This is a genomic window from Terrabacter sp. 2RAF25, from assembly GCF_052115265.1.
Lineage (GTDB): Bacteria > Actinomycetota > Actinomycetes > Actinomycetales > Dermatophilaceae > Terrabacter.
Window position 1 is genome coordinate 224258 of record NZ_JBFRGJ010000006.1, and the last position, 114139, is coordinate 338396.

Here is a 114139-nt window from a genome sequence, read left to right on the forward strand (position 1 = left end):
GAGGAAGCCGGACACGTGGACGGCAGCGCCCACGGCATACGCGAGCACCGTCAGCGACACGACGCCGATCGAGAAGAGGGCGGAGGACGCGCCGGCCACGCGACGGAGCAGCTGGCCGCCGACCCAGCCGACGACCCCACCCACGAGGGCGCCGCCGGCGAGCTCGACCGCGGTGTGGAAGAGCAGGACCCACCACGGGTCGGCCGTGCCTCCGGGCATGCCCTGCGCGGCGAACGCGACGACGAGGATGACGACGGGGGCGTCGTTGAAGCCCGACTCGGCCTCGAGCATGCCCGAGATGCGGCGGGGGAGTGCGACGTTGCGCAGCACGGCGAAGACGGCGGCTGCATCGGTCGAGCTGACGACCGCACCGATGAGCAGCGAGATCGTCCACGACAGGGGGAGGAAGGCGTGGGCGGCAACCGCGACGACGAGCACCGACACGACGACGCCCACGGTCGAGAGCACCGCGGCCGGCGCCACCGAGCGCCTGATGTTGCTCCAGGACGTCGTGAGGCCACCCTCGGCGAGGATGAGCACGAGCGCCGCGTACCCGAGCACCCGGGTCGTCGACGCGTCGTCGAACTGGATGCCGGCGCCGGCGTTGCCGAGGGCCAGTCCGATGCCGAGGTAGATGAGCAGTGACGGAAGGCCCGAACGCACCGAGAGACGGACGGCCGCGACCGCCACGAGCAGGACCAGCGAGCCGACGAGGAGCACACGTGTCAGGTCGTCGAGGCTCATGCTCGACGACGTGATGGACGAGAGTGCGGGCAAAGGCGACTCCTCAGGTGTGGGCCAATCCAACCATCCCGGTGGACTGCTCCGGGCAGGGTGTCCGCGCCCGTCACAACCCCACGAGACGGTTCGGCAACGATGCGGAGCGGCACTCCGCGGGCGGCGGCTCGGGCACCGGACCGTGGCCTAGGCTCGTTCGCGTGTCACGGTTGAAGCGCGCCCGTCAGATCGTCCTGCTCATCGCCGTCCTGCTCGTCATGGCGGTGGTCGGGACGAGCATCGTGGCGATCTCGGTCGTGCGGCAGTCGTTCCCCGAGACCGGCGGCGAGCTCCAGATCGAGGGCCTCACCAGCTCGGTCACCGTCAACCGGGACGACCGCGGCATCCCGTCCATCTACGCCGACAACGCCAACGACCTCTTCCGGGCGCAGGGCTTCGTCAGCGCCCAGGACCGCTTCTTCGAGATGGACCTGCGCCGGCACGTGACCGCCGGACGCCTCTCCGAGATGGTCGGCAGCTCGAGCGTCGACACCGACAAGGTGATCCGCACCATGGGGTGGCGCCGCGTCGCCGAGCAGGAGCTGCCCAAGCTCGCCCCCGAGACCCGGCAGTACCTCCAGGCGTACGCCGACGGTGTCAACGCGTACATCAAGCAGGCGGGCTCGCCCGAGAAGATGTCGCTCGAGTACACGGTTCTCGCCCGACGCAACCCGAACTACCGCGTCGAGCCGTGGACGCCCGTCGACTCGCTCGCCTGGCTCAAGGCGATGGCGTGGGACCTGCGCGGCGACTACAAGGACGAGCTGGCCCGCGCGCAGCTGTCACGGACCACCCGCTCGCTCAAGCAGATCAACCTGCTCTACCCGCCCTACCCGGTCGACCGCAACCTGCCGATCCTCTCCGCGCAGGATTGGCAGCCGGCAGCCGAGGCCGACCAGGCCGCCAGCGCCGAGCCGGCCGCCCTCGAGCAGCTGCGGTCTGCCGACGGCAACACCGCAGTCACCTCGGCGCTCGCGTCGGTCGAGGCCGTGCCGGCCCTGCTCGGTCGCGGCGACGGCATCGGCTCGAACTCGTGGGTCGTGTCGGGCAGCCGCACGACCACCGGGAAGCCCCTGCTCGCCAACGACCCGCACCTGGCCCTCTCCATCCCCGGCATCTGGGGCCAGGTGAACCTCCAGTGCCGCACCGTCAGCCCTGCATGCCCGTTCCGCGTGTCGGGGTTCACCTTCTCGGGACTGCCCGGCGTCGTGATCGGCCACAACGACAAGGTCGCCTGGGGCATGACGAACCTCGGGCCCGACGTCACCGACTTCTTCCTCGAGCAGGTCACCGGCGACGCGTACCTTCGCGACGGCGCGAACACGCCGCTCGTCCAGCGCAAGGAGGTCATCAAGGTCGCCGGCGGTGCCGACGTGCCGATCACCGTGCGCTCGACCGTGCACGGGCCGATCCTGTCCGACGTCGTGCCCGACATCGACACCGCCGGTGACCGCAGCGTCGTGCGCGGTGCCGCCCAGTCCAACCGGTATGCCGTCTCGCTGGCCTGGACGGCGCTGACGCCGGGCACCACGGCCGACGCGATCTTCGCGCTGAACAAGGCCGGCAACTGGTCCGACTTCCGCAAGGCGGCCGCCCTCTTCTCGGTGCCGTCGCAGAACCTCGTCTACGCCGACACCGCAGGTCACATCGGCTACCAGGCGCCGGGCAAGATCCCGGTGCGCCGTTCGTCGACCCCGGGGGCGCCCCCCGGCTTCTGGCCGGCGCCGGGCTGGGACTCGCAGTGGGACTGGAAGGGGTACGTGCCGTTCGACGACCTGCCCCAGACGTTCGACCCGGCTGAGGGCTTCATCGTCACCGCCAACCAGGCCGTCACCGCCAGCCAGACCCCGTTCCTCACCTCGGAGTGGGACTACGGCTTCCGGGCCCAGCGCATCCGCACGCTGCTCGCTGCGACGCCGAAGGTCTCGCCCGAGACGATGACGCAGATCCAGGGCGACAGCCGCAACACGTACGCGCCGGGCCTGGTCGAGCGGCTGCTGTCCGTCCAGGTCGACGACTTCACGGCCCAGGCCCAGCGGCTGCTGCGTGACTGGGACGGCAGCCAGCCGAACGACAAGTCCCGCGACTCCGCGTCGGCCGCGTACTACAACGCCGTGTGGAAGTACCTGCTCGAGTTCACCTTCGACGAGCTCCCGCCCGACATCGCCCCCGACGGCGGAAGCCGGTGGATGGTCGTCATGGAGCAGCTGCTCAAGGACCCCAAGAACGACTGGTGGGACGACAAGACGACGCCCGGCGTGACCGAGGGGTCGGGCGAGATCCTCAAGCGTGCGCTCGTCGAGGCTCGTCTCGACCTGGCCCGCGAGCTCGGCAAGGTGCCCGCGACCTGGCGCTGGGGTCGGCTGCACCAGCTCGACCTGAAGCACCAGGTGATGGGTGCCGACGGCGTGCCGTCGCTCGTCCAGAGCCTCTTCAACCGCGTGGACATCGAGCTCGGGGGAGGCAACTCCATCGTCAACGCCAACTCGTGGAACGCCTCGAAGCCCGGCTACGACGTCACCAGCGGCCCGTCCATGCGCATGGTCGTCGACCTCGGCAACCTCGACGCGTCGCGCTGGGTCAACTCGACCGGCCAGTCCGGGCACACCTACGACGACCACTACTCCGACCAAGTCGATGCGTGGGCGGCGAACGAGACGTTCCCGTGGCCGTTCAGCCAGACCGCCGTACGCGACGCGTCCGCCGACGAGCTGACCCTCGTCCCGCCGCGGCCGGCGACGACGCCCTAGCTGCACTGACCGGGCGACCTAGCGCAGCCGCACCACGCGGCCGGTCGTCGTCACGTAGCCGTCGACCGGCACGTCGTGGTCGTCGGTGGGCAGGTCGGCCTCGCTCTGCTCGCCCTCGTGGAGCAGCGTGATGACGGGGGTGGCGGCGTCGCGGTGCAACAGGGCCCGGTCGTAGCAGCCGCCGCCCTGCCCGAGGCGTGCGCCGTGGGCGTCGACAGACAGACCCGGCGTGACGACGAGGTCGCACGTCGCGAGCGCATCCGTGCCGAGCAGGCCGTCAATCTCTTCGGCGGAGTCGGCGTCTGGGTCGCGGGAGTGCTGCGGGTGGCTGGGGCGGCTCACCGTCGCGCGGTCGCCCGTGGCGCCCCGGACGGCATACCTCCACTGGAGGGAGTAGTCGTCGAGGACCACTGGCACGATGACCTCGTGCCCGGCGTCGAGGAGCGCCTCGACGAGACGCCCGGTCGGCGGCTCGTCGGGCAGCGACTCGTAGACGGCGACGCGCGCCGGCTCGGGAACGAAGCGCAGCACCGCCTCGGCCAGCGCCCTCGACGCCGCCTCCAGGTCCATCCCGGCGGCGAGCTCGCGCCGCCGGTCGCGTGCGGCGTGACGGAGGTCACGCTTGCCGGGGGCGCTCACGGGGCCCACATTCCGCGCACTGGGGTGCCGCACATACGGCCCATCGTAAGGTGATGGCCATGAGTGACCAGGGGCTCCAGGCGTCCGTCGCACTGATGCGCGAACGGGGCCTAGGTCCCGAGGCGATCACGGTGTTCGAGCACTACTACGCCCAGCTGCAGGACGGTGCGCTCGGCACCATCCCCGAGGACTCCATCGAGCCTCTCGGAGAGGTGCAGACGCTGCGCGAGGTCAGGGTCTCCGACGAGGAGGCCCGCGAGGCCCTGTCGCGCACGGCCGTGATCAAGCTCAACGGAGGCCTCGGCACCGGCATGGGGATGTCGGGCGCGAAGTCGGCCCTCGAGGTCAAGGACGGTCTGACCTTCCTCGACATCATCGCCCAGCAGGTGCTCGCCCTCCGGCAGCGGTGGGGTGTCGAGCTTCCCCTCGTGCTGATGAACTCGTTCCGCACCTCGGAGGAGTCGCTGAAGATCCTCTCGAAGTACGCCGACCTGCCCGTCGAGGGGCTGCCCCTGGACTTCATCCAGAACGCCGAGCCGAAGCTGACCCCCGACGACCTCACACCGGTCCAGTGGCCGGCCGATCCCGAGCTCGAGTGGTGCCCGCCGGGTCACGGAGACGTCTACGTCTCGCTCGTGACGTCAGGCGTGCTCGACGCGTTGCTGGAGAAGGGGATCCGCTACGCGTTCCTCTCGAACTCCGACAACCTCGGCGCGACCTGCGACCCCGACGTCGCCGCGTGGATGGTCGAGCACGGCCTGCCCTACGTCGCCGAGGTCTGCAAGCGCACCAAGAGCGACCGCAAGGGTGGTCACCTGGCCGTCCGCAAGTCCGACGGGCGCATCGTGCTGCGCGACACGGCCCAGGTGGCCGAGGGCGACGAGCGGCACTTCCGCGACATCAAGCGGCACAGCACCTTCAACGCCAACAACGTCTGGATCGACCTGCAGGTGCTACGCGAACGGATGACCGCCAAGCAGGGGGTCCTCGGCCTGCCGATCATCGTGAACCACAAGACCGTCGACCCGGCCGACCCGACCTCACCCGAGGTCATCCAGATGGAGTCGGCGATGGGCACGGCCATCGAGGTCTTCGAGGGCTCCGAGGCGATCCTCGTGCCGCGCACGCGGTTTCGTCCGGTGAAGACGACCAACGACCTGCTTGTCATCCGATCCGACTTCTTCTCGCTCGACGACGACTACCACGTCGTCGCGGCCGTCGACGGTCCAGAGCCGTTCGTCGACCTCGACTCCGCCTACCGGTTCGTCCCCGGCTTCGAGAAGCGGTTCCCCAAGGGGGTGCCCTCGATGCGCGACTGCACCAGCCTGCGCGTCATCGGCGACCCTGTCTTCGGGCGCAACGTCAGGTGTGTCGGCGAGGTCCTCATCGACGGCTACCGACGTGTCCTCGACGACGCCGTGCTCGGTGAGCTGCCCACTCCTGCAACGGTTCCCGTTGAGACGCCGGGTCACGTCCGCACGGTCGACGAGCACCTCAAGTCGATCCTGTCCACGCTCCAACCGTCGCCGACCGAGTGGACTGCCCTCACGGACGCCCTGGGCCTCGTGGTGGCCCGCGACGTGCGCGCCAAGGTGGACCTCCCACATTTCGACAACTCGTCGATGGACGGGTATGCCGTCCGCGCCGACTCGCTCGCCGAGGCGGAGGACAACCCGGTCAGGCTGCGCATCGTCGGGGAGGTCGCGGCTGGCGACAACCCGACCTTCTCCGTCGGACCCGGCGAGGCTGCACGCATCATGACCGGGGCGCCCATGCCCGAAGGCGCCGACGCCGTCATCGCCGTCGAGGACACCGACGGGGCCGCCACCGGTGAGGTCGAGTGCCGTGTCGCCGTCGACCCCGGGCGCTACGTGCGTCCACGTGGTGAGGACGTCACCTCCGGGTCCGTGGTCGTCTCCGCGGGAGAGGTCGTGGGCGCGCGCACCATCGCGCTGCTGGCGGCGTGCGGCTACGCCGAGGTCGAGGTGCACCGTCGTCCGCACGTCGTCGTCCTCTCGACCGGGTCCGAGCTCGTCGAGCCCGGAAAACCCTTGCAGCCCGGACAGATCCACGACTCCAACTCGTCCATGCTCTGGGCCGCCGCGGTTGGGGCGGGGGCGTCGGCCGAGATCCGCGCGGCGGTGGGTGACTCCGACGACGAGCTGGTCAAGGCACTCGACGAGGTGGTCGGCCAGGCCGATGTCGTCATCACGAGCGGTGGGGTGTCGATGGGGGCCTACGACGTCGTCAAGAGCGCACTGCAGGGCGAGGGCGTCGACTTCGTCAAGGTGGCCATGCAGCCGGGCAAGCCGCAGGGCTTCGGGCTGCTCACGGGTCCCGGCGGACGGCGTGTGCCGCTGTTCGCGCTGCCAGGCAACCCCGTCTCGTCGTTCGTGTCGTTCGAGGTCTTCGTCCGACCGGCCCTGCGGCGGCTGATGCGCCTGAGCCCGGAGAAGCGCCGGCTCCGGCCTGCGACCCTGATCTCCGGTGTCGAGTCGTTCGGCGGTCGACGTCAGTTCGGTCGCGCCGTCGTCTCTCGCTCGGCCGAGGGGACGCTCGTCGCCGTGCCGGTCGCTGGGCAGGGCTCGCACTTCGTGGCCGACCTCGCGAAGGCCAACGCGCTCTTCGTCGTGCCCGAGGACGTCACCGAGCTCGTCGCCGGCGAGGTCGTCGACGTGCTCGTGCTCGACCGGGAGGCGTGATGGGGGAGCAGCCGCAGGTCCCCGGTCCGGCAGACCCGAGCGACCCGCCAGATCCCACCGACCCCTGGCTGACCCACGTGCGTGCCGACGGGAGCGCCCACATGGTCGACGTCTCGGCGAAGGCGGTCACGGCCCGCGAGGCGAGTGCGGCCGGACGGGTCCTCCTGTCCGCCGACGCCGTGGCTGCCCTGCGATCGGGTGCCGTGCCCAAGGGTGACGCTCTCGCGGTGGCCCGCATCGCCGGCATACAGGCGGTGAAACGCACCCCGGAGCTCATCCCATTGGCCCACCCCATCGCCGTCCACGGCGTCGAGGTCGACGTCACGGTGGCCGACGACGGCGCCGACATCTCGGCGACGGTGCGCACCGCCGACCGCACCGGCATCGAGATGGAGGCGCTCACTGCCGTGTCCGTCGCTGCCCTCGCGCTCATCGACATGGTCAAGGCGGTCGACAAGCACGCCCGCATCACCGACGTGCGCGTCACGGCGAAGTCCGGCGGCCGCTCGGGGGACTGGCGTGAGTGACGGGTTCGGCTCGGGGCGGCGGGCCGTCGTCGTCATCGCGTCGACCCGCGCGGCGGCCGGTGTCTATGAGGACAAGACCGGGCCGGTCATCGCCGAACGGTTGCGCGCGTGGGGCTTCGTGGTCGCCGGCCCGGTCGTGGTGCCCGACGGCGACGAGCTCGGCCGTGCGCTTCGAGAGGCGCTGGCCGCCGAGCCGGAGCTCGTTCTCACCAGCGGCGGCACCGGCCTCACGCCCACCGACGTGACGCCCGAGCAGACCGCGCCGTTGCTCGACCGACTGGTGCCCGGGGTGGCGGAGGCGATCCGCGCGGCAGGCGTCGCCAAGGGAGTTCCCACCGCGATGCTGTCGCGGGGCCTGGTCGGTGTCGCCGGGCGCACGTTCGTGGCGAACTTGCCCGGGTCTCGAGGGGGCGTGGTCGACGCGCTCGACGTTCTCGGGCCTGTGCTGGGGCACGCGCTCGACCAGGTCCCGGGCAGCGACCACTGATGACCCGATGGGTAGGCCTGCAGGACAAAACGATTCACCGCTGCGCGACGTCGGGCGTGACGCGATGAGGATGCCGTGGCGTCCCCACCGCGACGGTCAGGCTCGCTGGCCCGTCGTCCTGCGCGACGCCTCGGTCGATCCCGTCGTGGTGCTGCGGCCCTTGCGCATCGACGACGAACGCGACTGGCAGCGGGTGCGCCGCGACAACGCTGCCCACGTCCAACCGTGGGAACCGACGCTGCCGCCAGGAGCGCCGCCGCGCACGCCGGTGTCGTTCCGGCAGTTCGTGCGCGACCTCGACGCCGAAGCGCGCGCCGACCGGGCGCTGCCGTGGTGCATCGAGGTCGGTGGCCGCATCGTCGGGCAGGTGCATCTCTTCGGAATCGTCCGCGCAGCACAGCAGTCCGGGGCCGCCGGCTACTGGCTCGACGAGTCGGTGACCGGGCGAGGGATCGCCACGCGAGCTCTGGCGCTGGCCGTCGACCACGCCCTGGGTGAGGGCGGGCTGCACCGCGTCGAGGTGAACATCCGGCTCGACAACGAGAAGTCGCTGCGGGTGGCCGAGCGCTTGGGGCTGCGTGACGAGGGCGTACGCCGTCGCTTCCTCCACATCGACGGCGCGTGGCGCGACCACCGGTCGTTCGCCGTGACGACCGAAGACCTCGCCGGCTCGACCCTCATGACCCGTCTGTCACAGGTGTAACACCAGCCTCTTGCGCGACACGCCTCGAATGTGCGGGGTCGTTACCGAACCGCGTCCTACCGTGGGTCACGTGCCCGTCAGCAGCCTCATCTTCGTCGTCATCGTGGCGATCTGGGCTGCCTACCTCGTGCAGCACTGGGCCCGTCGCCGGGAGGATGCCGCGGCGACCAGGTCCGTCGACGGCTTCTCCGAGGCCATGCGCGTCCTCGAGAAGCGACCCTCGCTGCCGACCACCGAGCTGAGCACCCCGCGACCACGTTCGTATGCCGTCAAGCCGGCCCGCGTCGGCGGCCCGACGGTCGACGTGAAGCGAGCCGTTCCGGCCGGGACCTCGCGCCGCCACTCGCCGCTCGTGGCCCGTCGCTCCGACGAGCAGCTCGTCGCCACGGACCACGCCGAGGCGGTCTTCACGCTCTCCGGCAGCGACGACAACGACATCGCCCCCTACGCCACCGAGGTGGACCGAATGCACGAGTCAGCGCGCCAGTCGAGCACTACCGGGTCCCACCGCCGGCCCAGTAGCGTTCCGGCCCCTGCTCGGGTCCCACTCTCGCAGAGGCGTATTCGTGCTGTCCTGCTCCTCGCGGCCGTCGTGTGGCTTCCGGTCTCGGTCGTGCTGACCGTGACCGGCCTGCTGATGTGGGTCTCCATCCCGTTCGCCGTCCTCACGGTCGGCGCCGTGCTCGTGTGGCTGCGGGCCGAGGCCCAGGCCGACAAGCTGCGCACGTCGGCTGACGAGGCGCGCGGTCAAGGTCGGTCGCAGCGCCGTCGTCGCCGAGATCGTCGCGACGACGAGTACAACTGGACGGCAACACACGTGCCCGCGCTGTCGAGTGACGACACGCAGGTCATCCGCAGCTCGGCCTCGGCTGTGGCCGTGGGTGTCGAGCAGATGGTCACCGTCGGGGCGGCGGGCGCAGCGCACGCCGTGCAGGCCCAGGCCCACGTCGAGCCCGGCGTCTTCGACGTGCAGGCGCCGGTCGCGGGCGAGGCCCCCGTGGCGCAGCCCGAGCCGGAGGTGGCACCCGAGGGCAGCTGGAGCCCGGTGCCCGTGCCGAAGCCGACCTACGCGCTCAAGGCGAAGGCCGAGCCGCGCTTCACCGAGGGCGGCATCCCAGCCGATGTCTTCGACACGCCTGAGTTCGCCGACGAGGCCGAGGAGCTCGACGACCGAGCCCTCTTCGCCCGCCGCGCCGTCTCGCAGTAAGCCCGCGCGCCAGCTCAGCCGCGACCGGGTTGGCGGGGCCGCCGAGGCGGACGGGCCTTAGCGCCTGCCTGGGTGGCGGTTTGGGGGCCGTGGCGCCGGATCCGGCGGGTGGGCGACTGCCTGAGTGGCGGTTTGGGGGCCGTGGCGCCGGATCCGGCGGGTGGGCGCCTGCCTGGGTGGCGGTTTGGGGGCCGCGGCGCCGGATCCGACGGCTGGGCGCCGGCCCAAGCCTGCCGGCATACGGGCCCCGGAAGGCACGGACCCGCGGGACGGTCAGGCGTTGGCGGGCGAACTGCCGTCGTCTGCCGACTCAGCCAGCTCGCGGTCGAGCTGCTGGCCGCTCTCGTCGCTGAACAGATGCTTGCCGACCGCATTCAGCACGGCCGCGAAGGGCACCGCGACGAGCGCGCCGACGATGCCGGCGATGATCGACCCGGTGGCGATGGCGAGGATGACGGCCAGCGGGTGCACGCTGACGGCCTTGCCCAGCAGGAACGGCTGGAGCACGTGCGACTCGAGCTGCTGGACGCCGATGACGACGGCCAGCATGATCAGCGCGACGCCCGGACCGTGGGCGACCAGTGCCAGCAGAACCGCCACCGCACCCGACAGCAGCGCGCCGACGATGGGGATGAAGGCCAGCAAGAACACCAGGATGCCGATCGCGAAGGCGAACGGCACCTTGAGGATCGCGGCACCGACCGAGATGCCGATCGCGTCGACCAGGGCCACGATCATCGTCGCACGCACGAACGCCGACAGCTGGTGCCAGGCGATGATGCCGGACGAGTCGACGCGCGGGCGGGTCGCGCGCGGGAAGAGCCGCACGACCCAGCCCCAGATGCGCGGCCCCTCGTAGAGGAAGAAGAAGAGGGAGAAGAGCGCGATGAAGAGGCCGGCGATGAAGTGCGTCGCCGTGAGGCCGACCGACGTGGCGGTGTCGCCGAGGTTGCCCGACTCGCTGACCTTGTCGCGGATCGTGTTGAAGTACTGGTCGAACTGCGCGTCGGTGATCTTGAAGCTCGTGCGCACCCAGTCACGGATGCGTTCGAGGCCGGTCGCGACCTGGGAGGTGAGGTCGGAGAAGCCGCTGCTGAACTGCGACCCGACGAGCGTGAACAGGGCGCTGACGAGGATCAGCACGCCCAGGACGGTGAGGCCCGCGGCGCCGCCAGGCTTGAGCCGGCGTGCCTGCAGCCACAGCGCGACCGGCCGCAGCAGGGCGGTGACCAGGATCGCGATGGCCACCGGCACGATGATCTCGGAGACGGCGCGCACCGCCTGCGACAGCACGTAGAGGGCCGCCCCGATGAGCAGGATGCGCCACGCCCAGTCGGCCGCCACGCGCATGCCGGGCGGCACCTCCGCCGCCTCGATGCCGGGCAGCTCGGGCGCGAGGGGAGGGGTCACGTCGTTGGCCGCGGTCGGTGCGGGGGGCGCCGGCTCGGGCGTCCGGACGGAGGGGGCGTCAGCCGCTTTGTCGGTCACGGTGACACCGTATGCTGCCCGGCGCGGCCAACGGGGCAACGACCGTTCCCCATGCGGCCGTGAAACCCGGCATCACGATCACGATCGCGCATCGGCGGAACGGCACGGCTGCGTACGCTCGGGGGATGACCGACGCATCCGTCACCGACCGCCCGGCCCTCGCTGTCACCGGCTCGACCGGCTGGCTCGGAGGGCTCGTCGCCCGCGACCTCGCTGACCGTGGATTGCCGCAGCGCCTCCTCGTGCGTGACGTCGGTCGCGCACCCGACCTCCCGGGCGCGCAGCCGGTGCAGGCCGCGTACGCCGACCGGGTTGCCGCCGAGAGCGCGCTGGCGGGTGTCGAGACCCTCTTCATGGTCTCGGCCGCCGAGAACGCGGATCGCCTCGCAGAGCACTACGCCTTCATCGACGCCGCGGCCGCCGCGGGCGTGCGGCACGTCGTCTACGTGTCGTTCTTCGGTGCAGCGCTCGACGCGACCTTCACGCTGGCCCGAGACCACGCGGCGACCGAGCAGCGCCTTCGGGACTCGGGCATGGCGTGGACGTTCCTGCGCGACAACCTCTACCTCGAGTTCGTCGACCAGATGATGGGCGAGGACGGCGGGATCCGCGGGCCGGCCGGGGAGGGGCGGGCCGCGGTGGTCGCCCACGAGGACATCGCGCGAGTCGCGACCGCGGTGCTCATCGGCCCCGAGTCACACGCCGGTCAGACCTACAGCCTGACCGGGCCCGAGGCGCTGACCTTCGCAGAGATGGCGGCCGTCGTCAGCGAGGTCACCGGACGCGAGGTCACCTTCCACGACGAGACCCTCGAGGAGGCGTACGCGTCGCGCGCGGTCTACGGGGCACCCGACTGGCAGGTGGATGCCTGGGTCTCGACCTACACGGCCGTGGCGAAGGGCGAGCTCGACGGCGTCACCGACGACGTCGAGCGGCTCACCGGCCGGCCGCCGCTGTCGCTGCGGGCCTACCTCGAGTCGAAGCGCGGCTAGCCCACGAGCTCAGCGGTCTGGCGGGCTATCGCGAGCTCCTCGTTGGTCGGAACGACCGCGACGACCACGGGTGACCCGTCGGGCGAGATGACGCGTGCCTGCCTCGATCGGGCACCGTTGCGGGCGCGGTCGATCGCGATGCCGAGTCCCTCCAGCCCTTCGGTCACGGCGGCGCGGAGGGCGATGCTGTTCTCTCCGATGCCGGCGGTGAAGACGAGCACGTCGATGCCGCCGAGCACCGCGAGGTAGGCGCCGACGTAGTGCTTGAGCCGGTGCACGACGACGTCGAACGCAAGGCGGGCCTCGGTGTCGCCGTCGGCAAGCCGCTTCTCGAGCTCGCGGAAGTCGTTGACACCGCTGAGTCCCAGCACACCGGACTTCTTGTTGAGCAGCGTGTCGATCTCGTCGAGCGACAGGCCGGCTTCACGACCGAGGTATGCGTGCAGGCCAGGGTCAACGTCACCCGAGCGGGTGCCCATGACGAGTCCCTGCAACGGCGTCAGGCCCATGGAGGTGTCGACGGCCACGCCGCCGCGCACGGCCGAGGCCGAGCAGCCGTTGCCGAGGTGCAGGACGACCTGGCGCAACTCGCCGACCGGCCGTCCGAGCAGGTCGGCCGCAGCCCGGGAGACCCACTGGTGGGACGTGCCATGGAAGCCGTAGCGGCGGATCGCGTGCTTGCGCGCGAGGTCGCGCGGGACGGCATACGTCGACGCCTCTGGCGGCAGGGAGGAGAAGAAGGCGGTGTCGAACACGGCCACGTGCGGCACGTCGAAGTGCTCGCGCGCCGCCTCGATGCCGGTCACGGCTGCCGGGTTGTGCAGGGGCGCAAGGGCGCTCAGCTCGCGAACGCGCTCGAGCACGGCGTCGTCGATGACGACCGGTTCGGAGAAGTCGGGACCGCCATGGACCACGCGGTGCCCGACGGCCCGCAGCGGGACGCTGTCGAGGTCCACGCCGTCGGCGCGCAGGTCGTCGGTCATCCGCTTCAGGGCGGCGGCGTGGTCGGCCACGTCGCTGCCCGACTCACCGATGCGTTCGATGGTGCCGCCTGCCCGCTTCTCACCGGTCTCGGGCACCACGACCTGGAACTTGAGCGACGACGACCCGGCGTTGAGGACGAGCACCGGCGGAGCCGCGGTGGGGCCGGAGGTCTGGGCGTTGGTGTCGGTCAACGGGATGCTCCCTGCTGGGCCTGGACCGCCGTGATGGCGACGGTGTTGACGATGTCGTCGACGAGGGCGCCACGCGACAGGTCGTTGACCGGCTTGCGCAGACCCTGCAGCACCGGCCCCACGGCGATTGCGTGGGCGCTGCGCTGGACCGCCTTGTAGGTGTTGTTGCCGGTGTTGAGGTCGGGGAAGACGAACACGGTGGCGTGCCCGGCGACGGGGGAGTCTGGCATCTTGGCCCGGCCGACGTCGGGATCGATGGCGGCGTCGTACTGGATCGGCCCGGCGAGGGCGAGCTCGGGCGCGCGCTGGGTGACGAGCTCCGTTGCGGCCCTGACCTTCTCGACATCGGCACCGGACCCGCTGGCGCCGGTGGAGTACGACAGCATCGCGACGCGCGGCTCGATGCCGAACTGGTGCGCCGTCTGGGCCGAGGACATCGCGATGTCGGCGAGCTGCTCCGCGGTCGGGTCGGGGATGACGGCGCAGTCGCCGTAGACGAGCACGCGGTCGGCGAGGCACATGAGGAAGACGCTCGACACGGTCTTCACGCCGTCGGCCGTCTTGACGAACTCCAGGGCGGGCCGGATGGTGTGGGCGGTCGTGTTGACCGCGCCCGAGACCATGCCGTCGGCGAGGCCGAGGTGGACCATCATCGTGCCGAAGTAGGAGATGTCGGTGACGACCTCTCGGGCGCGCTCGAAGGTCATGCCCTTGTGGGCCCGCACGGCGGCATACTCCGTGGCGAAGCGCTCGACGAGTGCGGGGTCGGTGGGCGACACCACGGCTGCGGCGTCGAGGTCGAGACCGAGGCTCGAGCCGCGGGCGCGCACCTTCGTCTCGTCACCGAGCAGCGTCAGGTCGGCGACGCCACGGCGCAGCAGGATGTCGGCGGCCTGGAGGATGCGGTCGTCCTGGCTCTCGGGCAGCACGATGTGTCGCCGGTCGGCGCGGGCCCGCTCCATCAGCTGGAACTCGAACATCAGCGGCGTGCGCACCTCGGATGCGGAGACGTCGACGGCCGCGAGCAGGGCCGTGACGTCGATGCTCTCGGAGAAGAGGCGTCGGGCCGTCTCGATCTTGTTGCGTGACCCCTTGGTCATCGGCCCGCGCACCTGCATGAGCCGCTCGGCCGTGCGGAAGGTGCCGTCATCGGTGAGCGCGATCGGCAGGTCCTGCTGCACGCCGGCCGAGAGCCGTGCGATGGTCTCGGGGATCGGATAGCCGCCGGTGAGGATGATGCCGGCCAGGGTCGGGAACGTGCCCGACTGGTGCGCGAGGAGCAGGCCCGGGATGAGGTCGCTGCGGTCGCTCGGGGCGATGATCGTGACGTCGGGGCCGATACGGGCGAGCACGTTCGGCAGGCTCATTGCCGCGACGACGAGCCCCAGGCTGTCGCGGTCCATCCACGACTCGCTGCCGAGCACCAGCCGCGCGTCGATGGCCTCGGCGAGCGCGCGGAAACTCGGGGCCGACAGCAGGGCGTTCTCGGGGATCGCCCCAGTGACGGGAAAAGGCAGTGAGGACAAGGAGGCCCGCACCTCGTCGAGGTCGTCGGGCTCGACCCGGTTGGCGACGACGGCCACCGTCTGGGCGTGGTGGGCACGCAGCTCGGCGACGGCGCCGTCGGCGGCGACGCGGATCTGGTCGGGTGTGCGGCCGCGTCCGTGCACGACGAGGACCACGGCCGACCCGAGGTTGGCGGCGATGCGGGCGTTGAACGACAGCTCGGTTCCCGTCGAGACGTCGGTGTAGTCGGAGCCGACCACCACGACCACGGCGAAGCGGGAGCTGAGTGCCCCGAACTTCTCGACGATGACGTGCAGCGCTTCGTCGGGGTCGTCGTGCGCCTGGGCGTAGGTGACGCCGATGGCCTCGTCGTACGTCTGGTCGATGCCGGGCTGGCTCACGAGCATCTCGACGATGTGGTCGACCTCGTCGTCCGGGCCGCTCCCGCCGAGGGTGGTCAGCGGCCGGAAGACGCCGACCGAACCGACCTCGCGGATGAGGGCGTCGAGCAGGCCGAGGGCCACGGCGGACTTGCCCGTCAGGCCCTCGGGAGAGGTGACGTAGACGCTTCGGCTCACGACACGAACCTAGCGAACGGCTGCCGGCGCCGGGTCGGCACCGGGATCACGGCGCGACACCGTGAAGGTCGGTGGTCGGCGCAGCGACTGCCCGACCACGCAGTAGCGCTCCGTCGCCGTCGCCAGCCGATCGAGGGTGGCGTCGTCGGCGTCGGTCGTCACCTCGGCGACGACGTGTGGCGCGATGACGCCCACCGGGACGTCCCGGTCGATCCCGAGCGTGCCGCGTACGTCGAAGGTGGCCTCGGCACGCACCGTCACGTCACGCAGGTCGACGCCGAACGCGACGGCGACCGTGTGCAGCGTGACGCCGGCGCAGGCGACGAGGGCCTCCATGAGCATGTCGCCCGAGCACGCGTCGGCGCCGTCGCCACCCGTGGCGCGGTGGAGGCCGGCGCGCACAGGGCCTGCCCAGGTGGTGACCTCGACGGTCGGCGGCACATCGAACGTCGCGGTCGCCGAGACGGGTGTCCGTGCGCTCGCAGGCTCGTCGCGGTAACGCTGCTTGAGCGGTGTCTGCGCGGCGCGCAGCTCGTCGCGGTTCATCCGTGCGCCCTCGGGCGTGGTCCGTGCTGCACGTGGTCGCTCATGGGGCCTCCAGGGTCGATGGACGCGGTCACAGCCAACGTATGCCGTCCGCAGCCGTCGGCGCTCGCACCCGGCACGACAACTCCGGCACGGTGAGTGCCGCGCCTGGTCTACGGCTCGCGTGGGACGCGGTCGGTGCCGAGCCTGGCGAGCAGGCGCAGGGCGTCGTGAGGTGCGTGGCCCCTCGCGTCGTTGTCGAAGTAGACGTGCACGTCGTGCCCCTCGCCGAGCCACTCGATGCAGGTCTGGGCCCACCGGTCGAGCGACTCGTCGCTGTAGCCGCTGGCATACAGCTCGGTCTCGCCGTGCAGGCGCACGTAGCGGAAGTCGCTCGTCGCGTCGTGCATCACGGGCCACCTCCCGGCGCTGTCGGCCACGACCATCGCGATTCCGTGCTCCGCGCACAGCCCCCGGGCCTCGTCCGAGTCGAAGCTCTCGTGGCGCGGCTCGAGGGCGTGGCGCAGTGGCACGTCGACCTCGGTCGTCGTGAGACTGCGGTCCTCCTTGACCTTGTCGTCGTGGTTCGCGGCGAGGGCGGCTGCCGCACCCGTGGTGGTCGGCAGCAGCTCGAAGAAGGAGGCCAGCCGGTCGTGGTCGAAGTGCAGGCGCTCGGGCAGCTGCCAGAGGATGGGCCCGAGCTGCGCACCGAGGGCCAGGACCCCGCTCGCGAAGAAGTTGGCGAGCGGGGTCTCGACGTCTCGCAACGCCTTGAGGTGGGTGATGAAGCGTCCGCCCTTCACCGCGAACACGACGTCGGGAGGAGCGGCGGCCCGCCAAGCCGCATACGAGCTCGGGCGCTGGAGGGAGTAGAACGACCCGTTCACCTCGATCGACGTCATCCGCTCGGCGGCATACGTCAGCTCGAGACGCTGGGGGAGCCCCTTCGGGTAGAAGTCACCCCGCCAGGAGGGGTAGCGCCACCCGGAGACGCCGACGAGTGCACGGGGCATGCAGCACCCATACCCCGCCGGCTCCCTGCGGGGCTAGATCCAGCGGCGGCCCTTGAAGACGCCCCAGAGGGCCGCGCTGACGACGCCCATCATGCCGAGCGCGAACGGGTAGCCGAGGCGCCAGTGCAGCTCTGGCATGGCGTCGAAGTTCATCCCGTAGACCGTGCCGATGAGGGTCGGGGCGAAGAGGATGGCGGCCCAGGCCGAGATCTTCTTGACCTCCTCGTTCTGGTCCATGCTCGCCTCGGTGAGGGTCTTCATCTCCTCGTTCTGCTTCTGGGCGACGAGGGTGGCGTTGACCGTGAGGATGTCGCGGAGCAGGTGGCGGAAGCCTTCGACCTGCTCGCGCACCGCGGTAAGGTGGTCCTCGACGTCGCGCAGGTAGCGGCGCAGCTCCTCGTCCGTGCCGTACTTCTCGAACCCGGCCGAGAGCGACTGGATCACGGTTGCGAGGGGCCGCACGGCGCGCTCGAACTCGATGACCTCGCGGCTCAGCTCGTAGATCCGACGCGAGACCGCCGGGTCGCCGCGAAACACCTCCGTCTCGATCTCGTCGATGTCGTTGTGCAGCCCCCGCACGACCGGCAGGTAGCCGTCGACCACCCGGTCGAGGATGGCGTAGAGCACCGCCTCGGGACCCCGCGCGAGCAGCTCGGGGTCGCTCTCGAGGCGCCGGCGCACCGCGGACAGGTCGGGCGCCTCGCTGTGACGCACGGTGATGACGAAGTCGGGGCCGACGAAGAGGTGGACCTCGCCGAACTCGACCTGCTCTGATGCGTCGACGTAGCGTGCGGCCCTCAGTACGACGAAGAGGGTGTCGCCGTAGCGCTCGATCTTCGGGCGCTGGTGGGCCATGATCGCGTCCTCGACGGCGAGCTCGTGCAGGTCGAACTCGCTTGCGAGAGCGGCCAGCTCGTCCTGCGTCGGACGGTAGAGACCGATCCAGCCCACCGACTCGTCAAGCTCACGCAGGGCACGGAACGTGTCGGCCAGCCTCTCGGGTGACGACGTGCGCCGGCCGTCGACGTAGATGGCGCTGTCGACGACGCTGGCGCCCTGTCGCCGCTGGCGGCTGGGACCCGACGGGTCGTCGGGGTGCGATGGGTGCGACGCGTGGTGAGTGGCGGGTCGACGGACGCGGCCGGCGAGGGTGCGGATGGGGTTGCGGGTGGTGGTGCGGGTGCGCTCGGACATGACGACCTCCCGGGGCGGGACGAAGGGGCGGCGGACAGCGTCACGAGAGCCGCCGAGAGCCCGGTCGCACGTCGTGCGGGTCTCGAGCGGTCAGCTCTCGTCGGTCGTAGGACTGGGAGGCTCGCCACACATGGGGACCCACCTCCTGCTGTCGCCGCGACGCGCCCGTATGCCGTCGCCTCGGGGAGTGTAGCCCGCGCCGCAGGTGCGGGGTGGTCGTTTCCGACCGCGCGAACCGCGTGGGTCAGCTCCGACGGCGGCGGGCTGCTGACTCGAGGTCGCGGACCTCGCGCTCGAGCCCGAGCACCTTCTCGATGCCGGCCAGGTTGAGGCCTTCGTCGAGGAGCTGCCGGATGCGGCGCAGCCGGACGAGGTCGTTGTCGCTGTAGCGCCGGGTGCCACCGGACGTGCGGGAGGGCAGGAGCAGGCCCCGGGCCTCGTAGAGGCGAAGGTTCTGCACCCTCATGCCGACGAGGTCGGCGGCGACGGCGATGCCGTAGAGGCCGCGCTCGGGGTCGTTCTCGCCGTTGGCGCTGGGGGTCATCGGAGCTCGAATCGGGTCTCGAATCGGGTCTTGCATCAACGTGGCGCTGGTGCTACAAAAAATCTATCGCACACACCACAGATCTGTTGGTGGATCCATGGCGGCTCACGACGTGATGGAGGTGACGACGATGTCGATGGATGTGCGGCGGCTGCGAGGCAGGACGCCGGCGCGAGAGCGGGTCACCAGCCGGCTCGCCGAGGGTCCCTCGCTCGGGCTCGGGACCCTTGACGGCGTGGACGTCGATGCGGCGTTCACGGAGATCGTGATGAGCGACGACGACCTCGTGGACCTCGAGTTCGAGGCTCTCGTCAGTGCTGAGTTCGGAGATCCGCCCGGCACGGGCGGGGCCCCGCACGACGACGCGCACGACGCGCCGCCCCCACCCTGGCCTCGCTGCTCGCTCGCCCCTCGGCCGAGCCCCGCTGCACGAACCGACGCGGCCAGGCGCCGCAACCGGCAGCGCAGCCCGCCCCGAGCCCGTGGTGTGGCCTGGTATGTGTTCTCGTGAAACGGGGCGGTCCCGGCCGTACGGCCGGGACCGCCCACCGCGCCGACCTCGTTCCAGGCGGCGAGGTCGTTCGGATCCGCGCCACGCGCTTCCCAGTCCTCGAAGAACCGGTCGAGCCCTGCCGGCGCCGTCACCACGAGCAGCCGTCCCGGCTGGGCCCCGACGTTCTGGAAGCAGTGGGCGATGCCTCTGGGCCCGTAAGCCATGCCGCCTGTCGATGCGTGCAGCATCCGGCCTCCGGCCTTGAACCGGAAGTCACCGTCCAGGACGTACCAGAGCTCGTCCTCGCGAGAGTGACGATGCAGTCGCGGTCCGTTCAGGGGCGCGACGACGATCTCCTGGACGCTCATCGCCTGACTGGTCTCGACCTCCCCCGCCAGGACAGTGACGGCGTCGCCGGTCGGAGCGGTGAACGAACGGCCGTGCTGCGGCTGACGTGCGAAGGGCTGGCTCACTCGACTCGCCTCCTGTGGCCCACCACGCTACGCCTCGACCGAGCCGCCCCCGCCGACACTCGTCTGCCTCTGCCACCACCGCCTGCGATCGAGGAGGGAGACCAGCAGCGGAGCGACGCCGCAGGGGCGGACGTGTCCTCTCGCAGCCCGGGTCATCGCCGATGGGGACAAAGACCCCATCGGCAAAACGAACCTCGGCACGGCCGATGGCGCGCGTACTCTCGTGGCATGGAGTGCTGGCTCAGCATCGAGGTTCAGGACGGGGGCGTCCCCGCCGGCCTCTATGTCTACGCCGGGCGCAACGCTGCGGCGGCCGGCTCCGAGCGCCCGTGCGGCGCGGTCGAAGTGCAACCTCTAGGTTCGTCGAGCTGGCGGCGAAGACTGGCTCCGAATGATGAGCCATGACGACTGGGTGAAGCCACCTGGGTGAGCGCTCGGCGGCACACGCGGATGTCCGGTCTCCCTTGGTAGCGCAGTGACTCGTCGACGAGAGGACCCCAGGGCATGAAACGCTCAGCTCAGTCGTCGTGGCGACGCCGGGTTCGGCTCGTCGTCGGTGCTGCGACCATCGCGTCAGTGCTTGCGAGCTGCTCGGGCGCGGCTCCCTCGGGCTCGACGACCTCGTCGACGTCGGTCACTGCGGCCAGATCACCAGCTCCGGTCCTGCAGCCCTTCAAAGTCCTGGGGATCGGCGATTCGTACATGTCCGCCCAGGACGGGCAGGGCCGATCGTTCATGCGGGTTTTCGGCAGCCAACTCGAGAAGAAGATCGGCCGACCGGTCGAGGTCACCGTCTTCGCCGAGGGTGACTCGACATCCGCGAGCGTCCGGGACGCCCTGCAGAACGATCCCAAGGTCCGGACGGCCGTCGGCATGAGTGACCTCATCGTCATCTCAGTGGGCAGCAACGACGTCGACCCGTTCGGGATCTTCCCCCAGGGAACGTGCGCGCCCAGACAGGCCTTGGCAGCATGCCTCAAGGCATACGCACCAGCACTCGTCGGCAACTACGAGGCCATCTTCACCGCGCTCGGCGAGGTCACGAACGGGAGAACGACGCCCGTGCGGGTCACGTCGGTCGACAACCCCTTCATCGGTATGCGGGATGCCCCGAGTGCGACGTTCGGCCGGGACTTCTTTGCGCAGGTGGCTGCGGCAGAGACCGACGCGATCTGCTCGGTGGCCAGAGGGCACGGGGCGCGCTGCGTCGACTACCTCCACGTCTTTGGGGGGCCGGATGGGCTCGACGATCCGGCCCGGTTCCTGGCCGCCGACCACGCTCACCCCGGCGACCTGGGGATCCAGACGATCGGCGAGCTCCTGACACGGATGGGCACCGCAGTCTAGGCATGGTCCACGACGCGAGAGGTCAGAGCTGACGCGGGTCCACAGCCCGCTCCTCACGCGACGACCGAGCTGAAGGTCTGAGAACTGCCGTGACCGAGGGTGCTGAAACCCCCAGACACCTCAGACGGACGCCCCGAGTGCCCGGTAGTCCGGGGGGAACGAATACGTGGCCGTGTTCAGGGCGTAGCGTGCCGAACATGGCTGTGCGCCACGGCTTCACGGAGACACTGAGCTCGGTCCTGGAGGCGGCGGAGAACGCGTCGCCCTTGGAGGCGGTGGCTGCGGTCACGGACGCACTGGCGGCGGCCCTCAGCGCCTCCGCCGCGTTCTTCCTGATCGCGGACATCTCCGGGCGGGGGCTGGTGCGCCTGACCTACCGTGCGTCCGATGAGGATCTGGCGGCGCTCGACCTCGGGGGTCTCGAGGGTGAGGTCCGGCATGACGACGGCGAACAGGCGGTCGGAGTTCCCCTCGACGGAGGCGCGGTCGAGGAGGCGCTGCGCACCCAGACCGTGCAGGTCGTTGCTCCGTCGCCGGACGCGGCCGGAGGGCCGGGCGCCCGTTGGGTGGTCCTCGCGCCGGTGACGGAGCGTGGCGAGGTGCTCGGGCTGCTCCAGCTGTCCCTGCCTACCGCCCCGGATACCGACTCGCTGTTGCAGATCGCGCGGATCGGTCACGTGCTGTCGTTCGTCGTGATCGCGAACCGAAGGCATACGGACCTGTTCGAGTGGGCGCAACGCAGCGCCACGTTCACGTTGCCCGCGGAGATCCAACGGCGCCTGCTGCCGGCGGCGTTCACCTGCGAGGCCGGGGCGTTCACGCTCTCGGCGTGGCTGGAGCCGGCCGCGTCCGTGGGTGGTGACACCTTCGACTACTGCCTGGGCCGCGACGTGCTGCACCTGTCGCTGACCGACGCCATGGGTCACGGCGTGGCCAGTGCCCTGACGGCCACCCTGTGCGTCGGAAGCCTGCGCAACACCCGCAGACAGGGTGGCTCCCTCCTCGAGCAGGCACAGGCCGCGAACCGCGCCCTGTACGAGCATTCCTCCAACACTCGATCGGAGGGCTTCGCCACGGGCATGTTGGGGCGCCTGGACCTGCGCACCGGCGTTCTGGCACTGCTCAACGCGGGCCACGTGGCCCCCTACCTGTGCCGCGACGGCGCCACCAGCGCGGTCCGGCTCCCGGTGGACGTGCCGCTGGGCCTGTTCGAGGAGACCACCTACCGATCCACCGACATCACCCTGCACCCGGGCGACCGGTTGGTCCTCGTCACCGATGGCATGCTCGAGCGCGGTGCGGCGACCCTCGACCTGGTCGCCGAGATCGCCCTCACCCGGGCGTTGCACCCTCGCGAGACCACCCGCCGGCTGACCGACCTCGTCTTGGAGGTCGCGGGTCCGGTCCTGGCCGACGACGCCACGCTGCTCGTCCTTGACTGGCACGGCGGGCACGGCGGACTGCGCGACACAACAGGAGGCGCGGAGCGTCGACGCACCGGTGCCGCCTCCCCGGACCCGCCACATCGGACCCTTGACTCACCGCTTCTCAGGCGCCCGGGTGAGCCGATCGCCCACGATCCCTGAGGAACGACATCGTCGGTCTGGCGCCCGGAGTCCTGCTGCTCATGACAGACCGCGGATCGCAGCTGCACCGCTCGGCCGCGCCGCGGGTCTGCAGTCGTCGACGACGGGCAGAAGACGGGCGGATGACGAAGAGAGAACCCCGCCCCTCGCGGCGTGCTTCCGCAGGTGGGACGGGGTTTCTCGGTGGTGGAGCTGAGGGGATTCGAACCCCTGACCTTCTCATTGCGAACAGGTGCAGGGTTCTGATCATGCTCGTCCTGGTGCTGCGCATGCGTTACCTCGGCACCCTTGTCGGACGGGAGTTTCGGGGCTCGGGGGACACCGGGGGGACACGACTCGAGCACGCGGGTCTGCGCAGTGACGGGAACGCTCCGAGCAGTGAGGTGCCGCGCGGAAGGCGCTCGTGCAAGCCAGCCGAGCGGGTCGTCGTCCTCGCCGCGCGCTGGAGGTGGGCAGTGGTCCTCCGTAGGAGCCGGCCAGGCACACAACGGCTGGGGCCTCCCTCGTCCAGGCGTCTGTGCCCGGGCTTATCGACGAGAGGGAGAGTGCGAGTGTCGTCAACGCGTCGGGCTCCGCCATGAGCTCGTGAAGAAGCGTGGGGGCGGCGGGGTGCGCGAGGACGGCGCGCCAGCGCCGCCCGCAGCGCGGGGTCCCTGCCGCGGGTCCCCGCGCTTTTCTGCGCCGGGGGCGCAGCTTGAGCCAGTACAGAAACTCTTCACCGAATCGAATGCCAACCCGCTGTCCCTGAGCGGCGCGCACTGGCAGCGACAGATTCGGACGAGCGTAGCCGTCCTCAGCGCGGCACTTGCGCGCGTTCCATCTTGGCGACTATGGCGTGGAAGGATCATTGCAGTGCGTGCTCGGGCGGCTGATTGAACGTTGGCCGAGAGCTGGAGACGTCTTGGACATGAGGAGATCGCTGGGTGGCCGTTGCACGTCGTGGTCGCACATACCGATTGACCCGGATCCTCTTCCCGGGCCGTGACTACCGCCGGCTGGACGTCACCGGCCCTTGGGACGATGACTGCTACGCGGCGTACCTCGCCTATGGCTGCGCCGGCGTTCTATGGCGCAACCGGGGAAATGCCCAGCCACCGGAGGCGGCGAAGCTGCCGGGCCTGCGCTGGCTCGAGATCGAGGGGCACACCCGGGACCTGTCATGGGTTTCGCAGTGCACCGACCTGGTGTCACTGACGGCTTCGTTTCGCGTGCGCACTGGAACCACGAAGGTGTCCACCCTTGACGTCGGGCCGCTCACGAGGCTGAGGCACCTGATGGCCGGCGGGTGTCGCGTCGTCGGTTTCACCGAACTGCGCGACCTCGAGACGTTGAGCATTGAGATGTTCGATCCTGTTGCGCATGGGGGTCCTGGTCTGCTGGACGGCCTGCGGTCGAGGCCGACCACCATCCGTGTCGCTTCCGCTGCGCCTTTCGACGTCGACCTTGACTCCATTGCTTCCGCTGGGCTGGAAGAACTGCGACTGGCGCCGGTTCGAGTCGCGGACCTCGCGCCACTCGCCCGATGCACCTCACTGAACGCTCTCGACCTGAAGTTGCCCGCGGACTCATCCCCGCTCGACCTCGCTCCGCTGGGTGCGTTGCCCGGACTTGCGGTGGTCGTTATCCGCGGCGATCGCCCAGTCTCGAACGTCGAGTCCTTGGCCACCAGTCGCGGACTCCGCGAGGTGGAGATCACGACGCCACGTGCCGGCACCATCCAGCGCCTGCCCGCCGGGTGGAGCAGCAGTGGCGACACATGGAGCTACACGGTCAGAGGTCCACGGGCGAGCTGGATTGTTCCGCCCCCCGAGGACTGACCCAGATGCGTGGCCCACGCCCGCACTCGCCACGCGCGGTCGGCGGCAGTAGCGGATGTTCGCCTCGGCGAAGGCATTTCGGCGTATCGCTGTCATGATCGCGTTGTGCCTCGGCGTCCAGTGTTCGATGATTCTCGCGTTGTTCAGCTGGATCCTTTCCGTGAGCGAGCGGGCCGGCTCATCCACCCATCGGGCTCTCGGGGTTGGGTCTTCGTACGCCCTCTGGGTGGAGGCCCAGCGGGAGGGCGGTCACTTGTGGTGGCGAAGATGGTCGCCGCAACGTGAAGTCTCTGCCGGCTTCGTGATGCTGGACGACGGCGACATGCTCGACGACTCGGTTGACCAGCCCGAGGACGTCGCGGGTGAAGTGAGGAGTTGGTCCGAAGGACGCTTCACTTGGAGAGGGGTGGAGTACGCGGTCTCATGGGCCGGCGCAGATGAGTCCCGCCGAGTGCGCGACGAGGTCTTCCAACTTGGTGAGCCTCACGGCTGACGTTGTGAGATGCCATGAGAGCGGCATGTCCGTGCGTTTAGACCGGCTCGGCCTGCACCAGTATGTGAACATGACTAGCGGACGGGACGACGCCGTAGCGGGGCCTGCGATTCCCCTTGGAATGTCCTTGATGGACGCGGCTCGCCAGGCGGTGGAAGGGTTCCGCTCGTCCAGGAGCTCCGGACGAAACGGCGGCGAGGTCGAGAGTATCGAGGTCGTTTGGGTGAGCCGGGGTGTGCCGCCGGACCTTGACCCCGAGCCTGGCGTTCGTCTCACCTGGCGCCAGCTCGAGGGCCGCTTCGGCCTACTGATGCCGATCCAGCGCCTGGCTGAGCAATCGGGCAGCCTCGAGATGGTTCCGTTCTACCTGCGGTTGGCCGTGGACGAGCCGCATGGTGCGCCTGCCTCGGAGGCGGTGATGTGGTTTAGCAACCTCCCCTCTGGACCGTACTGACCCCCAACACACGGATCTTCGTCAGTGCGCCGGAAGCCGGGGTCGTCCGACCGGCGGCAGAAGCGGACGGCGCCCTAGGAGTCCGTCGCCAGCTGCCTCAGGGAGCGGGGCTGATGGCGTAGTCGATCAGGCGGTCGGGCGATTCACTGCGCGGGTGCACCAGCAGATGCTCGCTGGTCTGCTCTTGTCCGGGAAGCTCGTAGCGGATCTCTAGCTGCCACCACACGGCTGAGACGCTCATGTCCGTCGTCACGCCGGTGACAGTGCTCGGCTTTCCCGCATGCCGCTGAAGGAGCGCCTCCCGTCCAGGGCCCTCAGCAATGATCGCTTCGAGAGCAGTTCGGTCTCCGGATTCGACAGCGGAGGTGTAGGCATCGATCGCGGAGTAGATCGTGGGTTGGCGATCAGTCCACACATGCCACCCAGTGAGGACTGCTGCCAGAAGGACCACAACAGAGATGGCAAGCGCGAGCTTGAGGTGACGGCCGGGCAGCGGCCCCACTCTGCGCTCATCGTGCTCCGTCATGGTGGTGGGCATGGGCGAGTTTTGCATGGCCCGCCTCGGCCCGGGCCGCTCGGCGAATACGAACATTGCGCGCCTCGACTGCACGAGGCTCGCGGCACGAGGGGACGGTCTGTGCGCGGCATGCGCGAACGTTGGCGCGGGCTCAGACGACCACTGATCGTCGAGCGGCGGCCGCTGGCAGGACCGCCGGCCCGGGGAAGGTAGGTCGGGAGGTGGGTCGGGAGGTAGGTCAGGGGCGGTCATGCGGGGTGGAAGGTGAGGCGTTCATTCCTGGTCGCGCTTGGTTGTTCTCCAGCGTGCCGCGAGAGCGAGGGCGCCGACTGCGAGCAGTGCGACACCGGTGGCGAGTGCGGTTGGGGTGGGCTGCATGGTCCAGGCCCACGACGCCGGTTGCCCGTTGTCGGAGGTGCCCAGGACGGTGAGCAGGCACAGGTAGGCCGCTGGCAGGAGGACGCCGACGCGTCCGAGCAGGGCGACGCCGGTGCACACCAGTCCGACGGACCCCAGGTAGGAGGCGGTGACGAGGGCGTAGCTGTCGCGGGTCAGGGCGGGGTTGATCGCGAGCATGGCGAGGGTGGTGGCGATGAGGGCGCCGAGGAGGCCCGCGTGGGTGTGGCGGGCCCGGCGGGGTGCGGTGGCCTCCAGCCGTGCTGCGGGGCTGTGGCAGCTGCGTCCCAGGAGCATGGCGAGGGGGACGGGTTGGACGAGGTAGAGCGGCATGACGGCTGGGGTGACACTTGTCAGGACGCCGACGGGTAGCGCGAGGGATGCGGGCACGGCGAAGGCGATCACGATGAGTGCTGAGGTGGCCAGCGTCGCGGGAATGCCCAGTCCTCTGGCCATCAGCCAGGGTCCGCGCCAGGGAGCCGCGCCGGGTCGTGGTCCGCGTGGCCGCGGTGATCGCGGTGATCGCGGTGCCGGGCTCGCGGAGGTCGACGGCGGGTTCACGGTGTGGGTACCCGTGGGAGCGGTCGGCACGCCGCGGCGGCCGCGACGGCCTGGTTCATCCAGGCGTCTTGTTGGTTGGGCGGCAGGTGGACCAGCTGGTCGTGGGCCGGGGTGTCGTCAGGCCGGGAGACGGTGGAGGTGATCCGGTCGGTGAGTGTCGCGGCGATGTCCCGGCTGGCGTCGAGGTCGGTCCGTGCGGCCAACTCGCTGCGGAGGCAGTCCTGGTCGACGACGGGAACGATGGCGGCGGCCACGAGCTCGACCGCACGGGACCGGTCGATCACCCCCGAGGGGTCGGCGCTCCAGGCTGCGGTGCGGTCACGGGAGGTGTCCCAGATCTCGGCTGGCGCGCCTGGTTCCCCGGGGGCTACCGGTGCGCCGCTTTCGACGAGCTGGGCGGGGAGGAAGTCGAGCTCGGCGCCGGCTCGGCGCAGGTCCGCGAAGGCGGCGGCGAGCATCTCGAGGTCCTGCCGGGTGGCGGAGTAGCCGCAGACGCGCGCCGAGTCGTGCTCTGCGCACTGGAGTAGACGCGCGGCAGCGGCGGTGGACATCCACTGCTGGCCGCGGGCGACTTGCGGCAGGAGCACGCCCGCGGCGGCAGCGCCCGCGAGCAGCAGGGCGGTGACCGCGGTCCGGCCCGAGGGCCGTGTCGAGCGATGACGCGACCCGGCGGCCACCAGGAGCAGGCCGGCGGCCGCGAGGAGCCAGGCGCCTGCGCTGAACATCCGTGCCGCGTGTTGGACGACGTCGTCGTCCCAGCGTTGCTGGATCACCGGGTAGAGGCGTCCCCAGGTGCGTTCGGCGTCGGGCAGGTACACCGGCACGAGCGCCCCGTAGAGCAGCACACCGGTCCCGACGACCGCCGCCCACCGGGGCAGCCACGCCCCGAGGAAGGCGCCGACAGCGACTTGGAACGCCAGCAGGCACAACGTGATCACGAAGACACCCCACGCCGGCGAGCCGCTGCCGGACACGAACACGGTGCGCACCGCCGCAGCCGCGAGCACGAGCAGGAACGCGCCGGCAGCCAGCACCCACACCGGCAGAACGGACCGCGCCACGACTGCCGGCCCGGAGCGCAGCCCGGTCTTTTCCAGGACGGCCACGCCTCGCGACTGCGAGCGGCCAACGATGAGGGCCGCGACGATGCCGCTGACGATTCCGACGACGATCGACCCGTAGAGGTGCGCGAACAGGGTCGTGTCGTTCCAGCGTCCCACCCAGTGCGGCGACCCGGTCAGCGCAGACAGCACCCCGGTAACCGCGAGCCCCAGGGCAGGCCACCGGGCCGGTGTGGTGCGCAACTCGTGCCACAGCCAGTTCCACACCCGGTTCCACAGCCATTCCGACAGCCGGTGTTGTCGAGGGTCGGCCGCGAGCGTGGACGCGGGCGGCTGGCTGCGGGTCCGGGTGCTCATCGGCCGTTCGCGGCCAGCACGCGAAGGTAGGCCTGCTCCAGTCCGGGACCGTCCACGACGACCGGGATGGCGTCACTGGCGTCACCGGCATGTGTGGCCGGCTCGGCCGGTGGTCGTGTCCCGGCGATGAGTCCGGCGAGACTGTCCTCGGCGACGACTCGGCCCTGCTGCAGAACGACGACTCGGTGGCACACAGCGGCGACGTCCTCGGCCAGGTGCGAGCTGATGATCGTGGTGGTGCCGGGATCCAGGGATCGGACGATGTCGCGGAAGGCGGCGCGCTGTTCGATGTCGAGGCCGTTCGTGGGTTCGTCCAGGACCAGGACACGTGGGCGGTGCACCACGGCGCAGGCGATGCCGACCCGCTGCTGCATCCCGCCGGACAGGTCCTTGATGCGGCGGTCAGCCAGTGCGGTGAGCCCGACCAGAGCCAAGGCCCGATCGATGGCACCGGCTGTCTCGGCCACCGGTACGCGGCGCAGCCAGGCGGCGTACTCGAGGAACTCACGCACCCGGAAGGAGGGGAACGCCTCGAAGCGCTGCGGCAGAACGCCAAGTGACTGCAGCAACTGCGCCCGGGAGCCACGCCTGTTGACCGCCACCCCGGAAAGGTGCACCTCCCCGGCGCTCGGGCGGACCAGCCCGATCAGCACGCCCATCAATGTCGACTTCCCGGCCCCGTTGTGGCCGAGGAGCCCGGTGACGCCAGGGCCGAACGAGACCGACACGTCGTCGAGGGCCGTCGCACGGCCGTAGCGCACGGTCACCCCGTGCAGTCCGACCACCGGCGTGGCGACCGGATCTGGATCATTCGCATCGAGCATCTGAGCTCCCCTGTGAGCCGCCGCCCCCTGCAGGCGGCGCGTGAACGGTACCGCAGGCCACTACGGCTGCCTCGCGAACGAACCGCGACGACGACGCGCCCCCGGTCGACACAGAGACCCACACCCTTCGAAAGTCGCACCGACGAGGCGCGCAGTAGGGCACGCCCCGCGGCATGGTCGGGCGATCGTAGTCGCCCTCAGAGCGGCATGAGCGGTCAGTGCTCGTGTTGATCCATCGCCGCTTCGGCCGCGATGAAACCCCCCAATCGGGTTGTGCGCGGCCATGGCGGGGTTTCGCGCTTCGTGGTCCAGCTGAGATGCACGATCGCGAAGGTGCCGTCCGATCCGCGATAGACCACGGAGTCACAGCCCTCGCACGTTGCGATGGCGATCAGGTCCAGCCCATGCAGTTCGTGGCCGTCAGCGATCTCTGCCGCCGCTTCAGCCTCGAACGTCCGAGCGCTGTCACCGTCGGCTCGGTGCCAGGGCTCGCGGAAGTCGGTCCACGTCATGAGGGAAGACTGGCATGCCAGCGCTCAACGTCCGGTCCCGTGAACCGCGCGATCTGCGGCATGATCGGAGATCCCGTTCCTAGCGGGCGGAGTCTTCGTTCAGGACGCGAGGGATTCAGTGGCGCGCTTCTCGATGCCGCCATCTGCGCGGCCGCGTGTGTGGCGCAGACCTGCGGGTCCGCGCCGAAGGACATAGCCGGCGGCTAGAACACCCAGGACGATGAGGATGACGCCGCTTGTCATGTCGGAATACTGAACCGCCCAAGGTCGATTAGGCGGGTAGTTGTCGAACTTCCTGAGCACGAACGGCTCCATGATCGCCCCCAACGGGACAACGAGGCGCGCGAGAAGGCTGAGCCATCCCCGCCGAGCGGCCAACCAACCCACCAGGCCCATAGGTCCACACAGCACTACGGCTGCCTGGAACCAGATGCCGTTCATTCCGACTTCGCCTGCTTCATAGATGTGCAGCGCGGATCCGACCACGTAGTGGATCAGCAGCGTGGCGACGGCTGCTCCGATGCCGACCAAAAACGCCGTCCACGGCTTGGCCATCTTCCAACCAGCGTAGAAGGCGACGGCTGCCCAAGCGGTACCGGAGTTGAGCACGTTGCCGATGGACTTACGGACGAACGACCAGGCCTGGAGGTTGCCCTCAAGTTCTGCAGGCAGCGTGATGTTGAACAGCAGAGACAGCAGCGCTAGCCCGACGCATGCCGTCACGATGGACTTCCATGGACCTCGGATCCTCCCCATGCGCGGGAACCTAACACCCGGTCCATTCTGGCCGTCTCAGATTGGTCCACGGCGCATAGCTCGGCTCGACTCAGCGTCATTGCCATGGGCAGGACCGCAACGTCCGCTATTCGGCATGTGGGTGAAACTTCGATCGCGCGACACGCGGCGTGTTTCTTCGTGGTTCGGCGCCCTGGGTGTGGATTCTGGGAGTGCGGACATACCTACACAAAACCTGAACTGACAAACATGCGGGCTTGATGCCCAGGGGGTCGGCTCCCCACCCCGGCCAGAGGCCATCCACACGAATAGCCGCCACACACACGACACGCATCGACTGGTCCGCCATCTTCTTCGTGATCTCTTGACGTGACCTGGCGTGTGCGCGGCTCCCCGCGACGCCGGCATCTTCTTCTCGATCGTTTCTGGGCCGCCCTTCGGACCGGGTGTGCCGTGCAGCGGGAGCCGCAGTACCTGCACGGCACACCCACCCGGACCGGATAGGGAAGGGGGTGGCCGACGATGACCCGGGCAACACGAGACCGCGTCTGGGACGCCGTCCCCCTGCGCGCCGCCGAGCAAGATGGTGAGCGCCCTGCCGGTGAGGGCCACCCGCTAGACCTCGGTCACCTCGACGCCACGACCGAGGCCCAGGTCGTCGCCCGGCTGCTGTCCCGGGACTTCGACGCCTGGTCCGAGGCCGCCTCCCGGGTCGGGCACTGCGCCAAGCCGATTCGCCTGCACGGCCACTCCGACACCGTCGACGTGAAGACGGGCGAGGTCATCTCGTCGTTCTCCTCGGCCGACAGTCCGCTCGGGGTGCTGCACGTGCGGTGCGGGAACCGTCGTGCCGTCGAATGCCCGTCCTGCTCCCGGCTGTACGCGGCAGACACCTTCCACCTCATTCGGGCCGGTGTCACCGGCGGCAAGGGCGTCCCCGAGCAGGTGAGCGAGAACCCGCTCGTCTTCGCGACCCTGACCGCTCCCTCGTTCGGGCTCGTCCACGGCACCCGCGGCGGCCGCACCTGCCGCCCCTTCACCATCAAGCGCCAGGACCGGGTCTGCGAGCACGGCCGCCCGACGGTCTGCCACACCCGGCATGGGGATGGGGACGAGCAGGTCGGGCAGCCCCGGTGTCGGGACTGCTACGACTACGAGAGCCACCTCGTCTGGCAATGGTGGGCGCCCGAGCTGTGGCGCCGGTTCACCATCGACCTGCGCCGCACCCTCGCGAAGCACCTAGGCGTCCCCGAGTCCCGGCTCGCGGAGCTCGTGACGGTGCAGTACGCGAAGGTCGCCGAGTACCAGCAGCGCGGCATCGTCCACTTCCACACCCTCATCCGCCTCGACGGCCCCAAGTCGGCGGACGGGTTCGCGTCAGCGCCGACCGGACTGACCGCCGCGCTCCTGGCCCGGCTCGTCGAGCAGGCCGCCGCCGGGGTGGTCTTCGACGCGCCGCCGCTGCACGAGGCGGATGTGGTGCGCCGGCTCCGGTTCGGCGCCCAGCTCGACTCCCGCCCCATCGCCACCGCGCGCAGGACCGACGACCCGGACCGGGCACTGACCCCGGAGCAGGTCGCCGGCTACTTGGCGAAGTACGCGACGAAGTCCGCCACCGACTCCACCGGCACCGACAGCCCCCACGCGCGCCGGCTGCGCGCCACCATCGCTGAGGTGACCGACCGGATCCACGCCGACGCCCGCCGCGACGGCATCGCGCTGCGGGAACACCCCTACGGGCTGCTTTGGAAATGGCGGCACATGCTCGGTTTCCGCGGACACTTCTCCACCAAGTCCCGCCGCTACTCGGTCACCCTCGGGCAGTTGCGCCAGCGACGGGTCCGGTACGAGCGGGCCTTGGCGGCCGCGAACCGCGAGGGCCGGAGCCTCGACGTCCGCGACCTCGACGACCTCTTGGCAGCCGACGTCGAGGAGACCACCCTCGTCATCCGGAACTGGACCTACGCCGGATCCGGGTGGGACACCGACGGCGATGTCGAGCTCGCCAAAGCTGCTGCCGCCCGCGCCCGCGAGTACGCCCAAGAACGGGCAGCGATCAAGCACCAGAACGACTGACAGAGAGAGGAGTTCGGACATGGAAGTAGAGAAGTCAGGGGACCAGAAGGTCCCGCTTCTGCCGGTGCTGCTGACCTCGCGCGAGGTGGCAGTCGCGTTGCAGGTCTCGCCAGCAACGCTGTGCCGGTGGCGTCAGACAGGTCACGGGCCGCGGGTCGTGTGGTTGTCGCCGTACGCGCCGCGGTATCGCCCCGAGGACGTCACCAAGTGGATCGAACGGATGGCGGCATGAGCATCTCGAAGATGCCCAACGGCCGCTTCCGAGCACGGCTCAAGAGTGGCCGGGTCGGCGTCGCCAGCAAGGTCTTCGACACCCGCCGCGAGGCCAAGGCCTGGCTCGACCGGGAGCGGGCCGCCTTGGCCGGCGGGGTCGACCCGCGGGCCGGACGTGAGCGCGTCAGGCCACTCGTCCAGCGGTGGCTCGAGATTCGTCGGGTCACCGTGGCCGCGAAGACCTACCGAGCAGACCGGGATCTGCCGCGCCTGATGCCGACCAGCATGCTGGCGCTGCAGGTCTCCGCCGTCTCGGGCCGGGAGGTGGCCCGGTCCTTCGAGGTGCTGCTGGCAGTCGGTCTAGCCGAGGGGTCGGTCGTGCGTTACCGCGCCAGCCTGTCGTCGTTCTTCAGTTGGTGCGTGCGCGAGAAGCTGATCCTGGGCAACCCGGTCACCGGCGTGCGTGTGCCGCGTCAGTCGGACGAGACGGACGAGATGGACCCCTTCAGCGAAGGCGAGCTCGAGGAGGTCTACGCGACCTGGCATGCAGCGGAGCCACGGCTCGCGGACATCTTTCTCGTTCTCGCGTGGACCGGCCTGCGGTGGGCGGAGGCACGTTCGCTCCGGGTGGCCGACGTCGTGGAGGTCCCGACCCCGGGCCTGCTGGTCCGGCGATCGCAACCGGAGGGCGGTGCGGTGAAGTCGACCAAGGGCCGTTTGTCGCGTCGCGTGCCCCTCGCCAACCGGGTGCTCCCGATCATTCGGGGTCTGAGCGTTGGCAAGGCGCCGGGCGACCTGCTCCTGGTGACCGAGCGCGGGTCGCAGCTCCACCGGTCGGCCGTCCTGCGCAGCCTGCAGTGGTCGACGACGGGTCGAGGGCGGCGGATTCACGACCTGCGCCACACCGCTGCGTGCCTTTGGCTGGCTCGCGGAGTGGACCCCGGGACAGTCCAGGCGTGGATGGGTCACGAGTCCATCGGCACCACGAACCGCTACCTGCACTTCCTCGGAACGGGTGCCGATCTGGCCGGTCTGGCGAGGCTCAATGTGACCCCGGGGGACACCGGGGGGACACATCGGCAGGAGAAGGGCGGATGACAAAGAGAGAACCCCGCCCCTCGCGGCGTGTTTCCGCAGGTGGGACGGGGTTTCTGTCTGGTGGAGCTGAGGGGATTCGAACCCCTGACCTTCTCATTGCGAACGAGACGCGCTACCAACTGCGCCACAGCCCCAGGTGCGGAAGAAAAGATAACACCACGCCGACCGGCATACCGAATCGGGCCGACACGTGGAGGACCACCCGTGCAGCAGGGTTCTCAGACCCAGCTGGGGAACCACATCCGGGCCTGCCACTCCGAGAGCGGGATGACGTCGGCGACGTAGATCGGGTGGAAGAAGGCGAACAACGCCATCGTCAACAGCACGAAGCCACCCATGACGCCGTATCCCACCCGGCGTCGGGTCAACGACGACTCCCGCCCACCGACGATGAGCCCGAGCACGTAGACGCAGGCGAGCACGACCCACGGCACGAACGCGACCTCGTAGAAGGAGTAGATGGTGCGGTTGCCGAGGAAGAACCACGGCAGGTAGCCGGCGAACAGGCCGCAGAGGATCGCCCCGGCCCTCCAGTCGCGGCGAAGCGCCCACATGAAGAGCAGCACGAAGATGGCGAGGGTCGCGCCCCACCAGATCGACAGGGTCCCGATCGAGGTGATCGCCTTGCTGCACTGGTCGACGAGGCATCCCTCGGCGCCCTTCTTCGGCCCCTCGTAGAAGAACGACGTCGGGCGACCCTGGATCAGCCAGGACCATGGGTTGGTCTGGTAGGGGTGCGGGCTGTTGATCGCCTGCGTGGAGGCGTACATCTGCTGGTGGTAGGCCCACAGCGAGCGCCACCAGTCGGGCAGCCACGCGTGCGTGGTGTCGGGATTGTTCTGCGCCCAGGTGCGGAACGACCCGCCCTTGCTGAGGATCCAGCCGGTCCAGCTCGCCACGTACGTGACGACGGCGGTGACGACGAGCTGGGCGAACGCGTACGGGCCGTCCTTGACGACCGTGCCGACGGTCCAGCCGCGTACGCCGGCGGCGCGGCGGGCGCCGAGGTCCCAGAGCACGGTGAGCAGGCCGAAGAAGACGAGGAAGTAGAGGCCCGACCACTTCACGCCGGCCGACAGGCCCAGCATGATCCCCGCGACCCAACGCCACGGCCGCCAACCGAGCCACGGGCCAAGCCACGACATGGCTGCGCGGGGCCGGTCACCGACCTTGCGGGCGAGGACTTCGCGCGCCTTGTCGCGGTCGATGAGCAGGGCACCGAACGCGGCGAGCCCGAAGAACATGACGAAGATGTCGAGCAGCCCGGTGCGCGAGTGGACGAAGTGGTGGCCCTCGAAGGCGAGCAGGGCTGCGGCCACCGTGCCGAGCAGATCAGAGCGGAAGAGCCGTCGCGCGATGCGGCCGAGCATGAAGATCGAGATGGTGCCGGCCAGTGCGACCGCGAATCGCCACCCGAAAGAGTTGAGGATGCCGAACGGCACCTCGCCCCAGCCGATCAGCCACTTGCCGACCGGCGGGTGCACGACGAAGTCGCCCTCGGTGCCGTAGATGAACGGGTCGTTGGCGGTGAAGTGCTGGTCGACCTGTGAGGCGTCCTGAAGGACCTGGTCGTTCTTCATCTCGAACCAGTACAGGACCATCGACCAGCCCTGCTTGACGTAGTACGTCTCGTCGAAGACCAGCTTGTGCGGTGCCCCCAGGTGCCAGAACCGCATGACGCCGCCGACGAGCGTGAAGAAGAGTGGCCCCGCCCAACCGAGCCACGCGAGCCGGCCGGCCGTGCGACGGGTGAGTCGGAAGTCGTCGGCCGGGTCTCCGAGCAGGCGCGCGCGCACCTGTCTGGCCGAGTTCATGGGCGCCATCGTATGCAGTGCGGCTGAGTCGGCCGCACTCCGCCGCGAGAGGCGTGCGGCAGGGGGATCAGAAGGGTGGTGGGTCACGGTCGGCAGAGCGGTGGTCGTCGGCGCCGCGCCCGGTGGCGTCGCCAAGGTTGCCCCCGGGCCCGGTCGGCGCTGGGCTCGCAGCCGATGGCGGCGGGAGGTCTGGCGGTCGGACCCGTCGAGCCGGTCCTTGGGCAGCGTGACGTAGGTGCGGCCTGGGGCAGTGCGCCAGGTGACCCTGACCGCGTCGTCTCGCTGTGCCTCGAACCAGCCGGCGCTGCGCACGCGGTGGTGCTGGCGGTGCTTGTCGGTGAGGTTCGAGACGTCGGTGGGGCCGACCGGCCACTGGACGTCGTGGTCGAGATCGCACTGGCGTGCCTCCACGCAACAGCCTGGACCACGACACACCCCGTCGACGGCGCGGACGTGCTCGACCAGCGCACGACTGAGTCGGTAGCCCTTGCGGGAGCGCGCCGGGGTCGATGTCGGCGAGGAGGGTCTGCCAGACAGACCCCCCGGCGGTCATCATCTCGCGGGCCTCCTGCGCACTGACCAGCCGTAGCCGGGGAGCTCGCAGGGCGAGTCGTCGAGGCCGACGGCCGTCGTGAACGGCACGACCACGAAGACCCGACCCGCCGGCACGGGAGTGGTGCGCGCGAAGCCGTCGTCGTCGGGCCAGCCGCGGATGGCCACACCGGTCAGGTAGTCCGCGCGCAGCTCGTCGAGCGAACGAGGGTGGCCCTGAGCGCGCGCAGCGCGTGCTGCGGCGTCGGCGCGGTCCATCGCGGCGGCGGCGGAAGAGTGCCTTGGACAGGCCGGCTCCGTCGCGGGTAGGGGCGAGGACGGTGCGCGCGATGCCATCGGCGGCCTCGTCGTCGCGGGCGACGGGCATCGGTCGTGAACGGCATAGGAGTCCAGACGTCGAGTTCCCTGTCGTGACAGGTGGACTCGCGTTCGAGGCTCAGAGCGAGACGCCCCGCGTCCGCAGCACCGAGTAGCCTACGAACGCGACGATGTCGAGGATCGAGTGGCACACCACGAGCGGCATGACGCGGCGGGTGCGCACGAAGACGAGGCCGAGCACGAGGCCCATGACGATGTTGCCGGCGAAGCCACCGAAGCCCTGGTAGAGGTGGTACGACCCGCGGATCAGCGCCGACAGCCCGATGACGAGCGGCCACGACCAGCCCGTCTGGCGCCAGCGCGTGAACAGGTAGCCGACCATGATGACCTCTTCGAGCACCGCGTTCTCGATGGCGGCGAGGACGAGCACGGGGCCCGACCACCACACGGCCTCGAGGTTGGCCGCCGACACCTGGGTGTTGATGCCGATCGCCTTGGCGAAGAAGTAGAAGCCGAGGCCCGGGATGCCGATGAGGGCGGCGAGACCCGCGCCACGGGCGAGGTCGCGCGCCGGCTCGCGTCGGTCGAGGCCGACGAAGTGGCCCGCCCGCACGTCGACCGCCGGCTGGCGCACGTGGTTGAGCAGGTAGAGCGCCAGGGCGACGGCAACCAGCGGGAGCACGATCCCGGCGAGCTGGTAGGCGAGGTCGAGCCACGGGCGTCCGGGCGTCGCCGACTGGTTCATCGCCGTCGTCTGCTGCGACAGGGGCACCGGCCGTGTCAGCTTCTCGATGATGCTGAGGACGGCGTACACGGCCGACGAGCCGAGGCTGACCCCGAGCACCAGCACGGTCTCGCGCCGCAGGCCGCTCCGCGCGCCCGCCTCGGTGACCGGCGCGGGGTCTCGCTCCGACGGTGCGAGCAGCCCGGCGAACCGTCCGCGCGGGGCGGGAGCAGTGGTCACCATGGTGAACAGCGTAACTTCGCGTGACCCGGTCCTCGCCTGAGCCGTATGCCGTCGCCGGACCTCGGCGTAGCGTCGGTGCATGTCGATGCTCTCGGGCTGGCGGCGGGGCTCGCACGCCGCCGACGGCTTCGAGTACCCGACCTACACCGAGGGTGAGGGGCCGGGCGTCATCGTCATGCACGAGAGCCCCGGGCTCACCCCGGAGGTGGTGCGCTTCGGCCGGGAGGTCGTCGATGCCGGCTTCACCGTGGTCATGCCGCACTTCTTCGGCCCCGCCCACCGGGCCCCGTACGCGCTCGAGGCCGCCCACGTCATCCCTCGCCTGTGCATCGGGCGGGAGTTCACGACCGTCGCGACCGGGCGCACCACCCCGATCGCGACGTGGCTGCGCAGCCTGGCCCGCCGCGTCCACCACGAGGCGGGTGGAGTGGGCGTCGGCGCGGTCGGCATGTGCTTCACGGGAGGCTTCGCGCTGGCCATGATGATCGACCCCGTCGTCGTCGCGCCCGTCGTGGCGCAGCCGGCGGTCCCCGTGCCCCTCACTCCCCGGCGCGCCGCCGACATCGGCCTCGATCCGGGCGACCTTGCGGCAGTGCGAGATCGGGTGCTCGACGGCTGCCCGGTCCTCGGCGTCCGCTACCGCGACGACTGGGCCACGGGTACGCGCTTCGAGACCTTGACGGATCACCTCGGCGACGGCTTCCTCCGCGTGGAGCTCGAGGGCGCCGGCCACGCCACGCTGACGGGGGAGCGACACCAGGACGCCGTGGACGCGGTCATCCACTTCCTGACGGAGCGCCTGCAGCCGCAGGACTGATGCGTTGTGATGGCGGCGTCGACGTCGTAAACGTTTGGCGCCCAAGCCAGTCGGCGGCATACGTTCTCCGCATGTCCTCCACCCTGCGTGCCGCCCTGCGCTCCCGCCTCACGATCGCTATGCGCGAGCGCGACCGTGCCGCCACGGCGGCGCTGCGCAACGCGGTGGCCACCATCGAGAACGCGGAGGCCGTGCCGGTGGTCGAGCGCCCGGCGGTCAGCACGTCCGCTGACGTCGCGGGCGCGGCGGTGGGCGTCGGCGCGACCGAGGCGGAGCGGCTGGTCCTGGGTGCGGACGCCGAACGGCATCTCCTCGCGGCAGAGGTCGCCGCGCTCGTCGAGGCCGAGCAGGCGTATGCCGCGGTCGGGGACGTGCCACGCGCCTCCGCCGCCGCGGCGGGAGCCGCCGTTCTGCGTGACGTCCTGGCCGAGCACCCCGAACAGGTCTGAGTGGTCGCCCGTCCACAGGCATCGGTGGACAAGCTGTGCGTCGATGCACGGCGCGTGTGGACAAGCCGCCGTCTCCTGTGGACGACACGCCGGCACCCTGTGGAGGCCGGAATTGTTTTCGCGAATCCCTTGCGGGCCCTCGTCGCCGGGAGATACAAATCTCTCACGCACTCCTTCGGGAGAGCGGGACGGCTCGGAGACGAGGGTCCACACGGTGGGGCAACCCACCGCGGCAGCCGGGTGACGAGGCGGCCGGGACCGGAGAAGACGAGCAGTCGATCGGGAGCGTCACCATCGACCGATCAACCAGAAGGGCCCTTGAGACTCATACTCCCAAGGGCCCTTCGCCTTTGTCTGCGGGCTTGCAGAACCCTTGTGCTGCAAGCGGATCTGCGTCAGGCGGTCACCTCATCAGCCGGCCGCCACGGCGTGAGCCACGGCGTCTCGGGCCAGCCCTCACGTGCCGCGACGAGCTCGTACATCGTGGCGCCGTCGATGGTCTCGCGGATGATGTCGGCGTGCCCGGCGTGCCGCGCGAGCTCCTCGACGAGGTGCATCGCCACCCATCGCACCGACCACGCCTCGACGTCCTTCGGGAACCACGGGGCGTCGCGCGGCACGGGCACCGCGGCGCCGAGGTCGGCGCGCTGCAGGACGTCGCGGGTCACGTCGCCCTGCGCCACGAGGGCGGCGAGCAGCGAGTCGAGGGTGTCGGCGTCGGTGACCCGGAAGTCGTCGCCCCAGGACTGCGCCTGCTCCGCGACGGACCGGTCCGGCGGGGTCGGCGCCTCGGGCGCCGCCGCCATCCGCTCGGTCCAGCCGCGTTCGCAGGTCGTGACGTGCTTGACCAGGCCGCCGATGCTCAGCGTGCCAGCGGTCGGGGTGAGCCGGATCTGCTCCTCGGTGAGGCCGAACGTCGCGGCCACGAAGGCGTCGCGCTGCTGGTCGATGTAGGCGATGAGGCTCTCGCGCTCGTCGGCGACGGGTGGGACCTGTGCGGCCATGGGTTTCTCGCTCTCTGCGTGCGTGCGGGGTGATGGTCTCGGGCGGGCTGACCGTGTGGTCGGAGGAGGGGTGGCTCAGTCGTCGCGGTGGGCGTAGAGGTCACGCAGCAGCGCGATCTCGGCGCCGTGGTGGATGAGCTCGCGGTTGATGTGCAGCACGAGAGTGGCTCGGGGTGCCTCGGCGAAGGGGCCCTCCGCCGGTCCGCAGGGCTCGGCCAGCCCGTCGGTGCCCCAGCTGCGTACGCCGTCGAACCAGGCGGCATACGCCCTGTCGAGCTGGGCGAGCGCCGCGTCGGCCGTCGCGGCGTAGTCGAAGGTGAGGTAGTCGGCCTCGGGGGCGCCGAAGTGGTCGTGGGCTCGTGCGCCGAGCACGCCGACGATGATGTGGGCGAGCCGCCACGCGATCGTCGTCACCGGTGCCGGCTCGGGCGCGGGGTAGGCCCAGTCGATCGTCATCTCGCCGGTGCCGCCCTGCATCTCGGTGCTGCCCTCACCGCGGCGGTGGACGTTCCAGGCGCCGGGGGTGGGCGCCCAGAGGTACTCCTCGTCGGTCAGCCCGTCGAAGCGGGCGCGCAGCTGGTGCTGCCAGTGCCAGTCGGCCTGCTCGACGAGGGCCTCGTTCCAGTCGATCGTGGTGTGCGTCGTCGGTGTCATGTCCTGATCGTCGCAGCCATATAGGACAGGTTCTGTCCGCAGAGACTGGCAGACTCCAGCCATGTCCACGACCAGCGACGGCAACGGCACGACGGCCCGGGTGCTACGGCTGCTCGACCTGCTCCAGAGCCGCCCGGTCTGGAGCGGCACCGAGCTCGCCGAGCGGCTGGGCGTGACGACCCGCAGCGTCCGTCGCGACGTCGACCGGCTGCGCGGGCTCGGCTACCCCGTCAACGCGACCCACGGCGCGGGCGGCGGCTACCAGCTGGGCGCCGGGCGCCGCCTCCCGCCCTTGCTGCTCGACGACGACGAGGCGGTCGCGATCGCCGTGTGCCTCCGTCTGGCGGCGGGCGGCACCGTCGAAGGGCTCGGTGAGGCCGCGGTGCGCACGCTGGCCAAGCTCGACCAGGTGCTGCCGGGGCGCCTGCGGTCACAGGTCGAGGCCATCCACGAGGCCACCGTCACCCTCGACAGCGGGGTCGCCCCCGTCGACGCCGCGACGCTGCTGGTGCTCGCCCGAGCCTGCCGCGAGACCGAACGAGTGACCTTCGCGTATGCCGGGCCGCGCGGTTCCGGCGAACGCCGGGTCGAGCCCTACCGCCTCGTCGCGACCGGGCGCCGGTGGTACCTGCTGGCCTACGACCTCGACCGCGAGGACTGGCGCACGTTCCGGCTCGACCGGATGTCTGACGCCGAGGCCGGCGGCTGGCGCTTCAGGCCACGCGAGGACGCACCCGACGCCGCTGAGCACGTGCGCCGGTCGATCTCGCGCGACGCGTACGACCACGTCTGCCGGGTGCGCATCCACGCGCCGAAGTCGCTGGTGGACAAACAGATTCCGGTCTCGGTCGGCACGGTGACCGCAGACGGCGAGACGGACTGCATCTTCGAGGCCGGGGGCAACCACCTGGGGTGGATGGCGATGCACCTCGGCGTGCTGCCGTGGGTGATGACGGTCCTCGACCCGCCCGAGCTGCGCGACATAATGCGCGAGCAGGCGGCCCGGATGCTGAGGGCCGCCGACGCCACCCGGTGACGAGTCGGCTCAGCCGGTGTTGCGCAGGCCGGCGGCGATGCCGTTGATCGTCAGCAGCAGGGCGCGTTGCACGTCGGCGTCCGGCTCGGCGTCGTCGGGCACGGCACGAGACCGGGCGAGCAACGAGGTCTGGAGCGCGTGCAGCGGCGCGAGGTAGCTGTCGCGCAGCTCGAGCGTGCGACGCAGCGTCGGCGCCGACTCGAGCAGCTCCGACTGCCCGGTCACCCGCAGCACCTCCTCCAGCGTGCGCTGGTGCTCCTCGCGGATCGTGTCGAAGAGGCCGGCGACCTCCGGCTCGACGAGCTCGTCGACGTAGCCGGCCGCGATGTCGAGGTCGGTCTTCGCGAGCGTCATCTGCACGTTCGACATGAAGGTGCGGAAGAAGGCCCACGAGCCGTACATCTCGCGCAGCGTCTTCTCCCGGCCGTCCTTGCGGGCGGCGGCGAGGCCCGATCCGACCCCGAACCAGCCGGGCAGGATGATGCGCGACTGCGTCCAGCCGAACACCCAGGGAATGGCGCGGAGGTCGTCGAGGCCGCCCTCGCCGCCGGGGCGCTTCGACGGGCGCGAGCCGATGTTCATCTTGCCGAGCTCGTCCACGGGAGTGGCCGAGACGAAGAACGGGACCAGTCCGGGGTCGCGCACGAGTGCCCGGTAGGTGTCCTGCCCGCGAGCTGCGACGACGTCCATCGTGCCGTTCCAGCCGTCGAGGACGTCTTGTGGCAGAAGGGACTTCCGGTGCAGCACCGAGGCCTCGAGCACGGCCGCGAGCGCGACCTCGAGGTTGAAGCGGGCGAGCCCCGGCAGGGTGTACTTGTCGCTGAGGACCTCGCCCTGCTCGGTGATCTTGATCGGTCCATCGAGGCTGCCGTAGGGCTGGCTGAGGATCGCCTCGCCGGTGGGACCGCCACCGCGACCGACCGAGCCGCCGCGGCCGTGGAAGAGCCGCAGCACGACGCCGTGCCGGCGCGCGACGTCACGCAGCGCGCGCTGCGCCCGGTGGATCTGCCACTGCGATGCCGCGATGCCGGCATCCTTCGACGAGTCGGAGTAGCCGAGCATGATCTCCTGCACGTCGCCGCGCGCTGCGACCACACGCCGGTACGCCGGGTCACCGAGGAGCGCGTCGAGCAGCGGTCCCGCCGCCTCGAGCTCGGCGACGGTCTCGAAGAGCGGGGCGAACCCGATGCGCGCGGTGGCCGGGTGGGTCTCGGTGCCGGTGTCGACGAGGCCGACCTCGCGGGCGAGCACGACCACCGCGAAGAGGTCGTCGATGTCGTGCGTCATCGACACGATGTAGGTCTCGACCGTCTCGTCGCCGTAGGTGTCGAGGACGGTGCGGACGGCGTACATCAGTGACAACGACGCCGACGCGGCCTCGCCGACGTCGACGGCGCGGCTGCCGGTGAGGGGGCGGCGCGAGGCGAGCTCGCGTGACAGAAGGGCGATGCGGGCGGGCCGGTCGAGGTCGCCGTAGGCCGTGTCGAGCTCGCCGATGCGGTCGTAGAGGTCGGCGAGCGCGGCGTGGTGCTTGCCGCTGTGCTCGCGGATGTCGAGCGTGGCGAGGCCCAGCCCGACCGTCGTGGCGGTGCGGATGAGCCGCAGGATCGCGCCGTTGCCGGTGAGCTCGTCGCCGCCGGCGAGCATCGAGTCGCGCACGAGAGTGAGGTCGGTGAGCAGCTCATCGAAGCCGGCGTAGTCGCGGCCGGGCTCGTGCGGCGTCTGGTGGGTGAGCCGGTCGCGGGTGCGCTGGAGCCGCACCCGCACGAAGCTCAGCTTGAGGCGGTAGGGCTCCTCGGCGTTGAGCCGCTTCAGGGCGTCGTAGGTGATCGGCAGGGCTTCGGCGTCGGCCTCGAGGCTGCGGCTCAGCTCGTCGGTCACCGTGACGACACGCGTCGACGGGGAGAGCTCGGCAAGGAGGTTCTCGGTGTGGGCGATGAGGTCGCGCAGTGCGGCGTCGTGCTGCAGGCCCACGACCTCGAGGGTGACCTGGGGCGTGACGTTGGGGTTGCCGTCGCGGTCTCCGCCGGCCCAGGCGCCGAAGCGCAGTGGCCGGGCAGAGACCGGCAGCTCGATGCCGATGGTCGCGAGCGACCGGTCGAGCTCGGCGAGCAGCTCGGGGACCACGCGCTGGGTGAGCGAGTTGAGGTAGTAGATCGCGGTGCGGGCCTCGTCGGTCGGCTCTGGCCGCTGGATGCGCAGCTCGTCGGTCTGCCAGACGAGGTCGACGAGCTCGGCCAGCCGGAGCTCGAGCCGGGGCTGGTCGGCGGGTGCGCTTCGCGGGTCCTCGAGGGTCTGCACGGTGTCGGCGATGCGGCGCAGCAGGTCGATGACCGAGCGGCGCGTGGCCTCGGTGGGGTGGGCCGTGAAGACGGGCCGGTACTCGACCCGGGCCAGCACCGCGTCGACGAGCTCGCGGTCGACGGTGCCATCGTCGAGTGCCGCGCCGATGCGGCGCGCCGTCGCCGCCAGCGGGCCCTCGTCGACGGCCGTCACCTCCTGCCAGCGGTGCAGCTGCTCGGTGACGTTGACGAGCTGGAAGTAGGCGGTGAAGGCCCGGGCCAGCACCACCGCGGTCGGTGCGTCGACGGCCGCGAGCGTCGAGCGCAGCTCGTCGTCGCTGGGCTGCCGGGCCAGGCTGCGCACCCGCTCGACGAGCGCGAGCAGTTCGGCGCCCTCGTGCCGCTCGAGGGCCTCGCCGAGCAGGGCGCCGAGCTGGCGCACCGATGCGCGAAGGGCCGTGTGCTGCTGCGCGGACGAGACGCCCGCAGCGAAGGTCGCGGCATTCGGCTCGCGGCGGTCTGCGGCCAGCAGCTGCTCGGTGGAGCGCTGGGCGGGAGGCTCGGTCGAGGTCTGTCCCGAGATCGTCATGCACTCTGTGTATCGCGGTGACGTTTCCGCGACGTAACCCCGTCCACATTCGGGGACGGCCGTCTCGCCCACCGGACCTGCGGGTGCCCTGACAGGATGACGGCATGACCACCGGCACCCTCGTCCTCGCCGCCACACCGATCGGCGACCCTCGCGATGCCGCGCCCCGGCTCGCCGAGGAGCTCGCGACCGCGGACGTCGTCGCGGCCGAGGACACCCGCCGCCTCCGTCGCCTGCTGGGCGACCTCGGGGTCAGCACCACCGGCTCGGTCGTCAGCTACCACGAGCACAACGAGGCGTCCCGCACGCCCGACCTCGTCGGGCGCCTCCTCGCGGGCGAGCGCGTGCTCGTGGTCACCGACGCCGGTATGCCGTCCGTCTCCGATCCCGGCTACCGGCTCGTCGCCGCCGCGGTCGAGTCGGGCGTACGCGTCACGTGCGTGCCCGGGCCGAGCGCGGTCCTCATGGCGCTCGCCGTGTCGGGGCTGCCCGTCGACCGCTTCTGCTTCGACGGGTTCCTGCCACGCAAGCCGGGCGAGCGGGCGCGGGTCCTCGCCGAGGTGGCCGACGAGCGCCGCACCCTCGTCTTCTTCGAGGCGCCGCACCGGCTGGCCGAGACGCTGACCGCGATGCGCGACGCGTTCGGCCCCGAGCGCAGGGCCGCCGTCTGCCGCGAGCTGACGAAGACCTACGAGGAGGTGCGGCGCGGCACGCTCGCCGAGCTCGCCGATTGGGCGGCCGACGGCGTCAAGGGAGAGATCACGGTCGTCGTGGCCGGCGCCGAGCGCGCCGTGCCGTCCCTCGAGGACGCCGTGGCCGGCATACGGCAGCGGGTCGACGCGGGGGAGCGCCTCAAGGACGTCGCGGCCGACGTCGCCTCGCAGACCGGGCTGTCGAAGAAGGCGCTCTACGACGCGTCGCTCGCCGCACGCTGAGGTGACCGGCGCGCCGACGCCGCCCCTGCCCGCGGTCCGCCCCTTGTGCCGGTCGTGAATCCCCCTACGGTGGGGACGTACCGCGTCGCGGCGCCCAACGCCGTGACCCACCCTGACAGCGAAGGAGAACCGATGGGCACCACGCGCACTGCCACCACGCACTGGGAGGGCTCGCTCTTCGAGGGGTCCGGCCAGGTCACCCTCGAGAGCTCGGGCATCGGCACCTACGACGTCAACTGGCCCTCGCGCGCTGAGCAGGCGAACGGGAAGACGAGCCCTGAGGAGCTCATCGCGGCGGCGCACTCGTCGTGCTTCTCGATGGCGTTCTCGAACGGTCTCGCCAAGGCCGGCACGCCCCCGACGACGCTCGACACGACGGCCGAGGTCACCTTCGTGCCCGGCACCGGCATCACCGAGATCAAGCTGTCGGTCGTCGGCGAGGTGCCCGGCATCTCCGCCGAGGACTTCCAGGCCGCAGCCGAGGACGCCAAGGCGAACTGCCCGGTCAGCCAGGCCCTCAAGGCCGTGCCGATCAGCCTCGAGGCCAAGCTCGCCTGACCTTCGTGTCCCCATACGCGCGCGTATGCCGCCCGGCTCAGCCGGGCGGCATACGTGTACCTCGAGCGGGAGCGTCCTTGCGGCTCAGGACTTCTCGACCGAGTCCTTGAAGGCGTCGAGCATGCTCTGCCAGTTCTGCGAGAACTGGTCGGCCTGCTCCTGCGACTCGTTGCCGTCCTGCTCCAGGGTGACGGTGGTGGGGCCCCCGTCGCCGCTGCCCTCGAGCGAGTAGGTGACCGTGTGGTAGTTCTCCGGGCTGTCCTCCTGGCCCATGAGCGGGCTGTAGTGCGTCGTGGACAGGCGCCTCGGCTCGTCGACGTCGAGCACCTCGCCCTTGTCCTCGTAGGGCTTTCCGTCCATCTCGCCCCGCCACGTGATGGGGCTGCCCACCTGCCAGTCGGTGCTCACCTCGGTGCCGACCATCCACCTGCGGATCTCGGCCGGGTCGGTGAGGGACTGCCACGCCTGCTGCGGCGTGGCGTCGACGGTGACCTTCGCTCGTGCAACATGACCAGTCATGGCTCAGTCATACCCGGTGCGCCCGCCGTGCTGATTGAACGTTCGCGACAGGGCGTCGCACCGGGCCCGGGCGCTGGCCGGGAACTCGTGCGCGACCGCCGGTCCGCCCCACCTAGGATTGCTCGCCATGAGCAATGTCCTGTCTGCCGTCGCCTGGCCGTACACCAACGGCCCGCGCCACATCGGCCACGTGGCCGGTTTCGGTGTGCCCTCCGACGTCTTCAGCAGGTACATGCGGATGGCCGGCCACGACGTCCTCATGGTCTCGGGCACCGACGAGCACGGCACGCCGATCCTCGTCCTCGCCGAGGAGGAGGGCGTGACCCCCCAGCAGCTCGTCGACAAGTACAACGCCGTCATCGCCCAGGACCTCACCGACCTCGGCCTGTCCTACGACCTGTTCACCCGCACGACGACGCGCAACCACTACGCCGTCGTCCAGGAGATGTTCCGTCAGGTCCACGCCAACGGCTACATGATCGAGCAGACGACGAAGGGCGCCATCAGCCCGTCGACCGGGCGCACGCTGCCCGACCGCTACATCGAGGGCACCTGCCCGATCTGCAGCTTCCCCGAGGCGCGCGGCGACCAGTGCGACAACTGCGGCAACCAGCTCGACGCCGACGAGCTGATCAACCCCCGCAGCAAGATCAACGGCGAGACGCCCGAGTTCATCGAGACCCAGCACTTCTTCCTCGACCTGCCGGCGCTCGCCGGCGCCCTGGGGGAGTGGCTCGACGGCCGCGAGGCCTCGGGCACGTGGCGCCCCAACGTCATCAAGTTCTCCAAGAACCTGCTCAAGGACGTGCGCCCCCGCGCCATGACGCGCGACATCGACTGGGGCATCCCGATCCCGCTCGAGGGCTGGGAGGACAACCCGGCCAAGCGCCTCTACGTCTGGTTCGACGCCGTCATCGGCTACCTCTCGGCCTCGATCGAGTGGGCTCGCCGGCTCGGCCCGGGGCAGGAGGACCGCTGGCGCGAGTGGTGGAACGACCCGTCGGCCGTGTCCTACTACTTCCAGGGCAAGGACAACATCACCTTCCACAGCCAGATCTGGCCGGCCGAGCTGCTCGGATACGCCGGCAAGGGCGACAAGGGCGGCGAGCCGGGGGAGTACGGCGACCTCAACCTGCCCACGGAGGTCGTGGCGTCGGAGTTCATGACGCTCGAGGGCAAGCAGTTCTCGACGAGCCGCAAGCACGTCATCTACGTGCAGGACATCGTCGCCCGCTACGGCCCCGACCCGATCCGCTACTTCATCTGCGCCGCCGGGCCCGAGAACCAGGACGCCGACTTCTCCTGGGCCGAGTTCGTGCAGCGCAACAACAGCGAGCTCGTCGCCGGCTGGGGCAACCTCGTCAACCGCACCGCGGCGATGATCGCCAAGAGCTTCGGCGAGATCCCGCGGACGTATGCCGCCCTGCCTGTCGACGACGAGCTGCTCGCAACGGTGCGCGGTGCCTTCGCGACCGTGGGTGCCAACCTCGAGCGGCACCGCCAGAAGGCCGCGCTCGCCGAGGTGATGCGTGTCGTCGGCGAGGCCAACGCGTACGTCTCGAAGACCGAGCCGTTCAAGCTCAAGGGCGACGACGAGCGCGAGCGGCTCGCGACGGTGCTCCACACCCTCGTGCAGGCGGTGAGCGACATCAACACGCTCATCTCGCCGTTCCTGCCGCACGCGGCCAACCGGGTGCACGCCGTGCTCGGCGGCGAGGGCGAGTTCATGCCGATGCCACGGCTCGACGTGGTGCGCGACCTCGACGACGACTCGCGCGCCTACCCGGTCATCACCGGCGACTACTCCGCGACGCCGCGCTGGGAGCCGCGTCCGGTCGTCCCGGGCACCCCGATCTCCAAGCCCACCGGGGTCTTCACCAAGCTCGACCCCGACCATGTCGTCGAGGCCGAGCGCGAGCGCCTCGCCGACCCGGGCAGCCCCGACCCCGACCAGAGCGCATGACGCCTCACGCGTCGGGCCAGCGCGGCCTGCCGGAGCACCTGCCCGACCCGCTGCCCATCGACGTCGTCGACAACCACGTCCACCTCGACATCACGCGCGAGGGCGACGAGCCCTTCGACGTCGCCGACGCGATCAAGCAAGCCCGGGCCGTCGGCGTGACCCGGCTCGTGCAGGTCGGCTGCGACCTCGACGGCATCGCGTTCACGATGGACGCCATCGAGCGGCACCCCGAGCTGGTCGGCGGAATCGCCTTGCACCCCAACGAGGTCCCACGGCTCGCTGCCGCTGGGACGTTGGAGACGGCATACGCCACCGTCGAGCGTCACGCCGCCCACGACCGCGTGCGCGTCATCGGCGAGACCGGGCTCGACTACTTCCGCACCGGCCCCGAAGGGGTGCCGGTGCAGCAGGACGGCTTCCGCTGGCACATCGACCTGGCCAAGCGGCTCGGCAAGGCCCTGCAGATCCACGACCGTGACGCCCACGACGACGTGCTGCGCATCCTCGAGGAGGAGGGCGCGCCGGAGCACACCGTCCTGCACTGCTTCTCGGGTGACCTCGCGATGGCGCGCGTGTGCGTCGAGCGCGGCTACTACCTCAGCTTCGCCGGCACCGTCACCTTCAAGAACGCCCGCGACCTGCGCGACGCGCTGACGGCCATCCCCCTCGAGCGCGTGCTCGTCGAGACCGACGCCCCCTACCTCGCGCCGGCCCCGCACCGGGGCGCGACGAACGCCTCGTTCCTCGTGCCGGTGACCATCCGGGCGATGGCCGGAGTGCTCAACATCGACGTGCCGAGCCTGTGCCGCGCGGTGTCGGAGAACAGCGAGCGTGTGTACGGCCCGTGGAGTGCCGAACGAGTCGGGCAAACTGCCTAGCGCACCCCCAGATCAGGGGTCCAGCCGAACAGGCCGTCGTTATCGAAATTTGACCTTTGCGACGGCGATCCCTCAGTCTTGACGACTGTTGGCCGGTTGCTGCCCCGCATCGACCTCCTCCCGATGGCGTGAGGAGGACGGATCGAGAGCGCGTTGCACCCGGATAGATCGACGTTCGGAGTGTTTTGATTTCTCGCAACGCCAAGATCCTGGCCGCCACTGGCGCGGCCGTCGTCCTCACGGGTGGCGCCGTCGGCGCCGCCCAGCTCGACAAGACCGTGAACCTCTCGGTCGACGGCGCCTCTTCCACCGCCTCGTTCTTCGGCAGCCGCACCGTCGGTGACGTGCTCGCCGGCGAGGGCATCCAGGTGAAGCCGGGCGACGTGGTCGTCCCGGCCGCCGGCAGCACCGCCGACGACGGTGAGTCGATCACCGTCAAGTACGCCCGCCTGCTTAGCCTCACGGTCGACGGTAAGACCCGTCAGATCCGCACCACTGAGACCACCGTCGACGGGGCGCTGCTCGCGCTGGGCCTCCGCGGCGAGGGCTCGCGCCTGTCCGTCTCGCGCTCGCAGACCATCGGTCGCCAGGGACTGTCCCTCACCATCGTGACGCCCAAGGCCGTCACGGTGAGCGTCGACGGCAAGACCACGACGAAGACGGTGGCCGCGGCCACCGTCGGCGAGGCCCTGACCCAACTCGGCGTCCGCCTCGGCAAGGCCGACAAGGTCAACCCGCCGGTCACGACCCCCCTGGCCAACGGCTCCAAGGTCGCCGTCCAGCGCGTCCAGACCAAGGACACGAGGACCACGCAGCCGATCGCCTTCGGCACGACCCGCACCAAGACGGGCGCCCTCTACTCCGACCAGACCAAGGTCTCCCGCGCCGGTGTCGCCGGCACCCGGGTCGTGACGTCGCGTGCGACCGTCATCGACGGCAAGGTCGTGAGCCGCAAGACCATCGCGTCGACGGTCTCCAAGGCCCCGGTCAACCGCGTGCTGCTCGTCGGCACCAAGTCCCGGCCGGCCCCGGCCCCGGCCCCGGCCGCTGCCCCGGCACCTGCGGCCCGCACCGGCGGCTCGTCGTCCGGCGCCGGCATCAACCTGGCTCGTGCCGCCATGTGGGACTCGATCGCTCAGTGCGAGTCGACCGGCAACTGGCACATCAACACCGGCAACGGCTACTACGGCGGTCTGCAGTTCCTGACCTCGACGTGGCTCGGCTACGGCGGTGGCGACTTCGCCCCGCGTGCCGACCTCGCCAGCCGCGAGCAGCAGATCACGGTCGCCAACCGCGTCTACGCCGACAACGGCACGTCGCAGTGGCAGTGCAAGCCCTGACCTGATCTCCCTGGCGATCGACAGAGCAATCCGTCCCCTTCGGGGTTCAGTGCAGGTGCGCTGAACGCGGGACGGATTGCTCTGTCGTTCGTGGCCATAGGGTGGGGCGCATGACGAAGAAGGACGCCGCGGCGCCCGTTGCCGCCCCGGCCGACGACGCCGCGCTCCTCGGGCCGTCGCAGGTGCGCGAGCTCGCCGAGCGGCTCGAGGTGCGGCCCACCAAGCAGTGGGGCCAGAACTTCGTCGTCGACGCCAACACGGTGCGCAAGATCGTGCGCGTCGCCGGTGTCGGGCCCTCCGACGTCGTCGTCGAGGTCGGCCCGGGCCTCGGGTCGCTGACCCTCGCGCTGCTGCCCGTCGTCAAGGCGGTCACGGCCGTCGAGGTCGACCCGCGGCTCGCGGGTGCCCTCGAGGACACCGTGCGCAGCCTCCAGCCCGACAACGCCGACCGCCTGCGGCTCGTCGCGGCCGACGCGCTGACGGTCACGAAGCTGCCGGGCCCCGACCCGACCGCTCTCGTGGCCAACCTGCCCTACAACATCTCGGTCCCGGTGGTGCTCTCGTTCCTCGAGCACTTCCCGTCCATCGACCGCGTCCTCGTCATGGTGCAGCTCGAGGTCGCCGAACGGCTCGCGGCCAAGCCCGGCGGCAAGATCTACGGCGTGCCCAGCCTCAAGGCGGCCTGGTACGCCGACGTCGAGCTCGCCGGCCGCGTCGGGCGCAACGTGTTCTGGCCGGCGCCCAACGTCGACTCCGGCCTCGTCTCCATGCGCCGGCGCAAGCCGCCGAAGACCACGGCCTCCCGCAAGGACGTCTTCGCCTGCATCGACGCGGCCTTCCTGCAGCGGCGGAAGGCGCTACGGGGCGCGCTCGCCTCCTGGGCAGGGTCCGCCGACGCCGCCGAACAGGCCCTCGTCAGGGCCGGCATCGACCCGAAGACCCGCGGTGAGCAGCTCGACATCACCGCGTTCGCCCGCATCGCCGAGGCTCGCCCCGCCGGCGTCGAACCGTCCGAACGACGCGCTCGCCGGCGAGGCAATGCGTCCTGACTGCGACGGGCTGGCCCATAGGGTGGGCGCATGACTGTCGCTCCGACCCTGCCCGGTGCGGTGACCGTGCGGGTCCCGGCCAAGGTCAACCTCGAGCTGCGCGTCGGACCACGCCGGCCCGACGGCTTCCACGCGCTCGCGACCGTCTACCAGGCCGTGTCACTGCACGACGAGGTCTCGGTGGCCCGCTGGGCCGAGTGGCAGGTCGTGCCGGCCGGCACCTACGCCGACCGCATCCCGACCGACGGCGACAACCTCGCCGTGCGGGCCGCGCGTCTCGTCGCCGAGCGCTGGGCCGTCGACGAGAGCCTGTCGATCCGCATCGACAAGGACATCCCGGTCGCCGGCGGCATGGCCGGCGGGTCGGCCGATGCCGCCGCCGCCCTCGTCGCGTGCGAGCAGCTCTGGGGCCTGGGCCTCGACCGAGACGAACTGGCCGAGCTGGCCGCGACCCTCGGTAGCGACGTCCCGTTCATCCTCTCCGGCGGCAACGCGATGGGCTCCGGGCGTGGCGAGCAGCTGGCGCCGGTCCTCGCGCGCGGCACCTTCCACTGGGTCTTCGCGATCAGCGACACCGGCCTGTCGACTCCCGAGGTGTATGCCGAGTGCGACCGCCTGCGCGAGCGCGACGGCGTCGACGTGCCCGAGCCCAGGGTCAGCCCCCAGCTGATGGCGGCGCTGCGCTCGGGTGACCCCGCTGCCCTCGGCGCCGCCCTGCACAACGACCTCGAGCCCGCGGCGTTCTCGCTGCGCCCGCAGCTGCGCGAGCTGCGCGACGCCGGCGTCGAGTTCGGTGCCCTCGGTGGCGTCGTCTCGGGCTCCGGCCCGACGGTCGCCTTCCTCACCAAGAGCCACGAGGCCTCGCTCGACCTGTCGGTCTCGCTCGCGGCCTCCGACCTCTGCCGCGACCTGCGGCGCGCCAAGGGCCCCGTGCACGGCGCCCACGTCGTCGCCCAGCCCCGCGACTGAGCAGCAGTCTGCGGGTCCCTCGCCCCGACCTCCTCCCCTCGCCCTCCTCCCACCGAACGCGGCGTTCGGTCGCGAACACCGTGTTAGAACACGCAGTTCGAGACCGAACACCGCGTTCGGTGAAATGGGAGGGGAGCGCATAGGGTCGGTCAGCGATGGCCAACCTCATCTCCCTCGAACGCGTCTCGCTCGTCTTCGGCACGAGCCACGTCCTCGACGACGTCAGCCTCGGTGTGCTCACCGGTGACCGCATCGGCGTCGTCGGCGTCAACGGCGGCGGCAAGTCGACCTTGCTTCGCGTGATGGCCGGACTGCAGGAGCCCGACTCGGGCCGCATCACGAAGCAGGGGGGCGCCGAGGGCATCCGCATCGGGATGCTCTCGCAGGAGGATGCGCTCGACCCGACCTGGACGATCCGCGAGGCGGTGCTCGGCGACCTTGCCGAGCACGTCTGGGCCGGTGACCCACGCATCCGCGACGTGCTGACCGGGCTGCTCGGCGGCATCGAGGCCGAGAACGTCGGCGGCCTCGACAGCCGGGTCGGCCCCAAGTCCGGTGGCGAGCGCCGCCGGCTCGCACTGGCTCGTCTGCTCGTCTCGGACCCCGAGCTGCTCCTCCTCGACGAGCCGACCAACCACCTCGACGTCGAGGGCGTCGCCTGGCTCGCCGACCACCTCGCGAGCAAGCGCCCGCGCCCCGGCAACGCCACCGTCGCGATCACCCACGACCGCTGGTTCCTCGACGCGTACGCCACCAACACCTGGGAGGTCGAGTCCGGCAAGGTCAGTGCCTTCGAGGGAGGGTATGCGGCATACGTCCTCGCGAAGGCGGAGCGTGACCGTCTCGCCGGCGTCGTGGCCGACCGGCGGGCCAACCTCATGCGCAAGGAGCTCGCGTGGCTGCGGCGTGGCCCGCCCGCCCGCACGAGCAAGCCGAAGTTCCGCATCGACGCCGCGAACGCCCTGATCGCCGACGAGCCCGCGCCGCGCAACAGCGTCGAGCTGGCGTCGTTCGCGAGCCGCCGCCTCGGCAAGGACGTGCTCGACCTCGAGGACGTCACCGTGTCGGTCGGCGACCCGCCCGACGAGCGACGCCTGCTCGACCACGTGACCTGGCGTCTGGCGCCGGGGGAGCGCATCGGCATCGTCGGCGTCAACGGAGCCGGCAAGTCGACGCTGCTCCGCGCCCTGACGGGCGAGATCCCGCTCGACAGCGGCCGGCGCAAGATCGGCAAGACGGTCGCCATCGCCCACCTGACGCAGGAGGTGCGCGAGCTCGAGCGCTTCGAGCAGTGGCGCGTCATCGAGGCCATCGAGGACGTCAAGCAGTGGACGACCTTGGGAGACAAGGAGATCAGCGCGAGCCAGCTCGCGACGCGTCTCGGGTTCCCGGGCGGTCGGCAGCAGTCACGCGTGGGCGACCTCAGCGGTGGCGAGCGACGCCGGCTCCAGCTGACGCGCCTGCTCCTCACCGAGCCGAACGTGCTCATCCTCGACGAGCCGACCAACGACCTCGACATCGAGACGCTGACCTCGCTCGAGGACGTGCTCGACGGCTGGGCCGGGACGCTCGTCGTCGTGTCGCACGACCGCTACCTGCTCGAGCGCGTGGCCGACAAGCAGCTGGCACTGCTCGGTGACGGCAAGGTGCGTGACCTGCCCGGTGGCGTCGAGGAGTACCTCAGGCTGCGCGCGGCCGCTGAGGCGAAGACGGCGTCGTCCCGGACCACCTCCGCGACCGCGCCGGCGTCACCGAGCCCGTCGGACGGCATACCTGCTCAGGGCGCGACGACCGCGAGCCCGGCCGAGGTGCGCGAAGCCCGCAAGACGATGGCCCGCATCGAGAAGCAGCTCTCGCGCCTGCAGGACCGCGAGGAACGGCTGCACGGCGACATGGCCGAGCAGGCGACCGACCCCTCAGCGCTCGCCGACCTCAACGCGAAGCTGCAGACCGTGGTCGGTGAGCGCGAGGAGCTCGAGCTCGAGTGGCTCGAGGCCGCCGAGATCGTCGGCTGACTGCATCCCCACCGATCGAAAGAACGCTCCGTCACGTGACGGAGTGTTCTTTCGATTGGAATGAGCCGACGGAGTGTTCTTTCGATTGGCCCTTGCCCGGCCCGTTGAATTTATCTTGATGTCAAGATAAATTCGACACATGGAGATGCACCTGCACCACGTCCAGGTCTCGGGTCCTGCCGGCTGCGAGGACGACATGCGAGCCTTCTACGCCGGGGTGCTCGGCATGTCGGAGGTGGAGAAGCCGGAGGCGCTGCGTGCCCGCGGAGGCGCGTGGTTCCGGGCCGGCTCCGCCGAGCTGCACGTGGGCATAGAGGACGGCTTCACGCCCGCACGCAAGGCCCACCCCGGCATCGCCGTGGCCGACGTCGACGAGCTGGCCAAGACGGTGGCCGCGGCCGGCGCCCCGGTCACCTGGGACGAGAACATCCCCGGACTGCGTCGCTTCCACACGAGTGACCCCGTCGGCAACCGGTTGGAGTTCCAGCAGGCATGAGGGGCTCAGGTGTGCGGCACGCCTCGCGACTCGAGCGGCGCGAGCATGCGCCGCAGCAGGGTCGCCAGCTGGGTGCGGTCGGCGGCCGAGAGCTCCGACAGCAGCGACTTCTCCTGCTCGATGAGGTCGGCCATGGCCGAGTCGACGACGTCGCGGCCCGCGGCGGTCAGCCGCACGAGCACCCCGCGGCGATCGCCGGGGTCGGGTCGTCGGTCGACGAAACCGCTGCGTTCGAGACGGTCGACCCGGTTGGTCATGGTGCCCGACGTGACCAGGGTCTGCTGCACCAGCGCACCTGGCGACAGCTCGTAGGGCTCGCCCGCTCTCCGCAGCGCCGACAGCACGTCGAAGGCCCAGCCCTCGAGCAGGTGCTCGGAGAAGGCCGAGCCGCGGGCGAGGTCGAGACGGCGCGCGAGGCGCGAGACCCGCGAGAGGACTTCCAGCGGCGTGACGTCGAGGTCGGGGCGCTCGCGGCGCCACGCAGCGACGATCTCGTCGACGTCGTCGGCGGGCCCGCGGTCGGCGCTCATGTGGCAACTGTAGTCGCCGTCAAGACTCTTGACATCGAAAGAAAGTGAGCACGTCGTGACCGACCCCACCACCCCGCCCACCACGGGCGCGCGAAGCACCGACTCGGCGTGGGACCCGCGCCAGTACGCCGTCTTCGCCGGCCACCGGGGGCGCCCCTTCGCCGACCTGCTGGCGCGCGTCGACGGTGACGAGCCGCGTCTCGTCGTCGACCTCGGCTGCGGGCCTGGCGAGCTGACGCTCGGCCTCACCCAGCGCTGGCCGAACGCCCGCGTCGTCGGTGTGGACAGCTCTCCGGAGATGCTCGCCCGCGCACGCGAGCTCGACGTCGACGGCCGCGTCGAGTGGGTCGAGGCCGCCGCCGAGGACTGGGACCCCACCGAGTCCGGCGGCTCCATCGACGTGCTCGTCACCAACGCGACCCTGCAGTGGGTCCCGAGCCACCTGCGGCTCGTGCCGTCGTGGGTCGCCGGCCTCGCGCCCGGTGGCACCTTCGCCATGCAGGTGCCCGCCAACTTCGACGCCCCGTCGCACCGCCTGATGCGCGAGGTCGCCGCGCGCCACCCGCGTGCCGACGACCTGCGTCCCGGGCTGGCCCGCGCGCAGGCCGTCGCCCAGCCCCAGACGTATGCCGCCCTCCTCCTCGACCTGACCCCTGACGTCGACGTGTGGCAGACGACCTACGAGCACGTGCTCGCAGCCGAGCCCGACGGCCCCCACCCCGTGCTCGAGTGGGTGCGCGGCACCGGCCTGCGCCCGGTGCTCGGAGTGCTGGACGAGCAGGAGCAGGAGGCGTTCGTCGCGGACTACGAGAGGGAGCTCGAGACGGCATACCCCCGCAAGCCCTACGGCGTGCTCTTCCCGTTCACGCGCACGTTCGCCGTCGCCCGCACGCGCGCCTGACCCGGGCTCGCGGTCAGGGGGGTGCGGCGGCCCGGCGTCGCTCCTGGGCCACCACGGCCTCAAGGTCGGCGAGGCGGTGTCGCTGCTGCAGCGGGCGGGCCATCCGGTGGTTGCCCTCGAGCCGGGCCGCGTTGCGGTCGAGGTAGGCCCAGTAGCCGGCGGTGAACGGGCAGGCGTCGTCACCGAGCCGTTTCTTCGGGTCGTAGCGGCAGTCGCCGCAGTAGTCGCTCATCCGGTCGATGTAGGCCCCGCCCGAGACGTACGGCTTGGTGGCCATCGCACCCCCGTCCGCGTGCTGGCTCATGCCGACGACGTTGGCCGTCATGACCCAGTCGTAGCCGTCGACGAAGCGGGTCTGGAACCACTCGGTGAGGGCATCGGGGTGGTAGCCGCGCTGCGCCGCCCAGTTGCCCAGCACCATGAGACGGGGGATGTGGTGCACCCAGCCGCGCTCGCGAACCCCGGTCAGCGCGTCGTGGAGGCAGGCGGCGTCGACCCCGTCGGTCTCGAGCCGGTCGAACCAGTCCGGCAGCGAGCGCCGCGCCGCCAGGGCGTTGCGGCGCCGGTAGGTGGGTCCGAAGTGCCAGTAGAGGTGCCACACGTACTCGCGCCAGCCGATGACCTGACGCACGAAGCCCTCCACCGAGGCGAGCGGGGCATCACCGTCGCGGTACGCCTGGGTGGCCCGGTCGACGACCTCGACGGGGTCGAGCAGGCCGAGGTTGAGCGGCACCGACAGCAGGCTGTGGGCCATCGCCCAGTCCCCGTGCAGCATCGCGTCCTCGTGCGGCCCGAACGCGCCGAGCCGCTTCGTGACGAACCGGTCGAGGGCGGCGAGCGCCTCGCGTCGGGTCACGGCGAACAGCCTGGGGCCGTCCTCACCGATGGGGGAGAGGTGCCCCTCGCGGGTCCATCGGTCGAGGTCGTCGCGCACCTCCGCGTCGATGTCGTCCTCTCGCGGACGGTACGGAGCCGGGACGTCCAGCCGGTCGGCGCCCCTCGGCGGCGGCTCCCGGTTCTCCTCGTCGAACGACCAGCGGCCGCCCGCCGGGCGCTCACCCTCGACGAGCAGGTCGAGGCGCAACCGCTGGAAGCGGTAGAAGTCCTCCATGCGCACCCGGCGCCGTTCGCCTGCCCAGGCGGCGAACTCCTCGCGGGAGAGGCTGAATCCCGGTGTCGGGTCGACGTCCTCGACCACGGCGGCGACCTGGAGCCGCCTCACGAGGCGCTCGGCGGCATACGACGTCGGCTCGTACACGCGCACTGGCTCGCCGAGCTCGTGCAGCGCCTCGGTGTAGGTGTCGGTGCGCATCAGCACGGCCGAGTCACCGAGCTCGGCCGCTCGGTGGCGCAGCGCGGATAGCACGAGGTGCAGCTTCTGCCGGTGGAAGGGGCGTCGCGCGAGCGCTCGCCGGCTCTCGACGAGCAGTACGCCGTCCGCGCCCACCTCGAAGTGCGGACCGAGCTGGTCGGCGAAGAGCCACCGTCGCGTCATGGCGGAGTCATACCCGCCGGTCCCTCCCTGGGGGCGCATCCCGGGCCGGTCTGCGGTCGCGTGACCCCTCCGGCGAGGCGTGGGGCCCGGGTAAGCCGCGGGTCTGGCGGAGGTAAGCGGCGGGTCTCGCTCTCGTGGGGCGTCTCGCCGCGGAAGAAAAAGTGGGTCAATTTCCGGCATTTCTGCCCAATTCGGAAAATCGTGTCATGAAATGGGTCCCGGCACGTCATACAGGTGACGGCAACGCAGGGGTCTCCCGCTTGGTCAGGGGAGGGAGTGGCCCCTACGGGTTTGTCTCCAGTGGTGCCGTCAGGTTTCGTCCTCCCGCGTGGTTTCGTGGAGGGGATCATTCGGGAGGACGAAACCTGCCAGCCCGCCCGCCTGGCCGCTGGTCCCGGACCCATCGGCCTTTCGGCGTCCGGATGGACGCTCGCGCTGCCAGTTGGCAGACTTGCCTCGAACCGCTCAGACCGGACAAACCGGTGCGACACGGGGCAGACGAAGGGCGAAGGGTTGTCGGCAGACGCGACCTTGTGGTCGAGCGAGGCCTGGGCCTCGGCCCCTGACGCCACCCTGCTCGCACGCACCCGTGACGGCTCGGCAGAGGCCTTCGGCGAGCTCTGGCGCCGACACCTCCCGGCGGCGTATGCCGTCGCGAACCGTCACCGCGGTCGCTCGGCTCCCGAGGACGTCGTCGCCGAGGCGGCCGCTCGCGTCCTGGCGCTCGTCCGTGACGGTCGCGGGCCCGACGAGAACTTCCGCGCCTACTTCATGTCGGCGGTGCGCACCGTCGCCATCGACCAGGGCCGGCGAGAGCTGCGGCTCGTCCCGACCGACGACGACGACCTCGAGGACCTGGCCCCGGCGCTCGCTGACCCCTTCGCCGGCTTCGCGGCCGACGAAGAGGGCCTGGCGCTGGTCCGCACCGCCTTCGCCGAGCTCCCGGAGCGCGACCAGCGCATCCTGTGGCACACCACCGTCGAGGGCGCCGCCCCGCGCGCGGTCGCGCCCGCACTGGGCATGACCCCCAACGCGGTGAGCGTCCGGGCGATGCGGGCGCGCGAGGCGCTGCGTGCCAACTACCTCGATGCCAGGGCGGCGCGCGGACTCGCCGGGGCCGACAGCGACGAGTGCCGCTGGACCCTGACGCACCTGGGCGCCTTCGTGCGCGGTCGGCTGCCGAAGCGTCAGACCGAGCGCGCCCGGGCCCACGTCGAGACGTGCCCGCACGCCGCCGCGCTGGCCGCTGACCTGCGCGTCATCCACGACGGGTTCCCTGCGCTGGTCGTGCCGCTCGTGCTCGTCGCCGGGCTGGCGTCGCCGGGCTTCGTCACCGGAGGCGTGGTGGCGGCGCTCTCGTCCGCGGCCGCGGCAGGGACCGGTGCCACGAGCTCCTCAGGTCCCGCCGGTCACGCCGCCGACGCCGGTGCCGGTGCCGCGGGGACGTCCTCGGCGACAGGCGCGTCGGCGGTCGGAGGCGCCGTCGACGCCGGTGCCGGTGCCGCGGGGACGTCCTCGGCGACAGGCGCGTCGGCGGTCGGAGGCGCCGTCGACGCCGTCGCGCAGGTGGCGGGCCGCGCCACCAGCCTCGCGGCGATGCTCGCCGTCACGGTCGGGATCGCCGGTGCGCTCACCGTCCCCGGCCCCTCGCTCGCCGACGCGCGCCGGCCGGTCCCGCAGACCCCGTCGGGTGCGTCGGCCACGACGGCCATCGCCCCACCTCCGGCCGCGGCGGGCACGTCGGGTCGGCCGACTCCGCCCAGCGGGCGCAGCGCGACCCTGGGCACCAGCGCGTCGGCGATCCCGTCCACGACCGAGACCGGTCCCGTCCGGGCAGCGACGGGCACACCCCGGCCTCGTGAGGTCGCGCCCCCGGCGCTCGACAGCAGGGGCAGTGTGGCCGCGACGCCCGGGCCGCCGACGTCCGGGAGCACCCGACCATCCGTGGCGGGCAACCAGGCAACCGGAGCCTCGGGTGGTGGTCGGCCCGCACCCGGCCCGACCCGTCCGCCGGCCCCGAATCCGCCGACCACCGCGAAGCCGCCGACCACCGCGAAGCCACCGACCACCCCGAAACCGCCTGCGCCTTCCGACCCTCCGACGCAGCCCGACCCGTCACCCTCCGACCCTGGGGCCACCCGCCCGGTCATCTCGGTGCGCCTCGTCCGCGAGGGTGACACGGCGCGCATCGCGGTCCGGGTGCGCACCTCGGCCGCCGGCAGTCTCACCGTGAGGATCAGCAACCAGTCCGGTGCCGGCCGGCTCGTCGTGCGCAACTCCAGCTGGGACTGTGCCCAGGTCGCCGGAGCGGTCGTCTCGTGCTCGGGCGGGCGCGGCTCGGCCGTGCTCGACCAGTCGGGCACCGGCGGCATCGTCCCGCTGTCCGTGCGGGTCACCGACGCCGCCGGTCACACGTGGGCCGACACCTTCCGTCCCGAATGACCTTCAGCGGTTCGGGAGGGTCACGAGGCGTGGCTTCTGGTCGAGGCCGGAGAGGCCGTTCCAGGCGAGGTTGACCAGGTGGGCCGCGACCTGCTCCTTCTTGAACTTGCGGCTGTCGAGCCACCACTGTCCGGTCAACGCGACCATGCCCACCAGCATCTGCGCGTGGATCGGGGCCGACTTGGCGTCGAGGCCGCGTTGCTTGAACTCGGCCGCGAGCAGGTGCTCCACGTGCGCCGCGACGTCGCCGAGGACACTCGCGAACGAGCCGGTCGCCTGGCCGGGAGGGGAGTCGCGCACGAGGATGCGGAACCCGTCGGGGTCGGACTCGATGTAGTCGAGGAGTGCGAGGGTGGCCCGTTCGAGCAGGACCCGAGCGCCCTCCGGCTCCTCGAGCGCCGCACTGATGCCGCCCATGAGGGCCTGGATCTCGCGGTCGACGACGACGGCATACAGCCCCTCCTTGCCCCCGAAGTGCTCGTACACGACGGGCTTCGAGACGTTGGCCCTGGAGGCGACCTCCTCGACTGACGTGGCTTCGAAACCCTTGTCCGCGAATAGTTTTCGACCGACGGAGATGAGCTGCTCGCGGCGTTCGGGACCCGTCATGCGGGCCCGCGGCCGGGCGCGGTCAGCTCGTTGGGCGCGGTCTGCGGTCACGTCGTCATTGTGCAGTCCGGAGCCGGTCGCCCGGGCCAGGCGCAGCTTCCCCAGGTCTTTTTTCGAAATCTCGTCATGAAACAGCACCCGCCGCGTCTTAGTGGTCGGCAGGGAGTTGGCGGAGGAGCCGAGGCACTGGGGGGACCACGGCCGGGCGAGACCGCCGGTGAGGTCGATCGCGACGCATACCCGGGGAGGGCCGCGATCGACCTCACCGCAACCGTGCCCGGCGACGGGTTGTTCCTCCGAAAGGCCTCGCACGGGCGACCTCCGTGCTCCACACTGGAGGTCATTCCTCGCGGGAGGAGCCCCCTCAGGTGTCAGCCCACACGATCGGACCCCAGACGGAGTCCGCGGCCGCGGCCCGGCCGAGCGCCGATGCGCTCGACGAGAGTGACGCGGTCCTGCTCTCGCGCGCACGGCTCGGCGACGACAGCGCCTTCGCGACGCTCTGGCAGCGCTACCTCCCGGCGGCCTACGGCGTGGCCACCCGCTTCCGCGGTCGCGTGTCGGCCGAGGACCTCGTCGCCGAGGCGTCCGCCCGCATGTTCCGGCTCATCCGCGAGGGCAACGGCCCGTCCGAGAACTTCCGGGCGTACTTCACCGCGACCGTGCGCACGGTCGGCGTCGACGCGGTGCGTCGCGACATGAGCCTCGTCCCCACGCCGGGAACCGACCTCGACCGGCTCCCGCTCGCAGACACCCAGCTGTCCGCGCTGGGCGCCGAGGGCGTCGACACCGACCTCGTCCGAGCCGCCTTCCGGCAGCTGAGCCAGAGTGATCGCGAGCTGCTGTGGCACACCATGGTCGAGGGCGAGCCCCCGCGCGTGGTCGCCCCGCTGCTCGGGGTCTCGGCCAACGTCGTCAGCGCGAGGTCGATGCGCGCGCGTGACGAGCTGCGCGCCCGCTACCTCGACGTGTGGGTGCAGCGCCGCGTGCCCGTGTGCGGCACGCCCGAGTGCCGCTGGACCCTCGACCACCTGGGCGGGCACGTGCGCGGGCGCCTCACGGCCCGGCAGCGGGTGCGCGCCGAGGCGCACCTGGCGCAGTGCTCCCGGGAGGCGGGCCTCGCCGTCGAGCTCCGCCGTGTCTACGAGGGCTTCGGCGTGCTCACCGGGCCGATCGTGCTCGTGGCAGGTGCGGCCATGGCCGGCACGCTGCAGCACGGTGCGATCGCCGGCCTCATCGGCTCGACGGCTGCCGGCTCGACGGCTGCCGGCGCGGCAGCGGGCACCACGGCGGCCGGCGCCGCCGCGGGCACCACCGCAGCAGGCACAGCGACGGGCACAGCGGCCGGCGCCGCGGCGGGGAGCACTGCCGCCGGAGCGACTGCGGCCGGCACGGCCGCTGGGACAGCTGCGGCCAGCACGGCCGCTGGGACGACCGCGGCAGGCGCGGCGGCGGGTGGCGTATCCGCAGCAGGCACCTCCGTCGGGGCCATGGCAGGTGGTGCCGCCTCGGGTGCCGCAGGTGCCGGTGCTGCAGGTGCCGGTGCTGCCGGTGCTGCCGGTGCTGCCGGTGCTGCCGGTGCTGCCGGCGTCACGATGACCGCCACCACGGCGGGCGCAGCCTCCGGAGCGATCGCCTCCGGCGCAGGGGCGGCCTCACTCGGGGCGACCTCGTTCGCCGCCGGCACCGCCGTCTCGGCCGGTGCAGCAGGCGGCGCAATCATCTCCGGCCCGATCGCCGCAGGCGTCGTCGGCACCAGCGCGCTGGTCTCCGGGGCCGCCGTGGCCGCCCCCGCCGCCGCCCTCGCGGGAGGGTCTCTGCTGGCCGGCACAACCCTCGGTCCGCCCATTGCCACGGCGATGGCGGGCCTCGTGGTCGGGCTCGGCATCACCATGGGCCCGACCGTCACGCAGAACCTCGGAACCCCCGCCGCGCAGGTCGTGGTGGTCGCCAACGCGGCGCAGACGACGCGGACCACCCCGGCGCCTGCGGCCGTGCCCGGCACCAGCCCCACCGACGTGCTCGTGCTCAACACCCTGCCCAGCGTCGTGGCCGACAGCTCCACCACGTCGACCCCGCCGGCGTCTCCGGCGGCGGCCGCTCCGCCCGCCGTTGATCCGCCCCCCGCAGCAGCTCCAGCAGGTGCCGGCACGGCGCCGGCCGCGACCGACCCGTCACCGGCGGCACCGGCTCCGTCCGCTCCGGCACCGGCTCCGGCTACGGCGCCGGACCCTGTACCTGCGGCCGTCGACCCGACCCCCGTCGCTCCCGTACCGGCGTCTCCGGTTCCCGCCGCGCCTGGCGCCGACGCATCAGCCCCGTCGGCCGAGGTCCCCGAGCACGCCGCGTCCACTCCCGACGCGACCGATGTCACCCCCGCGTCGCCCGACCCGGGTGCCACGACGTCCGACCCGGGCGCCGCCGCCGACCAGACCCCCGCCTCGTCCGCGCCGACCGACAGCCCGGTCACCGACAACCCCGCGCCCGCCAACCCGACACCGGGCGACTCGGGTGCCGCTGCCCCAGCGGGGCAGGCTCCGTCCGACCCCACTCCGGCCGTGGACCCCACCCCGGCCGGCTCCGCCGGTTCGGCTGACACCACGTCGAGCACGGCGTCGTCGAACCCAGCCGCATCGACCACGGCAGCCTCGACGGCTGCCGCCGAGAACGTCCAGCCCGCCCCGCCGGGCGACACCTCCGCCGTGGTGGCACCGGCTGCCCAACCAGATCCCGTCACACCCGCCGCGCAGGTTCCGGTGCTGGGTTCGGCGTCGACCGACCCGTCGCCGGCCTCCCCGCCGACCGACCCCGCCGCGGCGGGCGGCACACCCGTCGGTTCCTGACCCGAGCGGTCCCCGGACCCGTCGGGTGGCGCGGGAACGGTGTGGGGCCGTGCGCGCTGCGGCGCTGCACTAACCTGTGCACGTCCACGACGACGTTCCCCGGTTGGTCTGCCGGCAGGGCCCGCCTGACTTTGAATCAGGACAAGCGACGCAGGTTCGACTCCTGCCCGGGGAGCAACGCCAGCGCGAAGCGCAGCGAGCGCTGCCGTGCTCCCGTCAGGAGTCGGGAGGAGCGAGGCACGAGCGACGGTGCCCTGCCCGGGGGGAGCAACGCCAGCGCGAAGCGCAGCGAGCGCTGCCGTGCTCCAGGTCAGGAGTGCGCACCTGCCCCCGAGGTGCGGGTTCCGTCGATGGTGGGCGACGCGTCCCGCATCCGTGCCAGAACCGCCCACTCCTGCCGTAAAGCTTCGCAAGGGGCCCCGGGGCGGCGGCGGCGGCATACGGAATCGGGTGGCGCACGTCCCTTGTTGTGAGCGGGGTCACGGCGCGCGCACGGGCGCACGGCGACGTCCGGCCCCACGAGTAGCATGGCGGGCGGCGCACCCGGGTCGTTCACGGTCGGGGTCGTCCGCGCCCGAGTGCACGCCGATCCATGAAGGAGCTGCGCCCTGTGAGCGATCTACGGCCGACCGCCGTGATCGTCCTCGCCGCCGGTGAGGGCACACGCATGAAGTCCACGACCCCCAAGGTCCTCCACACGATCGGGGGCCGCAGTCTCGTGGCTCACGCGATCCGGGCGGCCCGGGGCACCAGCCCCCACCACCTCGCCGTCGTGGTGCGCCACGAACGCGACCGGGTCGCCGAGCACGTGGCCCAGGTCGACCCCGACGCGGTCGTCGCCGACCAGGACGACGTCAAGGGCACCGGCCGGGCCGTCGAATGCGCCCTCGAGGCGCTGCCGGCCGACCTGTCCGGAACGGTGGTCGTCACCTACGGCGACGTGCCGCTCCTGACGAGCGAGACCCTCGAGGGTCTCGTCGCCGCGCACCACGCGTCGGGCAGCGCGGTCACCCTCATCACGGCAACGCTCGACGACCCCACCGGCTACGGCCGCGTGCTGCGCGACGAGTCCGGGGCCGTCGTCGCGATCGTCGAGCAGAAGGACGCCGACGACGAGCAGCGGGCGATCCGCGAGGTCAACAGCGGGCTGTACGCGTTCGACGTGGCGGTCCTGCGCGAGGCGCTCGCCGAGGTCGGCACCGACAACGCGCAGGGCGAGAAGTACCTCACCGACGTGATCGCCATCGCCCGCGGTCGAGGTCTTGGCGTGCGAGCACACCTCGTCGCCGACCTCTGGCAGACCGAGGGCGTCAACGACAAGGTGCAGCTGGCCCGGCTCGGCGCCGAGCTCAACCGGCGCACCGTCGAGCAGGCCATGCGCGACGGCGCCATCGTCATCGACCCCACCACGACCTGGATCGACGCAGACGTGACGATCGGCCCCGACACCGTGGTGCGACCGGACACGCAGATCCACGGCGCGAGCACCATCGGCCGCGACTGCGTCATCGGCCCCGACACCACGCTCACCGACGTCGAGGTCGGCGACGGCGCCAGCGTCGTGCGCACGCAGGCCGAGCTCGCCGAGATCGGACCGGGGGCCACCGTCGGTCCCTTCTCCTACCTGCGGCCCGGCACCCGCCTCGGGGCCAAGGGCAAGATCGGCGGCTTCGTCGAGACGAAGAACGCCGAGATCGGCGACGGCGCGAAGGTGCCCCACCTGACCTACTGCGGCGACGCGACGATCGGCGAGGGTGCCAACATCGGTGCCGGCACGATCTTCGCCAACTACGACGGCGTCACGAAGGGCCACACGACAGTCGGCGCCCACAGCTTCGTCGGCAGCAACTCGGTGATCGTCGCCCCGCGCTCGATCGGCGACGGCGCCTACGTGGCGGCCGGCTCGGCCGTGGTGAGCGACGTCGCACCGGGCCAGCTCGCCGTGACTCGCGCCCAGCAGCGCAACATCGACGGTTGGGTCGCGCGTCGGCGCGCCGGCACGAAGACCGACGAGGCGGCTCAGGCAGCGCAGGCTGATGCGAAGACCGACCCGCAGGGCGGCCCGCCGGCCGACCCGCTGGCACAGGCTCGCGCCCAGGCTCGCGCGCAGGCGCGCGCCGACGCCGAGGCAGCGGCCGAGGCGGAGGCGGCGCTCGCCAGCGAGCCCGGCGCCGTCTCCTCGAACGACCGGCTTTCCCCGCGCGACAACAGCGTCGACAGCGTCACCGACAGCAGCACCGAGACGAAGGACGCGCAGCCATGAGCGGCATCAACAAGACCACCGAGAAGCACCTCATGGTCTTCTCCGGCCGGGCCCACCCGCAGCTCGCGCAGGAGGTCGCCGCGGCGCTCGGCACCGACCTCGTCCCGACGAGTGCCTACGACTTCGCCAACGGCGAGATCTACGTGCGCTACGAGGAGTCCGTCCGTGGCTCCGACGCCTTCGTCATCCAGAGCCACACGTCTCCGATCAACGAGTGGATCATGGAGCAGCTCATCATGATCGACGCGCTGAAGCGGGCGTCGGCCAAGCGCATCACCGTCGTGCTGCCCTTCTACGGCTACGCTCGCCAGGACAAGAAGCACCGCGGTCGCGAGCCGATCTCGGCCCGCCTCATGGCCGACCTGTTCAAGACGGCCGGCGCCGACCGGCTGATGGCGATCGACCTGCACACCGCGCAGATCCAGGGCTTCTTCGACGGCCCGGTCGACCACCTCATGGCGATGCCGATCCTCGCCGGCTACGTTGGCAAGAAGTACGGCCACCTCGACCTCGCCGTCGTCTCACCCGACGCCGGCCGCATCAAGGTCGCCGAGGACTGGAGCTCACGCCTGGGCGGGGCGCCGCTGGCCTTCATCCACAAGACCCGCGACATCAACCGGCCCAACGAGGTCGTCGCCAACCGCGTCGTCGGCGAGATCAAGGGCCGCACCTGCGTGCTCGTCGACGACATGATCGACACCGCGGGCACCATCACCAAGGCCGCCGACGCCCTCATGGAGCAGGGCGCTGCCGGCGTCATCATCGCCGCGACGCACGCGATCCTCTCTGGCCCGGCCGTCGACCGTCTCAAGGCCTGCAAGGTCGACGAGGTGATCGTCACCAACACGCTGCCGATCCCCGACGACCGCCGCTTCGACAAGCTCGAGGTGCTCTCGATCGCGCCCCTGGTCTCGATGGCCATCAAGGAGGTCTTCGAGGACGGCTCGGTCACCAGCCTCTTCGACGGCAAGGCCTGACAGGTCGGCCACACCGGGCCACACCGAGCCTCACCGAGCCACACCAGGTCAGGTCGACCCGAACCACGAGGCCGTATGCCGCTGGGACCCACCCGACGGCATACGGCCTCGGTCTGTCGTGCCGTCGGTCTGTGGCGTCTGTCTGTGGCGTCGGTGTTCGGTGGTCAGGCGCGCGCTGCCTGGCGCGCGCGGTAGGCAGCCGTGTGCGCCCGCGCGGCGCAACCGCCCTCGCAGAAGCGCCGCGAGCGGTTTCGGGAGAGGTCGACCACGACGTCGTCGCAGTCGACGGCCTCGCAGACCCGCAGCCGGGCCAGCTCGCCGGCGCGGACGACGTCGATGACGGCGATGGCGGCCTCGACCGCCATCCGCTGGGCGAGCGGGGCGTCGGCAGGGGTGGCGTGGATGTGCCAGCCGACGTCGTCGTGGTCGACGAGCTGCGGGACGGCCCGCGCCCCGGCGAGCAGGTCGTTGACGAGGGCGACGACCCCCGCCTCGTCCTGCTCCCAGAAGCCGCGCAGACGTGGGCGCAGCCGGCGCACGCCCTCCAGCTCGGCGGCGCCGCGGTCGAAACGGCCGGTCCAGCCGTGCTCGGCGTAGAGGGCCGCCAGCTCGTCGACGGTCGTCAGGGTGTCGGGGGCGCTGTCGCCGGGCAGCACGCCGGGCATCGTGTTGACGAGTGCCGCGGCGGCAGCGAGCGCAATGTCGGTGTCATGGGTGAAAAGCACGTTGACTCCTGACGGGAGGCGTCGATACTGTCATGAGTGTAAGCCTTTTTGGTGCTGACATGTCCGAGCTGGGCACGGGTCGGCGGAATGAGCGAGGTTGTCATGACCGAACGCGTAGTCGTCACCGGCCCGGTCGTCGGCGAGTCGGCGAGGGCCGACGAGGTCGAGGCGCCCGCGGGCCACTCGCGGCACCCCCTGCTCGGCCTCGGGGTGGCCCTCGTCTCCGCGGCGGCCTTCGCGACCTCGGGCGCCTTCGGCAAGTCGCTGCTCGTCGGTGGGTGGTCGCCGGGCGCGGTCGTGACCATGCGCATCACCCTGGCCGCGCTCGTGCTCCTCGTGCCCGCCCTCTGGTCGCTGCGCGGTCGGTGGCCGGCGATGCGGCGCAACGCGTGGGTCGTCGTCGGCTACGGACTGACCGGTGTGGCCGGCTGCCAGCTGGCCTACTTCAACGCCGTGACCCACCTCTCCGTCGGTGTGGCCCTGCTGCTCGAGTACCTCGCGCCGGTCCTCATCGTCGGGTGGCTCTGGCTGCACCACCGGCAGTCGCCGCGTCGCCTGACGCTCGCGGGTGTCGCGCTCGCCGTCGCGGGGCTGCTGCTCGTGCTCGACGTCCTGGGCGGCGGCGCCAGCGTCAACCTCGTCGGCGTCCTCTGGGGTCTCGGCGCCGCCGTGTGCCTCGTGCTCTACTTCCTGCTCGCCGACCACGTCGACGACGATGTGCCCCCGCTCGCGCTGGCGGGTGGCGGGCTGACCGTCGGCGCCGCCTCGCTCTGGCTCGCCGCCCTGACCGGCGTGCTCGACATGACGCGCGGCGCGGCCGAGGTGCCGCTGGGCGGCGTCGTCGTGCCGTGGTGGGTGCCGGTGCTCGTCATCGCGATCGTCGCGGCCGCCTTCGCGTACGTCACCGGCATCGCCGCGGTGCGGATGCTCGGCGCCAAGGTGGCCTCGTTCGTCGCCCTGACCGAGGTGCTCTTCGCCGTGCTGTTCGCGTGGCTCGTGCTCGCCGAGCTGCCGACACCCGTGCAGCTGCTCGGCGGCGCCTTCATCGTCGCCGGGCTGGTGGCCGTCCGTTCCGACGAGGCGCGGTCCTGACCTGTCGGCAGGATTTCACCGGTGGGCCGTCCGTCCCGTAAGATCGAGCAGTTGCCTCGGCGAGGGACGGTGCACGACTGCCACGGCAGGACGTGACGAGGTCCGTGATCGACGCGGTGGCCTGACTCGCGGACGTGCTCAGGGGAGCGCTTCGCGAAACGGGTTCGCCTCTGCGTGCGGACCACGTCGGCCATCCGCTGCGAACTGCCGAACATCGCGCGTCGTCCCGCGTCGAGGCCACCACCGACCGCCTCATCTTCCACGAGACCCCAGGAGACACCCGTGTCCGACAACACCAAGCTCGTCGCCGAGAAGCGCAGCGACTTCGGCAAGGGCGCCGCCCGCAAGATCCGCCGCGCCGGCAACATCCCCGCCGTCATGTACGGCCACGGCACCGAGCCCGTGCACATCTCCCTCCCGGGCCACGACACGATGATGGCGCTCAAGCAGGCCAACGCCCTGCTCACGATCGTCATCGACGGCGCCGAGCAGCTGGCCCTGGCCAAGGACGTCCAGCGCGACGCGATCAAGCCGGTCATCGACCACGTCGACCTCGTCGTCGTCCGCAAGGGCGAGAAGGTCACCGTCGACGTCTCCGTCCACCTCGAGGGCGAGGCCGCTCCCGAGACGGTCGTCACGCTCGACCACAACACGCTCCAGATCGAGGCGCTCGCCACGAACATCCCCGAGAACGTCGTCGTCTCGGTCGAGGGCCTCGAAGCGGGCACGCAGATCCTCGCCGGTGCCGTCGAGCTGCCCGACGGCGCGACGCTGGTCACCGACGCCGAGGCTCTCGTCGTCAACGTGACCCAGGCCATCTCCGCCGAGGCCCTCGAGGCCGAGCTCGCCGAGGCCGAGGCCGAGGCCGGCATCGAGCGCGAGGAGCACGACGAGGAGGGCGCCGAGGGCGGGGCCGCCGAGGGTGCCGAGGGCGAGGCCGCCGAGGGCGCCAAGGCCGAGGGCGACGAGGCCTGAGCCACAGCATCATTCGTGGTGCGACGCACGATCGTCGCGCCACACCCTGCGTCCACGGGTCCCGTTCGAGCCTTCGCTCGGCGGGACCCGTGCGCGCGCCGGCACCAGGGGAATGACCCGAAGCACCGACCACCGGAGGACCGCATGGACACCTGGCTCGTCATCGGGCTCGGCAACCCCGGACCCGGCTATGCGGGCAACCGACACAACGTCGGCGCGATGGCACTCGAGGAGCTGGCCGGCCGCGCCGTCGGCGGCCGGGCCGCCTTCAAGGCGCACAAGGTCCGGGCGCGTGTCGCCGAGATGCGCCTGACGGTGGGCGGCCCGAAGGTCGTCCTGGCGGTGCCCTCGAGCTACATGAACGAGTCGGGCGGCGCGGTCGCCGGCCTGATGAAGTACTACGACGTGCCCGTCGAGCGGCTCGTCGTGATCCACGACGAGCTCGACATCGACGCGGGCCTCGTTCGGCTCAAGCAGGGCGGGGGAGAGGGCGGCCACAACGGCCTGCGATCGGTCACCAAGTCGCTCGGCTCGAAGGACTACCTGCGGGTGCGCCTCGGCATCGGCCGGCCGCCCGGTCGCCAGGACCCCGCCGACTTCGTCCTCAAGGACTTCAGCAAGGCCGAGCGCACCGACGTGCTCCCCTTCCTGCTCGACGAGGGCGCCGACGCCGTGGAGGCGCTCATCGAGGTCGGGCTGCTCGACGCCCAGCAGCGCTTCCACGCGCCGCGTTGACGCGAGTCGGTCCGAGCCCGGTGCGGCTCCGGTCTTTCGCTGGGCCGGCGCCGGACCAGAGCCGCACCAGAGCCGCACCAGAGCCGCACCACAGCCACGACCGTCGCCGGCTCGACCTAGACTGGAGGACCTGATGCCGCACCCAATGCTGTCCGCCTTCAGGGCGCTCCCCGATGTCCGTCACGTCCTCGACCAGGTTGGCCGCACCCGCCTCGTCGACGTCTCCGCCAGCGACGGCTCACGACCGTTCCTCGTGGCCGCCCTCGCCCGTCAGGCCGACGCCTCGGCCGCCGGGCCGGCCGACGCCGCCCCGATCGTCGTCGTCACGGCGACGACACGCGAGGCCGAGGACCTCGAGACCGCCCTCGGCCTGTTCCTGCCGACCGACCGCATCGCAGTCTTCCCCTCGTGGGAGACCCTGCCGCACGAGCGGCTCTCGCCGCGCAGCGATACCGTCGGTCGTCGCCTCGCCGTGCTGCGCCGGCTGGCGCACCCCGACCCCGACGACGCGGCATACGGCCCGCTGTCGGTTGTCGTGGCGCCGGTGCGCGCCCTGCTGCAGCCGTTGACGAAGGGCCTCGGCGACCTCGTGCCCGTCGCGCTGCGCGCGGGCGACGAGCGACCGCTCGAGGAGGTCGTCGACGCCCTCGCCGCAGCCGCCTACACCCGCACCGACCTCGTCGAGCGGCGTGGCGAGTTCGCCGTGCGCGGCGGCATCCTCGACGTGTTCCCGCCCACCGAGGAGCACCCGGTCCGCATCGAGTTCTGGGGCGACACCGTCGAGGAGGTGCGCTGGTTCAAGGTCGCCGACCAGCGCTCCCTCGAGATCGCCGACCACGGCCTGTGGGCGCCACCGTGCCGCGAGCTGCTGCTCACCGACCCGGTGCGCGCCCGGGCGCGCGCTCTCGCCGACCAGCTCCCAGGCGTCTCGGAGATGCTGTCCAAGGTCGCCGAGGGCATCGCCGTCGAGGGCATGGAGTCGCTCGCGCCCGCCCTCGTCGACGGCATGGAGTCGGTGCTCGACGTGCTGCCCCGTGGCGCGGTCGTCCTCCTCGCCGACCCCGAGCGGGTGCGTCGCCGCGCGCACGACCTCGTGGCGACGAGCGCCGAGTTCCTCGAGGCCAGCTGGGCCAACGCGGCGGCCGGCAACCAGGTCCCGGTCGACCTGCAGTCACTCCTCGGTAGCGCCTCCTACTGGTCACTGGCCGACGTGCGCGCCCACGCCGAGGCCACGGGTCGCGCCTGGTGGACCCTCACGCCGTTCGTCGCCGACGCCGACCTCGTCATCGAGGACGACGACGTCGACGAGCGCATCGCCGTGCGCACCACCGACCCCGAGGCCTTCCGAGGCGACACCGACCGCACCGTCGCGCACCTTCGCGAGCGGGTGCGCGAGGGCTGGGCCGTCGCTGTCGTCACCGAGGGCCCGGGCCTGGCCAAGCGCGTCGCCGAGGTGCTGCGCGAGAACGAGGTCGCCGTCCAGGCGCTCGACACCTCGCGCGACGACACCCTCACCGCCGGCACCGTCCACGTCACGACGGCGCCCCTCGGCCGTGGGTTCGTCCACGAGGCCGGCCGCATCGAGGTGCTCACCGAGACCGACCTCACCGGCCAGCCCGGCAGCGGCACGTCCACCAAGGACATGCGGCGTATGCCGTCACGCCGCCGCAACCAGGTCGACCCCCTCCAGCTGCGCCCCGGCGACCACGTCGTCCACGAGCAGCACGGAGTCGGCCGGTTCGTCGAGATGATGCAGCGCACCGTGGCAGGGGCGACGCGCGAGTACCTCGTCATCGAGTACGCCCCGAGCAAGCGGGGCCAGCCCGGCGACCGGCTCTTCGTGCCCACCGACCAGCTCGACCAGGTGACGAAGTACGTCGGCGGCGAGGAGCCCAGCCTCAACAAGATGGGCGGCTCCGACTGGTCCAAGACGAAGTCGCGGGCCAAGCGCTACGTCAAGCAGATCGCGGCCGACCTCATCCGCCTCTACAGCGCTCGCCAGGCCACCAAGGGCCACGCCTTCGCGCCCGACACCCCGTGGCAGCGCGAGCTCGAGGACGCCTTCTCCTTCGTCGAGACTCCCGACCAGCTCATCAGCATCGACGAGGTCAAGGCCGACATGGAGAAGCAGGTCCCGATGGACCGCCTCATCTGCGGTGACGTCGGCTACGGCAAGACCGAGATCGCGGTCCGTGCAGCGTTCAAGGCGATCCAGGACGGCAAGCAGGTGGCGGTGCTCGTGCCGACGACCCTGCTCGTGAGCCAGCACCAGCAGACGTTCGCCGAGCGCTACGCCCAGTTCCCGGTCAAGGTCGCCTCGCTGTCGCGCTTCCAGAGCGACAAGGAGGCCAAGGAGGTCATGGCCGGCATGGCCGACGGCACCATCGACCTCGTCATCGGCACGCACCGCCTGCTCGCCAAGGACGCCCGGTTCAAGGACCTCGGGCTCGTCATCATCGACGAGGAGCAGCGCTTCGGCGTCGAGCACAAGGAGCTGCTCAAGACGATGCGCACGGCAGTCGACGTGCTGTCGATGTCGGCCACACCGATCCCGCGCACGCTCGAGATGGCCGTTACCGGCATCCGCGAGATGTCCACTCTCGCAACGCCGCCCGAGGAGCGCCACCCGGTGCTGACCTTCGTCGGCGCCTACGACGAGAAGCAGATCACGGCGGCGGTCCGGCGCGAGCTGCTCCGCGAGGGCCAGGTCTTCTTCGTGCACAACAAGGTCAGCTCCATCGAGAAGGCGGCGAGCCGCCTGCGCGAGCTCGTGCCCGAGGCTCGCATCGCGACCGCCCACGGCCAGATGGGCGAGCACCGGCTCGAGCAGGTCGTCGAGGACTTCTGGGAGAAGCGCTTCGACGTGCTCGTCTGCACGACCATCGTCGAGACCGGCCTCGACATCTCCAACGCCAACACCCTCATCGTCGAGCGCTCCGACGTGCTCGGCCTCAGCCAGCTGCACCAGCTGCGTGGCCGCGTCGGCCGCGGGCGCGAGCGGGCCTACGCGTACTTCCTCTACCCGCCCGAGAAGCCGATGACCGAGACGGCCCACGACCGCCTGCGCACGATCGCGAGCAACACCGACCTCGGCTCGGGCATGGCGGTCGCGATGAAGGACCTCGAGATCCGTGGCGCCGGCAACCTGCTCGGCGGCGAGCAGTCGGGCCACATCCAGGGCGTGGGATTCGACCTCTACGTGCGGCTCATCGGCGAGGCCGTGGCCGACTTCCGCGGCGACGCCGTCGACCTGCCGGCCGAGATCAAGATCGAGCTGCCCGTCGACGCGCACCTCCCGCACGACTACGTGCCGGGGGAGCGGCTGCGCCTCGAGGCGTACAAGAAGCTGGCGACCGTCGAGACGTTCGAGGCCGTCGACGAGATCGAGGCCGAGCTGCGCGACCGCTACGGCGCACCGCCCAAGCCGGTCGAGAACCTCCTCGAGGTGGCCCGCCTGCGGGTCGTCGCCCGCGAGGCCCGCATCGGCGACATCGGCGTGCAGGGCAAGGTCGTGCGGTTCGGCCCGGTCAAGGAGCTGCGCGACAGCCAGGAGCTGCGACTGATGCGTCTCTACCCCGGCACCATCATCAAGGAGGCGCTGGGCACGATCCTCGTGCCGGCCCCGATGACGGCCCGGGTCGGGGGCAAGCCGCTGCGCGACGTCGAGGTGCTCACGTGGGCACGCCAGCTCATCTCGGCCGTGCTGCTCGACGACATCGCCTCCGCGGGCTCGGCCGCGACCGCATCGTCGGGGTCGGCGAGATCCGCCGTGGGCGCCCCGTAGGATGTCAGACGCATCCGCCCTAGGAGGAAATCAGTGAAGGCTTGGTCTGCCACCCCCGCCCGGCGCGTCGCCGTCGTCGGCGTCGCCGCACTCGGTGCCGTGTCGCTCCTCGGCGGATGCGGCTTCGAGACGCGCCAGCAGGCCGCCGCCGTCGTCAACGGCGAGGTCATCCACGAGTCCGACGTGCGTGAGACCTTCGACCAGCTCAAGGCCGCCAAGCTCGACTTCGCCGAGAACATCGTGGTCACCGCGCTCGTCGCGGCGCCGCTGCTCAAGAGCGCCGTCGCGAAGTCGGGCAGCTGGAAGCCCGACGAGACCTACGCGTCGGTCATCGCCTCCATCCCCGGCGCCACCGACACGACGAAGGAGTTCGTCGAGGCGGTCGCTCTCATCCAGTCGCAGAAGATGACGCCCGCCGACGTCGCCGCCTACCGGGCCGACCTCAAGAAGGCCAACATCTCGATCAACCCGAAGTACGGCTCGGTCGTGCAGTCCGACCAGGGCCCCGTCTACTTCACCCTCGGCCAGACGACGCCCAACTGGCTCAAGCCTGCCAGCAACCCGGCACCGGCCCCCGCCGGGTCCGGTGCCACGGGCACCCCGGGGCAGTAGTCGCCACCCCGAGTCGCCACCCCGTGCCCGGTCGCGTCGTCCTGCTCGTCACCACGCCCCGCATCGCGCCGGGGCTGCTGACGCGTGAGGCGTGGACGAGCCTCGGGGAGGCGTATGCCGTGTGGGGTCGCCCCGACGAGCCCCAGGTGGCGGCGCTCGTCGAGGCCGGCGTCGAGGTGGCCGAGCGCGAGGAGGGCCACCCGGCCGATCTCGCGCGCGACCTCGTCGCCGCCGCGGAGGAGGGCGACATCGTCTGGGTCGGCTCGTCCGACGGTGACCCGGGTCTGAGCGACGCCGTCGCCGTCGAGGTGACGCGGCTGCCCGAGCCGCCCGACGTCGAGCTGCTCATCGGCTCGTTCGACGTGCCGGGCGCCCGGCTGCTCGACGTCGTCGCCGTGATGGACCGGCTGCGCTCGCCCGGCGGCTGCCCGTGGGACGCCGAGCAGACCCACGCCTCGCTCGTGCCCTACCTGCTCGAGGAGGCGCACGAGGCGATCGAGGCGATCGAGAGCGGCGACCCCGTCCACATGCAGGAGGAGCTCGGTGACCTGCTGCTGCAGGTCGCGTTCCAGTCCCGTGTCGCCGAGGAGCACCCGAACGAGCCGTTCGGCATCGACGACGTCGCCGGTGGGCTCGTCGACAAGCTCGTGCGCCGCCACCCGCACGTCTTCGCCGACGTCGAGGCCGACACCGCCGATGCCGTCGCCGCCAACTGGGAGTCGATCAAGGCCGACGAGAAGCAGCACCGCACGCACCCCGTCGAGGGCGTGCCGCACTCGCTGCCGGCGCTGGCCCGCGCGGAGAAGTACGTCTCCCGCCTGCACAAGGCCGGCCGTGACGACCTCGTCGACGCCGCCGTCGCGACCGGTGACCTCGGTGCTGAGCTGCTCGCGATCGTCCGCCGGGCCAAGGCGTCCGGCATCGACGCCGAGGCCGCCCTGCGCGAGACGCTGCGCTCCCTGGCTGCCGCCAGCGAGGCGGTCGGCGCAGATGGCGGCGGCGCCTGACCCCCGCCCCTGCTCTCCGGGCCTGCCCCCCTGACGGTGCGCGACGGCACACACGGCACACGGCACACGGCATACGAACGCGGGACAGCGACGGCATACGGCCTCGGGACGGCGACGGCATACGTCCTCGGGGTCTGCCGGCGGGACGGTGACGGAGAGGGCCGCGTCGACCGGGTGAAACGACGCGACCCTCTCCGGGTCCGGGGCGGCGGCCGGTGGCTGCCGGGCTGGCGTCAGTAGGCGCCGCGGGGCCTGACGACCGCGTGGACGGTCTTGGCCAGGATCGACAGGTCCTGCACGAGCGACCAGTTGTCGACGTAGTAGAGGTCGAGCCGCACGGTGTCCTCCCACGAGAGGTCGCTGCGGCCGGAGACCTGCCACAGGCCGGTGACGCCGGGACGCACGTGCAGGCGCCGCTGGACGTCCGGCACGTAGCGGCGCACCTCGGAGGGCAGTGCGGGGCGAGGTCCGACGAGGCTCATGTCGCCGTTGACGACGTTGACCAGCTGCGGCAGCTCGTCGATGGACAGGCGGCGCATCAGGGCCCCCACCCTCGTGACGCGCGGGTCGCGGGCCACCTTGAAGAGCACGCCGTCGCTGTTCTGGTTGAGGTGCGTGATGCCCGGCAGCTGGGCCTCGGCGTCGACGACCATGCTGCGGAACTTGAGGCACTCGAACAGCTCGCCGTCGCGACCGACGCGGGTCTGGCGGAAGAGGACGGGGCCACCATCCTGCAGCTTCGTGGCGAGGGCGAAGGTGAGCATGACCGGCGAGGCGAGCAGGAGCAGCGCCGTGGCACCGAGCAGGTCGAAGGCGCGCTTGAGCCCGCGGGAGGCCCCGAGGCTCTGCGGCTGGCCCACGTGCACGAGCGGCAGTCCCCCCACCGGTCGCATGGCGATGCGGCCCGTCGAGATGTCACTGAGGCTGGGCACCACAGCCATCTGGACGTGGTGGCCCTCGAGGTCCCACGCGATGCGGCGGAAGTCGACGGCCGACGGGAATGCGCCCTCGGTGAAGACGACCATGTCGGCCTTCTCGGCGAGCACCGACTCGGCGGTGCGGGTCGTGGTGCCGACGACCGGGACGCCGCGTGGTGTGGCACTGATCGGCCGCGACGACGGGACGAGAGCACCGACGATGCGGAAGCCCAGCCAGGCCTCGCGCTCGAGCACGGCAGCCACGTCGTCGACGTGTGTGACCGAGCCGGAGATCAGGACCCGGGTCAGCAGGTGGCCCCGGGCGTGGGCGTGGTGGACCAGGCGGCGGGCGTACCAGCGCCACAGCAGCACCGCCGGCAAACCCACGGCGAAGATGAGCACGAAGAAGCCTCGAGAGAGGTTGAACTTCGTGAGGTAGCTGAGGATGCCGATCGCCCCGGCCGTCAGGCCCGCCGCGCTGCACACGCGGGCGTACTCGATGGTCCCGACCCCGAAGTGGCTGCTCGTGTAGGTGCCGAGGAGCAGGTTGGCCAGCATCCAGCCGGCCACGATCCACAGACCGACGGACTGCGCCACCTGGTTGACGTCGTTGGCGACGTCGAACACCTCGAGCCCGGTTCTGCCGATCGCGGCCAGCGCCGTCGCAGCCGTGATGATCACGAGATCGCCCCCCGCGATCCCCAGCTGCAGGAGACGCTGGCCGCGACTCCTCTCGCTGTGAGGCTGCGTCACCGGACGCGCACTCACATCGAGCAGAACAACCCCCGCTTCGCGCATGGGCTGACCCATGACAACACCCCACCCCCGGCACCCACCGGTGCCCTAGCCACGAAGAGCTCCACCCCCCCGGATGGTTAGTTGGAGTATGCCTCGGGCTGGTCAGCAAATGGTAAGGAAAAGGTAAACTTCTTTGAAGTGCCCGACTTGCGCCATTCGTGCCCGGACACTGCGTCGCAGAGCCGCACGAAGCGGTCAGCGAGACCTACCCGCCCGTATGTCGGGTCGCTCCGTCGGGCTCCCCGCGCCACGGGCTACGCTCGAACCCGACACCTGTGCTCGGTGCGAGCCCGCACCAGCCGTAGACCACCGAGCACCCCGGACCCATCCACCCACCGTTCGTTCGACATGGCCGGGCCCGCCCGGCACCACGAGCAGCACCAGCACAGGAGAGCCAGTGGCCAGCATTGAGGAGATTGGCGCCCGCGAGATCCTGGACTCGCGAGGCAACCCCACCGTCGAGGTCGAGATCCGTCTCGACGACGGCACGTTCGCCCGCGCGGCCGTCCCGTCCGGCGCATCCACCGGGGCCTTCGAGGCGTCCGAGCGCCGCGACGGCGACAAGGGCCGCTACCTCGGCAAGGGTGTCGAGCAGGCGGTCGACGCCGTGATCGAGGAGATCAACCCGCGACTGGTCGGCTTCGACGCCAGCGAGCAGCGGCTCATCGACGCCGAGATGCTGGCACTCGACGGGTCGGCCAACAAGGAGACGCTCGGCGCCAACGCGATCCTCGGCGTCTCGCTCGCCGTGGCGCACGCCGCCGCCGAGTCCGCCGGCCTGCCGCTCTTCCGCTACGTCGGCGGCCCGAACGCCCACGTGCTGCCGGTGCCGATGATGAACATCCTCAACGGTGGGTCGCACGCCGACTCCAACGTCGACATCCAGGAGTTCATGATCGCGCCGATCGGCGCGCCGACCTTCCGCGAGGCCCTGCGCTGGGGCGCCGAGGTCTACCACGCGCTCAAGAAGGTGCTGAGCGAGCGCGGCCTCGCCACCGGCCTCGGCGACGAGGGCGGCTTCGCCCCCAACCTCGAGTCCAACCGTGCGGCGCTCGACCTCATCCTCGAGGCGATCAAGGCCGCCGGCTACGAGCCCGGCCGCGACATCGCCCTCGCGCTCGACGTCGCGGCGTCCGAGTTCTTCGAGGACGGCTCCTACGCCTTCGAGGGCGCGAGCAAGTCGGCCGACGAGATGGTCGCCTACTACGCCGAGCTCGTCGACGCCTACCCGCTCGTGTCCATCGAGGACCCCCTCAACGAGGAGGACTGGGACGGCTGGAAGTCCATGACCGACCTGCTCGGCAGCAAGGTGCAGATCGTCGGTGACGACCTGTTCGTCACCAACCCCGAGCGCCTCGGCCGCGGCATCAGCAGCAACACCGCCAACGCGCTGCTCGTCAAGGTCAACCAGATCGGCACGCTCACCGAGACGCTCGACGCCGTCACGCTCGCGCAGACCAACGGCTACCGCTGCATGATGAGCCACCGCTCCGGCGAGACCGAGGACGTCACGATCGCCGACCTCGCCGTCGCGACGAACTGCGGCCAGATCAAGACCGGCGCCCCGGCCCGTTCCGAGCGCGTCGCCAAGTACAACCAGCTGCTCCGCATCGAGGAGGAGCTCGACGACGCCGCGGTCTACGCCGGCGCCGGGGCGTTCCCGCGCTTCGACGCGAGCCGTTTCGGGTCGCAGGGCTGAGCCCCGTGGCCGACCGCACGCCGTCCCGCCCGGGTCGCCCGTCCTCGACGGGCCGCCCGGGCGGTGGCGCGCGCCCGGCCGCAGCGCGCCCCTCCTCCCCACGCAGCACGCCTCGGTCGTCCTCGGGCGCGAGCGGCGCCTCCTCTACCGGGGCCCGCACCGGCTCGGGCAGACCCACCCCCCGAGCGGGTGCCGCCAAGGCCTCGGGCACGCGTCCGGGCCAGTCGCGGCCGGGTGCCTCGCGCACCAGCCGGCCCGGTGCGGGCAAGGAACGCCCGGCGCTCGCGGCCCGTCCGCGCACGCCGCAGGCGACCCCGCCCTCCGCGTCGACCGCCTGGGTGCGCGGCGCCATCCTGCTCGGCATCGTCGTCATGCTCGCGGTGACCATCGTTCCCACCCTCCGTTCCCTCGTGCAGCAGCGCGGCGATGCAGCTGCGTTGCAGGAAAAGGTCGCCCAGCAGCAACAGAGCGTGCAGCAGCTCGAGCGTGAAGCCGCGCTGTGGAAGGACCCCGCCTTCATCGAGGTGCAGGCGCGCGAACGCCTCAAGTTCGTGCGAGTCGGCGACCGTGCCTACACGGTGATCGACCCCGCCGCGAATGCGAAGAGCGCTCCGGCCGCCGCGCCTCCGGTCGTGGCCGCGCCCCTGGCCAACGCCTCGGCCCCCTGGTACGGCAAGGTGTGGCAGTCGGTCCAGATCGCCGACCGTCCGACGGCCGGCGTCGCGCGCAAGTGACGTCACGGGACTGACCGGTCTCCGGGCCTCGAGGCCCACCCGCGGTGGTCACGTCCCCGACGCCCGGAGGGAGCACACTGGTGCGACACCGGTCGAAGGTCCCAGCATCGAAGTTCCAGGAGTGAGCCACCCGTGAGTGACCCCGCACGTCCGTCCCGTCCTGCCGTGGACCCTGCCGACCTCACCTCCGTGGAGCGGCAGCTCGGCCGGCCGCCCCGGGGCGTGGCGGAGGTCGCGCACCGCTGCCCGTGCGGCGAACCCGACGTGCTGCGCACCGAGCCCCGGCTGCCCGACGGCACCCCCTTCCCGACGACCTACTACGCCACCTGCCCCCGGCTCACCGGCGCCGTGAGCACGCTGGAGACGGGCGGGGTGATGAAGGAGATGACCGAGCGTCTCGGGCAGGACGAGACCCTCGCGGCGGCCTACGCCCGCGCGCACGAGCACTACCTGACCCAGCGCGCCGAGCTCGGTGACGTGCCCGAGATCGACGGCATCTCGGCGGGCGGCATGCCGACGCGCGTCAAGTGCCTGCACGTGCTCGTCGGCCACTCGCTCGCCGCCGGACCCGGCGTCAACCCGCTCGGTGACGAGGCGCTCGCGATGCTCGACGACTGGTGGCAGCCCACGTCGTGCGCCGCCCTGCACGCGGCCGAGGACGCCGAGCGGGCTTCATCCGAGGCGTCCCGGGAGGCATCTGCAGGGTCCGCCGAGGGCGTCGCCACGGCCACGACGGGCCGCACCGATGGCTGACACGACCGTGCGCGTCGGGGCGATCGACTGCGGCACCAACTCGATCCGCCTGCTCGTCGCCGACGTCGACCCGCCGACCGGTGCCCTCACCGACGTGGTGCGCCGCATGGAGATCGTCCGGCTCGGCCACGGCGTCGACCGCACGGGCGTCATCGCCCCCGAGTCGATGGAGCGCACGCTCTCGGTCACGCGTGAGTATGCCGCCGCGTGCCGAGAGCTCGGCGCCTCGGCAGTGCGCTTCGTCGCCACCTCGGCCTCCCGGGACGCGCGGAACGCCGCCGACTTCATCGACGGCGTGCGCACCGCGTTCCAGGAGCACTACGGCTCCGAGGTCACCCCGGAGGTCGTGTCGGGTGACGAGGAGGCCTCGCTCTCGTTCGCAGGAGCGACGGGAGGCCTTGCTGCGCAACGGGTTTCGGGTCCCTACCTGGTGGTCGACCTCGGGGGAGGGTCGACCGAGCTCGTGCGCGGCACCGACCACGTCGAGGCGGCGCGGTCAGTCGACATCGGCTGCGTGCGCATGACCGAGCGACACCTCGTCAGCGACCCCCCGACGGCCGACGAGATCGCGGCCGCCACCCGTGACATCGACGCGGCCCTCGACGTCGCCGAGTCGGCGGTCCCGGTCGAGGGCGTCGCCGCTCTCGTGGGACTGGCGGGCAGCGTCACTACGATCACGGCGCACCTGCTGCACCTGACGGCATACGACCCCGAACGCATCCACCTCAGTCACGCGCCGGTGGCCGACGTCATCGCGGCGTGCGACGACCTGCTCGCGATGACCCGCGCCGACCGGGCGGCGCTGCCGTACATGCATCCCGGTCGTGTCGACGTCATCGGCGCCGGGGCCCTGGTGTGGCGCCGCGTCGTCGAGCGCGTCGCCGACCGGGCGGCCATCACCGAGGTCGTCACGTCCGAGCACGACATCCTCGACGGCATCGCACTCAGCGTCGCGCGCCGACCCTAGCTGTCCGGGGAGTCGGCGCGCTCGGGGAAGGCCGTCACCCGATACGCGTCCTTGACGGTGACGGTCAGCGGCTCGGTCTGCACGGGCGCACCGGGAGTGTCCCTGAGCACGCGCCGATGATAGCCAGAGTCAGGTGCGGGGGCGGGCTACGGCGAGCACCGGCTCGTCGGACTGCTCGTGCACCCTGCGGCGGTGGGCGCGCAGGCGGGCCGCCATCCAGAGGGCCGCTGAGACCCCGAGGGCCCACGTGCCGTTGGAGACGGTGGCGTCGACGACGCCGTAGGTGACGAAGAAGAGGGTGGCGAAGACGACCGCGCGCATGTGGGCCGCCGAGAGCCGGACCGCGGCGAGGAGCACGCCACCCCACAGGAGGTACCACGGGTGGATCACGGGTCCCGAGGCGCAGAGCACGAGCATCGCACCGGCGGTCGCGAGCACCGGGTTGCGCGGGGCGACCCGCCAGGTGATCCACGCGATGCCCACGAGACCGGCAACGAGCCCGATGGTCTGGGCGATCGGGACCGGGGCCGCGGCCACGCTCTCGGGCATGCCTCCGACACGCATCAGCCACTCGACGACGCTGCCCACGAAGGTCGGCGGCGAGAGCATGGAGCGCAGCGAGACCGGCACCGACAGGTTGGGCACCCAGCCCCAACCCAGCCCGGTGAGCTGGGTGATCGCGGTGAAGGTGAGGGCCATGACACCGCCATAGGTGAGCCCGTGGCGCACCATGGCTCGCAGGCGCGCGGTGGCACCCGGCGCCAGGTCGGTTTGCGCCTGCAGCGCCATCCCGACGATGCCGATCAGGGCGAGCACCGCCGTCTGCTTGTAGGCGGCCGCGGCGGCCAGCGTCATCGCCGCGACGATCAGCTGCCCTCGGCTGGCGAGCAGCAGGGCCAGTGCCACGAGCGCGACCATCACGGCGTCGCCGTGGGCGCCGCCGATGAAGTGCATGATGACGAGCGGGTTGAGCACGCCGAGCCACAGGGCGTGCCGCCCGCTCACGCCGTAGCGCTCCGCGAGGCGCGGGAGGGCGTACGCGAGCAGCCCCACGGCGACCAGCGCGGGCACGCGCATGGCGAGGGCGGACGCGTACGCGTGGTCGGGGAACACCTGGACGACGGCGTGCTGCACCTGCAGGGCGAGGGGGCCGTAGGGCGCCGGTGTCTGCACCCACATCGGGTCGACCTGGTCGGCGAAGGGCCCGGGCACCCAGAAGGGGCCGACGGCATACGGGTCCATGCCGCGGGAGACGATCTTGCCCTGGGCGGCGTAGCTGTAGGCGTCGCGGCTGAACAGCGGCGGCGCGACCATGATCGGCAGGCTCCAGAGCAGCCACGCGAGCGAGGGCGCCTTGCGGCCGTGGACCGGGCGCATGCGCAGCCAGGCGTCGACGAGCAGCGCGAGACCGACGGCGAGCAGGATCGTGGTGAAGACGCGGCCCGCGCCGGTGCCGAGCCACTCGAGCCCGAAGCGCCCGATGAGCGGCGAGACCGGGGTCTCGAAGGTGTCGCCCGGGAGGAATGCGGGGCTGATCGAGCCGGCCGCGACGAGCGAGGTTCCCAGCGTGCCCCGGCGGACCATCGGGTCGGCCCAGCTGCGCTGCAACGCCGCGGTGAAGCGCTCGGCGAAGTCGGCGCCGAACTCGGCGACCGCAGTGGTGAGGCTCGGGTAGGGGCCCCGGCGCACCCGAGGGGGTGCAGTCGTCGTCGCCCCCGCGACACGATGCTCCAGCACCCGTTTGCTCCTTCGATTGAGGGGTCCGCGTCGCCGACGCGGCACAGTCCATGAAGGAGCGCGTGGATCAGGCCCCTGGACCTCGTTCTCGGCGGCCATTCTAGGTGTAGTCGCGAGGTGGGTGACGGGGCACGCCCAAGGGGTGGGCGGTGCGTTACCGAACCGTGCCCTGGCGACGGTTGAGCAACACGTACCCCCGGAGGGACTCGAACCCTCACCGTTGGCGATTTTAAGTCGCCTGCCTCTGCCGGTTGGGCCACGGGGGCGCGGCCCCAGTATGCCGGGGCGTCGTCCTCACGCACCGAGTCGGGTGCGCCGGGAACCTATGGGTGGGGTGCGTTCGCTTAATGTTGGGGACAGTCGTCACGCCCATGAGCGGGTCGTGGCACCCAGTGCTTCGAGGAGCGCACTCACATGGCAGGTGGAAACCCGGTCTTCGACCGGCTCAACAAGCAGATCGAGAAGGAGCGCTACGCCGGTTTCGGCGCTCCCCAGGGCAGTCCGCAGCAGCCGGGCAGCCAGACACAGGCGGCGACCACGGGTTACGCGACCCAGGACGCCATGTCGGCGCAGCAGCTCGACGAGATGTACGCGCGCCAGAGCGCCGGGTCCGTCGACACCGGCCGCGTCACGCTCGACGACGTCATCATGAAGAGCTTCGGGCTCTTCGCCCTCCTGGTCACCGCAGGAGCCGTGACGTGGGTGATGGTGTCCGGGTCCCCGGGCCTCGCACGCCCGGTCTGGCTCGGCGGCATGGTCATCGGCCTCGTCATCGGGCTCGCGATCGCGTTCATGAAGACGGTCTCGGTGCCGCTCATCGTGCTGTACTCCGCGGTCGAGGGAGCGTTCCTCGGGGCGTTCAGCTACACGATCAACACGATCCCCAACTACAAGGGCGTCGTCCTCATGGCGGTGCTGGCCACGGCCTGCACCTTCGCCGGGATGTACGCCGCGTACGCTTTCGGCCTCGTCAAGGTGAACAACCGCACCCGGCGCATCTTCACCTTCATGCTCATCGGCTACGCCCTCTTCATGCTGCTGCAGCTCGTCCTCCAGTGGACCGGCGTGCTGAGCGGCTGGGGCTTCGGCGGCAGCGGCATGCTCGGCATCGGCCTGTCGATCCTCGGTGTCGGCCTCGCGGCCTGGTCGCTGGCGTTCGACTTCGACTCCATCGACCACGCGGTGCGTCTCGGCGCCCCGGCCAAGTACTCCTGGCTGCTCGCGCACGGCCTCATCGTGTCGGTCGTCTGGCTCTACATCGAGTTCGTCCGCCTGTTCGCGCGACTGCGCGACTGACCGCGTGACACCTTCGGCACCTCAGGGCGCGGGTTCGCCGACCCCGCCCGAGGTGTCGGACGAGCTCCGGCGCGTGGTCGAGCGGTGGCACCAGCTGCCGCTCGACCACGCGCTTTCGTGTATGCCGTCCGTCCACCTCGTCGTGCAGCAGCTGGCCGACCGCGTGGCGGGCGAGCGCGGGGTCGATCCTCTTGAGGTGCCCGACCTCGGGCCAGCCGTCCTGATGGACCAGCTCGCCGTCATGGTCCGCGATGCGTGTGCCGCCGGTGCCGGGGGAGACCTCGCTGACCGCCTGGCCACCCTCCGCAGCTCCCTCTGAGGTGGGCCACGGTGCCCAGTGCACCGTTATGTGGGTGGGTCGCGCCGGAGGGTCCGGCCCGCGGTGCCCAGTGCACCGTCATGCGGGTGGCTCGGGCCGGAGCCTCTGGCCCGCGGTGCCCAGTGCACCGTCATGCGGGTGGGTCGCGCTGGACGGTCAGGCGGCGGTCCGCCCCGGGAAATGGTCACGCCACTCCCGCGAGGTCGCTCGCGCCTGGACGCCCCTGCCCCGTAACGCCTGCACCACGCGGTCGATGGTCCGCTCGGGGGTGCGGAAGACGTCGTCGGCGATGACCACGACGAAGCGCCAGCCGTCACCCTCGAGGTCCTCGCGTCGACCCACGTCGGCCTGCCACTGCGGTGCTCGTTCGACGTGGTGACGGCCGTCGTACTCCAGCACGAGGCGGGCGAGCGGCCAGGCGAGGTCGAGGCGGTACGAGCGGCCGGACCCGCAGCTGCGCACCACGTGCTGCGTCTCGGGCTCGGGCAGGCCGGCGAGCACCACGAGCAGCCGCAGCCGGGTCTCCATCGGCGACTCGCCACCGCGTCGGACCAGCGCGGCGGCGCGCCGGGCGGTGCGGACTCCCCGGCCGTGGTGCGTCGAGGCCGCGGCCACGAGGGTCTCGGGACTCGTGCAGCCTGCGTGCACGAGCGAGTCGCCGAGCACGACGAGGTCGATGAGGCCGAGGAGGCCGGCCAGGTCGAGAAAGGTGCGCTCGGGGGTCGTCATCGGCAGGCCACGGTGCACCACGACGGGTGGGCGCTGGGGGTGGCGGTGGGCACACACACCCTGGGCGACCATGCGCCGGCGTCGGGGAAGGCCGACGTGGACGTCCGCAACGTGCGGGACCACACCGCCCCACAGCTGGGCCGCGGTCTGGTGCGAGACGAACGCGTCGGCAGGAGCTGCGAGCAGGGCAGCGCGCGCCCGGACCCACGGGGTGACCGGCACCCCGGCCGAGATGTAGACGCCGGTGAGCAGCCGTTGGTAGCGAGGTCCCTCGAGCCGCGCGCGCGTCAGGCCTGCAGCACGAGCGGTTGCGAAGGTGAACGGGCGTCGAGGGTCGAAGGCGGCCACGAGCGCACCCTCACACGGACCGGGTCGGGCCGGGGAGCGGTTTCCACAGGCCCCTGCCCCCATCCCCAGCGGTGCCCAGTGAACGGTGATGCGGGTGGACCACAGGGATCCACCCGCATCACCGTGCCTTGGGCACCTGACTGTCGGCGCTCAGCTGAGGCGCTCGAAGATGACGGCCATCCCCTGGCCGCCGCCGACGCACATCGTCTCGAGGCCGAACTGCTCGTCGCGCTCGCGCAGCGCGTTGATCAGGGTGCCGGTGATGCGGGCACCCGTCGCGCCGAACGGGTGGCCGATGGCGATGGCACCGCCGTTGACGTTGAGCTTGTCGTAGTCCATGCCGATCTGGTCGGCGGAGCCGATGACCTGCGCCGCGAAGGCCTCGTTGATCTCGTAGAGGTCGATGTCGCCGATCGAGAGGCCGGCGCGCTTGAGCGCGAGGTTGGTCGCGTCGACCGGGCCCAGGCCCATGATCTCGGGTGAGAGGCCGGTCGCAGCGGTCGAGACGACGCGGGCGAGGGGCGTCAGGCCGAGCTCCTTCGCCTTGGTGTCGCTCATGATGACGAGGGCGGCCGCGCCGTCGTTGAGCGGGCAGCAGTTTCCGGCCGTCACGGTGCCCTGCTGGCGGAAGACGGGGTTGAGACCCTGCACGGCCTCGAGGGTGACGCCGGCGCGCGGCCCGTCGTCCTTGCTGACGACGGTGCCGTCGGGCGTCGTGACCGGCGTGATCTCCCAGTCGAAGAAGCCGCGGCCGATGGCGGCCTCGGCGCGGTTCTGGCTCGTGACCCCCCACTCGTCCTGGCGCTCGCGCGAGATGCCGTATGCCGTCGCGACGTTCTCGGCCGTCTGGCCCATCGCGATGTAGATGTCGGGAAGCAGGCCGTCCTCGCGGGGGTCGGTCCACGTCTCGTTGGTCTCGGCGATGCGCTTCGTGCGGGCCTGCGCCTCGGCGAAGCGGCCGTTCTGCTGGTCCTCCTTGGCGCCGCCGGCACCGGCCCAGTCGGTGTACTGCGACACGCACTCGACACCGGCCGAGACGAAGATGTCGCCCTCGCCCGCCTTGATCGCGTGGAAGGCCATCCGTGTCGTCTGGGCCGAGGAGGCGCAGAAGCGGTTGATCGTCGCCGCCGGGGTCGCATCGAGGTCAAGCAGCGTGGCCACGACCTTGGCCATGTTGGAGCCGTGCCGGCCGGAGGGCTCGGCGCAGCCGAGGTAGAGGTCCTCGACGAGGCGCTTGTCGAGGCCGGGGACCTTGTCGAGCGCGGCCTGGACGACGGTGGCAGCGAGGTCGTCGGGGCGGACCTCCTTGAGCGAGCCCTTGAAGGCGCGCCCGAACGGCGAGCGGGCGGTCGAGACGATGACGGCTTCGGTCACGAGGCTTCTCCTGCTACTTCATCGGGAGGGGATCCACTAAGCGCTTGCTCAGTCAGTCGATGGTAGGACGTCCTCGCACCGGTTGGACAGGGCGCCGCCCATGACCTGCGTCTCGCTGCGCCCCCGCTAGGCTGACCGGGTTGTCGGCGCGCACCCGTGCCGGCCCCGGCCCGGATGCTCACCCCGGACCGACCGACGATCAGGGGGCACCACCCATCATGAACACCTTCACGACGCGCGCCATCGCCGTGTCCGGCGCCATCGCGATCAGTCTCGGCGCGGCCGCCTGCTCGAAGTCCGAGACCCCCGCGACCGGCTCGAGCAGCACCACCCCCGCCGCCAGCGCCAGCGCCGGCACGTCCACGTCCGCCTCCGCGGCGGCGAGCGACGCCCCGCAGGCGTCCGAGATCCTCACCAAGGCGAAGACGAGCGCCCTCGCGGCGACGTCCGGTGCCTTCGTGGGTCAGGTCGACCAGAGCGGCAAGACCATCAAGATCGACTTCAAGGGCACGAGCGACGGCAAGACCGCCGACATCACCATCGACATGGAGGGTGACGGCAAGGCGCGCGTCATCTCCCTCACCGACGCCGTGTACATCCAGGCCGACGCCGAGTTCTGGAAGAAGCAGGGCGCTCCGGCGTCGGTTCAGAAGGCCGGCAACAAGTTCATCAAGGCCCCGACCTCCGCCGGTGCCCTGACCGAGAGCCTCAGCCTCAAGACCTTCCTCGAGAAGGCGTTCGGGGCGGTCACGCCCAGCCAGCTGGCGACCGACGTCGCGAGCGAGGACGTCAATGGCGTGCCGTGCTGGGTGCTCACCGACAAGAAGGGCAAGGCCGAGGGCGCCCTCTACGTGTCCAAGGACAAGTTCGAGGTCGTGCGCTTCACGGGTTCCTCCGACAGCCCGGGCCAGCTCGACTTCTCCAAGTGGAACGAGGACCTCGGCATCAAGGCGCCCGCCGCCTCCGAGATCATGAAGATCGGCTGACCAGCCGCACCGTGTGTCGAGGGGCCCGTCCGCAACCCGCGGACGGGCCCTTTTCGACGTGGCTAGCGCGCGACGGTGTCCGAGGTGGTGTCCTCCGAGGGGGCGCCCTCCGAGGGGGCGCCCTCCGAGGGGGCGCCCTCCGAAGGGGCGTCGTCGCGGATGAGCTCTCCGGGCGCGCCTGCGACGGGACCGGCATCGTGCTTGGCGGTGTCTCCTGCCGTCGCGGCCGGCTCGCCGACCTCGGACGGTGCAGCGAGGGGCACGGCCGGTCGGATGCGGTGCAGCAGCACCGCCCACCGGCCCTGGGCCCCGCGGACCTGCCCGTCGACCTCGGCCGGCGCCACCTCAGTGCCGGGCTGGGTGACCGCCCGCATGGCCGCCTTCGCGACGGGCCCGACGCTCTCGCCGCGACGCAGGTTTGGCTCGGTGGGCGCGCTGCGCTCGCCGAAGAGGTCGAGCGCGGCGCTGACGGTGGGCAGCAGCGCGGCGGCGACGCGCGCATAACCTGCCGGGCTGGGGTGGAAGCGGTCCTTGCTGAACATCACCGTCGGCTCCGCCGAGAAGGCCTCGCTCAGCAGGTCGCCGACCGACACGGCCCGGCCGCCGGCCTCGACGACCGCGACCGTCTGGGCGGCGGCGAGGTCGCGCGACCAGCGGCGGGCGAGCAGCCGCAGCGGCTGCGGCACGGGCTCGATGGCCCCGAGGTCGGGGCAGGTCCCGACGACCACCTCGGCGCCGGCCTCGCGGAGGGAGCGCACGGCCATCTCGAGGTGGCGCACGGCGACGGAGGTGTCGATGCGGTGCGTGACGTCGTTGGCGCCGACCATGATCACGGCGACGTCGGGCTCGGGCACGGCGGACAGGCCGCGCTCGACCTGCTCGTCGAGGTCGGGGGACTCGGCGCCGATCACGGCGACGTTCGTCAGCTCGACGGGTCGGCCGCTGAAGGCGGCGACACCGCTCGCGATGGTGGCGCCGATGGTCTGGTGCGCGTGGTCGGCGCCCATGCCGACGCCGGTGGAGTCGCCGAGCACGAGGAACTGCAGCGGCATGCCGTGGCCGGAGCCGTAGGTGCCGCTGTCCGCGGGCGCACCCTCGAAAGGCTGGCCGACGATCCGCCGCGCCATGCGGGCCTCGGCCCGCAGCAGCCCGTAGCCGAGGAGGCTGAGGGCACCGAGGCCCGCCACCCCCACTCCGCCGCCGTACGCCGCCTGCTGGGCGATCCTGCGTGCGCGCCGTGCACGCCCCATCTCGAAGGCCCCCTTCTCCTGCGTTCCTCGATCAATCGGGTCCACCACGGTAACGCCCGGGCCGGCGACTCCGTGCCCGGTTCGTCCAGGTCCGCTCGCGTCCCTCGGGGGCTGCCGGCCCGCGTTCCCGGGGGAGATCCCGGCCGAGTGCTCGGGCGGGACCACCGGTCTCGACCAGTGGGACAGGCCTCCTAGGATGGGCGGGTGAAGTATGCAGAGAACGTCGCCGACCTCGTCGGAAACACCCCCCTGGTCAAGCTCGGCTCGGTCGTCGCTGACGCGGGGGTGAGGTGCACGGTGCTGGCGAAGGTCGAGTACTTCAACCCGGGCGGCTCGGTGAAGGACCGCATCGCCCTGCGCATGGTCGAGGCGGCCGAGCGCGAAGGCCTGCTCCAGCCCGGCGGCACCATCGTCGAGCCGACGAGCGGCAACACCGGCGTGGGCTTGGCCCTCGTCGCCCAGCGCAAGGGCTACAAGTGCGTCTTCGTCTGCCCCGACAAGGTGAGCCAGGACAAGCGCGACGTGCTCAAGGCGTACGGCGCCGAGGTGGTCGTCTGCCCGACGGCGGTCGAGCCCGAGCACCCTGACTCCTACTACTCGGTGAGCGACCGCCTCGTCCGCGAGATCGACGGCGCGTGGAAGCCGAACCAGTACTACAACCCCGAGGGCCCCAACAGCCACTACCTGACGACCGGCCCCGAGGTCTGGAACGACACCGACGGCAAGGTCACCGTCTTCGTGGCGGGCGCCGGCACCGGTGGCACGATCAGCGGCACCGGCAAGTACCTCAAGGAGGTCAGCGACGGCGCCGTGCGCGTCGTCGCCGCCGACCCCGAGGGCTCGGTCTACTCCGGCGGCACCGGCCGCCCCTACCTCGTCGAGGGTGTCGGCGAGGACTTCTGGCCGGGCGCCTACGACCCGTCCGTCGTCGACGAGGTCATCGCGGTGAGTGACGCCGACTCCTTCGAGATGACGCGCCGGCTCGCCCGCGAGGAGGGCCTGCTCGTCGGAGGCTCCTGCGGCATGGCCGTGGTCGCCGCCCTCCGCGCCGCCAAGGACCTGCCCGAGGACGCCGTCGTCGTCGTGCTGCTGCCCGACTCGGGCCGCGGCTACATGAGCAAGATCTTCAACGACGAGTGGATGCACTCCTACGGCTTCCTCAACGACCACACCGAGGAGACCGTCGGCTCGGTGCTGCACACGAAGTCGGGCGACATGCCGGCCCTCGTGCACACCCACCCCAACGAGACCATCCGCGATGCCGTGCAGATCCTCCGCGAGTACGGCGTCTCCCAGATGCCGGTCGTCAAGGCCGAGCCGCCCGTCATGTCGGGTGAGGTCGCGGGGTCGGTGAGCGAGCGAGCCCTGCTGCAGGCCCTGTTCACCGGTCACGCGCACCTCGCCGACTCGGTCGAGAAGCACATGGAGCCCGGGCTGCCTCTCGTCGGCGCCGGCTCACCCGTGTCCTCCGCCCGCAAGGAGCTCGAGGACAGCGACGCGATCCTCGTCGTCGAGGACGGCAAGCCGATCGGCGTGCTCACCCGCGCAGACCTGCTCGGCTTCCTCGCCGACTGACAGGCACCGACTTCGTATGCCGCTGGGCCCGCTCCTCTCGGAAGCGGGCCCAGCGGCATTGGGTCGAAAACTGGTGTGGCTCAGGCGTCCTGGGCGGCCTTGGCGCTGGCCTTCTTGGCCTGCTTGAACTCTCGCACCTTGAGCAATGAGTCACCGTCGACGACATCGGCCACGGAGCGATAGCCGTCGAGGGCGTAGTCGCCGGCGGCGGCCTCCCAGCCCTCGGGCCGGACGCCCAGCTGCTTGGCGAGCAGCGCCACGAAGATCTGCGCCTTCTGCTTGCCGAAGCCGGGCAGCTCCTGCACCCGCTTGAGCAGCTCCTTGCCCGTGGTGGCCTCGGTCCAGAGGCGAGTCACGTCGCCGTCGTAGCGGCTCTCGACGAGGGCGGCCAGCTCCTGCAAGCGGGCGGCCATCGAGCCGGGGAACCGGTGGATCGCCGGCGGCGTGCTCGCCATCGCCTTGAACTCGTCGGGGTCGGCGCCCGCGATGGCGGCGGGGTCGAGCGTGCCGAAACGGCTCAGCACCTTGTAGCCGCCTCGGAAGGCGTGCTCCATGCCGTACTGCTGGTCGAGCATCATCCCGACGACGACGGCGAACGGGTGCTCGTCGAGCACCTGGTCAGCGGCGGGATCGCCCGCGATCTGGAAGCCCATGCAAGGCATGCTCTCACGGTCCCCGCCGGCTCGGTCGCCGCTCGATCTCCGCTCGTGCGTCGCTCACGCGCCGCTCGTGCCGCGCCCGACCCACCGGGACGGGCCCGGGCCGATGCGTGCGTCACCGGCCGTCAGGGACGCGACGAGGCCGCTGACGGCGTCCTGGGCACCCGGCACCACAGCGAGGTGCAGCACGAGACCGTCCACCGTCCACTCGGCCGCGGTGACGTCACAGCCGTCGCGCCCGCGCAGCGCGTTCTCGACACGGGGACCGTCGGTCGCGCTCACCTCGACGACGAGCCCCTCGCGCAGCTCCATCGCGACCAGCGCGGCCGAGGCCAGAGCCGCCGCGACCGCATCAGCGTAGGCGCGGATGAGACCGCCCGTGCCGAGCAGTGTCCCGCCGAACCAGCGCGAGACGACGCCGACGACGTCGGTGAGCTGGTGCCCGCGCAGCACGTCGAGCATCGGCGCGCCGGCGGTCCCGGACGGCTCGCCGTCGTCGTTGCTGCGCATCGTCGCCCCGTCGGGGCCGAGCACGTATGCCGTGCAGTGGTGTCGCGCGTCGCGGCTGCCCGCGCGCACCTCGTCGATGAAGGACCGAGCATCCTCTTCCGACGTCGCCGCGGCGACGTCGCACACGAAGCGGGACCGACGGACCTCGACCTCCGCCCGAGCCGGCGACGCGAGGGTCAGGTAGCGGCGTGGCGGGCTCAGCGGCATACCTTCTCTCGGGGTGGGCGGAACCCCTCGAGTATGCCGCGTGTCCGGGTAGGGCTCCCCATTGCACGGGGACGCCCGGGCGGGTGAGGATGGGTCCGGTTTGCAGGGGGGAAGGGGAGTTCTGTGTTCTCGAAGGGTGCTGACGTCGACGCGCTGCGCGACTCGGCTTGGCGGATGGCGTCGTTCGGCAACGAGATCGACGTCGTGCGGGCGCGCGGCCAGCGCGCCGTGTCGACGATGCAGCGGGCCTGGCAGGGACCGGACCTGCAGCACCTCGTCGAGAGGTGGCGGCGGGTCGAGCACGACCTCGCACGCATCAGTGCCGACTTCGACAGGCTCTCGCGTCGGCTCCACGACAACGCCGACCTGCAGCACCGCTCGAGCGGGCGTCCCAGCGGCGCGTCGGTTCACACCTCGAGCCACACTCCAGGCCATTCGTCGGGCCACGTGTCCGGTCATTCGTCAGGTCACGCGGTGGGTCACGCGGCCTTCGGTCACGTCGTCGAGCAGGCCGCAGTCGGGCACGGCGGCGGAGGGCGTCCCCAGTCGCTGTGGGCCGGGCACGTGGGCGCCTCGGTCGTCGCGGCTGCTGGCACTCCGCAGGTGCACACCGCGATGGGCTGGGCCCAGTGGATCGGCGCCGGCCAGGCCTTCGAGCTGCAGCACGGAGTGCCCGACGGCTGGTTCCACCCGGCGCCGTCGGCGACCGCGGCGGCCACCGCCGCGCACGAGCTGGGACTGCCCATCCGCTGACCCGGCGTCGCCGGTGCCTCGGCGTCGTCGTCAGAGAAGGCCGCCCAGCCACAGACCGACCCCCGCCGCAGCGACCGAGCCGAGCAGCGTCGCCACGGCATACCCGACGCCCGCGCTGCGACCTTCAGCGACCCACAGCCGCACGCTCTCGACCGATGCCGTGCTGAACGTCGTGTAGCCACCGCAGAAGCCGGTGCCGAGGACGGCCCGCACCGTCGCGCCCGTGGAGTCGGGCGGGCCCGCGGCCAGAAGCCCGGTGAGCACGCCCAGCACCAGCGAGCCGGTGACGTTGATGAGCAACGTGCCCAGCGGCATACGGAAGGGGTTGTGCCGGGAGACGAGCGTGTCCGTGAGGAAGCGCGAGACGGCGCCGATGCCACCGGCGACCGCGAGGAGGAGCACCGTCATCGACGCACCCCTTGCGCATGCCGTGTGATGCGGCGCGCACCGGCGAATCCGGCGGCAGCCGCGCCCGCGCCGAGGACGATGCTGCCGACGGCGTAGACGACACCCACCGCGAGCGACCCGGACGTCAGACGCTGGGCGGTCTCGACGGCGAAGGTGCTGTAGGTCGTGAAACCCCCGAGCAGGCCGGTCCCGAGCGTCAGCCGGGCGGCCCGGCGGCGGCCCGCGTCGGCGCCGGTCCGTGCCAGTGTCTCGAGCAGCAGGCCGAGCAGCAGCGACCCGATGACGTTGATGGCCAAGGTGGTCCAGGGGAGTCCAGCCGGGTCGGCGGGGGCCGCGTTCTCGAGAGCGGCTCGCACACCCGTGCCGAGCGCACCCCCTGCGAAGACGAGGCCGAGAAGGCCGGGATGCCGGTGTGCCGACCGGGGCGCGCGTGGCGTCGCGGTCGACACCCGGTCGGGCTCGCTCCCGGTCACTCCCACGGTGCCCGCTCGTCCCAGTCGACGACGCTGACGGGAACGACGATGACGGGCCGGTGCTGTCGGTGCGACAGCTGCATCGACACCGACCCGTTCACGAAGTCCGCGATCCGGTGATGGTGCCCGACGTGCGTGCCGACGACGAAGGCCGCGGCGTCGACGGCCCGGGCAAGGTGCGTGAGGGCGCGATCGGGTCGCCCGGCGAGATAGCGGAAGTGCCACGGCACGTCCTGCCCCTCCATCCACTCGCCGACGGTGCCCTTCAGCGCTGCCTCACGCTCGGGCCAGAGATCGTCGTCGATGTCGGGGTCTATCGACAGGTGGCGCACCGTGCCGTCCGCGTTCTCGACGTCCGCGTAGCGCGACGTGTCGACGTGGGCGAAGTAGAGGGCGCTCGCGGCGGTCGCCCGGGCCAGCGACACCGCCGTCAGGGCGACGAGCGGCGACTGCTGGGCGACGACGCCCACGACCAGCGGGTGGCCGGCGAAGTCGGTCATGCGCGAGGGGTGCGGCTGGGGTGGCACACGCTGGCCCATCGGTGAGTCTCCAGACACTCGGTGACAGGCGCGGCGCCCAGGCCTGCCCATCGCCGCGGCCCCACGGCCGCGGATGAACAGGAACCATCAGCCGGTCGGCGGTTCGGACACCTGCGTGCCCTGGCGGGATCCATCGCCGGGAACCACTTTAGCCTCAACCGAGGAAGCGCTCGAGGACGATGTCGACGAGCTCGTCGGGTGCGGGCTCGTCGGGGACGAGGAGCGGCGCCGTGACGACATCGGCTCCTGCCTTGGCAGCGAGGTCGGCGAAGAAACCCGGAGCGAGCAGGTACGTGGCGACGACGACACGATGACCCGGAACGCGCTGCGACACAACGGCATCCGCAAGTCGCGGGGCGGCGGCCGAAAGGAAGGCGGTGGTGACCTGACGGTTCAGGAGGCGACCGAGCGCGGCAGCGACGCGGCGGCAGTCCTCCACGGCGGACGGCTGTGACGAGCCCGCCGCGGCCAGCACGACCTCGTCGTCGTCGCCCAGACCTGCCTGCTCCAGACGTCGCTGCAGCAGCTGGGCGAGCCGGTCGTCCGGGCCCAGGGCCGGGGCGACGGTCGTGCCCGGCACGGACTCGGCGGCCTCGGTCAGGTCGACGTAGACGTGGTACCCCGCTGACAGGAGCAGCGGCACGAGGCGGGCCTGCCGACCGTCGGCGAGCGAGGCGAGCACAGCCGCCGGGTGGGGCGGTTGGACGTCGACGTATGCCGCACGCACCGTGAGGTCGGGCCGCCGCGCGGCGACGGCGGCCACGAGCCCGCCGATGGCAGACCGCCCCGCGGGCGACGACGTGCCGTGGGCGGCCGCGACGAGCACGGGCGCTTCGTGGGTCATGGCGCCACTCTGTCAGGTGGCACGGTCGCGTCGTCGCGTCGTCGCGTCGTCGCGTCGTCGCGTCGTCGCGTCGGCTCACCGCGACCCGCCCTGGTGGGAGTCCCAGGAGCCCGCACGCTCAGCCGTGGCGCAGGTGAGCCGGGCGTTACCCGTGCATCGCGCGATCGAAACGCGGATGAAACACGCGCTTCCTACCGTGGGTGACACCTGCAACCGAGCTGCGACGGAAGGAGTCCGCCGTGCTGATCGACACCGACCTCACCGGCGTGCCGGTGCTCGTCGTGGGACCGCCTGACGCCCTGCCCTCGGTGGTGCGCCGCTACTCACGGGCGGGGGCCGTGGTGGCCACTGCGGGCACACCGGATGCGGTGACGCCCGAGGCGTGCGCCCGAGCCCGCGTGGCCGTGCTGGTCGGCCCGGCGGTCACGTGGACCGCCGCGCGTGCTGCTCTCGCGGGCGACTGCGTCGTCGTCACCGATGTCGCACTCGCTCCTGAGCCGCCGCCCGAGCGAGAGGATGCAGTCCGCTCCGAAGGTGACGCCGGCACGTCGTCGACCGGTCGTGTCGTCCTCGTCGGTGCGGGTCCCGGGGGTCTCGAGCTGCTCACGCTCGCCGGGGTGCGGGCCCTTGCCGAGGCCGACGTCGTGCTCACCGACCGGCTCGCGGAGGTCGGCGACGTTGCCGCCCTCGCTCCCGGCGCCGAGGTCATCGACGTCGGCAAGCGTCCCGGACACCACGCCGTGCCGCAAGCGGAGATCGAGCGGCTCATGGTCGAGCGCGCCCGGGCGGGCCGCGTCGTCGTGCGGCTCAAGGGCGGCGACCCGTACGTCTTCGGGCGGGGTGGCGAGGAGGTCCTCGCAGCCGTCGAGGCCGGGCTGCCCGTGACGGTGGTGCCCGGAGTCTCGTCGGCGTTCGGTGTGCCCGGGGCGGCCGGCATACCAGTGACCCACCGGGGAGTCAGCCACGTCTTCACCGTCGTGTCGGGGCACGTACCCCTCGAGCCGCACCAGGCCGCCTCGCTGGCGACGCTCGGCGGCACCGTCGTCTTCCTCATGGCCATGCACAACCTCGTGCCGATCACGACCGCGCTGGCGCGAGCGGGACTCTCGCCCGACACCCCGGCGGCCGTCGTCGAGCGTGGCTTCACGCCCGACCAGCGCAGCATCGTCGGCACCGTCGGCACGCTGCCCGACCTCGCCTCCCGCGCTGGCGCGTCGTCGCCGGCGGTGATCGTCGTCGGCGAGGTCGTGCGCCAGTCTGACGTGTGGGCCCGGCGCGCTGGTGCGTGCCCCGCCGCGTACGAGAGCCCGGCCCTGGGCGCCGTCGGGTGACCGGCGACGTGGGACCAGAGGACCCCACCGTCGGTGAGGGCTCGACCGCCGGCGAGGGCTCGACCGGCGGCGAGGGCTCGACCGGCGGCGAGGGCTCGACCGTCGGCGAGGGCGCGACCGGCGACCCGTCCGGCACGCCTCGGAGCCACCCGCGTACGGCGTGGTCCTCCGAGCCGAACGACACGGACACCGAGATCGCGCGGGCTGAACCGAGCGGCCCCGTGCTCGCAGGTTTCCGCATCGCCGTCACCTCCGACCGTCGGTCGGACGACCTCATCGACGCCTTCGTGCGGCGCGGCGCCGACGTGCTGCACGCCCCCGCCGTGCGCATCGCGCCGGTCGAGCAGGACGAGATCCTCATCGGAGACACGAAGGCGGTCATCGAATGCCGGCCGGACGTCGTCGTCGTGACGACGGCCTACGGCTTCCGCCGGTGGATCGAGGCGGCCGACGCCGCCGGGCTCGGCGACGACCTGGCCCGCACGCTCGACGCGGCGAGGATCATCGTCCGCGGGCCGAAGGCACGCGGCGCCGTGCGCGCCGCCGGCCACGACGACGACGGCATCGCCCACGACGAGCGGACCGGCTCCACCATCAGCCTCGTGCTCGAGGCCGGCGTGCGAGGCAAGCGGGTGGCGGTGCAGCTGCACGGGCACGAGGACGTGGAGCAGCTGCAGCGGCTGCGGGCCGCCGGCGCCGCGGTGCTGACCGTCGCGCCGTACCGCTGGGTCCGCCCCACCGACGAGAGCCGGCTCGGTCGGCTCGTCGCGGCCGTCGCTGCCCGCGAGGTCGATGTCGTGACCTTCACGTCGGCGCCCGCAGTGGACGGACTCATTTCTGCCGCAGCCCAGCTCGGCATGGACGGTGTGCTCGTCGACGCCCTGCGGTGCGGTGTGACGGCCGCCGCCGTCGGCCCCGTCACCGCAGCTCCGCTGCTCGACCTGGGCGTCACCCCGATCATGCCCGAGCGCTTCCGGATGGGGGCGCTCATCCGGACGGTCATCGAGCACCTCACCGTCAACGGTGTCGCTGAGGTGCAGACGGCGCTCGGGCCGCTCGTCGTGCACGGTCGCGTCGTCACCTTCGGTGGACAGGCCGTGACCCTTTCCCGGGGGCCTCGGGCGATGCTGGCGGCGCTCATGTCAGAGCCCGGGGCGGTGCTGAGCCGGGAACGGCTGCTCGACGAGCTGCCGGACGCCGAGAACGAGCACGCACTCGACATGGCGGTCAGTCGCCTCCGGTCTGCGCTGCCCGACCGGCACCTCGTGCAGACCGTTGTGCGCCGGGGCTACCGCCTCAACGTCTGACGTCGGTGGGGTGGTGGCGCGTCAGCGCGTCACCGCGTCACCGGGCCCTGGCGGCCTCGGAGTCGGCCAGGATGTCGGGTGCGTTCTCGACGATCCACAACATCAGCGGCACCATGTGCTCAGCGAGCTCGGCTCCGCGTGTGGTGAGGGAGTACTCGACGTGGGGCGGCACGACCGGCCGAGCGTCACGGTGCACGAGGCCGTCGGCCTCGAGCATGCGCAGGGTCTGGGCCAGCATCTTCTCGCTGACCCCCTCGGCGCGACGGCGCAGCTCGCTCCACCGCAGTGGCTCGCCCTCGGACAGTGCGAGCAGCACGAGCGTTCCCCACTTGCTCGTCACGTGGTCGAGCACGACCCGGCTGGGGCACCCGGACGCGTAGACGGCATCCGGGAAGTAGTCGCGCAGCGTTGAACTAGCCGTCATGTCAGTACCTTACTTCAAAGTGGGTACTAACTTCTGGGAAGTACGCCGGCGGTCCGGTCGTTCTGCAGGGTGTCCAGCCCTTCGAAAGGAACGTCATGACCCTTCTCGTCACCGGTGCCAGCGGCCACCTCGGCCGCCTCGTCGTCGAGGCCCTGCTCGACCGCGGCACCCCTGCAGCCGACATCGTGGCCACCGCCCGCAAGACCGAGTCGGTCGCCGACCTCGCCGAGCGTGGGGTCGAGGTGCGCCGCGCCGACTACGACGACCCGACGTCCCTCGACGCGGCCTTCGCCGACGTCGACCGGCTGCTGTTCGTCTCCGGCAGCGAGGTCGGCGCGCGAATTCCTCAGCACACCAATGTGATCGATGCCGCCAAGCGGGCCGGGGTCGGCTTCGTCGCCTACACGAGCATCACGCGCGCCGACACCTCCGACCTGGCCCTCGCCGCCGAGCACCGCGCGACCGAGGAGCTGCTCGCCGCCTCCGGTCTGGCGCACGCCCTGCTGCGCAACTCCTGGTACCTCGAGAACTACACCGGCCAGCTGCCGACCGTGCTCGAGCACGGAGCCGTCCTCGGTGCCGCTCGCGACGGTCGCGTCAGTGCGGCGACGCGCGCTGACTATGCGGCCGCTGCCGCCACGGTGCTCGCCGGTGGCGACCACGACGGTGCCGTCTACGAGCTCGGCGGTGACCACGCGTTCACGCTCGCCGAGTATGCCGCTGTGGTCGCGACGGTGAGCGGGCGAGAGGTGGTCTACCGCGACCTCTCGGTCGGGGACTACACCGCGGCGCTTGTCGCTGCCGGCCTCCCCGAGGGGTATGCCGCCGTGCTCGCCGACAGCGACCGCGGCATCGCCGAGGGCGCCCTGTTCACCGACTCGGGCGACCTCTCGCGGCTCGCCGGTCGTCCCACGACCGACCTGGAGGACGCCGTCCGCGCAGCCCTCGTCACGGAGCCCACCCCCGCCTGACACCCACCCTCACCCTCACCTGCCCCACCATCGTGTGTCCACTTTTTCCCGACGGGGCGCGGTGTGTCGGGAGATGGGCACTCGACTGGGACCTGGCGTCGGGAAGTGGGCACTCGACCGGACCTGTCCGTCGAGTGCCCAGTTTCCAGGGGTCAGGGGAGGGGGAGGCCGACGTGGACGATGCCGTGCTGGACGCGCACGGCATACGTCGGCAGGGCGGTCTCGTCGTCGTCGAGAGCTGCCCCGGTGCGCAGCGAGAAGACCTGCTTGAGCAGCGGCGAGGCCACTGTCGGTTCGCCTCCGCGGTCGCCCGTGAGTCCGCGCGACAGCACGGCGGCACCGGCATACGGGTCGAGGTTGTCGACCGCGTAGATCATCCCGTTGGGCAGCAGGAAGAGCGCGGCCTGGGCACTCCCGGGGAGCAGCACCGCGACGCCGCGCCCCGGCACGAGGCGTTGCACGTCGCAGGCCGGAACCCACTGCTTGGCGCCGGGGGAGGGCACGATCCCGGGACGGACGACGGTCCGGACCGGACAGTCGGCCGCGGTGTCCGTCCCGCCGGCGGTCACCTCGGGGGCGGTCGTGAGGGTGGTCATGTCGGATCCTCTCTGGCACAACGGTTCTGGTCAGATGGCGTGCGAGTCGGGTGTCAGCGAGGGCATCAGGACGGGCGGATGCTCGACGGCATGCCGAGCATCACCGGGACCTTGCGCGGGCCGGACTCGTCGAACGCCACTGTCGGGTCGGCCTCCTCCGGAGCGTTGACGAACGACACGAAGCGCGCGAGCTTCTCGGGGTCATCGAGCACGGCCTTCCACTCGTCCTGGTAGCCGTCGACGTGGCGCGCCATGGTCGCCTCGAGCTCGGAGGCGATGCCGAGCGAGTCGTCGCAGACGACGGCCCTGAGGTGGTCGAGCCCGCCCTCGAGCGAGTCGAGCCACGGCGCCGTGCGCTGCAGCCGGTCGGCGGTGCGCACGTAGAAGACGAGGAAGCGGTCGATGTATCTCACCAGCGTCTCGTCGTCGAGGTCGTTGGCGAGCAGCTGGGCGTGGGCGGGCGTCTGGCCCCCGTTGCCGCAGACGTAGAGGTTCCAGCCCTTGTCGGTGGCGATGATGCCGACGTCCTTGCCGCGGGCCTCGGCGCACTCGCGCGCACACCCCGAGACCCCGAACTTCAGCTTGTGCGGCGAGCGGAGCCCGCGGTAGCGATGCTCGAGGTCGACGGCCATGCCGACGGAGTCCTGCACCCCGTATCGGCACCACGTCGAGCCGACGCACGACTTCACGGTACGCAAGGACTTGCCGTACGCCTGCCCCGACTCCATGCCGACGTCGACGAGGCGCTGCCAGATCGCGGGCAGCTGCTCGACGCGGGCGCCGAAGAGGTCGATGCGCTGACCGCCGGTCACCTTGACGTAGAGCCCGAAGTCCTGGGCGACCTGGCCGATGGTGATGAGCTGCTCGGCGGTGACCTCGCCACCCGGCATGCGGGGGACGACGGAGTAGGTGCCGTTCTTCTGGATGTTGGCGAGGAAGTGGTCGTTGCTGTCCTGCAGCGCGGCCTGCTCGCCGTCGAGGATGTGGTCGCTGCTCGTCGACGCGAGGATCGAGGCGACCGTCGGTTTGCAGATCTCGCAGCCGGTGCCCGTGCCATGGCGCGCGATGAGGCCCGAGAACGTCCGGGTGCCGGTCGAGGCGACGATCTCGAAGAGCTCGGCGCGGCTCTGCTCGAAGTGCTCACAGAGCGCCTTCGACAGCTCGACGCCGGAGTCGACGAGGAGTTTCTTGACGGTGGGCAGGCAACCGCCGCAGGTGGTTCCGGCGTTGGTACAGCCCTTGATCGCGGCCAGGTCGCAGGCGCCCTCGGCGATCGCGCCGCAGATCGACGCCTTGGTCACGTTGTTGCACGAGCAGATGACCGCGTCGTCGGGCAGCGCGTCCGCTCCGAGCTCGGCGCCTGCAGGGGAGACGAGCGCCCCCGGGTCGCCGGGCACCTCTCGTCCGACGTACGCCTTGAGCGTCGTGTACGCCGACGCGTCGCCGACCAGGATGCCGCCGAGGAGCGTACGGGCGTCGTCGCTGACGACGACCTTGGCATACGTGCCCTTGGTCGCGTCGGTGTGGACGATCTCGAGCGCGCCCGGCGTCGTCGCCATGGCGTCGCCGAACGACGCGACGTCGACGCCGAGCAGCTTGAGCTTCGTCGACAGGTCGGCACCGGGGAACGTCGCCTCTCCACCGAGCAGCCGGTCGGCGACGACCTCGGCCATCGTGTAGCCCGGCGCGACGAGACCGTAGCAGCGGCCCTCGACCGCGGCGACCTCGCCCACGGCCCAGACGTTCTCGTCGCTCGTGCGGCACGCGACGTCGGTGACGACGCCTCCGCGCTCGCCGACGTCGAGGCCGGCGTCGCGGGCCACGGCGTCCGAGGGGCGCACGCCGGCGGAGAAGACGACGAGGTCGGTGAGCAGCGCTGTGCCGTCGGACAGCTCGACGGCGAGGCGCCCGTCGTCCTGCGGCGAGATCGAGCTCGTGCCCGCGCCGGTGTGCACGTGAACGCCGAGGTTGCTGATGAGGCCCTCGAGAACCGCACCGCCACCCTCGTCGACCTGGAGCGGCATGAGGCGCGGCGCGAACTCGACGACGTGTGGGGTCAGGCCGAGCAGGCGCAGCGCGTTCGCCGCCTCGAGCCCGAGCAGGCCGCCGCCGACGACGAGCCCGTTGGCCTCGCGGCCTTCGGCTCGGGCCCGCTCGTGCGCCTCCTCGGCTGCTCGTCGGATGCCGTCGAGGTCGTCGAGCGTGCGGTAGACGAAGCACCCTGTGGAGTCACGCCCGGGCACCGGAGGCACGAAGGGGTAGGAGCCGGTGGCGAGCACGAGCGAGTCGTACGCGATGACGTCGCCGGCGCTGGTGGTCACCGTGCGGGCCGCGCGGTCGACGGCCGCGGCGCGGGTGCCGAGGCGAAGGTCGACGCGGGGGTCACCGGCGTACGTGTTGCCGGCGAGGGCGAGGGCGCCGCGGTCCCACGCGCCGACGTACGCCGAGAGGCCGACGCGGTCGTAGGCCGCCTCCGCCTCCTCCGAGAGGACGACGACCCTCCACGCGCTCTCGGTGTCGCGCGAGCGCAGCGCCTCGACGAAGCGGTGGCCGACCATGCCGTGGCCGACGACGACGACGGTGCGGTCATCGGTGCCGACGGGGCTGCCCGTGACGTTCTCGGGGGTGGTGGACATCAAGCGGCTCCTTCGGTCAGGGCGGCGGGTGCCGGCACCGGTGTGGGGCTGTTCCCGTCAGGGGAGGTGTGCGCGGGATGTGCGGGTTCAACTGGGGCAGAGACTGGTTCGACCGATCGCAGCCAGGTGCACAGACCGTCGACCGCGCTCTTGCACGAGCCGCAGCCGGTCGTGGCCCGCGTGGCCTCGGCGATCCCGGCGACGGTGTCGGCACCGGCGCGGAAGGCGCCGACGATGGCCGACTTGGTGACCGTGTTGCACCGGCAGATGACGGCCGAGCCCGGCATCTCCGCCAGGTTGGCGGTCTCGGGGGCGGACGAGCGGGTGACGGCGCGACCGAGCATGAGCGCAAGGCGGTCCCGGGGAACCGCCGCGCCGGTGTCGTAGAGCTGGGTCAGGGCGCCTGCGGCGTCGCCGACCCCGAGGAGGATCGCGCCGACGAGCCGGTCCTGTCGCAGCACGAGCTTGGCGTAGCGCCCGCGGACAGGGTCGGTGAAGGCGAGCACCTCGTGCCCTGGATCGTGCACGTCGACGTCGACGGTGCCCATGCTCGCGAGGTCGATGTCGTGGGCCTTGAGGCGGGTCAGCACGCTCGTGCCCTCGTAGGTGGCGGTGGCGTCGGACCCGGTGAGCACGTCGGCGAGGACGCGGGCCTGGTCCCAGCCGGGCTGCACGAGGCCCGGCACCTCGCCTCGGTGCTGGCTGCACTCGCCGATGGCGTGCACGTGCGACGCCGACGTCGCGAGCCGGTCGTCGACGACGACGGCGCGGTCGACCTCGAGTCCCATGGCCACGGCGAGGTCGGTGCGCGGGCGCACCCCGGCGGCGACGACGACGAGGTCGGCCGGAAGGGCGGACCCGTCGGTCAGCACGACGTGCGCCGGCTCGCCGTCGCGTGCCGCGTGACGGGCCGTGACGAGCTGGCCGAGCACGAGACGGGCCCCGATGCCGCGCACGACGCGGGTCAGCACGGCGCCGCCGTCGAGGTCGAGCTGCCGGTCCATCGGGAAGTCCTGCGGGTGGACGATCGTGACCTCGACGCCACGTGCCAGGAGCCCTCGAGCCGCCTCGAGACCGAGCAGTCCACCACCGAGGACCACTGCGGTGGAGGCGGACTCGGCGGCAGCCACGATGCGGGACGAGTCGTCCACGGTGCGGAAGGCCACCACACCGTCGGCCAGCGGGGCGTCGGGACCGGGCGGGCCGGCATACAGGCCCTCGGTGGGTGGGACGAACGCCGTGCTGCCGGTGGCCAGCACCAGCTCGTCCCAGGCCAGGGTGCGCTCGGCGCCGTCGGCGCTCGTCAGCGTGGCGAGCCGCCCGGCGGTGTCGACGGCCGTGACCCGGGCACCGGTGACGACGTCGACGTGCCGGGCAGCCCACCAGCCGTCGGGCTTGAGGCGGGTGTCGCGCGGTGTGATGCCGCCGGCCACGACGGTCGAGAGGAGGACCCGGTTGTAGGCGGCGTGCGGCTCCTCGCCGACGACGGTGACCGCGAAGCGCGTGGCGCCGGGGTCACGGTGTCGGATCTCCTCGGCGAGCCGGGCACCGGCCATGCCGTTGCCGACGACGAGCACCCTGCAGGGGGTGGGGGTCATGAGACGGCCTCCAGGCGGACGGCGCACGCCTTGAACTCGGGCATGCGGCTGGTCGGGTCGAGGGCGGCGTGGGTCAGCGAGTTGGCGCGGGCGTCGCCACCCCAGTGGAACGGCAGGAAGACGACGTCGCTGCGCATGTCGTCGTCGACGCGTACGCCCGCCCGGGTGCGACCGCGGCGACTCACGACGTCGACGGGGCCTCCGTCGGCGACGCCCGCGGCTGCCGCGGTGTCGGGGTGCATCTGCACGAACATCGCGCCCGCCGCCGCCGACAGCTCGTCGACGCGCCGCGTCTGCGCCCCGGACTGGTAGTGCTGGAGCACTCGACCCGTCGTCGCGACGAGGGGGTAGTCCGCGTCGTCGGCCTCGGCCGGACCAACGTGGTCGACCGGCACGAAGCGGGCCAGCCCGTCGGGAGTGGCGAACGCGTCGAGGAACAGGCGTGGGGTGCCCTGCGGTCGCTCGGTGGTGCAGGGCCAGTGCAGGCTCTCGCCGGCGTCCAGACGCTCCCACGTCACCGCGGAGTAGTCGGCGGGCCCACCAGCGGAGGCGCGGCGCAGCTCGTCGAAGACGACACGCGGGTCAGTGGGGAAGTCTGCGCCACAATCGATCCGGGCGGCGAGCTCGCTCCAGATCTCGAGCTCGCTGCGGCACTGGGCCGGCGCGGAGAGCGCGCGGCGGCGGCGCAGGACCCGACCCTCGAGGTTGGTGAGGGTGCCCTCCTCCTCGGCCCACTGGAGCACCGGAAGCACCACGTCCGCGACGGCAGCGGTCTCCGACAGCACGAAGTCGGAGACGACGAGCAGGTCGAGGGCGGCGAGGCGCTCGGTGACGACGCGGGCGTCGGGCGCCGACACGACGGGGTTGCTGCCGTGGACCATGAGCACCCGCGGGCCGTCGTCGGTGCCCAGCGCCGCCAGCAGCTCGAAGGCGCTGCGGCCCGGTCCCGGGAGGTCGTCGGGGTCCACACCCCAGACGGCAGCCACGTGGGCTCGCGCTGCCGGGTCGTCGATCTTGCGGTAGCCGGGCAGCTGGTCGGCCTTCTGGCCGTGCTCGCGTCCGCCCTGCCCGTTGCCCTGGCCGGTGATCGTGCCGAAGCCCGCGCCGGGGTTGCCGGGCAGCCCGAGCACGAGGGCGAGGGCGATGAACGCCGTCACCGTGTCGGTGCCGCTCGCGTGCTGCTCGCTGCCGCGGGCGGAGAGCACGTACGCGCCCCGCTCCGTGTCACGTGCCCGCGCGAGGGCCGCGACCGCGGCGCGCATCGTCGTCACCGAGACCCCGGTGACGCGCTCGGCGCGCTCGGGCAGCCACTGGGCCGCGACCGGCCAGAAGTCGTCGAAGCCCGTGGTGCGCTCGGCGACGTAGCGGCGGTCGGCGTACCCCTCGGTGACGGCGACGTGGATCATGCCGAGGGCGAGGGCGGCGTCGGTTCCGGGGCGCAGCTGCAGGTGCAGGCCCCCGCCGTCGACGGCCTTGGCCGCCGTCGGCGTGAGGCGGGGGTCGGCGACCATGAGCCCGCCGGCGTCGGCGGCGCGCACGAGGTGCGTGAGGAACGGCGGCATCGTCTCGGCCGGGTTGGCCCCCAGCAGCAGCACGGCGTGCGCCGAGCCGATGTCGGTCACCGGGAAGGGAAGCCCGCGGTCGAGCCCGAAGCAGCGGATGCCCGCCGCGGCAGCCGAGCTCATGCACCAGCGGCCGTTGTAGTCGATCTGGCTCGTGCGCAGCGCCACGCGGGCGAACTTGCCCAGCTGGTAGGCCTTCTCGTTCGTCAGACCCCCGCCGCCGAACACCGCGACGGCATCCCGGCCGTATGCCGTCTGCGTCCGCACGATGGCGTCGGCGACGACGGTGAGCGCCTCGTCCCATGACGCGGGCGCGAGCTCGCCGTCACGGCGGACCAGGGGGGTCGTGATGCGGCGCGGGGTGCGCAGCAGCTCGGCGCTCGTCCACCCTTTCTGGCACAGGCCGCCCCGGTTCGTCGGGAAGCGGCGTGGGGTGACGGTGAGGTCCTCGGCGGAGGAGCCGGTGAGCGTCATGGCGCACTGGAGCCCGCAGTAGGCGCAGTGCGTCTCGACGCCCGCCGGCACCGCGGTGTCCGCGGGGTTGCCCCCTGCGAGCGTGCGGGCCGGCGCGACAGCGGCTCCGGCGGTGGTCTGGGTCGTCATCGTCGGTAGCGCACCTTGGTGAGAAGGGCGGCGCCGACGTAGAAGAGCGTGAAGACGACGAAGGCCGCGGTGGCCGACTTCGCCTCGCCCTGGTACGACGCCCGGAGGCCGAGGTTGATGAGCACGCCACCCACGGCGCCGATGGCACCGGCGATGCCGATGAGGGCTCCGGACATCGAGCGCGACCAGGCGGCCCGCTCGACTGCGGGGCCGGGGACCGCGGCCGCCTTGGTCTCGAAGAGCGCCGGGATCATCTTGTAGACCGAGCCGTTGCCCAGACCGGAGAGGACGAACAGGAGCACGAAGCCGCCGATGAGGCCGGTGAGCTGAAGGCCGGTCGCGGCTCCGGCGGTGACGTCGTCGGCGCGGGCCGAGAGGGTGACGAGCACACCGGCAAAGGCCATCCCGATGAAGGTCCAGAGTGTGACGACGGCCCCGCCGCGGCGGTCTGCGAGCCTGCCTCCCCAGACGCGGCTGACCGAGCCGAGCAGGGGCCCGACGAAGGCGATCTGCGCGGCGTGCAGGCTCGCGGCGGCGGCCTGGGCCGGGGTCGGGGCCGCGCCGCCGGTCAGGCCTGCCAGGAAGGTCTGGTTGAGCACCTGACCGAACGCGAAGCCGAAGCCGATGAACGAGCCGAACGTGCCGATGTAGAGCAGCGAGATGACCCAGGCATCGGCGTGCCGCAGCACCTCGAGCATCGCTTTCGGGTTGGCGGTCTGGTGGTCGAGGTTGTCCATGAAGACGGCAGCGCCGATGCTCGCGACGGCGAGGAGCACGAGGTAGACGGCGCAGACGACCTCGGGGCGGCGGTTGCCGAGCGTCGCGATGACGAGGAGCCCGACGAGCTGGACGACCGGCACGCCGATGTTGCCTCCGCCCGCGTTGAGACCGAGGGCCCAGCCCTTCATCCGCTGCGGGTAGAAGGCGTTGATGTTGGTCATCGACGAGGCGAAGTTGCCGCCGCCGAGGCCGGCGAGGGCGGCAACCGCCATGAACGTGCTGAGCGAGTGGCCCGGGTTGGCCATCAGCCACCAGGTCAGCAGGGTCGGCACGAGGAGGGCGACGCCGCTGAAGATCGCCCAGTTGCGGCCGCCGAAGAACGCCGTCGCCATCGTGTAGGGCACCCGCAGCACGGCGCCGACGAGCGTCGGCACGGCGACGAGGAAGAACTTGTCGGCGGCCGTGAAGCCGTAGACGGCCTGCGGCATGAAGAGCACCATGACCGACCAGATCGACCAGATCGAGAAGCCGATGTGCTCGGTCGCGACGGACCAGACGAGGTTGCGGCGGGCCACCTTCTTGTTGCCGGCCTCCCAGGCCGCGGTGTCCTCGGGGTCCCAGTCGCGGATGACACGAGACCTCGGTGCGGTGAGCTGGCGGAAGCGGCTCGGGCTGTCCGGGACGAGGGCGGTCGGCGTGCGGGTGGGTGCGGCGACGCTGCCGTTCGTGCTGGGGCCGGTGCTGTTTCCGGTGGTGGTGCTCACGGGTCCTCCTCGGGAGGCGGGTCGGGGGCCGCTGCGAGAGCGTGGCGCCCACGCTAGGAACGCGGTGTTGCACCTCGTCCGACCCGCTGTGACACGGGGGTTACATCTCCCTCACCGGGTCGCCACAGGGGCGTGAGGTCGTGCACCGGACGCTCCGGGTCGGGTCTCACCGGCGCCCACGAGAGCAGTGAGGTGGCCGCCGCGTAGGCTCGCGGCATGACGTCGGCTCCGGACCAGGCCTCGCTCAACACGCTGTCCGTGGGCACGGCCGGACCGCGCGTCGCCTTCCTGCACGGGCTCTTCGGCCAGGGCCGCAACTGGACCCAGATCGCCAAGGCGGTCAGCGGCCCCGACGGCTCCGACGCCCGGTGCCTGCTCGTCGACATGCCCGACCACGGGCGCTCGCCGTGGTCGCAGGAGTTCTCGCTCGACGCGTACGCCGACGCCGTGGCCGCCACCCTGCGCACCACCGCGCCGGGGGAGCCGTGGGTGGTCGTCGGGCACTCGCTCGGCGGCAAGGTGGCGATGGTCCTGGCGCTGCGTCACCCCGAGCTCGTCGGCCGCCTCGTCGTGGTCGACATCGCCCCGAAGGGCTACGGCTCGCTCGAGCGCTTCGAGGGCTACATCCGCGAGATGCAGGCCCTGCCCATCGACGAGCTCTCCAGCCGCGGAGACGCCGAAGCCCGTTTCGACGAGTCCGACCCCGGCGTCAAGGCCTTCCTGCTGCAGAACCTGCGCCGCGACGGCCACTCGTGGCGCTGGCAGGTCAACCTCGACCTCATCGCCGCCGACGCCGCCCTCGGCGTGGACTCACGGATCGCCGACTGGCCGCGCGAGGTCGACGCCCTGCCGGCATACGACGGGCCGGTGCTCTGGGTCGCCGGTGGCGACTCCCGCTACGTCAAGCGGGAGGACGGTGACCGCATGAGGCGGCACTTCCCGCGTACGCGGCTGTTCACGATCAAGGGGGCCGGGCACTGGGTGCACACCGACGCCCCCGAGATCATCGTCACCGCCCTGCGCCGCTTCCTCCACGCGCCCGCCTGACGGCATACACCCTCCGCTGACCAACCGAACGCMGCGTTCGGTCGCGAACTCAGTGTTCCAACAGCGCGTTCGCGACCGAACGCMGCGTTCGGTCGAAAGAAGTCGGGGAGGGGGAGGGTCAGAGGAGGCGGCGGCCCATCGCCCAAGCGGTCAGCTCGTGCCGGCTGCTGAGCTGCAGCTTGCGCAACACCGAGCTGACGTGCGTCTCGACGGTCTTGACGGAGATGAACAGCTCCTTCGCGACCTCCTTGTACTGGTAGCCGCGGGCAATGAGCCGCATGACCTCGCGCTCGCGGGCCGAGAGCCGGTCGAGCTCCTCGTCGATCTCGGCGACCTCGCCGGCGGCCGCTCCGAAGGCGTCGAGCACGAAGCCGGCCAGGCGCGGGCTGAACACCGCGTCACCGTCGGCGACCCGGCCGATCGCGGTGCGCAGCTCGTCGGCACTGATCGTCTTGGTCACGTAGCCGCGTGCCCCGGCGCGGATGACGGCGATGACGTCCTCTGCCGCGTCGGAGACCGAGAGGGCGAGGAAGCGCACCGGAACGCCGGCCCGCGACTGGACCGTTGCGCACGCGCGGATGACGTCGGCACCGCCGTGCCCGTCGCCACCTGGAAGGTGGACATCGAGCAGCACGACGTCGGGCTGCTGCTCGGTGATGACCTGCACGGCGGACTCGACCGCGCCCGCCTCACCGGCGATCTCGAGGGTGAACGAGGCCGGCCCGGTCGGCGCCGCGACCGCGCTCAGCTCGGCGCGCACGCCGGTGCGGAACATGTGGTGGTCGTCGACGATCACGATGCGGATGGTCCGCGGGTCGGTCATGAAGCCTGCTCCTGGGTCTGGGGTTGCTGCGTCTGGGGTTCCTGCGTCTGGGGTTGCTGCGTCTGGGCTGCCTGGGACTGGGGGTCGCTGGCCTTGGGGTCCGGCGTCCTGGGGTCCGTGGCCTTGGGGTCCGGCGTCCTGGGGTCGCCCGCCTCGGGCTCGGTCGGCTGGCGGACCGGCAGGCGCAGCTCGATCTCGGTGCCGTCTGCCCGGTGCCGGATGCGCGCCGTTCCGCCGTGCCGTTCCATGCGTCCGATGATCGACTCGCGCACCCCGGCGCGGTCGTCGGGCACCTCGTCGAGGTCGAAGCCGGACCCGTGGTCGCGCACGAACGCCTCGACGGCGTCGGGGCCGACCTCGACGTACGCGCTGACGGGCGGGCTGCCGTGCCGCACGGCGTTCCAGGCGGCCTCGCGGACCGCCTTGACGAGGGCGTCGAGGTGCTCGTCGATCTGGCGGTCGCCGGTGACGACGAGCTGCACGGGCACGCCGTGGAGGTCCTCGACCTCGCCCATGGCGGCGGTCAGGGCCGCACCGAGCGTGCCGGCGCGGGCGTCCTCGTCATAGAGGTAGCTGCGCAGCTGCCGCTCCTGGGCGCGCGCGAGCCGGGCGACGGTCGCGGCGTCGGAGGACTGGCGCTGGATGAGCGCGAGGGTCTGCAGCACCGAGTCGTGCAGGTGGGCCGCGATGTCGGCACGCTCGGTGGCGCGGATGCGGGCAGCCTGCTCGACGCGGAGGTTGCTCCAGAGCCGCAGCATCCACGGGGCGCACAGCACGGCGACGCCGACGAGCGCGGCGAGCACGGCACCCGCGATCTGCCACACGGCCGTGAGGTCGGTGCCGCGCACGAGCAGCCCGACCAGGCCCAGGATCGTCAGGCCGAGGCCGACGACGAGCCAGACCCACCGGACCGGGCGCCGCGCCCCGATGGCATCGGTGTCGTCGAGCTGCGACCAGAAGAAGATGGCGCCGATGACGATCGCGACGACGGGCAGGACCACCTCGGCGTGCACGTTGAAGCCGGCGCTGCCGAGCCACAGCGCGCCGGCGAGGGCCAGCGCCGCGACGCCGAGCAGCGTGATGAGGACGGCCTGGTGACCACTCCGCAGCCAGGTGCGCAGGCCGGCCAGGTCGACGTGGTGACCGGCGCCCTTGGAGGCGGGGGTTGCGCCCGAGGCGGGGGCCGCGGCCGGGTCGCCCGCGGGCGCGGCGGTCGTGGGGACGACGTCGCCGATCTCGCGCATCGTGGCCCACAGGAACACGTAGACGGCGAGTCCTGCGCCGAACGGGATGGTCGTCAGCACGAGCGCGATGCGCACCGCCGCGGTCGGCACGCCGAGGTGGTCGGCCAGCCCGGCGGCAACGCCCGCGACGACCTTTCCCTCCCGGTGACGCACGAGCGGCGGCCGCGGCGTCGCCCGCCACGCGGGTCGCACCGGGCCCTGACCGTTCTCGTATGCCGTCTGCACCCTTCCATCCTCACCCACCGGGGTGGGTGAGGGCGACCATCCGGGCCTCCTTTGGGGGTCGCGTCAGGGTGCGCTCAGGGTCGACCCTCATGGTTGCGGCGCGATCGCGCCGCCACGCTGGAGCCATGACGAAAAGCAATGGGGCCCCGACGCAGGGCCACGGCCTGGACGGTTTCTACACCGCCCTGCGGCGCCCGGGGATCGTGCGCAACAGGGACGGTCGCTGGTTCGCCGGTGTCGCTACGGGGGTGGCCCGCTGGCTCGGCGTCGACCCGCTGGTCGTGCGAGCCGGCTTCATCCTCTTCTCCATCTTCTTCGGGATGGGCGTGGCGCTCTACCTGGTGCTCTGGCTGCTCATGCCCGACGAGCGCGGCGAGATCCACATCGAGCGCGCGCTGAAGCACGGCGAGGGCAGCTCGATCTTCCTCCTCGTCGTCACGGGCATCTCGGTGCTCGGCGGCGGCCCCTGGTGGGGCGGTGACACGCAGGGCTTCCGCTTCTTCGGCTTCGCGCTGCTGGTCGGTGGTGCCTGGTGGTTCCTCACCCGCACCGACACGGGCCGTGACGTCATGGCGCAGGCCCCCTGGAAGAACGGCGGCAACCGCCCCGCGACGGGGTCGACCGCGACAGCCGACCCGTCGGCCCCTGCAGACCCCGCCACGCCCGGAACGACCACGCCGTCCGGCGCCCCCCTCCCGGCATACGGCTCCACGGGCAACGCCGCAGCCAACGCCGGGGCGACCATGACGACACCGCGTCCGCCGGCGCCGACCCCGGTGCGCCAGCGCACGCCCTCGATCGGCTTCGCCGGTGGGCTGCTCGTCCTCGGCCTCGCGATCACGACGGGCGTCGTGTTCTCGATCGTCGCCGAAGGCGCCGGATGGCCCGGCAACCACGTAGCCATCGGGATCGCTTCTGGCGTGGGCATGCTCGGTCTCGCCATCGTGGTCGCCGGCATCGCCGGTCGCCGCTCGGGCCTCGGCTTCTTCGCCGTCGTCGGCGTCATCGCCGCCGCGCTCACGACCGCCGCTCCCGCCGGTCTCGACGTGCCTTGGCAGGTCGGTGACCAGTCGTACGCCGTCACCTCGCTGACACCCGCGCCCACCTACAAGCTCGGCATGGGTGACCTGAAGGTCGACCTGACCAGGGCCGACTACAAGGCCCCCGGGACCGACACCGTCACGGCGACGCTGGGCGCCGGGAACCTCACCATCGTCGTTCCCAAGGGCGTGCCCGTCACCGTGAACACCAAGGCCAGGGCGGGCGCGCTCGACGCCAAGGGCACCAACGAGGGCGAGGTCACCCGCGACTCCGGTGACCACGACCTGCAGGCCGGCGGCATCAGCTGGACGCGCACCGTGCACTACGGCCCGACGACCGGGCCCGACGAGATCGTCGTCGACGCCGAGGTCGGGCTGGGCCAGATCCAGGTGCTCACCGGGAGCGCGTCATGAGCACCGACCGCACCGCGGAGCCGGGCGACCGCCCCGACCGGATCGACCCGACCGACCGGATCGACCCGACCGACACGACCGACCTGACAGCAGCGACCGAGACGACGTCCGGGGAGACGAGCACCATGAGCCACGACGACACCACCAGCGCAGCGCCGCAGTTCAGCGATCCGCTGGCCGACCCGACGACCGGCTCGACGACCGGTTCGACGACCGGTTCGACGACCGGCCCGACGACCGGCCCGACCTCGCCCCGGGCGGGTGACCCCGACGAGACGACCACGATCCCGGCGACCTCGACGCAGGCGCTGCCGACGCCGAGCCCGTTCCGCGTGGAGCCGTCGGCACCGGTGCCCGACGACGTCGTCACGGACGCCTCGCACCTGCCGCACCTGCCGCCGCCGTCGGTGCCCGACCCGTCGCAGTCCGGGCCGTGGGGTGCACCGGTCACCGCGCAGCAGGCGCCCCAGGACCCACGTCCTGTCCTCGTCACCGTGCGCAAGGGCCCGCGTCCCGGCTCGATCATGTTCGGGCTGCTGACCATGATCGTGGCCGGCTGGCTGCTCGCGGCGAACCTGACCGACGCGGACCTCACCTTCCGGCTCGTCGGTCCGCCGCTGATCGGTGCCTTCGGCGGGATGCTCCTCATCGTCGGGCTCGCCGGCGTCGTGGCCGGACGGCTGCGCCGCTAGCGAGCGATGCGCCACCGGCGGCCTGAACCGCCGGTGGGCGCGGGCGCCGCCGGCCGGGAGACGGGACCCGACCGGCGGCGCTCGCGTGCGTGTGGGTCGGCGCCCGGGGGAGCGCCCGGCGTGGTTAGGCTCGGGTCACGCTCGCCGGGACGGTCCGGCACCGGTACGAGGAGACATCGTGGTCATGAAGTCCGGCATCAACCTCGAGGCGCTCGACCGGGCGGCCCGGCCCCAGGACGACCTGTTCAGGTTC

Annotated in this window: 98 protein-coding genes, 3 tRNA genes, 1 pseudogene and 1 riboswitch (2 of these 103 cut by a window edge); of the genes and pseudogenes, 54 read left to right on the forward strand and 48 right to left on the reverse strand. The window is 71.6% G+C overall.

Features of this window, described 5'->3' with window-relative positions; all coding sequences use genetic code 11:
- Nucleotides 1-777 carry the 5' portion of a potassium/proton antiporter gene (locus AB4091_RS16175; protein WP_442292799.1) on the reverse strand. The gene continues 744 nt to the left of window position 1, outside the view, so 777 of the gene's 1521 nt are visible here — the first part of the coding sequence; the start codon lies at nucleotides 775-777; its stop codon lies off the left edge, out of view.
- Between the two features lie 161 nt (nucleotides 778-938).
- On the opposite strand from AB4091_RS16175, the gene AB4091_RS16180 reads away from it, so the two are divergent.
- The gene (locus tag AB4091_RS16180) at nucleotides 939-3527 is read left to right on the forward strand and encodes a penicillin acylase family protein (protein WP_442292801.1); all 2589 of its coding nucleotides are present in this window, start codon (nucleotides 939-941) and stop codon (nucleotides 3525-3527) included.
- 18 nt (nucleotides 3528-3545) lie between these two features.
- Here the strand turns inward: AB4091_RS16180 and AB4091_RS16185 are convergent, their stop codons facing one another.
- Nucleotides 3546-4166 carry a 5-formyltetrahydrofolate cyclo-ligase gene (locus AB4091_RS16185; RefSeq protein WP_442292803.1) on the reverse strand — a complete coding sequence of 207 codons (621 nt, stop codon included), beginning with the start codon at nucleotides 4164-4166 and terminating at the stop codon, nucleotides 3546-3548.
- Between the two features lie 59 nt (nucleotides 4167-4225).
- On the opposite strand from AB4091_RS16185, the gene glp reads away from it, so the two are divergent.
- The 5 genes from glp to AB4091_RS16210 all read left to right on the forward strand — a co-directional run bounded on the left by glp (nucleotide 4226) and on the right by AB4091_RS16210 (nucleotide 9792).
- The gene (gene glp / locus AB4091_RS16190) at nucleotides 4226-6868 is read left to right on the forward strand and encodes a molybdotransferase-like divisome protein Glp (protein WP_442292805.1); all 2643 of its coding nucleotides are present in this window, start codon (nucleotides 4226-4228) and stop codon (nucleotides 6866-6868) included.
- 101 nt (nucleotides 6869-6969) lie between these two features.
- Nucleotides 6970-7395, forward strand: coding sequence for a cyclic pyranopterin monophosphate synthase MoaC (gene moaC, locus AB4091_RS16195; protein ID WP_442293122.1), 426 nt, complete (start codon nucleotides 6970-6972; stop codon nucleotides 7393-7395).
- Nucleotides 7388-7882, forward strand: coding sequence for a MogA/MoaB family molybdenum cofactor biosynthesis protein (locus AB4091_RS16200; RefSeq protein ID WP_442292807.1), 495 nt, complete (start codon nucleotides 7388-7390; stop codon nucleotides 7880-7882). Before moaC ends, AB4091_RS16200 begins: the two co-directional genes overlap by 8 nt.
- 70 nt (nucleotides 7883-7952) lie before the next feature.
- Nucleotides 7953-8585, forward strand: a complete 633-nt coding sequence (locus AB4091_RS16205; RefSeq protein ID WP_442292809.1) for a GNAT family N-acetyltransferase — start codon at nucleotides 7953-7955, stop codon at nucleotides 8583-8585.
- A gap of 70 nt (nucleotides 8586-8655) precedes the next feature.
- Nucleotides 8656-9792, forward strand: coding sequence for a hypothetical protein (locus tag AB4091_RS16210; RefSeq protein WP_442292811.1), 1137 nt, complete (start codon nucleotides 8656-8658; stop codon nucleotides 9790-9792).
- A 273-nt stretch (nucleotides 9793-10065) separates the two neighbouring features.
- Here AB4091_RS16210 and AB4091_RS16215 read toward each other — a convergent pair whose 3' ends face one another.
- Nucleotides 10066-11280 carry an AI-2E family transporter gene (locus AB4091_RS16215; protein WP_442292813.1) on the reverse strand — a complete coding sequence of 405 codons (1215 nt, stop codon included), beginning with the start codon at nucleotides 11278-11280 and terminating at the stop codon, nucleotides 10066-10068.
- 125 nt (nucleotides 11281-11405) lie between these two features.
- Here AB4091_RS16215 and AB4091_RS16220 point away from each other — a divergent pair, with 125 nt between their 5' ends.
- Entirely contained in the window at nucleotides 11406-12272 is an 867-nt protein-coding gene (locus tag AB4091_RS16220) for an SDR family oxidoreductase (protein ID WP_442292815.1), read from the forward strand.
- Here the strand turns inward: AB4091_RS16220 and AB4091_RS16225 are convergent.
- The 6 genes from AB4091_RS16225 to AB4091_RS16250 form a co-directional block, all read right to left on the reverse strand.
- A complete protein-coding gene (locus AB4091_RS16225) occupies nucleotides 12269-13447 on the reverse strand; it encodes an acetate/propionate family kinase (protein WP_442292817.1) in 1179 nt (392 codons plus the stop codon). The genes AB4091_RS16220 and AB4091_RS16225 overlap by 4 nt on opposite strands.
- Entirely contained in the window at nucleotides 13444-15531 is a 2088-nt protein-coding gene (gene pta, locus AB4091_RS16230) for a phosphate acetyltransferase (protein WP_442292819.1), read from the reverse strand. Before pta ends, AB4091_RS16225 begins: the two co-directional genes overlap by 4 nt.
- Nucleotides 15532-15540: 9 nt before the next feature.
- Complete coding sequence (locus AB4091_RS16235; protein WP_442292821.1) at nucleotides 15541-16077, reverse strand: OsmC family protein; 537 nt, start codon at nucleotides 16075-16077, stop codon at nucleotides 15541-15543.
- Between the two features lie 152 nt (nucleotides 16078-16229).
- A complete protein-coding gene (locus AB4091_RS16240) occupies nucleotides 16230-17069 on the reverse strand; it encodes a DUF72 domain-containing protein (RefSeq protein WP_442292823.1) in 840 nt (279 codons plus the stop codon).
- Nucleotides 17070-17102: 33 nt separating this feature from the next.
- The gene (locus AB4091_RS16245) at nucleotides 17103-18263 is read right to left on the reverse strand and encodes a magnesium and cobalt transport protein CorA (RefSeq protein ID WP_442292825.1); all 1161 of its coding nucleotides are present in this window, start codon (nucleotides 18261-18263) and stop codon (nucleotides 17103-17105) included.
- A gap of 244 nt (nucleotides 18264-18507) precedes the next feature.
- Nucleotides 18508-18807, reverse strand: coding sequence for a MerR family transcriptional regulator (locus tag AB4091_RS16250; protein ID WP_442292827.1), 300 nt, complete (start codon nucleotides 18805-18807; stop codon nucleotides 18508-18510).
- Between the two features lie 97 nt (nucleotides 18808-18904).
- Here AB4091_RS16250 and AB4091_RS16255 point away from each other — a divergent pair, with 97 nt between their 5' ends.
- Entirely contained in the window at nucleotides 18905-19318 is a 414-nt protein-coding gene (locus AB4091_RS16255) for a hypothetical protein (protein ID WP_442293136.1), read from the forward strand.
- 143 nt (nucleotides 19319-19461) lie between these two features.
- On the opposite strand, the pseudogene AB4091_RS16260 reads toward AB4091_RS16255, so the two are convergent.
- Nucleotides 19462-19668, reverse strand: a pseudogene (locus AB4091_RS16260) (cupin domain-containing protein); the annotation flags it as partial.
- Between the two features lie 792 nt (nucleotides 19669-20460).
- Between AB4091_RS16260 and AB4091_RS16265 the strand changes: the two are divergent.
- The 4 genes from AB4091_RS16265 (at nucleotide 20461) to AB4091_RS16280 (ending at nucleotide 25470) form a co-directional block, all read left to right on the forward strand.
- The gene (locus AB4091_RS16265) at nucleotides 20461-21120 is read left to right on the forward strand and encodes an SGNH/GDSL hydrolase family protein (RefSeq protein ID WP_442293124.1); all 660 of its coding nucleotides are present in this window, start codon (nucleotides 20461-20463) and stop codon (nucleotides 21118-21120) included.
- A 197-nt stretch (nucleotides 21121-21317) separates the two neighbouring features.
- Complete coding sequence (locus AB4091_RS16270) at nucleotides 21318-22706, forward strand: PP2C family protein-serine/threonine phosphatase (protein WP_442292829.1); 1389 nt, start codon at nucleotides 21318-21320, stop codon at nucleotides 22704-22706.
- Between the two features lie 923 nt (nucleotides 22707-23629).
- Nucleotides 23630-24523 (forward strand): hypothetical protein, encoded by an 894-nt coding sequence (locus AB4091_RS16275; protein ID WP_442292831.1) that lies wholly within the window; start codon nucleotides 23630-23632, stop codon nucleotides 24521-24523.
- Nucleotides 24524-25041: 518 nt separating this feature from the next.
- The gene (locus AB4091_RS16280) at nucleotides 25042-25470 is read left to right on the forward strand and encodes a hypothetical protein (protein ID WP_442292833.1); all 429 of its coding nucleotides are present in this window, start codon (nucleotides 25042-25044) and stop codon (nucleotides 25468-25470) included.
- Nucleotides 25471-25567: 97 nt separating this feature from the next.
- On the opposite strand, the gene AB4091_RS16285 is transcribed toward AB4091_RS16280, so the two are convergent.
- The 6 genes from AB4091_RS16285 to AB4091_RS16310 all read right to left on the reverse strand — a co-directional run bounded on the left by AB4091_RS16285 (nucleotide 25568) and on the right by AB4091_RS16310 (nucleotide 30421).
- Nucleotides 25568-26008, reverse strand: a complete 441-nt coding sequence (locus AB4091_RS16285) for a hypothetical protein (protein ID WP_442292835.1) — start codon at nucleotides 26006-26008, stop codon at nucleotides 25568-25570.
- A 252-nt stretch (nucleotides 26009-26260) separates the two neighbouring features.
- A complete protein-coding gene (locus tag AB4091_RS16290) occupies nucleotides 26261-26839 on the reverse strand; it encodes a hypothetical protein (protein ID WP_442292836.1) in 579 nt (192 codons plus the stop codon).
- Nucleotides 26840-26940: 101 nt separating this feature from the next.
- On the reverse strand, nucleotides 26941-28362 hold the full coding sequence (locus tag AB4091_RS16295) for a hypothetical protein (protein WP_442292837.1): 1422 nt from the start codon (nucleotides 28360-28362) through the stop codon (nucleotides 26941-26943).
- Nucleotides 28359-29186, reverse strand: a complete 828-nt coding sequence (locus tag AB4091_RS16300) for an ABC transporter ATP-binding protein (RefSeq protein ID WP_442275695.1) — start codon at nucleotides 29184-29186, stop codon at nucleotides 28359-28361. The genes AB4091_RS16295 and AB4091_RS16300 overlap by 4 nt, the downstream gene beginning before the upstream one ends.
- A 215-nt stretch (nucleotides 29187-29401) precedes the next feature.
- Nucleotides 29402-29698 (reverse strand): hypothetical protein, encoded by a 297-nt coding sequence (locus AB4091_RS16305; RefSeq protein ID WP_442292838.1) that lies wholly within the window; start codon nucleotides 29696-29698, stop codon nucleotides 29402-29404.
- Between the two features lie 99 nt (nucleotides 29699-29797).
- The gene (locus AB4091_RS16310; RefSeq protein WP_442292839.1) at nucleotides 29798-30421 is read right to left on the reverse strand and encodes a hypothetical protein; all 624 of its coding nucleotides are present in this window, start codon (nucleotides 30419-30421) and stop codon (nucleotides 29798-29800) included.
- A 534-nt stretch (nucleotides 30422-30955) separates the two neighbouring features.
- Here AB4091_RS16310 and AB4091_RS16315 point away from each other — a divergent pair.
- Both AB4091_RS16315 and AB4091_RS16320 read left to right on the forward strand, forming a co-directional pair.
- Nucleotides 30956-32509 carry a replication initiator gene (locus tag AB4091_RS16315; RefSeq protein ID WP_442292840.1) on the forward strand — a complete coding sequence of 518 codons (1554 nt, stop codon included), beginning with the start codon at nucleotides 30956-30958 and terminating at the stop codon, nucleotides 32507-32509.
- A gap of 228 nt (nucleotides 32510-32737) precedes the next feature.
- On the forward strand, nucleotides 32738-33820 hold the full coding sequence (locus AB4091_RS16320; protein WP_442292842.1) for a tyrosine-type recombinase/integrase: 1083 nt from the start codon (nucleotides 32738-32740) through the stop codon (nucleotides 33818-33820).
- Between the two features lie 58 nt (nucleotides 33821-33878).
- Here AB4091_RS16320 and AB4091_RS16325 read toward each other — a convergent pair.
- The 4 genes from AB4091_RS16325 to AB4091_RS16340 all read right to left on the reverse strand — a co-directional run bounded on the left by AB4091_RS16325 (nucleotide 33879) and on the right by AB4091_RS16340 (nucleotide 37471).
- Nucleotides 33879-33954, reverse strand: a tRNA-Ala gene (locus AB4091_RS16325).
- Nucleotides 33955-34038: 84 nt separating this feature from the next.
- The gene (locus tag AB4091_RS16330; protein ID WP_442293126.1) at nucleotides 34039-35634 is read right to left on the reverse strand and encodes a dolichyl-phosphate-mannose--protein mannosyltransferase; all 1596 of its coding nucleotides are present in this window, start codon (nucleotides 35632-35634) and stop codon (nucleotides 34039-34041) included.
- A gap of 552 nt (nucleotides 35635-36186) precedes the next feature.
- Nucleotides 36187-36444: a hypothetical protein gene (locus AB4091_RS16335; protein WP_442292844.1), complete on the reverse strand. Its 258-nt coding sequence runs from the start codon at nucleotides 36442-36444 to the stop codon at nucleotides 36187-36189.
- 178 nt (nucleotides 36445-36622) lie between these two features.
- Nucleotides 36623-37471: a CPBP family intramembrane glutamic endopeptidase gene (locus AB4091_RS16340; protein WP_442292846.1), complete on the reverse strand. Its 849-nt coding sequence runs from the start codon at nucleotides 37469-37471 to the stop codon at nucleotides 36623-36625.
- Nucleotides 37472-37550: 79 nt separating this feature from the next.
- Between AB4091_RS16340 and AB4091_RS16345 the strand changes: the two genes are divergently transcribed.
- Complete coding sequence (locus tag AB4091_RS16345) at nucleotides 37551-38288, forward strand: dienelactone hydrolase family protein (RefSeq protein ID WP_442292848.1); 738 nt, start codon at nucleotides 37551-37553, stop codon at nucleotides 38286-38288.
- A 71-nt stretch (nucleotides 38289-38359) separates the two neighbouring features.
- Entirely contained in the window at nucleotides 38360-38737 is a 378-nt protein-coding gene (locus AB4091_RS16350; RefSeq protein ID WP_442292850.1) for a hypothetical protein, read from the forward strand.
- Nucleotides 38738-39132: 395 nt separating this feature from the next.
- Here AB4091_RS16350 and AB4091_RS16355 read toward each other — a convergent pair whose 3' ends face one another.
- Nucleotides 39133-39741 carry a DinB family protein gene (locus tag AB4091_RS16355; RefSeq protein WP_442292852.1) on the reverse strand — a complete coding sequence of 203 codons (609 nt, stop codon included), beginning with the start codon at nucleotides 39739-39741 and terminating at the stop codon, nucleotides 39133-39135.
- A 75-nt stretch (nucleotides 39742-39816) separates the two neighbouring features.
- A complete protein-coding gene (locus AB4091_RS16360) occupies nucleotides 39817-40395 on the reverse strand; it encodes a DinB family protein (RefSeq protein ID WP_442292854.1) in 579 nt (192 codons plus the stop codon).
- A 61-nt stretch (nucleotides 40396-40456) separates the two neighbouring features.
- Between AB4091_RS16360 and AB4091_RS16365 the strand changes: the two genes are divergently transcribed.
- A complete protein-coding gene (locus AB4091_RS16365; protein ID WP_442292856.1) occupies nucleotides 40457-41431 on the forward strand; it encodes a helix-turn-helix transcriptional regulator in 975 nt (324 codons plus the stop codon).
- Between the two features lie 9 nt (nucleotides 41432-41440).
- On the opposite strand, the gene ppc is transcribed toward AB4091_RS16365, so the two are convergent.
- Nucleotides 41441-44302 (reverse strand): phosphoenolpyruvate carboxylase, encoded by a 2862-nt coding sequence (ppc, locus tag AB4091_RS16370; protein WP_442292858.1) that lies wholly within the window; start codon nucleotides 44300-44302, stop codon nucleotides 41441-41443.
- A gap of 104 nt (nucleotides 44303-44406) precedes the next feature.
- Between ppc and rsmI the strand changes: the two genes are divergently transcribed.
- The gene (gene rsmI / locus AB4091_RS16375; RefSeq protein ID WP_442292860.1) at nucleotides 44407-45237 is read left to right on the forward strand and encodes a 16S rRNA (cytidine(1402)-2'-O)-methyltransferase; all 831 of its coding nucleotides are present in this window, start codon (nucleotides 44407-44409) and stop codon (nucleotides 45235-45237) included.
- A gap of 132 nt (nucleotides 45238-45369) precedes the next feature.
- Nucleotides 45370-45795 carry an OsmC family protein gene (locus AB4091_RS16380; protein WP_442292862.1) on the forward strand — a complete coding sequence of 142 codons (426 nt, stop codon included), beginning with the start codon at nucleotides 45370-45372 and terminating at the stop codon, nucleotides 45793-45795.
- 84 nt (nucleotides 45796-45879) lie between these two features.
- On the opposite strand, the gene AB4091_RS16385 is transcribed toward AB4091_RS16380, so the two are convergent.
- Entirely contained in the window at nucleotides 45880-46314 is a 435-nt protein-coding gene (locus AB4091_RS16385) for an SRPBCC domain-containing protein (RefSeq protein ID WP_442292864.1), read from the reverse strand.
- A gap of 127 nt (nucleotides 46315-46441) precedes the next feature.
- On the opposite strand from AB4091_RS16385, the gene metG reads away from it, so the two are divergent.
- The 7 genes from metG to AB4091_RS16420 all read left to right on the forward strand — a co-directional run bounded on the left by metG (nucleotide 46442) and on the right by AB4091_RS16420 (nucleotide 55024).
- On the forward strand, nucleotides 46442-48277 hold the full coding sequence (gene metG, locus AB4091_RS16390; protein WP_442292866.1) for a methionine--tRNA ligase: 1836 nt from the start codon (nucleotides 46442-46444) through the stop codon (nucleotides 48275-48277).
- Nucleotides 48274-49155 (forward strand): TatD family hydrolase, encoded by an 882-nt coding sequence (locus tag AB4091_RS16395; RefSeq protein ID WP_442292868.1) that lies wholly within the window; start codon nucleotides 48274-48276, stop codon nucleotides 49153-49155. Before metG ends, AB4091_RS16395 begins: the two co-directional genes overlap by 4 nt.
- Before the next feature lie 185 nt (nucleotides 49156-49340).
- Nucleotides 49341-50495 carry a transglycosylase family protein gene (locus AB4091_RS16400; protein ID WP_442292870.1) on the forward strand — a complete coding sequence of 385 codons (1155 nt, stop codon included), beginning with the start codon at nucleotides 49341-49343 and terminating at the stop codon, nucleotides 50493-50495.
- 110 nt (nucleotides 50496-50605) lie between these two features.
- Nucleotides 50606-51544 (forward strand): 16S rRNA (adenine(1518)-N(6)/adenine(1519)-N(6))-dimethyltransferase RsmA, encoded by a 939-nt coding sequence (gene rsmA / locus AB4091_RS16405; RefSeq protein ID WP_442292872.1) that lies wholly within the window; start codon nucleotides 50606-50608, stop codon nucleotides 51542-51544.
- Nucleotides 51545-51574: 30 nt separating this feature from the next.
- Nucleotides 51575-52513 carry a 4-(cytidine 5'-diphospho)-2-C-methyl-D-erythritol kinase gene (locus tag AB4091_RS16410; RefSeq protein WP_442292874.1) on the forward strand — a complete coding sequence of 313 codons (939 nt, stop codon included), beginning with the start codon at nucleotides 51575-51577 and terminating at the stop codon, nucleotides 52511-52513.
- 155 nt (nucleotides 52514-52668) lie between these two features.
- A complete protein-coding gene (locus AB4091_RS16415) occupies nucleotides 52669-54528 on the forward strand; it encodes an ATP-binding cassette domain-containing protein (protein ID WP_442292876.1) in 1860 nt (619 codons plus the stop codon).
- A 139-nt stretch (nucleotides 54529-54667) separates the two neighbouring features.
- Complete coding sequence (locus AB4091_RS16420; protein ID WP_442292878.1) at nucleotides 54668-55024, forward strand: VOC family protein; 357 nt, start codon at nucleotides 54668-54670, stop codon at nucleotides 55022-55024.
- Nucleotides 55025-55029: 5 nt separating this feature from the next.
- On the opposite strand, the gene AB4091_RS16425 is transcribed toward AB4091_RS16420, so the two are convergent.
- On the reverse strand, nucleotides 55030-55554 hold the full coding sequence (locus tag AB4091_RS16425) for a MarR family winged helix-turn-helix transcriptional regulator (RefSeq protein WP_442292880.1): 525 nt from the start codon (nucleotides 55552-55554) through the stop codon (nucleotides 55030-55032).
- Between the two features lie 55 nt (nucleotides 55555-55609).
- On the opposite strand from AB4091_RS16425, the gene AB4091_RS16430 reads away from it, so the two are divergent.
- The gene (locus AB4091_RS16430) at nucleotides 55610-56455 is read left to right on the forward strand and encodes a methyltransferase domain-containing protein (protein WP_442292882.1); all 846 of its coding nucleotides are present in this window, start codon (nucleotides 55610-55612) and stop codon (nucleotides 56453-56455) included.
- A 13-nt stretch (nucleotides 56456-56468) separates the two neighbouring features.
- On the opposite strand, the gene AB4091_RS16435 is transcribed toward AB4091_RS16430, so the two are convergent.
- Nucleotides 56469-57950: a cryptochrome/photolyase family protein gene (locus AB4091_RS16435; protein WP_442292884.1), complete on the reverse strand. Its 1482-nt coding sequence runs from the start codon at nucleotides 57948-57950 to the stop codon at nucleotides 56469-56471.
- A 513-nt stretch (nucleotides 57951-58463) separates the two neighbouring features.
- Here AB4091_RS16435 and AB4091_RS16440 point away from each other — a divergent pair.
- A complete protein-coding gene (locus tag AB4091_RS16440) occupies nucleotides 58464-60392 on the forward strand; it encodes a sigma-70 family RNA polymerase sigma factor (protein ID WP_442292886.1) in 1929 nt (642 codons plus the stop codon).
- A gap of 3 nt (nucleotides 60393-60395) precedes the next feature.
- Here AB4091_RS16440 and AB4091_RS16445 read toward each other — a convergent pair whose 3' ends face one another.
- Entirely contained in the window at nucleotides 60396-61001 is a 606-nt protein-coding gene (locus tag AB4091_RS16445) for a TetR/AcrR family transcriptional regulator (protein WP_442293128.1), read from the reverse strand.
- Nucleotides 61002-61369: 368 nt separating this feature from the next.
- On the opposite strand from AB4091_RS16445, the gene AB4091_RS16450 reads away from it, so the two are divergent.
- The 4 genes from AB4091_RS16450 (at nucleotide 61370) to AB4091_RS16465 (ending at nucleotide 67084) form a co-directional block, all read left to right on the forward strand.
- Nucleotides 61370-63844: a sigma-70 family RNA polymerase sigma factor gene (locus AB4091_RS16450; RefSeq protein ID WP_442292888.1), complete on the forward strand. Its 2475-nt coding sequence runs from the start codon at nucleotides 61370-61372 to the stop codon at nucleotides 63842-63844.
- A 96-nt stretch (nucleotides 63845-63940) separates the two neighbouring features.
- A tRNA-Gln gene (locus tag AB4091_RS16455) sits at nucleotides 63941-64019 on the forward strand.
- Nucleotides 64020-64454: 435 nt separating this feature from the next.
- Complete coding sequence (glmU, locus tag AB4091_RS16460) at nucleotides 64455-66107, forward strand: bifunctional UDP-N-acetylglucosamine diphosphorylase/glucosamine-1-phosphate N-acetyltransferase GlmU (RefSeq protein WP_442292890.1); 1653 nt, start codon at nucleotides 64455-64457, stop codon at nucleotides 66105-66107.
- Nucleotides 66104-67084, forward strand: a complete 981-nt coding sequence (locus AB4091_RS16465; RefSeq protein ID WP_442292892.1) for a ribose-phosphate diphosphokinase — start codon at nucleotides 66104-66106, stop codon at nucleotides 67082-67084. The genes glmU and AB4091_RS16465 overlap by 4 nt, the downstream gene beginning before the upstream one ends.
- Before the next feature lie 164 nt (nucleotides 67085-67248).
- Here AB4091_RS16465 and AB4091_RS16470 read toward each other — a convergent pair whose 3' ends face one another.
- The gene (locus AB4091_RS16470) at nucleotides 67249-67809 is read right to left on the reverse strand and encodes a CGNR zinc finger domain-containing protein (protein WP_442292894.1); all 561 of its coding nucleotides are present in this window, start codon (nucleotides 67807-67809) and stop codon (nucleotides 67249-67251) included.
- A 102-nt stretch (nucleotides 67810-67911) separates the two neighbouring features.
- Here AB4091_RS16470 and AB4091_RS16475 point away from each other — a divergent pair, with 102 nt between their 5' ends.
- The 6 genes from AB4091_RS16475 (at nucleotide 67912) to AB4091_RS16500 (ending at nucleotide 76014) form a co-directional block, all read left to right on the forward strand.
- A complete protein-coding gene (locus AB4091_RS16475) occupies nucleotides 67912-68901 on the forward strand; it encodes an EamA family transporter (RefSeq protein ID WP_442292896.1) in 990 nt (329 codons plus the stop codon).
- Nucleotides 68902-69183: 282 nt separating this feature from the next.
- Complete coding sequence (locus AB4091_RS16480; protein ID WP_442292898.1) at nucleotides 69184-69876, forward strand: 50S ribosomal protein L25/general stress protein Ctc; 693 nt, start codon at nucleotides 69184-69186, stop codon at nucleotides 69874-69876.
- Nucleotides 69877-70020: 144 nt separating this feature from the next.
- The gene (pth, locus tag AB4091_RS16485) at nucleotides 70021-70611 is read left to right on the forward strand and encodes an aminoacyl-tRNA hydrolase (protein ID WP_442292900.1); all 591 of its coding nucleotides are present in this window, start codon (nucleotides 70021-70023) and stop codon (nucleotides 70609-70611) included.
- A 133-nt stretch (nucleotides 70612-70744) separates the two neighbouring features.
- Nucleotides 70745-74395 carry a transcription-repair coupling factor gene (gene mfd / locus AB4091_RS16490; protein WP_442292902.1) on the forward strand — a complete coding sequence of 1217 codons (3651 nt, stop codon included), beginning with the start codon at nucleotides 70745-70747 and terminating at the stop codon, nucleotides 74393-74395.
- Nucleotides 74396-74428: 33 nt separating this feature from the next.
- Nucleotides 74429-75007 carry a hypothetical protein gene (locus AB4091_RS16495; RefSeq protein ID WP_442292904.1) on the forward strand — a complete coding sequence of 193 codons (579 nt, stop codon included), beginning with the start codon at nucleotides 74429-74431 and terminating at the stop codon, nucleotides 75005-75007.
- A 23-nt stretch (nucleotides 75008-75030) separates the two neighbouring features.
- Nucleotides 75031-76014: a MazG family protein gene (locus tag AB4091_RS16500; protein ID WP_442292906.1), complete on the forward strand. Its 984-nt coding sequence runs from the start codon at nucleotides 75031-75033 to the stop codon at nucleotides 76012-76014.
- A 233-nt stretch (nucleotides 76015-76247) separates the two neighbouring features.
- Here AB4091_RS16500 and AB4091_RS16505 read toward each other — a convergent pair whose 3' ends face one another.
- Nucleotides 76248-77612 (reverse strand): sugar transferase, encoded by a 1365-nt coding sequence (locus tag AB4091_RS16505; protein ID WP_442292908.1) that lies wholly within the window; start codon nucleotides 77610-77612, stop codon nucleotides 76248-76250.
- Nucleotides 77613-78126: 514 nt separating this feature from the next.
- On the opposite strand from AB4091_RS16505, the gene eno reads away from it, so the two are divergent.
- The 4 genes from eno (at nucleotide 78127) to AB4091_RS16525 (ending at nucleotide 81882) form a co-directional block, all read left to right on the forward strand.
- Nucleotides 78127-79428, forward strand: a complete 1302-nt coding sequence (gene eno / locus AB4091_RS16510) for a phosphopyruvate hydratase (protein ID WP_442292910.1) — start codon at nucleotides 78127-78129, stop codon at nucleotides 79426-79428.
- 5 nt (nucleotides 79429-79433) lie between these two features.
- Nucleotides 79434-80162 carry an FtsB family cell division protein gene (locus AB4091_RS16515; RefSeq protein WP_442292912.1) on the forward strand — a complete coding sequence of 243 codons (729 nt, stop codon included), beginning with the start codon at nucleotides 79434-79436 and terminating at the stop codon, nucleotides 80160-80162.
- Nucleotides 80163-80294: 132 nt separating this feature from the next.
- A complete protein-coding gene (locus AB4091_RS16520) occupies nucleotides 80295-80915 on the forward strand; it encodes a DUF501 domain-containing protein (RefSeq protein ID WP_442292914.1) in 621 nt (206 codons plus the stop codon).
- Nucleotides 80908-81882 carry a Ppx/GppA phosphatase family protein gene (locus tag AB4091_RS16525; RefSeq protein WP_442292916.1) on the forward strand — a complete coding sequence of 325 codons (975 nt, stop codon included), beginning with the start codon at nucleotides 80908-80910 and terminating at the stop codon, nucleotides 81880-81882. Before AB4091_RS16520 ends, AB4091_RS16525 begins: the two co-directional genes overlap by 8 nt.
- A gap of 129 nt (nucleotides 81883-82011) precedes the next feature.
- Here the strand turns inward: AB4091_RS16525 and mptB are convergent, their stop codons facing one another.
- Both mptB and AB4091_RS16535 read right to left on the reverse strand, forming a co-directional pair.
- The gene (gene mptB / locus AB4091_RS16530; protein WP_442292918.1) at nucleotides 82012-83619 is read right to left on the reverse strand and encodes a polyprenol phosphomannose-dependent alpha 1,6 mannosyltransferase MptB; all 1608 of its coding nucleotides are present in this window, start codon (nucleotides 83617-83619) and stop codon (nucleotides 82012-82014) included.
- A gap of 191 nt (nucleotides 83620-83810) precedes the next feature.
- Nucleotides 83811-83885: transfer RNA gene (locus AB4091_RS16535), tRNA-Leu, on the reverse strand.
- A gap of 148 nt (nucleotides 83886-84033) precedes the next feature.
- Here AB4091_RS16535 and AB4091_RS16540 point away from each other — a divergent pair.
- Both AB4091_RS16540 and AB4091_RS16545 read left to right on the forward strand, forming a co-directional pair.
- Nucleotides 84034-84915 (forward strand): Bax inhibitor-1/YccA family protein, encoded by an 882-nt coding sequence (locus AB4091_RS16540; RefSeq protein ID WP_442292920.1) that lies wholly within the window; start codon nucleotides 84034-84036, stop codon nucleotides 84913-84915.
- A 4-nt stretch (nucleotides 84916-84919) separates the two neighbouring features.
- Nucleotides 84920-85234 carry a hypothetical protein gene (locus AB4091_RS16545; protein WP_442292922.1) on the forward strand — a complete coding sequence of 105 codons (315 nt, stop codon included), beginning with the start codon at nucleotides 84920-84922 and terminating at the stop codon, nucleotides 85232-85234.
- A 156-nt stretch (nucleotides 85235-85390) separates the two neighbouring features.
- Here the strand turns inward: AB4091_RS16545 and AB4091_RS16550 are convergent, their stop codons facing one another.
- The gene (locus tag AB4091_RS16550) at nucleotides 85391-86311 is read right to left on the reverse strand and encodes a DUF559 domain-containing protein (protein WP_442292924.1); all 921 of its coding nucleotides are present in this window, start codon (nucleotides 86309-86311) and stop codon (nucleotides 85391-85393) included.
- A 150-nt stretch (nucleotides 86312-86461) separates the two neighbouring features.
- Nucleotides 86462-87685 (reverse strand): acetyl-CoA C-acetyltransferase, encoded by a 1224-nt coding sequence (locus tag AB4091_RS16555; RefSeq protein ID WP_442292926.1) that lies wholly within the window; start codon nucleotides 87683-87685, stop codon nucleotides 86462-86464.
- Between the two features lie 218 nt (nucleotides 87686-87903).
- On the opposite strand from AB4091_RS16555, the gene AB4091_RS16560 reads away from it, so the two are divergent.
- Nucleotides 87904-88671 (forward strand): hypothetical protein, encoded by a 768-nt coding sequence (locus AB4091_RS16560; RefSeq protein WP_442292928.1) that lies wholly within the window; start codon nucleotides 87904-87906, stop codon nucleotides 88669-88671.
- A 62-nt stretch (nucleotides 88672-88733) separates the two neighbouring features.
- On the opposite strand, the gene AB4091_RS16565 is transcribed toward AB4091_RS16560, so the two are convergent.
- Nucleotides 88734-89921 (reverse strand): SGNH/GDSL hydrolase family protein, encoded by a 1188-nt coding sequence (locus AB4091_RS16565; RefSeq protein ID WP_442292930.1) that lies wholly within the window; start codon nucleotides 89919-89921, stop codon nucleotides 88734-88736.
- A 204-nt stretch (nucleotides 89922-90125) separates the two neighbouring features.
- Between AB4091_RS16565 and AB4091_RS16570 the strand changes: the two genes are divergently transcribed.
- Nucleotides 90126-91496, forward strand: coding sequence for a cystathionine beta-synthase (locus AB4091_RS16570; RefSeq protein ID WP_442292932.1), 1371 nt, complete (start codon nucleotides 90126-90128; stop codon nucleotides 91494-91496).
- A gap of 80 nt (nucleotides 91497-91576) precedes the next feature.
- Here the strand turns inward: AB4091_RS16570 and AB4091_RS16575 are convergent, their stop codons facing one another.
- Nucleotides 91577-92149, reverse strand: a complete 573-nt coding sequence (locus tag AB4091_RS16575) for an HhH-GPD-type base excision DNA repair protein (RefSeq protein ID WP_442292934.1) — start codon at nucleotides 92147-92149, stop codon at nucleotides 91577-91579.
- Between the two features lie 63 nt (nucleotides 92150-92212).
- Entirely contained in the window at nucleotides 92213-92872 is a 660-nt protein-coding gene (locus AB4091_RS16580) for an IMPACT family protein (RefSeq protein ID WP_442292936.1), read from the reverse strand.
- Between the two features lie 123 nt (nucleotides 92873-92995).
- Here AB4091_RS16580 and AB4091_RS16585 point away from each other — a divergent pair, with 123 nt between their 5' ends.
- The gene (locus AB4091_RS16585) at nucleotides 92996-93625 is read left to right on the forward strand and encodes a hypothetical protein (protein WP_442292938.1); all 630 of its coding nucleotides are present in this window, start codon (nucleotides 92996-92998) and stop codon (nucleotides 93623-93625) included.
- Nucleotides 93626-93655: 30 nt separating this feature from the next.
- Here the strand turns inward: AB4091_RS16585 and AB4091_RS16590 are convergent, their stop codons facing one another.
- The 4 genes from AB4091_RS16590 to AB4091_RS16605 all read right to left on the reverse strand — a co-directional run bounded on the left by AB4091_RS16590 (nucleotide 93656) and on the right by AB4091_RS16605 (nucleotide 95889).
- Nucleotides 93656-94033 (reverse strand): fluoride efflux transporter FluC, encoded by a 378-nt coding sequence (locus AB4091_RS16590; protein WP_442292940.1) that lies wholly within the window; start codon nucleotides 94031-94033, stop codon nucleotides 93656-93658.
- The gene (locus tag AB4091_RS16595; protein WP_442292942.1) at nucleotides 94030-94512 is read right to left on the reverse strand and encodes a CrcB family protein; all 483 of its coding nucleotides are present in this window, start codon (nucleotides 94510-94512) and stop codon (nucleotides 94030-94032) included. Before AB4091_RS16595 ends, AB4091_RS16590 begins: the two co-directional genes overlap by 4 nt.
- Nucleotides 94503-95006: a universal stress protein gene (locus AB4091_RS16600; protein ID WP_442292944.1), complete on the reverse strand. Its 504-nt coding sequence runs from the start codon at nucleotides 95004-95006 to the stop codon at nucleotides 94503-94505. Before AB4091_RS16600 ends, AB4091_RS16595 begins: the two co-directional genes overlap by 10 nt.
- A 110-nt stretch (nucleotides 95007-95116) precedes the next feature.
- A riboswitch (Fluoride riboswitch) is annotated at nucleotides 95117-95192 on the reverse strand.
- A gap of 7 nt (nucleotides 95193-95199) precedes the next feature.
- Entirely contained in the window at nucleotides 95200-95889 is a 690-nt protein-coding gene (locus AB4091_RS16605; RefSeq protein ID WP_442292946.1) for a sirohydrochlorin chelatase, read from the reverse strand.
- A gap of 239 nt (nucleotides 95890-96128) precedes the next feature.
- Between AB4091_RS16605 and cobA the strand changes: the two genes are divergently transcribed.
- A complete protein-coding gene (gene cobA, locus AB4091_RS16610) occupies nucleotides 96129-97220 on the forward strand; it encodes a uroporphyrinogen-III C-methyltransferase (RefSeq protein WP_442292948.1) in 1092 nt (363 codons plus the stop codon).
- Nucleotides 97221-97228: 8 nt separating this feature from the next.
- Nucleotides 97229-98527, forward strand: coding sequence for a uroporphyrinogen-III synthase (locus AB4091_RS16615; RefSeq protein WP_442292950.1), 1299 nt, complete (start codon nucleotides 97229-97231; stop codon nucleotides 98525-98527).
- Nucleotides 98528-98564: 37 nt separating this feature from the next.
- On the opposite strand, the gene AB4091_RS16620 is transcribed toward AB4091_RS16615, so the two are convergent.
- Nucleotides 98565-98951, reverse strand: coding sequence for a winged helix-turn-helix transcriptional regulator (locus tag AB4091_RS16620; protein ID WP_442292952.1), 387 nt, complete (start codon nucleotides 98949-98951; stop codon nucleotides 98565-98567).
- A 95-nt stretch (nucleotides 98952-99046) separates the two neighbouring features.
- Between AB4091_RS16620 and AB4091_RS16625 the strand changes: the two genes are divergently transcribed.
- Nucleotides 99047-99922, forward strand: coding sequence for an SDR family oxidoreductase (locus tag AB4091_RS16625; RefSeq protein ID WP_442292954.1), 876 nt, complete (start codon nucleotides 99047-99049; stop codon nucleotides 99920-99922).
- Nucleotides 99923-100074: 152 nt separating this feature from the next.
- Here the strand turns inward: AB4091_RS16625 and nirD are convergent, their stop codons facing one another.
- The 5 genes from nirD to AB4091_RS16650 form a co-directional block, all read right to left on the reverse strand.
- Complete coding sequence (gene nirD / locus AB4091_RS16630; protein WP_442292956.1) at nucleotides 100075-100518, reverse strand: nitrite reductase small subunit NirD; 444 nt, start codon at nucleotides 100516-100518, stop codon at nucleotides 100075-100077.
- A 65-nt stretch (nucleotides 100519-100583) separates the two neighbouring features.
- On the reverse strand, nucleotides 100584-103154 hold the full coding sequence (gene nirB / locus AB4091_RS16635; protein ID WP_442292958.1) for a nitrite reductase large subunit NirB: 2571 nt from the start codon (nucleotides 103152-103154) through the stop codon (nucleotides 100584-100586).
- On the reverse strand, nucleotides 103154-104752 hold the full coding sequence (locus AB4091_RS16640; protein WP_442292960.1) for an FAD-dependent oxidoreductase: 1599 nt from the start codon (nucleotides 104750-104752) through the stop codon (nucleotides 103154-103156). Before AB4091_RS16640 ends, nirB begins: the two co-directional genes overlap by 1 nt.
- The gene (locus tag AB4091_RS16645) at nucleotides 104749-106917 is read right to left on the reverse strand and encodes a molybdopterin oxidoreductase family protein (protein ID WP_442292962.1); all 2169 of its coding nucleotides are present in this window, start codon (nucleotides 106915-106917) and stop codon (nucleotides 104749-104751) included. The genes AB4091_RS16640 and AB4091_RS16645 overlap by 4 nt, the downstream gene beginning before the upstream one ends.
- Nucleotides 106914-108401, reverse strand: a complete 1488-nt coding sequence (locus AB4091_RS16650) for a nitrate/nitrite transporter (RefSeq protein WP_442292964.1) — start codon at nucleotides 108399-108401, stop codon at nucleotides 106914-106916. The genes AB4091_RS16645 and AB4091_RS16650 overlap by 4 nt, the downstream gene beginning before the upstream one ends.
- A gap of 216 nt (nucleotides 108402-108617) precedes the next feature.
- On the opposite strand from AB4091_RS16650, the gene AB4091_RS16655 reads away from it, so the two are divergent.
- Nucleotides 108618-109448 (forward strand): alpha/beta fold hydrolase, encoded by an 831-nt coding sequence (locus AB4091_RS16655; RefSeq protein ID WP_442292966.1) that lies wholly within the window; start codon nucleotides 108618-108620, stop codon nucleotides 109446-109448.
- Between the two features lie 118 nt (nucleotides 109449-109566).
- Here AB4091_RS16655 and AB4091_RS16660 read toward each other — a convergent pair whose 3' ends face one another.
- Both AB4091_RS16660 and AB4091_RS16665 read right to left on the reverse strand, forming a co-directional pair.
- Nucleotides 109567-110271: a LuxR C-terminal-related transcriptional regulator gene (locus AB4091_RS16660; RefSeq protein ID WP_442292968.1), complete on the reverse strand. Its 705-nt coding sequence runs from the start codon at nucleotides 110269-110271 to the stop codon at nucleotides 109567-109569.
- On the reverse strand, nucleotides 110268-111740 hold the full coding sequence (locus AB4091_RS16665) for an ATP-binding protein (RefSeq protein WP_442292970.1): 1473 nt from the start codon (nucleotides 111738-111740) through the stop codon (nucleotides 110268-110270). The genes AB4091_RS16660 and AB4091_RS16665 overlap by 4 nt, the downstream gene beginning before the upstream one ends.
- Nucleotides 111741-111865: 125 nt before the next feature.
- Between AB4091_RS16665 and AB4091_RS16670 the strand changes: the two genes are divergently transcribed.
- From AB4091_RS16670 to AB4091_RS16680, 3 genes are all read left to right on the forward strand, one after another.
- The gene (locus tag AB4091_RS16670; RefSeq protein WP_442292972.1) at nucleotides 111866-113194 is read left to right on the forward strand and encodes a PspC domain-containing protein; all 1329 of its coding nucleotides are present in this window, start codon (nucleotides 111866-111868) and stop codon (nucleotides 113192-113194) included.
- Nucleotides 113191-113886, forward strand: coding sequence for a hypothetical protein (locus AB4091_RS16675; protein WP_442292974.1), 696 nt, complete (start codon nucleotides 113191-113193; stop codon nucleotides 113884-113886). The genes AB4091_RS16670 and AB4091_RS16675 overlap by 4 nt, the downstream gene beginning before the upstream one ends.
- A 184-nt stretch (nucleotides 113887-114070) precedes the next feature.
- Nucleotides 114071-114139 carry the start of a M13 family metallopeptidase gene (locus AB4091_RS16680; protein WP_442293130.1) on the forward strand. It continues 1890 nt past the right edge of the window, so only the first 69 of its 1959 coding nucleotides appear in the window; the start codon lies at nucleotides 114071-114073; its stop codon lies beyond the right edge, outside the window.

Excerpts from the sequence above, each read along its gene's own strand:
- glp (WP_442292805.1), top strand. The coding sequence starts at position 4,226 with ATGAGTGACCAGGGGCTCCAGGCGTCCGTCGCACTGATGCGCGAACGG.
- moaC (WP_442293122.1), top strand. The coding sequence starts at position 6,970 with ATGGTCGACGTCTCGGCGAAGGCGGTCACGGCCCGCGAGGCGAGTGCG.
- AB4091_RS16205 (WP_442292809.1), top strand. The coding sequence starts at position 7,953 with ATGCCGTGGCGTCCCCACCGCGACGGTCAGGCTCGCTGGCCCGTCGTC.
- AB4091_RS16220 (WP_442292815.1), top strand. The coding sequence starts at position 11,406 with ATGACCGACGCATCCGTCACCGACCGCCCGGCCCTCGCTGTCACCGGC.
- AB4091_RS16235 (WP_442292821.1), bottom strand. The coding sequence starts at position 16,077 with ATGAACCGCGACGAGCTGCGCGCCGCGCAGACACCGCTCAAGCAGCGT.
- AB4091_RS16240 (WP_442292823.1), bottom strand. The coding sequence starts at position 17,069 with ATGCCCCGTGCACTCGTCGGCGTCTCCGGGTGGCGCTACCCCTCCTGG.
- AB4091_RS16245 (WP_442292825.1), bottom strand. The coding sequence starts at position 18,263 with ATGTCCGAGCGCACCCGCACCACCACCCGCAACCCCATCCGCACCCTC.
- AB4091_RS16250 (WP_442292827.1), bottom strand. The coding sequence starts at position 18,807 with ATGACCCCCAGCGCCAACGGCGAGAACGACCCCGAGCGCGGCCTCTAC.
- AB4091_RS16255 (WP_442293136.1), top strand. The coding sequence starts at position 18,905 with ATGGCGGCTCACGACGTGATGGAGGTGACGACGATGTCGATGGATGTG.
- AB4091_RS16270 (WP_442292829.1), top strand. The coding sequence starts at position 21,318 with ATGGCTGTGCGCCACGGCTTCACGGAGACACTGAGCTCGGTCCTGGAG.
- AB4091_RS16280 (WP_442292833.1), top strand. The coding sequence starts at position 25,042 with ATGTCCGTGCGTTTAGACCGGCTCGGCCTGCACCAGTATGTGAACATG.
- AB4091_RS16285 (WP_442292835.1), bottom strand. The coding sequence starts at position 26,008 with ATGCCCACCACCATGACGGAGCACGATGAGCGCAGAGTGGGGCCGCTG.
- AB4091_RS16290 (WP_442292836.1), bottom strand. The coding sequence starts at position 26,839 with ATGGCCAGAGGACTGGGCATTCCCGCGACGCTGGCCACCTCAGCACTC.
- AB4091_RS16295 (WP_442292837.1), bottom strand. The coding sequence starts at position 28,362 with ATGAGCACCCGGACCCGCAGCCAGCCGCCCGCGTCCACGCTCGCGGCC.
- AB4091_RS16300 (WP_442275695.1), bottom strand. The coding sequence starts at position 29,186 with ATGCTCGATGCGAATGATCCAGATCCGGTCGCCACGCCGGTGGTCGGA.
- AB4091_RS16305 (WP_442292838.1), bottom strand. The coding sequence starts at position 29,698 with ATGACGTGGACCGACTTCCGCGAGCCCTGGCACCGAGCCGACGGTGAC.
- AB4091_RS16315 (WP_442292840.1), top strand. The coding sequence starts at position 30,956 with ATGACCCGGGCAACACGAGACCGCGTCTGGGACGCCGTCCCCCTGCGC.
- AB4091_RS16320 (WP_442292842.1), top strand. The coding sequence starts at position 32,738 with ATGAGCATCTCGAAGATGCCCAACGGCCGCTTCCGAGCACGGCTCAAG.
- AB4091_RS16330 (WP_442293126.1), bottom strand. The coding sequence starts at position 35,634 with ATGAACTCGGCCAGACAGGTGCGCGCGCGCCTGCTCGGAGACCCGGCC.
- AB4091_RS16335 (WP_442292844.1), bottom strand. The coding sequence starts at position 36,444 with ATGGACCGCGCCGACGCCGCAGCACGCGCTGCGCGCGCTCAGGGCCAC.
- AB4091_RS16340 (WP_442292846.1), bottom strand. The coding sequence starts at position 37,471 with ATGGTGACCACTGCTCCCGCCCCGCGCGGACGGTTCGCCGGGCTGCTC.
- AB4091_RS16345 (WP_442292848.1), top strand. The coding sequence starts at position 37,551 with ATGTCGATGCTCTCGGGCTGGCGGCGGGGCTCGCACGCCGCCGACGGC.
- AB4091_RS16350 (WP_442292850.1), top strand. The coding sequence starts at position 38,360 with ATGTCCTCCACCCTGCGTGCCGCCCTGCGCTCCCGCCTCACGATCGCT.
- AB4091_RS16355 (WP_442292852.1), bottom strand. The coding sequence starts at position 39,741 with ATGGCCGCACAGGTCCCACCCGTCGCCGACGAGCGCGAGAGCCTCATC.
- AB4091_RS16360 (WP_442292854.1), bottom strand. The coding sequence starts at position 40,395 with ATGACACCGACGACGCACACCACGATCGACTGGAACGAGGCCCTCGTC.
- AB4091_RS16365 (WP_442292856.1), top strand. The coding sequence starts at position 40,457 with ATGTCCACGACCAGCGACGGCAACGGCACGACGGCCCGGGTGCTACGG.
- ppc (WP_442292858.1), bottom strand. The coding sequence starts at position 44,302 with ATGACGATCTCGGGACAGACCTCGACCGAGCCTCCCGCCCAGCGCTCC.
- rsmI (WP_442292860.1), top strand. The coding sequence starts at position 44,407 with ATGACCACCGGCACCCTCGTCCTCGCCGCCACACCGATCGGCGACCCT.
- AB4091_RS16380 (WP_442292862.1), top strand. The coding sequence starts at position 45,370 with ATGGGCACCACGCGCACTGCCACCACGCACTGGGAGGGCTCGCTCTTC.
- AB4091_RS16385 (WP_442292864.1), bottom strand. The coding sequence starts at position 46,314 with ATGACTGGTCATGTTGCACGAGCGAAGGTCACCGTCGACGCCACGCCG.
- metG (WP_442292866.1), top strand. The coding sequence starts at position 46,442 with ATGAGCAATGTCCTGTCTGCCGTCGCCTGGCCGTACACCAACGGCCCG.
- AB4091_RS16395 (WP_442292868.1), top strand. The coding sequence starts at position 48,274 with ATGACGCCTCACGCGTCGGGCCAGCGCGGCCTGCCGGAGCACCTGCCC.
- rsmA (WP_442292872.1), top strand. The coding sequence starts at position 50,606 with ATGACGAAGAAGGACGCCGCGGCGCCCGTTGCCGCCCCGGCCGACGAC.
- AB4091_RS16410 (WP_442292874.1), top strand. The coding sequence starts at position 51,575 with ATGACTGTCGCTCCGACCCTGCCCGGTGCGGTGACCGTGCGGGTCCCG.
- AB4091_RS16415 (WP_442292876.1), top strand. The coding sequence starts at position 52,669 with ATGGCCAACCTCATCTCCCTCGAACGCGTCTCGCTCGTCTTCGGCACG.
- AB4091_RS16420 (WP_442292878.1), top strand. The coding sequence starts at position 54,668 with ATGGAGATGCACCTGCACCACGTCCAGGTCTCGGGTCCTGCCGGCTGC.
- AB4091_RS16425 (WP_442292880.1), bottom strand. The coding sequence starts at position 55,554 with ATGAGCGCCGACCGCGGGCCCGCCGACGACGTCGACGAGATCGTCGCT.
- AB4091_RS16435 (WP_442292884.1), bottom strand. The coding sequence starts at position 57,950 with ATGACGCGACGGTGGCTCTTCGCCGACCAGCTCGGTCCGCACTTCGAG.
- AB4091_RS16445 (WP_442293128.1), bottom strand. The coding sequence starts at position 61,001 with ATGACGGGTCCCGAACGCCGCGAGCAGCTCATCTCCGTCGGTCGAAAA.
- AB4091_RS16465 (WP_442292892.1), top strand. The coding sequence starts at position 66,104 with ATGAGCGGCATCAACAAGACCACCGAGAAGCACCTCATGGTCTTCTCC.
- AB4091_RS16475 (WP_442292896.1), top strand. The coding sequence starts at position 67,912 with ATGACCGAACGCGTAGTCGTCACCGGCCCGGTCGTCGGCGAGTCGGCG.
- pth (WP_442292900.1), top strand. The coding sequence starts at position 70,021 with ATGGACACCTGGCTCGTCATCGGGCTCGGCAACCCCGGACCCGGCTAT.
- mfd (WP_442292902.1), top strand. The coding sequence starts at position 70,745 with ATGCCGCACCCAATGCTGTCCGCCTTCAGGGCGCTCCCCGATGTCCGT.
- AB4091_RS16525 (WP_442292916.1), top strand. The coding sequence starts at position 80,908 with ATGGCTGACACGACCGTGCGCGTCGGGGCGATCGACTGCGGCACCAAC.
- AB4091_RS16540 (WP_442292920.1), top strand. The coding sequence starts at position 84,034 with ATGGCAGGTGGAAACCCGGTCTTCGACCGGCTCAACAAGCAGATCGAG.
- AB4091_RS16560 (WP_442292928.1), top strand. The coding sequence starts at position 87,904 with ATGAACACCTTCACGACGCGCGCCATCGCCGTGTCCGGCGCCATCGCG.
- AB4091_RS16565 (WP_442292930.1), bottom strand. The coding sequence starts at position 89,921 with ATGGGGCGTGCACGGCGCGCACGCAGGATCGCCCAGCAGGCGGCGTAC.
- AB4091_RS16575 (WP_442292934.1), bottom strand. The coding sequence starts at position 92,149 with ATGGGCTTCCAGATCGCGGGCGATCCCGCCGCTGACCAGGTGCTCGAC.
- AB4091_RS16580 (WP_442292936.1), bottom strand. The coding sequence starts at position 92,872 with ATGCCGCTGAGCCCGCCACGCCGCTACCTGACCCTCGCGTCGCCGGCT.
- AB4091_RS16590 (WP_442292940.1), bottom strand. The coding sequence starts at position 94,033 with ATGACGGTGCTCCTCCTCGCGGTCGCCGGTGGCATCGGCGCCGTCTCG.
- AB4091_RS16600 (WP_442292944.1), bottom strand. The coding sequence starts at position 95,006 with ATGACCGACTTCGCCGGCCACCCGCTGGTCGTGGGCGTCGTCGCCCAG.
- AB4091_RS16605 (WP_442292946.1), bottom strand. The coding sequence starts at position 95,889 with ATGACCCACGAAGCGCCCGTGCTCGTCGCGGCCGCCCACGGCACGTCG.
- AB4091_RS16620 (WP_442292952.1), bottom strand. The coding sequence starts at position 98,951 with ATGACGGCTAGTTCAACGCTGCGCGACTACTTCCCGGATGCCGTCTAC.
- AB4091_RS16625 (WP_442292954.1), top strand. The coding sequence starts at position 99,047 with ATGACCCTTCTCGTCACCGGTGCCAGCGGCCACCTCGGCCGCCTCGTC.
- nirD (WP_442292956.1), bottom strand. The coding sequence starts at position 100,518 with ATGACCACCCTCACGACCGCCCCCGAGGTGACCGCCGGCGGGACGGAC.
- nirB (WP_442292958.1), bottom strand. The coding sequence starts at position 103,154 with ATGTCCACCACCCCCGAGAACGTCACGGGCAGCCCCGTCGGCACCGAT.
- AB4091_RS16640 (WP_442292960.1), bottom strand. The coding sequence starts at position 104,752 with ATGACCCCCACCCCCTGCAGGGTGCTCGTCGTCGGCAACGGCATGGCC.
- AB4091_RS16645 (WP_442292962.1), bottom strand. The coding sequence starts at position 106,917 with ATGACGACCCAGACCACCGCCGGAGCCGCTGTCGCGCCGGCCCGCACG.
- AB4091_RS16655 (WP_442292966.1), top strand. The coding sequence starts at position 108,618 with ATGACGTCGGCTCCGGACCAGGCCTCGCTCAACACGCTGTCCGTGGGC.
- AB4091_RS16660 (WP_442292968.1), bottom strand. The coding sequence starts at position 110,271 with ATGACCGACCCGCGGACCATCCGCATCGTGATCGTCGACGACCACCAC.
- AB4091_RS16670 (WP_442292972.1), top strand. The coding sequence starts at position 111,866 with ATGACGAAAAGCAATGGGGCCCCGACGCAGGGCCACGGCCTGGACGGT.
- AB4091_RS16675 (WP_442292974.1), top strand. The coding sequence starts at position 113,191 with ATGAGCACCGACCGCACCGCGGAGCCGGGCGACCGCCCCGACCGGATC.